This window comes from Streptomyces sp. NPDC033229 (assembly GCF_055576875.1).
In genome coordinates this window covers 1-112283 of sequence record NZ_JBVIQR010000017.1, presented here as the reverse complement: position 1 = coordinate 112283, position 112283 = coordinate 1, and the positions used below count along the sequence as shown (strand labels likewise).

Annotated in this window: 106 protein-coding genes and 9 tRNA genes (1 of these 115 running past the window's edge); 67 read left to right on the top strand and 48 right to left on the bottom strand. The window is 70.9% G+C overall.

Annotation, left to right across the window (positions count from 1 at the left end; translation table 11 throughout):
- Positions 1-107: the end of an alpha/beta hydrolase gene (locus tag ACZ53N_RS17520; protein WP_469141709.1), read on the top strand. 1201 nt of this gene lie to the left of the window's left edge; only the last 107 of its 1308 coding nucleotides appear in the window; its start codon lies beyond the left edge, outside the window; it ends in the stop codon at positions 105-107.
- Positions 108-161: 54 nt separating this feature from the next.
- Here the strand turns inward: ACZ53N_RS17520 and ACZ53N_RS17515 are convergent, their stop codons facing one another.
- Positions 162-1235 carry a ScbA/BarX family gamma-butyrolactone biosynthesis protein gene (locus ACZ53N_RS17515; protein WP_469141708.1) on the bottom strand — a complete coding sequence of 358 codons (1074 nt, stop codon included), beginning with the start codon at positions 1233-1235 and terminating at the stop codon, positions 162-164.
- 232 nt (positions 1236-1467) lie between these two features.
- On the opposite strand from ACZ53N_RS17515, the gene ACZ53N_RS17510 reads away from it, so the two are divergent.
- The 3 genes from ACZ53N_RS17510 (at position 1468) to ACZ53N_RS17500 (ending at position 3894) form a co-directional block, all read left to right on the top strand.
- Positions 1468-2220, top strand: coding sequence for an HAD family phosphatase (locus ACZ53N_RS17510; RefSeq protein WP_469141707.1), 753 nt, complete (start codon positions 1468-1470; stop codon positions 2218-2220).
- On the top strand, positions 2210-3001 hold the full coding sequence (locus tag ACZ53N_RS17505) for an SDR family NAD(P)-dependent oxidoreductase (RefSeq protein ID WP_469141706.1): 792 nt from the start codon (positions 2210-2212) through the stop codon (positions 2999-3001). The genes ACZ53N_RS17510 and ACZ53N_RS17505 overlap by 11 nt, the downstream gene beginning before the upstream one ends.
- A 170-nt stretch (positions 3002-3171) precedes the next feature.
- A complete protein-coding gene (locus ACZ53N_RS17500; RefSeq protein ID WP_469141705.1) occupies positions 3172-3894 on the top strand; it encodes a ScbR family autoregulator-binding transcription factor in 723 nt (240 codons plus the stop codon).
- Positions 3895-4041: 147 nt separating this feature from the next.
- Here the strand turns inward: ACZ53N_RS17500 and ACZ53N_RS17495 are convergent, their stop codons facing one another.
- Positions 4042-4722 carry a ScbR family autoregulator-binding transcription factor gene (locus ACZ53N_RS17495; RefSeq protein ID WP_469141704.1) on the bottom strand — a complete coding sequence of 227 codons (681 nt, stop codon included), beginning with the start codon at positions 4720-4722 and terminating at the stop codon, positions 4042-4044.
- 314 nt (positions 4723-5036) lie between these two features.
- Here ACZ53N_RS17495 and ACZ53N_RS17490 point away from each other — a divergent pair, with 314 nt between their 5' ends.
- Positions 5037-6455 carry an NDP-hexose 2,3-dehydratase family protein gene (locus ACZ53N_RS17490; protein ID WP_469141703.1) on the top strand — a complete coding sequence of 473 codons (1419 nt, stop codon included), beginning with the start codon at positions 5037-5039 and terminating at the stop codon, positions 6453-6455.
- Complete coding sequence (locus ACZ53N_RS17485; protein WP_469141702.1) at positions 6452-7423, top strand: Gfo/Idh/MocA family protein; 972 nt, start codon at positions 6452-6454, stop codon at positions 7421-7423. The genes ACZ53N_RS17490 and ACZ53N_RS17485 overlap by 4 nt, the downstream gene beginning before the upstream one ends.
- Here ACZ53N_RS17485 and ACZ53N_RS17480 read toward each other — a convergent pair.
- Positions 7403-7978, bottom strand: coding sequence for a TetR/AcrR family transcriptional regulator (locus tag ACZ53N_RS17480; protein ID WP_356456000.1), 576 nt, complete (start codon positions 7976-7978; stop codon positions 7403-7405). The two genes, ACZ53N_RS17485 and ACZ53N_RS17480, sit on opposite strands and share 21 nt — an antisense overlap.
- A gap of 151 nt (positions 7979-8129) precedes the next feature.
- Positions 8130-8795 carry a TetR/AcrR family transcriptional regulator gene (locus tag ACZ53N_RS17475; protein ID WP_469141701.1) on the bottom strand — a complete coding sequence of 222 codons (666 nt, stop codon included), beginning with the start codon at positions 8793-8795 and terminating at the stop codon, positions 8130-8132.
- Between the two features lie 231 nt (positions 8796-9026).
- Between ACZ53N_RS17475 and ACZ53N_RS17470 the strand changes: the two genes are divergently transcribed.
- From ACZ53N_RS17470 to ACZ53N_RS17435, 8 genes are all read left to right on the top strand, one after another.
- The gene (locus tag ACZ53N_RS17470) at positions 9027-9626 is read left to right on the top strand and encodes an NADPH-dependent FMN reductase (RefSeq protein ID WP_469141700.1); all 600 of its coding nucleotides are present in this window, start codon (positions 9027-9029) and stop codon (positions 9624-9626) included.
- Between the two features lie 144 nt (positions 9627-9770).
- A complete protein-coding gene (locus tag ACZ53N_RS17465) occupies positions 9771-10016 on the top strand; it encodes a hypothetical protein (RefSeq protein ID WP_469141699.1) in 246 nt (81 codons plus the stop codon).
- A gap of 202 nt (positions 10017-10218) precedes the next feature.
- A complete protein-coding gene (locus tag ACZ53N_RS17460) occupies positions 10219-10617 on the top strand; it encodes a rodlin (protein ID WP_418100687.1) in 399 nt (132 codons plus the stop codon).
- 178 nt (positions 10618-10795) lie between these two features.
- Positions 10796-11266, top strand: a complete 471-nt coding sequence (locus ACZ53N_RS17455; protein WP_469141698.1) for a rodlin — start codon at positions 10796-10798, stop codon at positions 11264-11266.
- A 281-nt stretch (positions 11267-11547) separates the two neighbouring features.
- Positions 11548-12060 carry a cupin domain-containing protein gene (locus ACZ53N_RS17450; RefSeq protein WP_469141697.1) on the top strand — a complete coding sequence of 171 codons (513 nt, stop codon included), beginning with the start codon at positions 11548-11550 and terminating at the stop codon, positions 12058-12060.
- 312 nt (positions 12061-12372) lie between these two features.
- The gene (locus tag ACZ53N_RS17445) at positions 12373-13476 is read left to right on the top strand and encodes a hypothetical protein (protein WP_469141696.1); all 1104 of its coding nucleotides are present in this window, start codon (positions 12373-12375) and stop codon (positions 13474-13476) included.
- The gene (locus ACZ53N_RS17440) at positions 13473-14480 is read left to right on the top strand and encodes a hypothetical protein (RefSeq protein ID WP_469141695.1); all 1008 of its coding nucleotides are present in this window, start codon (positions 13473-13475) and stop codon (positions 14478-14480) included. The genes ACZ53N_RS17445 and ACZ53N_RS17440 overlap by 4 nt, the downstream gene beginning before the upstream one ends.
- 168 nt (positions 14481-14648) lie before the next feature.
- Positions 14649-15341, top strand: coding sequence for a nucleotidyl transferase AbiEii/AbiGii toxin family protein (locus tag ACZ53N_RS17435; protein ID WP_469141694.1), 693 nt, complete (start codon positions 14649-14651; stop codon positions 15339-15341).
- 10 nt (positions 15342-15351) lie between these two features.
- On the opposite strand, the gene pdxR is transcribed toward ACZ53N_RS17435, so the two are convergent.
- Positions 15352-16767, bottom strand: coding sequence for a MocR-like pyridoxine biosynthesis transcription factor PdxR (pdxR, locus tag ACZ53N_RS17430; RefSeq protein WP_469141693.1), 1416 nt, complete (start codon positions 16765-16767; stop codon positions 15352-15354).
- Between the two features lie 47 nt (positions 16768-16814).
- Between pdxR and ACZ53N_RS17425 the strand changes: the two genes are divergently transcribed.
- From ACZ53N_RS17425 to ACZ53N_RS17415, 3 genes are all read left to right on the top strand, one after another.
- The gene (locus ACZ53N_RS17425) at positions 16815-17300 is read left to right on the top strand and encodes a carboxymuconolactone decarboxylase family protein (protein ID WP_469141692.1); all 486 of its coding nucleotides are present in this window, start codon (positions 16815-16817) and stop codon (positions 17298-17300) included.
- A 397-nt stretch (positions 17301-17697) separates the two neighbouring features.
- Positions 17698-18930 (top strand): cytochrome P450, encoded by a 1233-nt coding sequence (locus ACZ53N_RS17420; protein ID WP_469141691.1) that lies wholly within the window; start codon positions 17698-17700, stop codon positions 18928-18930.
- Between the two features lie 4 nt (positions 18931-18934).
- Positions 18935-19138 carry a ferredoxin gene (locus tag ACZ53N_RS17415; protein WP_469141690.1) on the top strand — a complete coding sequence of 68 codons (204 nt, stop codon included), beginning with the start codon at positions 18935-18937 and terminating at the stop codon, positions 19136-19138.
- A 25-nt stretch (positions 19139-19163) separates the two neighbouring features.
- Here ACZ53N_RS17415 and ACZ53N_RS17410 read toward each other — a convergent pair whose 3' ends face one another.
- The gene (locus tag ACZ53N_RS17410; protein WP_469141689.1) at positions 19164-19691 is read right to left on the bottom strand and encodes a DUF4232 domain-containing protein; all 528 of its coding nucleotides are present in this window, start codon (positions 19689-19691) and stop codon (positions 19164-19166) included.
- Between the two features lie 189 nt (positions 19692-19880).
- Entirely contained in the window at positions 19881-21176 is a 1296-nt protein-coding gene (locus ACZ53N_RS17405; RefSeq protein WP_469141688.1) for a helix-turn-helix domain-containing protein, read from the bottom strand.
- 206 nt (positions 21177-21382) lie between these two features.
- Between ACZ53N_RS17405 and ACZ53N_RS17400 the strand changes: the two genes are divergently transcribed.
- Positions 21383-22057 (top strand): DUF4232 domain-containing protein, encoded by a 675-nt coding sequence (locus tag ACZ53N_RS17400; RefSeq protein ID WP_469141687.1) that lies wholly within the window; start codon positions 21383-21385, stop codon positions 22055-22057.
- A 27-nt stretch (positions 22058-22084) separates the two neighbouring features.
- On the opposite strand, the gene ACZ53N_RS17395 is transcribed toward ACZ53N_RS17400, so the two are convergent.
- The gene (locus tag ACZ53N_RS17395; protein ID WP_469141686.1) at positions 22085-22486 is read right to left on the bottom strand and encodes a PIN domain-containing protein; all 402 of its coding nucleotides are present in this window, start codon (positions 22484-22486) and stop codon (positions 22085-22087) included.
- Positions 22483-22731: a type II toxin-antitoxin system CcdA family antitoxin gene (locus tag ACZ53N_RS17390; protein WP_469141685.1), complete on the bottom strand. Its 249-nt coding sequence runs from the start codon at positions 22729-22731 to the stop codon at positions 22483-22485. The genes ACZ53N_RS17395 and ACZ53N_RS17390 overlap by 4 nt, the downstream gene beginning before the upstream one ends.
- Before the next feature lie 230 nt (positions 22732-22961).
- Here ACZ53N_RS17390 and ACZ53N_RS17385 point away from each other — a divergent pair, with 230 nt between their 5' ends.
- Both ACZ53N_RS17385 and ACZ53N_RS17380 read left to right on the top strand, forming a co-directional pair.
- Entirely contained in the window at positions 22962-24131 is a 1170-nt protein-coding gene (locus tag ACZ53N_RS17385; RefSeq protein WP_469141684.1) for a Shedu anti-phage system protein SduA domain-containing protein, read from the top strand.
- Complete coding sequence (locus ACZ53N_RS17380) at positions 24128-24451, top strand: hypothetical protein (protein ID WP_469141683.1); 324 nt, start codon at positions 24128-24130, stop codon at positions 24449-24451. Before ACZ53N_RS17385 ends, ACZ53N_RS17380 begins: the two co-directional genes overlap by 4 nt.
- Before the next feature lie 269 nt (positions 24452-24720).
- On the opposite strand, the gene ACZ53N_RS17375 is transcribed toward ACZ53N_RS17380, so the two are convergent.
- From ACZ53N_RS17375 to ACZ53N_RS17365, 3 genes are read right to left on the bottom strand one after another with little or no spacing between them, the layout of a single operon-like run.
- Positions 24721-25146, bottom strand: coding sequence for a hypothetical protein (locus ACZ53N_RS17375; protein WP_469141682.1), 426 nt, complete (start codon positions 25144-25146; stop codon positions 24721-24723).
- Positions 25143-25571, bottom strand: coding sequence for an ATP-binding protein (locus ACZ53N_RS17370; protein ID WP_469141681.1), 429 nt, complete (start codon positions 25569-25571; stop codon positions 25143-25145). The genes ACZ53N_RS17375 and ACZ53N_RS17370 overlap by 4 nt, the downstream gene beginning before the upstream one ends.
- Positions 25572-25617: 46 nt before the next feature.
- The gene (locus ACZ53N_RS17365; protein ID WP_469141748.1) at positions 25618-26025 is read right to left on the bottom strand and encodes an NUDIX hydrolase; all 408 of its coding nucleotides are present in this window, start codon (positions 26023-26025) and stop codon (positions 25618-25620) included.
- A gap of 105 nt (positions 26026-26130) precedes the next feature.
- Here ACZ53N_RS17365 and ACZ53N_RS17360 point away from each other — a divergent pair, with 105 nt between their 5' ends.
- Positions 26131-26919 (top strand): GntR family transcriptional regulator, encoded by a 789-nt coding sequence (locus ACZ53N_RS17360; RefSeq protein ID WP_469141680.1) that lies wholly within the window; start codon positions 26131-26133, stop codon positions 26917-26919.
- A gap of 90 nt (positions 26920-27009) precedes the next feature.
- Here the strand turns inward: ACZ53N_RS17360 and ACZ53N_RS17355 are convergent.
- Positions 27010-27083, bottom strand: a tRNA-Gly gene (locus ACZ53N_RS17355).
- 533 nt (positions 27084-27616) lie between these two features.
- Between ACZ53N_RS17355 and dcd the strand changes: the two genes are divergently transcribed.
- Complete coding sequence (gene dcd, locus ACZ53N_RS17350) at positions 27617-28192, top strand: dCTP deaminase (protein ID WP_030366976.1); 576 nt, start codon at positions 27617-27619, stop codon at positions 28190-28192.
- Positions 28193-28217: 25 nt separating this feature from the next.
- On the top strand, positions 28218-28715 hold the full coding sequence (locus ACZ53N_RS17345; protein ID WP_130878710.1) for a phosphoribosyltransferase: 498 nt from the start codon (positions 28218-28220) through the stop codon (positions 28713-28715).
- 75 nt (positions 28716-28790) lie between these two features.
- Here ACZ53N_RS17345 and ACZ53N_RS17340 read toward each other — a convergent pair whose 3' ends face one another.
- Positions 28791-29882: a Yip1 family protein gene (locus ACZ53N_RS17340; protein ID WP_469141679.1), complete on the bottom strand. Its 1092-nt coding sequence runs from the start codon at positions 29880-29882 to the stop codon at positions 28791-28793.
- Between the two features lie 228 nt (positions 29883-30110).
- Positions 30111-32378, bottom strand: a complete 2268-nt coding sequence (locus ACZ53N_RS17335) for a (Fe-S)-binding protein (protein WP_469141678.1) — start codon at positions 32376-32378, stop codon at positions 30111-30113.
- A gap of 287 nt (positions 32379-32665) precedes the next feature.
- On the opposite strand from ACZ53N_RS17335, the gene dnaK reads away from it, so the two are divergent.
- Genes dnaK through ACZ53N_RS17315 form a run of 4 tightly spaced genes read left to right on the top strand, consistent with a single transcriptional unit; the run spans position 32666 to position 36895 of the window.
- Positions 32666-34519 (top strand): molecular chaperone DnaK, encoded by a 1854-nt coding sequence (gene dnaK / locus ACZ53N_RS17330; RefSeq protein WP_469141677.1) that lies wholly within the window; start codon positions 32666-32668, stop codon positions 34517-34519.
- On the top strand, positions 34516-35196 hold the full coding sequence (grpE, locus tag ACZ53N_RS17325) for a nucleotide exchange factor GrpE (protein ID WP_362219855.1): 681 nt from the start codon (positions 34516-34518) through the stop codon (positions 35194-35196). The genes dnaK and grpE overlap by 4 nt, the downstream gene beginning before the upstream one ends.
- Before the next feature lie 51 nt (positions 35197-35247).
- A complete protein-coding gene (gene dnaJ / locus ACZ53N_RS17320; protein WP_469141676.1) occupies positions 35248-36429 on the top strand; it encodes a molecular chaperone DnaJ in 1182 nt (393 codons plus the stop codon).
- Position 36430: 1 nt separating this feature from the next.
- A complete protein-coding gene (locus tag ACZ53N_RS17315; protein ID WP_469141675.1) occupies positions 36431-36895 on the top strand; it encodes a heat shock protein transcriptional repressor HspR in 465 nt (154 codons plus the stop codon).
- A gap of 95 nt (positions 36896-36990) precedes the next feature.
- Here the strand turns inward: ACZ53N_RS17315 and ACZ53N_RS17310 are convergent, their stop codons facing one another.
- The 3 genes from ACZ53N_RS17310 to ACZ53N_RS17300 all read right to left on the bottom strand — a co-directional run bounded on the left by ACZ53N_RS17310 (position 36991) and on the right by ACZ53N_RS17300 (position 38384).
- Positions 36991-37395: a pyridoxamine 5'-phosphate oxidase family protein gene (locus ACZ53N_RS17310; RefSeq protein WP_365380427.1), complete on the bottom strand. Its 405-nt coding sequence runs from the start codon at positions 37393-37395 to the stop codon at positions 36991-36993.
- A gap of 23 nt (positions 37396-37418) precedes the next feature.
- Positions 37419-37991: a Uma2 family endonuclease gene (locus tag ACZ53N_RS17305; protein WP_399936830.1), complete on the bottom strand. Its 573-nt coding sequence runs from the start codon at positions 37989-37991 to the stop codon at positions 37419-37421.
- An 84-nt stretch (positions 37992-38075) separates the two neighbouring features.
- Positions 38076-38384 carry a hypothetical protein gene (locus tag ACZ53N_RS17300; RefSeq protein ID WP_469141674.1) on the bottom strand — a complete coding sequence of 103 codons (309 nt, stop codon included), beginning with the start codon at positions 38382-38384 and terminating at the stop codon, positions 38076-38078.
- Between the two features lie 591 nt (positions 38385-38975).
- On the opposite strand from ACZ53N_RS17300, the gene clpB reads away from it, so the two are divergent.
- Entirely contained in the window at positions 38976-41630 is a 2655-nt protein-coding gene (gene clpB / locus ACZ53N_RS17295) for an ATP-dependent chaperone ClpB (RefSeq protein ID WP_469141673.1), read from the top strand.
- 65 nt (positions 41631-41695) lie between these two features.
- A complete protein-coding gene (locus tag ACZ53N_RS17290; protein WP_356456044.1) occupies positions 41696-42229 on the top strand; it encodes a YbjN domain-containing protein in 534 nt (177 codons plus the stop codon).
- A 52-nt stretch (positions 42230-42281) separates the two neighbouring features.
- On the opposite strand, the gene ACZ53N_RS17285 is transcribed toward ACZ53N_RS17290, so the two are convergent.
- Complete coding sequence (locus ACZ53N_RS17285) at positions 42282-43490, bottom strand: hypothetical protein (RefSeq protein WP_469141672.1); 1209 nt, start codon at positions 43488-43490, stop codon at positions 42282-42284.
- 337 nt (positions 43491-43827) lie between these two features.
- Here ACZ53N_RS17285 and ACZ53N_RS17280 point away from each other — a divergent pair, with 337 nt between their 5' ends.
- The 3 genes from ACZ53N_RS17280 to ACZ53N_RS17270 all read left to right on the top strand — a co-directional run bounded on the left by ACZ53N_RS17280 (position 43828) and on the right by ACZ53N_RS17270 (position 47685).
- The gene (locus ACZ53N_RS17280; RefSeq protein WP_469141671.1) at positions 43828-44997 is read left to right on the top strand and encodes an aminotransferase class I/II-fold pyridoxal phosphate-dependent enzyme; all 1170 of its coding nucleotides are present in this window, start codon (positions 43828-43830) and stop codon (positions 44995-44997) included.
- 347 nt (positions 44998-45344) lie between these two features.
- Positions 45345-45863, top strand: a complete 519-nt coding sequence (locus ACZ53N_RS17275; protein ID WP_469141670.1) for a DUF2617 family protein — start codon at positions 45345-45347, stop codon at positions 45861-45863.
- A 205-nt stretch (positions 45864-46068) separates the two neighbouring features.
- Complete coding sequence (locus tag ACZ53N_RS17270) at positions 46069-47685, top strand: polyamine aminopropyltransferase (RefSeq protein ID WP_469141669.1); 1617 nt, start codon at positions 46069-46071, stop codon at positions 47683-47685.
- Here the strand turns inward: ACZ53N_RS17270 and ACZ53N_RS17265 are convergent.
- Positions 47673-48611, bottom strand: coding sequence for a helix-turn-helix domain-containing protein (locus tag ACZ53N_RS17265; RefSeq protein WP_469141668.1), 939 nt, complete (start codon positions 48609-48611; stop codon positions 47673-47675). The two genes, ACZ53N_RS17270 and ACZ53N_RS17265, sit on opposite strands and share 13 nt — an antisense overlap.
- Positions 48612-48754: 143 nt before the next feature.
- Between ACZ53N_RS17265 and ACZ53N_RS17260 the strand changes: the two genes are divergently transcribed.
- From ACZ53N_RS17260 to ACZ53N_RS17230, 7 genes are all read left to right on the top strand, one after another.
- Positions 48755-49378, top strand: a complete 624-nt coding sequence (locus tag ACZ53N_RS17260; protein ID WP_469141667.1) for a DsbA family protein — start codon at positions 48755-48757, stop codon at positions 49376-49378.
- 63 nt (positions 49379-49441) lie between these two features.
- Complete coding sequence (locus tag ACZ53N_RS17255) at positions 49442-50092, top strand: NAD(P)-dependent oxidoreductase (protein WP_469141666.1); 651 nt, start codon at positions 49442-49444, stop codon at positions 50090-50092.
- Positions 50093-50189: 97 nt separating this feature from the next.
- A complete protein-coding gene (locus tag ACZ53N_RS17250) occupies positions 50190-50996 on the top strand; it encodes an SRPBCC domain-containing protein (protein ID WP_469141665.1) in 807 nt (268 codons plus the stop codon).
- Positions 50997-51312: 316 nt separating this feature from the next.
- Positions 51313-52116: an aldose epimerase family protein gene (locus ACZ53N_RS17245; protein ID WP_469141664.1), complete on the top strand. Its 804-nt coding sequence runs from the start codon at positions 51313-51315 to the stop codon at positions 52114-52116.
- Positions 52117-52137: 21 nt separating this feature from the next.
- Positions 52138-52677, top strand: a complete 540-nt coding sequence (pyrE, locus tag ACZ53N_RS17240) for an orotate phosphoribosyltransferase (RefSeq protein WP_130878728.1) — start codon at positions 52138-52140, stop codon at positions 52675-52677.
- Positions 52678-52864: 187 nt separating this feature from the next.
- Positions 52865-53887, top strand: coding sequence for a class II fructose-bisphosphate aldolase (gene fbaA, locus ACZ53N_RS17235; protein WP_184734578.1), 1023 nt, complete (start codon positions 52865-52867; stop codon positions 53885-53887).
- A gap of 113 nt (positions 53888-54000) precedes the next feature.
- Positions 54001-55548: an MFS transporter gene (locus ACZ53N_RS17230; RefSeq protein WP_469141663.1), complete on the top strand. Its 1548-nt coding sequence runs from the start codon at positions 54001-54003 to the stop codon at positions 55546-55548.
- Positions 55549-55740: 192 nt separating this feature from the next.
- On the opposite strand, the gene ACZ53N_RS17225 is transcribed toward ACZ53N_RS17230, so the two are convergent.
- Positions 55741-56154 carry a DUF3151 domain-containing protein gene (locus ACZ53N_RS17225; protein ID WP_356458270.1) on the bottom strand — a complete coding sequence of 138 codons (414 nt, stop codon included), beginning with the start codon at positions 56152-56154 and terminating at the stop codon, positions 55741-55743.
- A 360-nt stretch (positions 56155-56514) separates the two neighbouring features.
- Here ACZ53N_RS17225 and ACZ53N_RS17220 point away from each other — a divergent pair, with 360 nt between their 5' ends.
- The 5 genes from ACZ53N_RS17220 to ACZ53N_RS17200 all read left to right on the top strand — a co-directional run bounded on the left by ACZ53N_RS17220 (position 56515) and on the right by ACZ53N_RS17200 (position 61518).
- Entirely contained in the window at positions 56515-57366 is an 852-nt protein-coding gene (locus ACZ53N_RS17220) for a tryptophan 2,3-dioxygenase family protein (RefSeq protein WP_469141747.1), read from the top strand.
- Entirely contained in the window at positions 57359-58576 is a 1218-nt protein-coding gene (gene kynU, locus ACZ53N_RS17215) for a kynureninase (RefSeq protein ID WP_469141662.1), read from the top strand. The genes ACZ53N_RS17220 and kynU overlap by 8 nt, the downstream gene beginning before the upstream one ends.
- The gene (locus ACZ53N_RS17210) at positions 58573-59451 is read left to right on the top strand and encodes an alpha/beta hydrolase fold domain-containing protein (protein WP_469141661.1); all 879 of its coding nucleotides are present in this window, start codon (positions 58573-58575) and stop codon (positions 59449-59451) included. Before kynU ends, ACZ53N_RS17210 begins: the two co-directional genes overlap by 4 nt.
- 124 nt (positions 59452-59575) lie before the next feature.
- A complete protein-coding gene (locus ACZ53N_RS17205; RefSeq protein ID WP_469141746.1) occupies positions 59576-60862 on the top strand; it encodes a sensor histidine kinase in 1287 nt (428 codons plus the stop codon).
- The gene (locus tag ACZ53N_RS17200) at positions 60859-61518 is read left to right on the top strand and encodes a response regulator (RefSeq protein WP_130878734.1); all 660 of its coding nucleotides are present in this window, start codon (positions 60859-60861) and stop codon (positions 61516-61518) included. Before ACZ53N_RS17205 ends, ACZ53N_RS17200 begins: the two co-directional genes overlap by 4 nt.
- Before the next feature lie 7 nt (positions 61519-61525).
- On the opposite strand, the gene ACZ53N_RS17195 is transcribed toward ACZ53N_RS17200, so the two are convergent.
- Positions 61526-62461: a diacylglycerol kinase family protein gene (locus tag ACZ53N_RS17195; protein ID WP_469141660.1), complete on the bottom strand. Its 936-nt coding sequence runs from the start codon at positions 62459-62461 to the stop codon at positions 61526-61528.
- A gap of 211 nt (positions 62462-62672) precedes the next feature.
- Here ACZ53N_RS17195 and ACZ53N_RS17190 point away from each other — a divergent pair, with 211 nt between their 5' ends.
- Positions 62673-63959, top strand: coding sequence for an adenylosuccinate synthase (locus ACZ53N_RS17190; protein ID WP_130878736.1), 1287 nt, complete (start codon positions 62673-62675; stop codon positions 63957-63959).
- A gap of 133 nt (positions 63960-64092) precedes the next feature.
- On the opposite strand, the gene ACZ53N_RS17185 is transcribed toward ACZ53N_RS17190, so the two are convergent.
- Together ACZ53N_RS17185 and ACZ53N_RS17180 are read right to left on the bottom strand one after the other, a co-directional pair.
- Positions 64093-65823 (bottom strand): serine/threonine-protein kinase, encoded by a 1731-nt coding sequence (locus ACZ53N_RS17185; RefSeq protein ID WP_469141659.1) that lies wholly within the window; start codon positions 65821-65823, stop codon positions 64093-64095.
- 173 nt (positions 65824-65996) lie between these two features.
- Positions 65997-66200, bottom strand: coding sequence for a cold-shock protein (locus ACZ53N_RS17180; RefSeq protein ID WP_356458284.1), 204 nt, complete (start codon positions 66198-66200; stop codon positions 65997-65999).
- A 380-nt stretch (positions 66201-66580) separates the two neighbouring features.
- Here ACZ53N_RS17180 and ACZ53N_RS17175 point away from each other — a divergent pair, with 380 nt between their 5' ends.
- The 4 genes from ACZ53N_RS17175 (at position 66581) to ACZ53N_RS17160 (ending at position 72292) form a co-directional block, all read left to right on the top strand.
- Positions 66581-67936: an aminotransferase class III-fold pyridoxal phosphate-dependent enzyme gene (locus ACZ53N_RS17175; protein WP_469141658.1), complete on the top strand. Its 1356-nt coding sequence runs from the start codon at positions 66581-66583 to the stop codon at positions 67934-67936.
- A gap of 147 nt (positions 67937-68083) precedes the next feature.
- A complete protein-coding gene (locus ACZ53N_RS17170; protein WP_469141657.1) occupies positions 68084-68755 on the top strand; it encodes a GntR family transcriptional regulator in 672 nt (223 codons plus the stop codon).
- A gap of 104 nt (positions 68756-68859) precedes the next feature.
- On the top strand, positions 68860-71490 hold the full coding sequence (locus tag ACZ53N_RS17165) for a glycosyltransferase (RefSeq protein WP_469141656.1): 2631 nt from the start codon (positions 68860-68862) through the stop codon (positions 71488-71490).
- A 151-nt stretch (positions 71491-71641) separates the two neighbouring features.
- Positions 71642-72292 (top strand): hypothetical protein, encoded by a 651-nt coding sequence (locus ACZ53N_RS17160; protein ID WP_469141655.1) that lies wholly within the window; start codon positions 71642-71644, stop codon positions 72290-72292.
- A 307-nt stretch (positions 72293-72599) separates the two neighbouring features.
- Here the strand turns inward: ACZ53N_RS17160 and ACZ53N_RS17155 are convergent, their stop codons facing one another.
- Positions 72600-73316: an SLATT domain-containing protein gene (locus ACZ53N_RS17155; RefSeq protein ID WP_130878835.1), complete on the bottom strand. Its 717-nt coding sequence runs from the start codon at positions 73314-73316 to the stop codon at positions 72600-72602.
- A 580-nt stretch (positions 73317-73896) separates the two neighbouring features.
- Between ACZ53N_RS17155 and purD the strand changes: the two genes are divergently transcribed.
- The 4 genes from purD (at position 73897) to ACZ53N_RS17135 (ending at position 79879) form a co-directional block, all read left to right on the top strand.
- Positions 73897-75156, top strand: coding sequence for a phosphoribosylamine--glycine ligase (purD, locus tag ACZ53N_RS17150; RefSeq protein ID WP_469141654.1), 1260 nt, complete (start codon positions 73897-73899; stop codon positions 75154-75156).
- Between the two features lie 341 nt (positions 75157-75497).
- Complete coding sequence (locus ACZ53N_RS17145; protein WP_469141653.1) at positions 75498-77150, top strand: hypothetical protein; 1653 nt, start codon at positions 75498-75500, stop codon at positions 77148-77150.
- A gap of 270 nt (positions 77151-77420) precedes the next feature.
- On the top strand, positions 77421-78899 hold the full coding sequence (locus ACZ53N_RS17140; RefSeq protein ID WP_469141652.1) for a N,N-dimethylformamidase beta subunit family domain-containing protein: 1479 nt from the start codon (positions 77421-77423) through the stop codon (positions 78897-78899).
- Between the two features lie 80 nt (positions 78900-78979).
- A complete protein-coding gene (locus ACZ53N_RS17135) occupies positions 78980-79879 on the top strand; it encodes a phosphoribosylaminoimidazolesuccinocarboxamide synthase (protein WP_469141651.1) in 900 nt (299 codons plus the stop codon).
- A gap of 356 nt (positions 79880-80235) precedes the next feature.
- Here ACZ53N_RS17135 and ACZ53N_RS17130 read toward each other — a convergent pair whose 3' ends face one another.
- The gene (locus ACZ53N_RS17130) at positions 80236-81234 is read right to left on the bottom strand and encodes an SDR family NAD(P)-dependent oxidoreductase (protein ID WP_469141650.1); all 999 of its coding nucleotides are present in this window, start codon (positions 81232-81234) and stop codon (positions 80236-80238) included.
- A 78-nt stretch (positions 81235-81312) separates the two neighbouring features.
- Positions 81313-82452 (bottom strand): UDP-N-acetylglucosamine--N-acetylmuramyl-(pentapeptide) pyrophosphoryl-undecaprenol N-acetylglucosamine transferase, encoded by a 1140-nt coding sequence (locus ACZ53N_RS17125; RefSeq protein ID WP_469141649.1) that lies wholly within the window; start codon positions 82450-82452, stop codon positions 81313-81315.
- Between the two features lie 139 nt (positions 82453-82591).
- On the opposite strand from ACZ53N_RS17125, the gene ACZ53N_RS17120 reads away from it, so the two are divergent.
- Together ACZ53N_RS17120 and ACZ53N_RS17115 are read left to right on the top strand one after the other, a co-directional pair.
- The gene (locus ACZ53N_RS17120; protein ID WP_469141648.1) at positions 82592-83290 is read left to right on the top strand and encodes a response regulator transcription factor; all 699 of its coding nucleotides are present in this window, start codon (positions 82592-82594) and stop codon (positions 83288-83290) included.
- The gene (locus ACZ53N_RS17115) at positions 83287-84714 is read left to right on the top strand and encodes a sensor histidine kinase (RefSeq protein ID WP_469141647.1); all 1428 of its coding nucleotides are present in this window, start codon (positions 83287-83289) and stop codon (positions 84712-84714) included. The genes ACZ53N_RS17120 and ACZ53N_RS17115 overlap by 4 nt, the downstream gene beginning before the upstream one ends.
- 120 nt (positions 84715-84834) lie before the next feature.
- Here ACZ53N_RS17115 and ACZ53N_RS17110 read toward each other — a convergent pair.
- The 9 genes from ACZ53N_RS17110 to ACZ53N_RS17070 form a co-directional block, all read right to left on the bottom strand.
- Positions 84835-84907: transfer RNA gene (locus ACZ53N_RS17110), tRNA-Gly, on the bottom strand.
- A gap of 32 nt (positions 84908-84939) precedes the next feature.
- Positions 84940-85572, bottom strand: a complete 633-nt coding sequence (locus tag ACZ53N_RS17105) for a response regulator (protein WP_469141646.1) — start codon at positions 85570-85572, stop codon at positions 84940-84942.
- Positions 85569-86909, bottom strand: coding sequence for a sensor histidine kinase (locus ACZ53N_RS17100; protein ID WP_469141745.1), 1341 nt, complete (start codon positions 86907-86909; stop codon positions 85569-85571). Before ACZ53N_RS17100 ends, ACZ53N_RS17105 begins: the two co-directional genes overlap by 4 nt.
- A gap of 41 nt (positions 86910-86950) precedes the next feature.
- Positions 86951-87709 (bottom strand): ABC transporter permease, encoded by a 759-nt coding sequence (locus tag ACZ53N_RS17095; protein WP_469141645.1) that lies wholly within the window; start codon positions 87707-87709, stop codon positions 86951-86953.
- The gene (locus tag ACZ53N_RS17090; protein ID WP_469141644.1) at positions 87706-88701 is read right to left on the bottom strand and encodes an ABC transporter ATP-binding protein; all 996 of its coding nucleotides are present in this window, start codon (positions 88699-88701) and stop codon (positions 87706-87708) included. The genes ACZ53N_RS17095 and ACZ53N_RS17090 overlap by 4 nt, the downstream gene beginning before the upstream one ends.
- Before the next feature lie 144 nt (positions 88702-88845).
- Positions 88846-88918 (bottom strand) — tRNA-Gly (locus ACZ53N_RS17085).
- 76 nt (positions 88919-88994) lie between these two features.
- Positions 88995-89066, bottom strand: a tRNA-Gly gene (locus ACZ53N_RS17080).
- Between the two features lie 85 nt (positions 89067-89151).
- A tRNA-Gly gene (locus ACZ53N_RS17075) sits at positions 89152-89223 on the bottom strand.
- Between the two features lie 90 nt (positions 89224-89313).
- Positions 89314-89631: a histone-like nucleoid-structuring protein Lsr2 gene (locus tag ACZ53N_RS17070; protein WP_130878753.1), complete on the bottom strand. Its 318-nt coding sequence runs from the start codon at positions 89629-89631 to the stop codon at positions 89314-89316.
- A gap of 305 nt (positions 89632-89936) precedes the next feature.
- Between ACZ53N_RS17070 and purS the strand changes: the two genes are divergently transcribed.
- The 6 genes from purS (at position 89937) to purM (ending at position 96956) form a co-directional block, all read left to right on the top strand.
- Positions 89937-90191: a phosphoribosylformylglycinamidine synthase subunit PurS gene (gene purS, locus ACZ53N_RS17065; protein ID WP_130878754.1), complete on the top strand. Its 255-nt coding sequence runs from the start codon at positions 89937-89939 to the stop codon at positions 90189-90191.
- On the top strand, positions 90188-90868 hold the full coding sequence (gene purQ, locus ACZ53N_RS17060; protein ID WP_469141643.1) for a phosphoribosylformylglycinamidine synthase subunit PurQ: 681 nt from the start codon (positions 90188-90190) through the stop codon (positions 90866-90868). The genes purS and purQ overlap by 4 nt, the downstream gene beginning before the upstream one ends.
- Positions 90869-90959: 91 nt before the next feature.
- Positions 90960-93209: a phosphoribosylformylglycinamidine synthase subunit PurL gene (gene purL, locus ACZ53N_RS17055; RefSeq protein ID WP_469141642.1), complete on the top strand. Its 2250-nt coding sequence runs from the start codon at positions 90960-90962 to the stop codon at positions 93207-93209.
- A 105-nt stretch (positions 93210-93314) separates the two neighbouring features.
- Complete coding sequence (locus tag ACZ53N_RS17050) at positions 93315-94112, top strand: maleylpyruvate isomerase family mycothiol-dependent enzyme (protein WP_469141641.1); 798 nt, start codon at positions 93315-93317, stop codon at positions 94110-94112.
- 218 nt (positions 94113-94330) lie between these two features.
- Positions 94331-95848 carry an amidophosphoribosyltransferase gene (gene purF / locus ACZ53N_RS17045; RefSeq protein WP_130878758.1) on the top strand — a complete coding sequence of 506 codons (1518 nt, stop codon included), beginning with the start codon at positions 94331-94333 and terminating at the stop codon, positions 95846-95848.
- A 40-nt stretch (positions 95849-95888) separates the two neighbouring features.
- Complete coding sequence (purM, locus tag ACZ53N_RS17040; RefSeq protein WP_469141640.1) at positions 95889-96956, top strand: phosphoribosylformylglycinamidine cyclo-ligase; 1068 nt, start codon at positions 95889-95891, stop codon at positions 96954-96956.
- A 270-nt stretch (positions 96957-97226) separates the two neighbouring features.
- Here purM and ACZ53N_RS17035 read toward each other — a convergent pair whose 3' ends face one another.
- The gene (locus ACZ53N_RS17035; protein WP_130878760.1) at positions 97227-97478 is read right to left on the bottom strand and encodes a DUF3073 domain-containing protein; all 252 of its coding nucleotides are present in this window, start codon (positions 97476-97478) and stop codon (positions 97227-97229) included.
- Between the two features lie 475 nt (positions 97479-97953).
- Complete coding sequence (locus ACZ53N_RS17030; RefSeq protein WP_469141639.1) at positions 97954-99069, bottom strand: Leu/Phe/Val dehydrogenase; 1116 nt, start codon at positions 99067-99069, stop codon at positions 97954-97956.
- 202 nt (positions 99070-99271) lie between these two features.
- Here ACZ53N_RS17030 and ACZ53N_RS17025 point away from each other — a divergent pair, with 202 nt between their 5' ends.
- Complete coding sequence (locus ACZ53N_RS17025) at positions 99272-100126, top strand: DUF8083 family protein (protein ID WP_469141638.1); 855 nt, start codon at positions 99272-99274, stop codon at positions 100124-100126.
- A 513-nt stretch (positions 100127-100639) separates the two neighbouring features.
- Positions 100640-100846, top strand: a complete 207-nt coding sequence (gene bldC, locus ACZ53N_RS17020; protein WP_003949541.1) for a developmental transcriptional regulator BldC — start codon at positions 100640-100642, stop codon at positions 100844-100846.
- 565 nt (positions 100847-101411) lie between these two features.
- Here the strand turns inward: bldC and ACZ53N_RS17015 are convergent.
- The 6 genes from ACZ53N_RS17015 to ACZ53N_RS16990 all read right to left on the bottom strand — a co-directional run bounded on the left by ACZ53N_RS17015 (position 101412) and on the right by ACZ53N_RS16990 (position 106911).
- Positions 101412-101678 (bottom strand): DUF6274 family protein, encoded by a 267-nt coding sequence (locus ACZ53N_RS17015; protein WP_469141637.1) that lies wholly within the window; start codon positions 101676-101678, stop codon positions 101412-101414.
- Positions 101679-102123: 445 nt separating this feature from the next.
- Positions 102124-102198 (bottom strand) — tRNA-Asp (locus ACZ53N_RS17010).
- A 196-nt stretch (positions 102199-102394) separates the two neighbouring features.
- Positions 102395-106348: an ATP-dependent RNA helicase HrpA gene (gene hrpA / locus ACZ53N_RS17005; RefSeq protein ID WP_469141636.1), complete on the bottom strand. Its 3954-nt coding sequence runs from the start codon at positions 106346-106348 to the stop codon at positions 102395-102397.
- A 279-nt stretch (positions 106349-106627) separates the two neighbouring features.
- Positions 106628-106701: transfer RNA gene (locus tag ACZ53N_RS17000), tRNA-Phe, on the bottom strand.
- Positions 106702-106724: 23 nt separating this feature from the next.
- Positions 106725-106799 (bottom strand) — tRNA-Asp (locus ACZ53N_RS16995).
- A gap of 39 nt (positions 106800-106838) precedes the next feature.
- Positions 106839-106911 (bottom strand) — tRNA-Glu (locus ACZ53N_RS16990).
- A 193-nt stretch (positions 106912-107104) separates the two neighbouring features.
- Between ACZ53N_RS16990 and ACZ53N_RS16985 the strand changes: the two genes are divergently transcribed.
- On the top strand, positions 107105-107443 hold the full coding sequence (locus tag ACZ53N_RS16985) for a metallopeptidase family protein (protein ID WP_469141635.1): 339 nt from the start codon (positions 107105-107107) through the stop codon (positions 107441-107443).
- A gap of 24 nt (positions 107444-107467) precedes the next feature.
- Here the strand turns inward: ACZ53N_RS16985 and ACZ53N_RS16980 are convergent, their stop codons facing one another.
- The 4 genes from ACZ53N_RS16980 to ACZ53N_RS16965 all read right to left on the bottom strand — a co-directional run bounded on the left by ACZ53N_RS16980 (position 107468) and on the right by ACZ53N_RS16965 (position 109826).
- Positions 107468-107818: a metallopeptidase family protein gene (locus tag ACZ53N_RS16980; RefSeq protein ID WP_469141634.1), complete on the bottom strand. Its 351-nt coding sequence runs from the start codon at positions 107816-107818 to the stop codon at positions 107468-107470.
- A gap of 87 nt (positions 107819-107905) precedes the next feature.
- Positions 107906-108748, bottom strand: coding sequence for a protein kinase domain-containing protein (locus ACZ53N_RS16975; RefSeq protein ID WP_469141633.1), 843 nt, complete (start codon positions 108746-108748; stop codon positions 107906-107908).
- Positions 108749-108835: 87 nt separating this feature from the next.
- Entirely contained in the window at positions 108836-109276 is a 441-nt protein-coding gene (locus tag ACZ53N_RS16970; protein ID WP_469141632.1) for a glycine-rich domain-containing protein, read from the bottom strand.
- A 349-nt stretch (positions 109277-109625) separates the two neighbouring features.
- Positions 109626-109826: a hypothetical protein gene (locus tag ACZ53N_RS16965; protein ID WP_469141631.1), complete on the bottom strand. Its 201-nt coding sequence runs from the start codon at positions 109824-109826 to the stop codon at positions 109626-109628.
- A gap of 538 nt (positions 109827-110364) precedes the next feature.
- On the opposite strand from ACZ53N_RS16965, the gene ACZ53N_RS16960 reads away from it, so the two are divergent.
- From ACZ53N_RS16960 to ACZ53N_RS16950, 3 genes are all read left to right on the top strand, one after another.
- Positions 110365-111195 carry a helix-turn-helix domain-containing protein gene (locus tag ACZ53N_RS16960; protein ID WP_469141630.1) on the top strand — a complete coding sequence of 277 codons (831 nt, stop codon included), beginning with the start codon at positions 110365-110367 and terminating at the stop codon, positions 111193-111195.
- Positions 111192-111413, top strand: a complete 222-nt coding sequence (locus tag ACZ53N_RS16955) for a DUF397 domain-containing protein (protein ID WP_469141629.1) — start codon at positions 111192-111194, stop codon at positions 111411-111413. The genes ACZ53N_RS16960 and ACZ53N_RS16955 overlap by 4 nt, the downstream gene beginning before the upstream one ends.
- Positions 111414-111929: 516 nt before the next feature.
- Positions 111930-112184 (top strand): hypothetical protein, encoded by a 255-nt coding sequence (locus tag ACZ53N_RS16950; RefSeq protein ID WP_469141628.1) that lies wholly within the window; start codon positions 111930-111932, stop codon positions 112182-112184.
- Positions 112185-112283 lie beyond the last annotated feature (99 nt).

Sequence of the window (112283 nt, the reverse complement as noted above, 5' to 3'; positions counted from 1 at the left end):
GTGACCCGGCGAAGGAGGGCTCCGACAAGAAGGCCCCGGCGTCGGTCACGCAGGAGGATGCCAAGAGGAACGAGGCCGAGCAGGAGGAGCAAGAGGCGGGGGAGTGAGAGAAGAGGGGACGACGGGGGGAGGGGCGGCGCGCGACGCGGCTCGGGCCCGCCTCAGCTCAGTGACGCGGTCTGCGGTATCGGTTCCTCGGCTCTCGCGTCCTGCTGCGGTATCGCCGTGTGCGCCGTCCGTGCCACCGGCGTCGTCGTGATGGCACAGGTGAACAGCAGCTCGTCGTCCTGGTGGCCGCTGACGTGGGTGACGGTGGAGCCCGCACTGTCCGGCTCGCCGCGCTCGGCTGCGATCCAGCAGGGGCTGCTCAGCTCGGCGTAACGGTGGAAGGCGCTGGTGAGGGCCGTGGGGCAGACGGTGGAGCCGGGGTCGAGGGCCATGGCCGCCTGGCGGGCCGCTTCCAGCAGGACCATGCCCGGAATGTGGTCGACGGGGTGGTCGAAGAGGATCGGATGCCGTATGTCGGCGCGCAATTGCCAGCGTCCGGAGCGTCGGGGCTCCGCGCGCCGGGGCTCGACGGGCCGTCCGCAGCTTCGGCAGCCGGCCGAATCGGCCGCCGAGAGGACGACGTCGAAGGCCGATGCCCGGCCGACGTGCTGGGGGAAGACGGGTGAGCCCAAGGTGGTGGGGGGCCCGGGCAGCCGGGGCCCCCGCAGTCTGCGGTAGACCTCGGGCGAGGTGCAGGTGAAACCGGCGCCGCCGGTCGCGGCGAGCAGACCGTCACGACGTAAGACCACGTCGTAGCGCATCCCGGCGAAGGCCCCGCACCGCCGTCGCACCTGTGAGCACGTGACGTCCAACTCCAGCTCGGCGGGCGCGTATCCGACTCCGAGCTGCTCGGGGCGGGCCGTGTAGTCCAGGCTCCACATGAGGAACTGGTGGCCGAGTGGGACGTCGAACTCGGCGTGCGCGAGCAGTGATCCGATCTGCCGGACGGTCTCCGCGATGAGCATCGGGTCGTGCCGCGTGCCGTGCCGGGTGTCGTGGACGGGGGTGAAGAAGCTGTGGCCGCGCGGCCATTGGGCCGAGACCTGGAACCGCAGCTCATCCAGCCTGCGCCACCCCGTCAGCAGGACCTCGGCGACGGCCGCCCGGTGCACGAACTCCCGTGGCACCGTGGTGGTCAACCGCGGCTCGCTCGGCGTGATCGGTGCGGGTACGGAGGTCTGGGACATGGCTCCCCCTGGATCAAGTGCTGCGCGGCCGAGTGGCCTCGGAACGGGAACGAAAGGAAAAGGGAAGATACGTACTAGCCGGTTTTATTTCCACCTGCTCGCTTCTCTACCATACGAGGTAGTTGAGGATCACTCAGCTCTCGTGTGACCTAGCTCGCCCTTGTTTACGTTCGTACTGGACGGTTTTATTCGGGCCCCCAGTCCCCCGCACCGTCCACCTTTGGAGGACCCCTTGACCCGTACAGCAGAGCCACTGCGTCGATTAGGACTGGCTGCCGTCAACATCGACGGCGTTCTCCTCAACGACACCTTCAGTCCGGTGATCCATCAATTCGTCACCAGCCGGGGCGGGCGCTACACCGCCGATGTCGAGAGTGCCGTGTTCTCCCAGCCCCGTCTCGTCGCCGCGCGGGCGTTGGGTGCGATGGCGGGTGTGCCGTGGACTCCGGAGAAGGTTCTGGAGGTCTATTTCGAAGAGCGGGCCGCCTATCTCGAACAGCACCCGCTCCACCTCCTCGACGGCGCCGTGGACCTGCTGCGGCGGCTGCGCGCCCTCGGGCTGCGCACCGTCTGTTACGGCGGCCTGGACGACGCCCATTTCCGGCGCCACCTCGGGCAGTTCGCCTATCTGTTCGACGGCCCGGGTTATGTCTGTACGAACGACTTCCGGCCCGGCGTACACGAGATCGTCACCGATGTCTTCGGGCTCGACCACGACCAGGCGCTGTTCATCGATGACGTGGCCCGGGTCGCCGAGGCGGCGCGGTCGCTCGGCACGGCCTTCATCGGCCACCCGCCCCACTTCCCCCACGGATTCCAGGGCGAGTTGATGCGCGAGGCGGGTGTCCGGCACATCGTGGACTCCCTCCCGGCCATCGACGAGCCGCTGCTGCGCGCCCTCGACGCCGAGGCCGCCGCCGGGACGCTCTGGTCTTCGCCGACCACCACCACATACGAAACGGAGGGTCCCCGCGATGACCGGTGACCACAGGACCGACGGGGCCGGCGGGCTCCTCCGCGGCAAGATCGCACTGATCACCGGCGCCAGCAGCGGCATCGGGGCCGCGGCCGCGCGAGTCTTTGCCCGGGAGGGCGCCACGGTCGTGCTGACCGCGCGCCGCGAGGACCGGCTCCGCGACCTCGTCGCCGAGCTGCGCGAGCAGGGCACCGAGGCCGCCCACGTGGCCGCGGACGTCACCTGCCGCGAGCAGACCTCGCGGGCCGTCGCGTTCGCCGCCGAGCGCTACGGACGGCTGGACGTGGCCTTCAACAACGCCGGTTACGGCGAGGGGCGCACGCCCCTGCACCTCATGGACGACGACGTCTACGACCGCATCATGGACATCAACGTGCGCGGCGTCTGGAACTTCCTCCGCGACGAGATCGCCGTCATGCTCGACACCGGCACCGGTGGCGCCATCGTCAACACCAGCAGCGTCGGCGGTCTGCTGGCCACCCCGGTGGCCGCCCCGTACGTGGCCTCCAAGCACGCCGTGATCGGTCTGACCAAGGCCGCCGCCGCGGAGTACGCGGCCTCCGGCATCCGGGTGAACGCGGTGGCCCCGGGCACCACGCGCAGCGAGGTGGTCGAGGACTGGTTCGCGAAGAACCCCGGAATGGAGGAGGCGCTGCACGCGGCCACTCCGCAGCCCCGTACCGCCGCGCCGGAGGAGATCGCCGAGGCGGCCGCCTGGCTCCTCAGCGACCGGGCCTCTTTCGTGACCGGTGCGACCATGCCGGTGGACGGGGGCTTCACAATGGTGTGACTCTGGTGCGTCCCGCTCGCTCGCTCGGCCCGGTCGTAGCCCCGGAGTTGATAGCATTACGTACTTGCCGGTTTGGTTTTCAGGGGGGCGATGAGCGGCATGCGGGACGCGCGTCTCGCCCCACACCGCCGGGACGCGGTGCGGGCGACTTACTGATTCGGAGGCACACCGTGGCAAAGCAGGACCGTGCGATCAGGACTCGGCAGAACATCCTGGAAGCGGCCGCGGTGGTGTTCGACCAGAAGGGCTACGACGCAGCGACGATCACGGAGATCCTGGCGCGGGCCGAGGTGACCAAGGGCGCGCTGTACTTCCACTTCACCTCGAAGGAAGAGCTCGCTCTCGCCGTCATCGACGCGCAGGTGACCCAGGCCCCGCCCATGCCCGACCTGCCCGGCAAGTCCAAGATGCAGGAGATGGTGGACATGGGCATGCTCTTCGCCCACCGGCTGGTCGACGACGCGCTGTTGCGCGGCAGCGTCCGGCTCACTCTGGAGCACGGCTCGACGAGCCTGAACCGCAGCGGCCCGTTCAACGGCTGGACGCACCTGCACACCCAGGTCCTGACCGAGGGCCTGGAGCGCGGCGAGGTGCTGCCGCACGTGGTGCCCTCCGACACCGCCGAGCTGATCGTCGGGGCGTACGCCGGGATAAACACGATGTCGCAGGCGATCAACAACCGCGCCGACCTCGAGCGCCGGGCCACCGTTCTCTACGAGCACGTGATGCCCAGCGTCGCGGTGCCCTCGGTGCTGGCCCGGCTCGACATGGCCCCGGGGCGCGGCGCCCGTGCCCTGGCCGAGGCCGAGCGGCTGCGCGAGACCAAGGTGCGGGAGGCCGCCGCGGAGGCCGCCGAGGCGGAGCGGGCGGGGACGCCGGTCGGGGTCGCCTGAGGCCTTCGGCCCGCTGCCGGGCCGGGTGCCGCCTGCGGCGGCCAGCGCCCTGCGGGCGCGTCCTCAAGCGCCGGACGGGCTCGATGTGGCTGAGCTCAGCCGCTCAGCCCGTCCGGCGCTTGAGGACGCAGCACGGCAGTCCGTCCGCTAATGCGCCCCGAACCCCGGCCGGACGCGGCAAGGGCCCACCGTTCCCGTCGGGCGGAGCCGGCCGGGCGCGGCCACCCCGGGGAGCACGAGCTGCCAGAACTGCGCGAGCCAGTCGCGGCCGGTGTCACGGGGGCCGTCCGCCGAGCAGTGCGCGTCCGGGCCGGGCGGGGTGTGGACCAGCAGTTCGGTGCCGGTGGCCATGGTCAGGGCCAGAGCGGTGAGGGTGCGCGGATCGTGACCCGGCGCCAGGGCGTGATCGTCCTCGGCCCGGCGCAGCACGTCCTCCAGCAACTCCCGCCACAGCACGGTGCAGTCGTAGGTGGCGTCCGGCGCGTAGTCGAGCTCGCGGGAAAGCCGGATGCCGGCGCGGACGACCACATGGTGTTCGAGCAGATGCGCCAGGACGTGCGTCATGTCGATCACGGTCTGGAGCGTCGGCGGCCGCGTGTGGTCGAGGGCGGTCAGGGCCGCGCGGGAGGAGGAACAGGCTGTCGACTGCACCGCGCGGGCCAGTTCCGCCTTGGTGGCGAAGTGGAAGGACAGCGCCCCCTTGGTCACCCCCGCCGCCTCGCTGATCGCGTTGAGCGAGGCGCGCTCGTATCCGACGTGATCGAACACGTCCGCCGCCGCGGTCAGTAACGCGCCGCGGGTTCGTTCGGCCCTCTCCTGCTTTGCCACGTGCTACCTCTGCCGGGTCGTCAGGGATGGCCGGACGACGAAGGCGGTCCGGCCACGAACAGGTGAACACTATAAAACCAACCTGTCGGTATTCTAAGGCGCTTTAGATCTACGGCGAAGCGCCTTTGCGCCGGAGGCACGCACCGAGGCAAATCGACACCCTTGACCGGCGGGCAGGTTGAGGGGTTTCCCTCGCCTTTATCGACGTGTCCCCCAAGCCTCCCGCCGAGCATGTGGCGGTTTGTTAGCGTCCGCCATGGGGCGCCCCGGTGCCGGGGAGCACAGGCCCGTACGAGGTATCAGGGAGTCACCGCATGTCGTCGCACCCCGCCGAGCCGCCCACTGACCGCTTCCGGCTGCGGCCGCGACGGGACTCCGCGCTGCCGGACCGGCTCGCCCGCTCGGCCGCGACGACCGAGGGCGCGCACCTGCGCACCGAGGACTTCGCCGACTGGCTCGCCGGGCGCGGCCGGGCGCACGCCTTCCAGGTCGACCGGATCCCCTTCGCGGACCTGGAGGGCTGGTCGTTCGAGGACGGCACCGGAAACCTCACCCACAAGAGCAGCCGGTTCTTCACCGTCGAGGGGCTGAAGGTCACCGGCGGTCCGGGCCCGTACGAGAACTGGCAGCAGCCGATCATCCGACAGCCCGAGGTGGGCATCCTGGGCATCCTCGCCAAGGAGTTCGACGGGGTCCTGCACTTCCTGATGCAGGCCAAGATGGAGCCGGGCAACCGCGAGCTGCTCCAGCTCTCGCCGACCGTGCAGGCGACCCGCAGCAACTACACCAAGGTCCACCAGGGCGCGGACGTGAAGTACATCGACTACTTCGTCGCACCCGACCGGGGCCGGGTGCTGGCCGACGCTCTCCAGTCCGAGCACGGCGCCTGGTTCTTCCGGAAGTCCAACCGCAACATGATCGTCGAGGCGGTCGGCGAGGTGGAACTGCTGGACGACTTCTGCTGGCTCACCCTCGGCCAGATCGCCGAGCTGCTCCACCGGGACAACGTCGTCAACATGGACTCCCGCACGGTCCTGGCCTGCCTGCCGTTCGCCGACAGCCACGCCGTGGCCCTGCACTCCGACACCGAGCTGCTCTCCTGGTTCACCACCGAGCGCTCCCGGCACGACGTGGCCGCCGAGACCGTGCCGCTGAACACCGTCCCCGGCTGGACGCGCGGCGAGAGCGCCATCGAGCACGACGAGGGCCGCTTCTTCCGCGTCGTCGCCGTGTCCGTGCAGGCCGGCAGCCGGGAGGTGAGCCGCTGGACGCAACCACTGTTCGAACCGGTCGGGCTCGGCGTGACGGCGTTCGTGACCCGCACCTTCGGCGGGGTGCCGCATGTGCTGGCCCACGCGCGCGTGGAGGGCGGTTTCCTCGACACCGTCGAACTCGCCCCCACCGTCCAGTACACCCCCGGCAACTACGCGCACCTGGCCGAGCGGGACCGGCCGCCGTTCCTCGACCTCGTCCTGAACACCGACCCCGACCGGATCCGCTACGAGGCCGTCCACTCCGAGGAGGGCGGCCGCTTCCTCAACGCCGAGAGCCGCTACCTCCTCGTGGAGGCCGACGAGCGCCAGGCGCCCATGCAGGCCCCACCGGGCTACGCCTGGGTCACCCCCGGCCAGCTCACCTCGCTCGTGCGGCACGGGCACTACGTGAACGTCCAGGCCCGCACCCTGCTCGCCTGCCTCAACGCCGGGGCCCTGCCGACGGCGGTGGGCGCGTGATCGCCCCGCTGCGCTTCGGAACCCTCGGCTGCGCCGAGTTCGCCCGCCGCAGGATGCTGCCCGCCATGGCCGCCGGCCCGGACACCGTGGTGGCCGCGGTCGCCAGCCGTGACGCGGCCAAGGCGGCGGAGACGGCCGCCCGGTTCGGTGGCACGCCCGTCCACGGCTACGCCGAGCTCCTCGCACGGGACGACATCGACGCCGTGTACGTACCGCTGCCGCCCGCCCTGCACGCCGAGTGGGTGGAGGAGGCGCTGCTCGCGGGCAAGCATGTGCTCGCGGAGAAGCCGCTGACCACGGACGCGGCCCGGACCGGGGAGCTGTTCGACCTCGCCCGTGACCGTGGGCTGGTCCTGATGGAGAACGTCATGTTCGTCCACCACTCCCAGCACACGGTCGTGGCACGGCTGGTGCGCGACGGCGCGATCGGGGAACTGCGGGCCCTGCACGCCACGTTCACCGTCCCCCGGCTGCCGGAGGACGACATCCGCTACCGCCGCGAACTCGGCGGCGGGGCCCTGTGGGACATCGGGATCTACCCGGTGCGCGCGGCCCTGCACCACCTGGGCGACGGCCTGCGGGTGATCGGCGCCCAGCTCACCACGGGCGCCGGGCGCGAGGTGGACACCGCCGGGACCGCTCTGCTGGCCACCCCGGAGGGGGTCGCCGCACAGCTGACGTTCGGCATGGACCACTCCTACCGCAACACCTACGAGCTGGCGGGCAGCGAGGGCCGGATCACCGTCGAGAGGGCCTTCACCCCGCCCGCGGACCACAGCCCGCTGCTGCGCGTGGAGCGGGCCGCCGGGACCGAGGAGCGACGACTGGAACCGGACGACCAAGTGGCGGGCACCCTGGCCGCGTTCGTCTCGACGGTACGGGCGGGGGGCCCGGGACCGGACCGCGCGTGCCGGGCACAGGCCGCGCTGCTGGACACGATCCGCGCGTCAGCCGTCGTCGCGGGTTGAGTCCAGGATCTCCAGGCCGACATCGAGCAGCGCCTTGCGCTTGGTCTCGGCGTCGCCTTCCAGCCTGGCCGTGGTGAACGCCCCGAAGTGGACCGTCAACAGCGCGCTGGAAAGGCGCACCTGATGAGCGAGGGGGGCGTCACCCGCGTGCATCAACTGGGAGATGGTGATCACCCGTTCGGTGAGCTTGCGGCCCACGCCCAGTTCGCGCAACGCCGCCTGGTTCTCCTGCAGGATGCTGTAGAGGGGGGCGGCCTCGCGCAGGGCCGAGCTGTAGCGGGCGAGCAGCTCCCGCTTGGTCTCCAGGGTGGGGGGCTGGGCCTTGCCCCAGGCGATGAGCTCGTCGACCGGGCGGCCGAGCTCGTCGGAGATCGCGGTGAGGATGTCCTCCTTCGTCTTGAAGTGGTAGTACAACGCGGCCTTGGTGACGCCGAGCGCCTCGGCGATCTCGCGTAGCGAGGTCTTCTCGTACCCCTGCGAAACGAAGAGTTCCAGGGCCGTGCTCTGGATGCGCTCGCGGGTGTCGCTCCTGCGCGCCTGGGGGGTGCTGCCCATGGGCTCTCTCTCCTGCGTTCGTCGGACCTATCTAGCCCGTCGGCCAGCAAGTAACCGGGCCGGGCGCTTGGCATGCGTGCTGAGGAGAGATCATGTCGCAGGAACCGGCCCCCGCGGAGGCGTGGAGCGCACCACCACCGTCCCGGGGTACCTATGGAGCGGTCGGTTCCGGGTTCGGCGTCGCGGCTGATGCGGCGCCGAGTGTTGACGCCGGGGGATCCGACGGGGACGTGGGATCGGAAGAAGCCGTGGCGTAGGCGGCGGTGAGCAGTTCGGTGGCGCCGGCGAGCAGGGCCAGGCGCTTCTCCTCGGGGTCGCCCTCGATGTGCTGGATGGCGAACGTGCCGTAGTGCAGGGTGAGCAGCGCGGTGACGCAGCGGACCTTGGCGGCGACGGTGCTGTCCGGCTCCTGGAGCAGCTCGGAGAGCGCGGTCACCCGGTCCTTGAAGTCCTGGCCGACACTCAGGTCGCTGAGCGTCGCCTGGTTCGCGTTGAGGACGTTGAACAGCGGTGCGGCGCCGCTGAAGATGACGCTGCTGCGGTCCAGCAACTCCCGTTTGACGGCCAGTGATCGCGGCTGCTGACGGCCCCAGAGGATCAGCTCGTCGAGCGCGGTGCCGACCTCGGAAAACAGACTGACAAGTATGTCCTCCTTGGTGCGGAAGTGGTAATACAGCGCTGCCTTGGTGACGCCCAGCTCGTCCGCGATCTCCCGCAGGGAGGTCTTCTCATATCCGCGCTCCATGAAGAAGTCGCGGGCCACCTCCTGGATGTGCTGGCGGGTGTTGCTGCGGCGAGGTCGTGGTGTGCTCCCCATCGGCTGTTCCCTTCGCTCGGGCGGGTCCGGGGACCGCGATCTTGCTGGCTGGCAAGGCGAGCAGAATAACGTACTTGACGGCCGGTTAGTGGCTGTCTAATCTTCCGAATATGCGCACCAACCCGGCGGCAAGTAAGTCAACGGCCGGTGTGCAGGGGGGCGTCGGCGGATCGGCCGACGCGGTTGGCTCGCTCACTCATCACTCATGCGTACCCATGCGAGGAGACGCCCGTGTCCGGTAGCCCGACCGATGGCCCACTGCGGTTAGCCGTCATCATCGGCAGCGTGCGCGAGGGCCGGCTCGGTCCGACGATCGCCGACTGGTTCGCCGACCGCGCCCGCCGACGGCCCGAGTTCGACGTCGACCTGATCGACCTCGCGGACGTGGCGTTGGGCTCGGTGGCCCCGTCCCCGAGCCCGCCGCCGGAGATCATCCAGGCGCTCGGCACGCTGACCCCGCGGCTGGACGCGGCGGACGCCTTCGTCGTCGTGACGCCCGAGTACAACCACAGCTACCCCGCGGCGCTGAAGAACGCGATCGACTGGCACAACCCCCAGTTCCACGCGAAACCGGTCGCCTTCGTCTCCTACGGCGGCCTGGCGGGGGGCTTGCGCGCGGTGGAGCACCTGCGGCTGGTCTTCGCCGAGCTGCACGCGGTCACCACCCGCGACACCGTCAGCTTCCACAACGCGTGGGACCTCTTCGACGAAAACGGCCGTCTCAAGGACCCCGAGGGCCCGGGCGTCGCGGCCACCACGCTGCTCGATCAACTGACCTGGTGGGCCCACGCCTTGCGGCACGCCAAGTCCAAGCGCCCGTACGACATCTGAGTCGCCGCGGCGGCGGGCCCGTATCCACCGGAACCCGCGCCCGCGCCGCAGTGCGCGGATCCGTACACGCATGAGCCCGTACACACCTGAGTCGTACGGCATCTGAGAACAACACTTCTGACCGAGGGGACGGTGCGAGTCCGCATGGCACGACACCTTGCCGCCGCACAGTACGACTACAGCCGGTACGACTACGCCCTGGACGAGCCCGTCCCCCACGTCTTCGACGGGTTGAGCGTCCCGGTACGGACCGCCGCGTCCATGCTCGGCCTCTCGCCGTGGACGGTCTCGCACCTGGTCGACCGGGGCGAGCTGGACAGCGAACGCGGCGGGCAGTACCGCTATGTGACCCTGCCCAGCATATTTGCCTATCGTCGGCGTACCCGATGATTCAGCGGGCCCGATCATCCGGTTAGACCGATAATTTCGGGCCCTATTTTTCCGCCGTCGGGTCGATAGGTGATCGGCCGGCGGTGCGATCTGTAGTGATCTGAATGGCGCGAATGAGTGAAAGCCCGGAACCTCCGGCAAAGAGCGCAGTTATTCAGAACGCTTTCCCAGTGGGGGCGCTACACGATCGAAAGGCATAGACGTGCTCAAGAAGGTTCTCGCCACGGCCGCGGTGACGGCTTCCGCCGTCGGCGCCATGACCAGCCCCGCGATGGCGATCGGCGACGATCGTGGTGACGTCGCCAACGGCAACGCTGCGAAGACCGGTTACGGCAACACCAAGACCGGGGGCAAGGAAAGCCCGCAGATGAGCCTGATCCAGGGCACGCTCAACAAGCCGTGCCTCGGCATCGGCAAGATCGGCATCCAGTCGGTCCTCGCGCTGATCAACATCGGCGTCCAGGACATCCCGATCCTCACGTCGCAGCAGCAGCAGCAGTGCACCGACAACTCGACGATCAGCGACGGCGACGACCAGCTCTCGCACCTCATCAGCGAGATCCCGGTGCTCTCGGGCAACGGCTCGGCGAACGGTCACTGACCCAAGCACCGAGTGTGGTGAAACCCCCTGCGGCGGGTGTGCGGGCCCCGTCGCAGGGGGCTTTTCCTGTGCCGGATATCGGCTCGGCCGAACGAGTGAAGTGGAATAACCTTCCCGCCTTTTCGCGAGTTGCACAGGTAGCTGTCGTAATTCGTGGATCCAGAGCGAAGGAATAAACGTGATCAAGAAGGTAGTGGCCACGGCCGCGATGTCGGTTTCAGCGGTCGGTACCCTGGCCGGCCCCGCGATGGCGATCGGCAACGACGGCCAGGATGTCGCCAATGCCAACGGCGCCGCGCAGATGTACGGCAACACCTACACGGGTGGCTACATGAGCCCCCAGATGGGCCTGATCAACGGTTCCCTGAACAAGCCCTGCATCGGTATCGGGAAGCTGGGCGCCCAGTCGCTCATCGGCCTCCTCAACATCGGCCTCCAGGACATCCCGATCCTGTCCTCGCAGCAGCAGCAGATGTGCACCGAGAACTCCACGATCAACGACGGCGACGACCCGCTGTCGCACATCCTGGACGAGCTCCCGATCCTCTCCGGCAACGGTTCCGGCAACCGCGCCGACCACCACGAGCACCACGAGGGTCGCGGCAAGCACCGCGGCGAGCGCCACCCCGACGAGCACGGCCACCACTGACTCCTCCGAGTCACCGGCACATCGCGAGCCGCCCCCGGGTCCACCCCGGGGGCGGCTTTGCCGTGTGTACGGGCCCGGCAGGGTTGCGCGTCCCCGCGTACCGCCCTGCCCGATCGTGCGGGGGCCGTGACGCGGCGCGGGAAGCATGGGAATTGACCCATGATTTCGGCAATGAAATGAACCATGGGGCCGGTCGCCTGGCGGCCTAGATTCGTAGTCGTGAAGCCGCGGACAGCAAGCGAGCGGCGAGTCCCACGCACGATTCCCCTGAGGAGCACCCCTTGAGCGGCACCGAGTTCCCCCGCCCCGACGACGTCGTCCTCGTCCGGGAGGCCGACGCGGAGATCACCGCCGACGCCCCCGGCAGCCTGATCACCCTGATCGCCGATTCCGACCGCACGGGCGGCGCGGTGACCACCAACCGCACCATCCTCGACGAGGGCGTCGCGGGCGCGCCCCCGCACTTCCACACCCGGGCCACCGAGATGTTCTTCGTCCTCGACGGCGCGCTCCAGGTCCTCATCGACGACCGCGTCGTGGTCCTGGAGAAGAACGACTTCCTCGCCGTCCCCCCGGGCACGCCCCACGCCTTCGCCCCGGCCCCCGGCTCCTTCGCCGACGCCCTGCTCGTCTTCACCCCGGGCATGGACCGCTTCGACTACTACCGTCTGCTCGACCGGGTCAACAAGGGCGAGGCGAGCGTCGAGGAGATCAAGGCGTCCTCGGAGCGCTTCGACAACCACTACGTCGACAGCCCCCTCTGGCGCGAGACCCGCGCCGCGGGTGTCCGCTAGGGCCTGTTCGGCGGATCTTCGGCCGCGGGCCGTCGTTGCCGTCTGCGGCGGCGAGCGCCCTGCGGGCGGACACCGCCGCGCAGCGGTGGTGCGGACGACACGGGCCGCGGCGCCCGTTCACCCGACCCGCCGGACACGGCCCAGCTCCCTGGGCAATCACCGCCGAGGCGCTGGGAGGCCCGCTCCACCTGGGGTGTTACCGTCGCAGCGGTCCGGCGGGGGGTCGCTTCGAACGCTTCGGGCGCGCTTCGTACCGCTTCACAGGCTTCGTGCGTCAGACCTCGCTCCGCCGGCCGGGCAGGACGGCAGCGGATGGGGGAACAGGTGGAAGACAGCCAGGAGTCGCTCCACGAGGAGGTGGACCGGCTGCGCCAGGAAGTCGCCCGCCTGCGGCCGTGGCAGGAGGGCGTGGTCGAGGAGATCAAGAAGTTCGCGCTCGCCATCAAGCACGACTACGGCGAGGTCGAGGGGGCGCTGATCGGTGTCGTCGACCGGCTGAACGACCTGGAGGGCCGCGCGACCGCCGACCGGGGCGGCCAACTCCCCTGGTCCCTGCGGGCGTCCGAGCGTGACTGGCAGGACCTGACCACCTGGGTCGACTGGCTCCGGGCGCACTACGTCACCCAGCCCCACCTCCACATCGCCCCGTGCTGGCCCGCCCACGGCGGGGTCGTGGAAGAGCTCGCCGCCCTCCGGTCCTCGTGGCGCGCGGCGGCACAACGGGACGCAGACCCGGCGCGCGTGGGCAACGACCTCACCCACTGGCACCAGAACCTGCTCTGGCCGACGATCGAGCGCATCCGCCTCAACTACCCCATCGCCGAGTGCGAAGCGGGTCACATAGCCGACGCCCCGGCCCCGCCCACGGACACCGAAGCCCTCACCACCGTCATGGCCGAGGCGGCGGCCGGGCGACGACGCTGGGAGAACCGGCGCTTCACCTACGGCCTGGAGGCCGATGCCCCCTACACCCCCGGGCGGCCGGGCGCCCTGTGGCGGCGGCTGGGGGAGGACTGGGAGTACCTGTCGCTGCTGGACTGGCAGTGGCACGCCGTCGAGGAGAACGGCGACGTCGACCCGCCACAGGAGGAGGCGCTGCACCCGGTGACCGGCGAGCGGGCCGCCGAGCTGGAGGCGGACCGGCAGACGTGGGTGCGGTACTGGGCGCTCTACGTGGACGAGGCCGACCTCGGGGCGGGCGAGGAGCCCACGACGGTGGTGCGGCGCCGCCGCAGCCCGGAGCGGATACACGACGAGGCGTTCACCGCCGCCAACGTCTGGGCCCCGACCACGGCGGTCTTCGACTTCTTCGACCCGCGCCCGTCCACCCCCCCGCACCTCGTGGAGATCGACCGCGACGAGGCCGAACGGCTGTTGTACCGCGTGTGCGGAGTACTGGGGGCGACCGAGCTGTGACGACCGGGACGAACACCCCCACCCTCACCGGCACCGGCGCCTGGCGCTGCCGGCCCTCGGACTTCGGGGCGCACCTGGAGCTGACGGCAAACCAGAACGCGGCCCTCAGCGCCCGCTGGGAACAGGCGCGTTCGGACGTGGCAGCCCTCGACGACGTCATGGCGGACGTCCTGCGGCGGACCGCCGATGTCGGCGGCACGCTGCGGGAGCCGCAGCACCGCCTCAAGGCATTGCAGGCCTTCCGCGTCCGGAGCGCCGGACAACTGGCCGCGCGGGTGCCGCTGGAAAAGATCACGGAGCGGGTCGTCGACCTCAACCGCTACACGCTGACCTTCCCGGAGGAGCACCTCACCGAGGGCGTCGAGCGGGCGTACGCGCTGCTGCGGGCGAAGGGTTACGCGCTCGTCCCCGGCTCGGAGCGGGACACCTGGAGCGACCCGATCCACAAGGCGCTGCACACGGCCTGGCAGGGGGGTGACGAGGGCTCCCCGCGGAAGTTCGAGATCCAGTTCCACACGCCCGGGAGCTACTGGGCCCGGTCCAAGAACCACGGCGACTATGTGCGGTACCGCACCAGCCGGTACCGGCGGATCGGATCCGACGGCAGGGACCTGCCGAGCCGCCAGGAAGAGCGGGCCGTGGTCCACCAGAGCGAGCGGTACCACCACCCCCCGGTCAGGGATGTGGAATCGGAGCTGCCACCGCAGCGGGAACCGGAACCCCCCGTGGCCGCCGAGGGGGTGCGCTTCTGGGCGCTGTATGCCGGCGACTACGCCTGGAGCAGGGGCAAGCCCCCCAGGACGGTCTTCCGGCAGCGCCGGACCCCGGAACACCATGACGACACGGACTTCTCACCCTCCGGCTATTGGCGGAGCAGCAGAGCCATGTTCAGGTTCCGCGACGCGCGGGACGACGATCCCCCGCACCTGGTCGAGATCAGCGTGGAGGACGCGGAACGGCTGCTGCAGGAGCTGCTGGGCGTGACGGGGGCGACGGGTTGGTGAGCACGTCGGCTCCCGGCCCCGGGCGCGGTCGTGCGGAATAATCCCGCCCATGCCGTCTGACCTCACGTTCCCGGATGATCCCGGCCGTTGTCCCGGCCGTCATAGGCACCTCGGTTCCTCGGGGGCGGACCGCCCGGCTCACGCCCGCTCGCACACCGAGCCCGCCGCGTGAGGCTCTCCGGGCCGCACCGGCTGCTGCTCCCTGACGTACTGGAGGTGGGCGCCCCGTACGCGCTCGTCCTCGGTGGCGGCTACGCCCTGCAGGCGCACGGACTGGTGGACCGCCCGAGCCGCACCCTGGACCTCGTCACCGAGACGCCGACGCCGATGGCCGACGTGGCGTCGGCCCTGCGGGCGGGCCTGGAGGCGAGGGGCTGGCGGGTGGCGGACCTGACGGCCGAGCCGCTGTCGGCCCGCCTCGCGGTGCGGGGCCCGGAGCCCGATGCCATGGCCGGACCGAGTGACGCGTGCGCCGTGGACCTCGTCAAGGAGACGCTGTGGCGTCCCCCGGTACCGGGCGAGTACGGGCCCGTCCTCGCCGTGGAGGACGCGGTCGGCCTGAAGGTGCGGGCGCTGGCGGATCTCGGGCTCGCCCGGGACCTCGTCGACGTGTGGTCCGGCTCCGACCGGTGGTCCTACGCCGGGCTGGAGGAGTGGGGCCGGCGTCACGGGCGGGACGCGTTCGACCCGGCCGACCTGCAGGCACGGCTCGAACGGTCGGAGTGGATCGACGACCGGGAGTTCGCCGCGTACGGGCTCGACGAGGCCGCCACGGCCGCACTGCGCCGCTGGGCCCAGCAGTGGGCCGACGACATCGCCGAGCGGCTCATGGAGGAAGCACCGGTGGAGGACGAGCTGTAAGGGACTTTCGTCAGCCCGGTGGGAGCGCCCGGCACAGCGCGTCCAGCGCGGCGCCGTAGGCGTGGTCGGGCGGGGTGCCGAAACCGACCACCAGGCCGTCGACCTGGGGAGTCGTGGCATCCGGGTGCCGGAATTCCGCCAGGCCGTCCACGGCGAGCCCCTGCCAGGTGGCCGCCTTGAGGGTCGACTGCTCGGTGCCGGACGGCAGTTCCAGCACGGCGTGCAGGCCGGCCGCGACACCGCTGGCCCGGATGTGCGGGGCGCGCTCGGCGAGGGTCGCGACGAGCCGGTCGCGGCGGTCGCGGTAGCGCTGCCGCATCCGGCGGAGATGACGGTCGTACGCGCCGGAGTCGATGAAGTCCGCGAGGGTGAGCTGGTCCAGGACCCCGGCCCACGCCTCCCGGTCGCCCTTGACGGCCAGCACCGGGTCGACGAGATGGTCCGGGAGCACCATCCAGCCGAGCCGGATCGCGGGGGACAGGCTCTTGCTGACCGACCCGATGTAGACGACCCGCTCGGGATCCAGCCCCTGCACCGCGCCGACGGGCTGCCGGTCGTAACGGAACTCCCCGTCGTAGTCGTCCTCCAGCACCAGAGCGCCCCGGGCCCGCGCCCAGTCGACGACCTCCGCGCGCCGCTCCGGGTGCAGCGGCCCGCCCGTCGGGAACTGATGGGCGGGCGTGAGCAGCGCGGTCCGCACCGGCTTGTGCGCGGCCAACTCCTCAGTGCGCGCCCCGTGTTCGTCGACACCGATCGGCACCGTACGCACCGAGGCGGCGGCGAGCAGTTGACGGTGGAAGCCGAGCCCGTAGGACTCCACGGCCAGCGGCCCGCGCAGCACACCCCCGAACAGCAGCCGCAGCGCGGGGGCGAAGCCCGAGCAGACCACGATCCGCTCGGGGTCGGTCCGCACGCCCCGGGACCGCGCCAGATAGTCGGCCAGCGCCCGTCGCAGTTCGTGCCGGCCGCGTGGATCGCCGGGTCCGAAGGCGTCGTTGGGCGCGGCGTTCAGCGCCCGGCGGCCGGCGGTGAGCCAGGCGCCCCGGGGGAACGAGGCGGCGTCGGGCTGCCCCTGGCGCAGATTGTGCGCGGGCCGTGGCGGGCCCGTCGGGGCCTTCTTCGGCACCCGTACGGGCCTCGGTGGCGCGGCCCGCCGGGCCACCCGGGTGCCGGAACCCTGACGGGCGGTGAGCCAGCCCTCGGCGACCAGCTCGGCGTAGGCGTCCGCGACGGTGTTACGGGCGAGCCCGAGGTCGGCGGCGAGCGAACGGTAGGGCGGCAGCCGGGTGTCCGGCGCCAACTGCCCCGAGCGGACGGCATCGCGCAGCGCCCGGATGAGCACCGCGCGGCGGCTGCCCGGCCCGGACAGCTCCAGATGCAGGTCGCGGCCGATCCGCTCCGCCCAATTGACCCAGTTCTCCGCCATGGAAGTGCACCTTACCGCCGGTCGATCAAGCACCTACATTCATGATCATGACGATGGATGCCAGCACCCCCGCCCCTTCCCGACCCGCCCGTATCGACTTCGCGCGCTCGGCCCCGAAGGCGTTCAAGTCCCTGATCGGCTTCGACGCCGCCGCCCGCGAGGGCATGGACCCGGCCCTGGTCGAGCTCGTCCAGATCCGCGCCTCGCAGCTCAACGGCTGCGCGTACTGCCTGCACATGCACACCTCGGACGCCCGCAAGGCGGGCGAGAGCGAGGAGCGCCTCCACATGGTGGCCGTCTGGCGCGACGCGGCGCAGTTCTTCACCGCCCGCGAACGCGCGGCCCTCGCCCTGACCGAGTCCGTCACCCTGCTCCCGGCCGGCGGCGTCCCGGACGGCGTCTACGCCGAGGCGGCGTCCCACTTCGACGACGGGGAACTGGCCCGGCTGCTGGCCCTGATCTTCGCCATCAACACCTGGAACCGCATCGCGATCGCCACGGCGAAGATCCCGGGCACGGACGACCGCGCCTGACGGTCCCATGGGGGGCAGCCCCAGGCCGGTGGCCTGGGGCTTTCTTGACTCTCGGGGGCGCTCGGGGGCGCTCGGGGAGTGGTCGGTGCGGCCTGAGTCGGTGCTGCCTGAGCCGGGCCGCCTGGTGTCACCATGGCGCCATGGGTGCCATATCTTCTTGTGGTGGTGCCAATGTGATGCCATGATGGCGTCGCGGGCTTCGTGCTGGTCGGTCGGCCACCTGTGGGCCCGGTCCGCCTCTACCGCGACATCCGGAGCTGTACGGCGCCCAGAGCTGTACGGCGCCCGCACCACCCACTCCGACCCGCACTGTGATCCGCGATCCGACCCGTGTCATCGACCCGTGTCATCGACCTGTGCCATCGATCCGCGCCTTCGATCCGTACCGGAGACCACCATGCAGCACGAACCGTCGACGAACTCCCCCGAGACCGCCACCCAGGAGGCCGTGACGTTACCGACCCGGCGCCCCCAGGGATGCCCCTTCGATCCGCCCGCCGAGCTGGCGGACCTGCGCGAGCGGCAGCCGCTCACCCGGTTGCGCTACCCCGACGGCCACCTGGGCTGGCTGGCCACCGGCCACTCCACGGTGCGGGCGATCGCCGCCGACACCCGTTTCAGCTCCCGCTACGAGCTCATGCACTACCCCTTCCCGGGCGTGGAAGGCATGGAGATCCCCCCGGCCACGGTCGGTGACCTCACCGGAATGGACCAGCCCCAGCACACCCGCTACCGGCGGCTGCTCGCCGGCAAGTTCACGGTCCGCCGGATGCGCGCCCTCACCGAACGCGTCGAGCAGATCACCGCCGAACACCTCGACGCCATGGAACGCCAAGGACCGCCCGTGGACCTGGTCCAAGCCTTCGCCTACCCCGTGCCGGCGCTGATGATCTGCGAACTCCTCGGCGTACCCGAGGCCGTACGCGGGGTCTTCATGGACCGCGCCGCAGCGATCACCGCTGCGGAGGCGACCCCGGACGAACAGATCGCCGCGCTGACCGGACTCGGGGAATTCTTCCGGGAACTGGTCGGGGACAAGCGCGCCCACCCCACCGACGACGTGCTCAGCGATCTGACCACCAGCGACCTCACCGACGAGGAACTCGCCGGCATCGCCGCCTTCCTGCTCGCCGCCGGCCTCGACACGACGGCCAACATGATCGGCCTCGGCACCTTCGCCCTGCTGACCCACCCCGAACAGGCCGCGGCCCTGCGCGCCGACCCCGGCCTCGCCGACCAGGCGGTCGAGGAACTCCTCCGCTATCTGACCATCACCCACACCGGCGTCAGGGCCGCGCTCGAGGACGTCGAGCTCGACGGACAGCTGATCAGGCTCGGCGAGTCGGTCACCATCTCGCCCCAGGCCGCCAACCGCGACCCGGCCCGCTTCGACGACCCCGACACCCTCGACATCCACCGGAAGGCCACCGGTCATCTGGCCTTCGGTCACGGCATCCACCAGTGCCTGGGCCAGCAGTTGGCCCGCGTCGAAATGCGGGTCGCCTTCCCGGCCCTGCTCACCCGCTTCCCGACGCTGCGCCTGGCCGTCCCGCCCGAGGACGTGCCGCTGCGCACCGACATGAACATCTACGGGGTGCACCGGCTCCCCGTCACCTGGGGCGAGGAGTAGACCGTTGGAGATCAGTGTCGACCGCGAGCGCTGCCTGGGCGCCGGGATGTGCGCACTGACCGCCCCCGAGGTGTTCGATCAGGACACCGAGGGCGGCCGGGTACTCCTCCTGAACGCCGAACCGCCCCCCTCCCAGACGCCCGTGACCCGCAGGGCCGCCTACGTCTGCCCGTCCGGTGCCATCACCGTCACGGACCCCGGAGCGTGAACGCAGGGCTCCACCGTCACCGCGGTCACCACACCAGGGCGTCGGAGACGTTCGACTGCCAGTAGGTGACGGCCGCGCTGTCGTCGATCCACGTGCCCTTCGGGAAGGCGATCGAGTCGGGCCCGCCCTCGGAGCCCTCCCCGCTGTCGAGGAAGACATGCAGGGTGCGGACATCACGGCCGTTCTCCCCGGAGCCGTCGGCGGACGACAGCCGGATGCCCGCGTAGGCGGACTGGCCCGGCTTGAGCGTCACGACCGACTGCGGTGCGGACTCCTCCACCGCCTGGGCGCCGACGTACTGGTCGTCGTCGAAGCCCAGAAGCGGGGCCTTGAGGAGAGTGCATGTCTCGGAACCGGTGTTGGTGACGGTCAGCAGCTGGTGGTTGATCGGGCGGCTCACATTCCGCACGGTGAAGTCGGCGGACGCGGTGGAGCAGAGCGCCCCGACCGGGCCGCGGTCCGCCTGCGGGACGGCCTGTGCGGGAACGGCCGCGGTCGCCAGGACAGCGGCGCCGGAGAGGGCGGCGGAGGCGATGAGACGTGCGAAGCGCATGGTGGCTCTCCTGATGGGATGTCAGTGCATGGTGATCGCCCCGGTGTTGCCCGGGGCCTGATCAGCGTGCGGGGCCGCCCGTCACGGCATCAAGGCCTGCCGGGGCTTCCGGGAAGCCGGAACGAATGTATACGGTCTGACCTGCGGAAACAGCAGGGCCGTGGAACGCTCCGGTGGAACCCGGACCGGTCAGCCCACCGGGGCGGGCGACCACCGCGTATCCCCCAGCGGCTGCTGGTACGCGGGCCTGCCCGCGGAACCGCTGGTGCGGAAGGGCCTGCCCTGGTCGTCGATCCGGAGGGTCCCGTGCCGACCGCCGCTGGACCACTGGAGCTCAAGGTGCCACCGCACGTCGTGCTGCCCGACGTCGGCCTTGACGTAGAAGACCTCGGCATCGGTGCGGCTCACCTTGTACGGGAAGTCGCGCTGACCGCCGACCGGGGCGAGTGTGGGCGCCCCGGCCCCGAGGTCGACGCCGAAGGACCGCGTCGCCACGTCGCCGCCGCAGCCGACACCCGTGGCGTAGGCGTTCCAGGCGAGCGGCGCCTTCGTGCTGTCCACCCGGGCGTGCAGCCCTTCGAGCACGACCGCGTCCTTGCCGGTGCCCTGCAAGGTGATTTTGACGAACTGTTGGTCGGCGGAGACGGCGCCGAGCTCGGACACCCAGGCGGGCGCGTCCTGCTCGAAGGGGGGTTTCGGCATCTCGCGCGGGCCCCGGTTGACCAGATAGCTCTGGGAGCAGGGGCTCTCGTAGGCGTAGGGCCGGGTGTGGGCGGTCAGGGGAGCGTCGCCCCTGTCGCTGTCGTTCTGTTGACCGGGTGACGAGGGCGAGGCGGTGTCGTCCGCCCCGGCGGATGCGGCGGGCTCGCCGCGCTCCTTCTCCTCCCCGTTCTTCCCGTCCTTCTCCTCCTTCGGAGAGGAGGACGGGGTCTCGGACGGGCGCTGTCCGTCCTTCCCGCCCTTGCCGGGCTTCCCGGGCGCGGTCGCCCCGGTTCTGCTCGAGGAGGCGGCCGCGGCGGACCGCTCCTTCCCGTCGTCATCGGTGCCGTTGCCGGCCAGGCTGACGGCGAGCGCGGCGGAGCCCATCACGCAGGTGACGGCCAGGGCGGCGAGCACGGCCCTCCGGGACCGCCGTTCCCGCAGCGGGCGGTCGCCTGACGAGGCCGGGGGAGTCGGTTCGGGTACCGGAGCCGCGACGTCCGGTGGAGCGGCGTCGGTTGACGCCCCGTCCGCCTGCGGCTTACGGCCGCGCGCCGCGTCCGCGAGGATCCACTGCCGGTGGACCTGGATCAATTCTTCCGGAGTCGCCTTGCACAGGCGGGCCAGCCGCTCCACCGGGGCGAACTCCGTCGGCACGGTGGAGCCATTGCAGTACCGGTGCAAGGTCGACGTACTGACGTGCAGCCGCTTGGCCAACACCCCGTAACTCAGGCCGGACCGCTCCTTCAGCGATCGCAGCAACTCCGCGAGATCGCTTGCCCCCACGCCACTCCTCCGTCCCATGTCCTCGTTCCAGAGAACACCCATTCCCCCAGGTCAGCGCCGGTGCCAACGTTCCAGCGTCCCTAACCGGCCAGCGGTGCTGGCGCCCGGGACACGGCGTCGCACAAGCTTTCGTCATCCAAGCACGCCGCTCCCGGATCCGGTCGAGCGGCGCTCCGCTGCCTGCCCCATGAAGAAAGAGATCCGCCATGCGCGCCTCCGTCCGCCGACCCCGCCTGCTCGCCGTCGCCTCCCTCGCGCTCACCGCGCTCGCCCTGACGGCGTGTGACAACGGGGAGGGAGTACGCGAGGAGGGCGCCGCCACGCAGCCCTCGGACGCGGTGACCCAGGAGGACCCGTCCCCGAAGCCCGACGGGACGGCCGAGGCCAAGACCCCCGTTGCCACCGGTGCCACGGGCAAGGGAGGGGGCCGCGCCTCGGCACCGGCCAAGGACACCGACCCGAACGCCCCGGCGAACCGCGTGCCCTGCACCGCCGCCAACACCAAAGTCACGGCCACACCGGTCTCCCGCCCGCTCAACCACATGCTGCTCACGGTCACCAACACGGGCTCCAAGATGTGCGACTTGAAGGGCTACCCGATCGTCAAGTTCGAGGGCGCCCAGTCCGTCCCGCCGGTCATGGAAGCGACCAAGCCCCAGGCGGTCACCTCGCTGGCCCCGGGCAAGGAGGGCTACGCGGGCGTGATCCTCTCCGCCGGCGACGGCACCGGCGGCGAGGGCCGCACGGCCCGGACCCTGCACATCGGCTTCCAGGGCAGCGACAAGATGACCAAGGCCGCCCTCCAGGCGAAGGGCGTACACATCGACGACTCGCTGCGCGTCACGTACTGGGTGACCACGGCGGAAGACGCCCTCTCCTGACCCGGAAGGGCCGACTCGCGCCGAGGGTCAGAGGCTGATGACGCGGACGTGGTCGCCGCAGAGTTTGACCATGTCGTCGGTGTCGGATGTCAGTAGCGCGACTGGCCTTGGCTGGCGCAGTGCCACTTCGGCCACGGTGGCGTCGATGGCGTACTTGTGGCCGTGCAGACCGGTCTTCTTGAGGAGTTCGGCGGCGGCCTTCGCGGCTTGCTCCGTGACCGGCTCAACCTTCACCCGTGACAGTGCCCAATTGAGGCGAGAAAAGTTCATGCGGGTGTGGCTGACCTCCACGATGGTGTTTGCCCCGACGACAAGGTCGGCCCCGGTGTCGTGGAACACCTTCAACATCGCGAGCAGCTTGCGGTCCTGCCCGAGCCAGGCTGAGAGCCCTTCCGAGTCCAGGACGACGGTCTCGAAGCGCTCGCTCATGCAGCGTCCGTGCGTCGGCTGGCGCCGGCGGTACCAAAGATCTTGGCTCGGGCTTCCGCGAGTTCCTCGTCGGTGAAGGCGCCGTGCTCCTGTTCATGGCGTCGGAGATCATCGCCCATGAGCTGGTGCCTGATCTGCCGGGCCACTGCCTCTGCCACATAACCGGAAACGTTGTCCGTGAGCTTACGGAGCTCAGCCACTTGGTCGCTGGGTAGCGTGACGGTGATACGAGTCGTGGAGGACATGCTGACTAGCATACCGAAGTATGCGCCACGACGTCCGCGCCTCGTGATGGGTTCTGAGAAGAGTGCGACCAAGGCTCTGCTCCCATGGCGCGGATTGCCGGGCTGGGGGTGTCGAGGCCCGGCACCCTCGATGAGGGCCAGGCGGCCACGCGGACCGGAGGTAGTTGTCAGTGCCCGGTTCTAGGGTGCCCCGCATGGCGAATTTCCGATCCAGTTCCACGCTCTTACACATGGTTCAGGCGGCACACGAACTCACCGAGCATGTGGACGTACGGCGTCGCATCGACGCGGTGTTGAGAATGATGGGGGGCAGGACGTACGGCAAGGGCAGACCACTGGTGGATGCCTTGGAGGACGTTGCCCAGGAGGCGCTCCTGCACGAGGACATCGAGCTCGCCCGGCGCTTTCAACGTTTCGCCGCCTACGCCCGAGGTGAACTCTTCCTCGAGATCCTGGAGAACTACTACGACGAGGAAGCGCGGCAGCGCAGCGAGAAGTTCATGCGGCGGATGGCCGCCGAGGGCGCCGAGCGCGCGGTGGCTGTCGTGGATGCCCTGTGCGACGAGAACCCCGAAGCGACCGCCGCCGATGTCCGTGCCCTCTTTCACGGCATCGCCCGGTCCACCGACCACCTGGGCCTCGGGGCCGGAGAGGGCGGCATCCAGCTGTCCGCCAAGTACCTGAAGCGGCTCCAGGAGTACGGGCACATGGAGATAGTGCTCCGAAACCTGCCCCGACCTGCCTCTGCCGAGGCCGCTCGGATGATGAGCGACGTCCTGGCGGACGCCGACGCGGGACTGCTGGCCCAACTGCTCGAACTGAAGGCCAGGCAGGCCGGCCTCTCGGCCCTGCGGGCGGCGGTGGACGACCCTGACAGCTCCGAGGGAGCTATCCACGCCTGTCTGAAGAACCAGGAGTGGATCTTCGGTGGCGCCTACGTGGCCGAGCTTGCCCGCCGCCAGTACACGCCGGACACCATTCTCGATATTCCGCTCCTGCGCGGTGATGGATCCCTGCACGTGGTGGAACTCAAGCGCGCCAACATCAAGGACCTGGTCATCCGGCCCAGCGGTCACCTGATGCTGGGCGCACCGGCGCACCACGCAGTCTCCCAGGCGCAGAACTATCTCCGGGTGATGGACGAGAACCGCCAGTCCATCCTCGAGCAGTACGGCGTCGACACGCGCAGGGCCTCGGCGACGGTCGTGATCGGGCATCCGCGATATGTGAAGGGGAGCATCGCGCCCCAGGAGATCGCGGAGACGTTGCGGACCTACAACACGCACACGGCACGCATAGAAGTGATCACGTACGAGACCCTGCTGGATTCGGCGGCCCGGATGCTGGCCCTCTCGTCGGCACGGCAGGACCCCGACCCGAACGAGGAGCCCACGGCATGAACGACACCCCTCCAGCGATCGAGCCGCTCCTGGCCCGCCTCTGTGGTGGTGAGATCACCGGCAAGGACTATGTCGGCTACTTCATGAACGAGTACGCGGAAGAACTCGTCTTCGCCCAACGCCCGGGCGAGAAGACAGCCCGGCTCTGGCACAGCGACATGGACTGGCAGATGTGCCGCGTCGGCGACCACTCGATCCGGGTGGACGGCGAACTGGAGGGATTGATCACCGTCGACAACCTCATCATCAATCGGATGGAGATGACGTGGCTGTCCTCCTGCCTGGCAGCCTCCCGCCACCTGCGCCCGGGACGTGCCTGACGACCTCCGGGCGGATAACAACAAAGCCCCGGGCCGGGCCTGGGGCATGACGGCGGTCGAGCTCTTCGAGCTCTGTGTGGCTCCAGCAGTCGGTCGCCGCTCGGGCGTCGAACTGAGGCGGTTGACCAACCCCCGCGTGCCTGCGCGGCCATAGCCGCCCGTGAGCACCAGCGGGTAGACGTGCCGAGCGGACTGGGCCGCCGGGTCGGCGTGGGGCGAAGACAGGAACGGCGGCCCGGCGAGCCGCCTTGAACCTGTAGAGAAGGTTGTTACTCAGAGGCTGGCTCGGTGCGGTTGGCCTTCAAGTGCTTGATCGGGGTCGCCGTAAACCGGTCGGCGCACTCGGGAAGGCGATCGCCCGCCCGGTGGGCCCACGGTAGGAACTGAACGCGCCTGACGGCCCAGGTGATCACCGTGCGCCCATGGATGATGGTCAGCGTGTCGGCCTGGCCGGCCATGAGGGCTTGCCGGGTCGAGCGGCAGCCGCTCGCCATCCATTCTTGCGCCGCCTCCGCCGCCTCCTTGGCCAAGGCAGGCGCGATCTCCCGCACTGCGACGCGGATCCACACCAGCACCTGAGAAACGCTGTCGGCGTCGAACGACCCCACAAGCTCCGCGGCTTCTCCCGAACCGGGAGCGAACGTCGTGCACTCGCACCAGTAGCCGGACCGCAAATCCGCCCCCGCGCCCGTCATCGCGCACCCCTCATGCTCTTCGGCGGCATCAGCAGCTCAGCGGTCACCGTGTAGCCCTGAGAGTTCCGGCAGATGGCCACGTTCTCCGCGAGAACCGAGACCAGGGCGAGCCCACGGCCATGGGTATCCGCCGCCCTCGCGTGCTCGACTTTTGGGCCCGTCGCCGAGCCGCCGGCGTCCATGACGGAGATGGCTACCACCCGCTCGGACAGGGCGAGCGTGATGTGGAAGAGCCCCGCGTCATTGCCGCTCGCGGTGTGCGTCACGGCGTTGCTGCTCAGCTCGCTCACGATCAGGGTGGCGTCCTCGGTGCAGGGACAGTCGCCCAGGATGTCGCGCGCCCAGCGTCGGGCCCGGCCGACCTCTTCCGGTGAACCTGGGCAAGTGAGCCCCCAAGCTCGGACTCTACTCGTATACTCATCCATACAAGTTCCTTTACGCTGGTGGGCCGCCATGGGTAGTGGATTTCAGCTAGACGAGTTTCACGCCGTCGTGGGCCCGGACGGCTGGCGGGGAAGCCGCGTCCAAGGCGTCCAGGACGCGTATGGCGTACGCCTCGTCGGCAAGCTCGATGACTTCATCGCGCGTCGCCCAGCGCAAAGCGCGGGTCTCGGCGCCCGTGGTCGGGTCCCCGTCGATCGCTTCGCAGCGGAAGACGAGGGAGACGATCAAGCCCGTCATGTTCTTGTAGACGCCAGTCAGCGCGGCCGGAGTCGCGATCTTGATTCCGGTCTCTTCGAGGACCTCGCGCTCCAGGGCATCGGGGATGGTCTCTCCGGCCTCAAGGACGCCACCGGGCGGCTCCCACTGGCCGTTGTCCCGCCGCTTGATCAGCAGGGCTCGCCCGCAGTCATCGACGATGACCCCGGCCACGCTCACGGAGTGCGGACGCTCGGTGCTCACGTTCCTGGTCCCCTTTGGCTGACTAGGCTCCACCGTAGCAACGCGGCTCAGCCACTTGTCTAGATATCTAAAGGAGTACAGATGGCCTCTCTTCCTTCCGGTCTCCTCGGTGCGCTGGATCCCACGAGTGATCGGGCGGTGTTTCGCCAGATTGCTGACCAATTGCGTGACGCCATCGACAAGGGCCGCTTCCTTGAAGGCGGCAAGTTGCCTTCCGAGTCCGAGTTGGTGGAGCACTATGCCGTCTCACGGATGACCGTGCGCCATTCGTTGTCGATCCTCCAGGGCGAGGGTCTGGTGCTATCCGAGCACGGCAAGGGCGTCTTCGTCCGTCCTCGCCCTCCTGTTCGCCGTCTCGCCTCCGACCGCTTCGCCCGCCGGCACCGCGAGCAGGGCAAGTCGGCCTTCACGGTCGAAGCCGAAGCCGCCGGGAGCCGCCCCGAGGTCGACAGCCTGGAGGTGAGTGAGGAGCGGCCCGCCCAGGATATTTCCGCCCGTCTCGGCTCGCCTCGCCCTGTGCTGGCCCGTCGGCGCCGCTACCTGCTCGACCACCGCCCGGTGGAGTTCGCCGTCTCGTACATCCCGCTCGACCTCGCGCGGAACACTCCGATCGCCGAGCCCAACCCCGGGCCCGGTGGCATTTATGCCCGCCTCGAGGAACTCGGCCACCGTCTGGACCACTTCGACGAGGAGGTTCGTGCCCGGATGCCCACCCCCTCCGAGGTCAAGACCCTGCAACTCGCCTCGGGTGTTCCGGTCATCCACCTGATCCGGACCGCGTACGACACGGAGGGGCGCGCCGTCGAGGTCTGCGACACCGTCATGGCCGCCGACACGTATGTCCTGGCATACCAACTGCCCGCCACCTAGTAGTCGGGGCCCATGTGCGCGTCATGTGGGCGACGGCCGCAGAAGGAGACAACAAAGAAGCCCCGGGCCGGGGGCCTGGGGCTTTCTGAATGGAGCGGGTGACGAGAATCGAACTCGCGCTCTGAGCTTGGGAAGCTCATGTTCTACCATTAAACTACACCCGCGAGGACGCCCGTTTGCAAGGCGTCGCATCGTCGCACACTCTACCCCATCGAGACCCCCCGGTGCATAGACCGTGGGGTCTTCTCGTTGTGGGCGGGCTCCGGGGGGCCGTGGTCGGCCAGGGTGGGGATGCGGGCGCGGGGGGCGGGAGTTGGGGCGTACCGTGGGGGCGCCGGAAGTCGTGGTGCGGGTACGGGAGTGCCGCGTGCGAGCCCGCCCCTTAGATCCCCTAATGTGGCTTTTGTCTTTCGTGTTGTGCGGGGGCACGCAGTGAGTGCCGCCATGGGGAAAGGGAGCTCGATGGAGCGCACCGTCGTTCGTTGTGCCGAAGGGCACGTGTTCAGCACCGCTTCGTTCCCGATGCAGAACCTCGGTCCCGGCCGGCTCGGCCCCGCGCGGCTGCTGCGTTGCCCGCGCTGTGCCCGGCTCCGGCATTCCGTGCCGGTGGGAGTTCAGAAGGGGTGAGGCGGCGCGCGGGCCCGGTCCGGATCGGACCGGGCCCGCGTTGCCCGGCTTCTCCGCGTATCCTCGACCCGTGCTTCTCTCAGACAAGGACATCCGGACCGAGATCGACGCAGGCCGGGTGCGGATCGACCCATTCGACGAATCGATGGTGCAGCCGTCGAGCATCGACGTGCGTCTGGACCGCTACTTCCGGGTGTTCGAGAACCACCGGTACCCGCACATCGATCCCGCCGTCGAGCAGGCGGACCTCACGCGCGAGGTGGTGCCGGAGGGCGACGAGGCGTTCATCCTGCACCCGGGTGAGTTCGTGCTCGCCTCGACGTACGAGGTCATCACGCTCCCCGACGACGTGGCCTCGCGGCTGGAGGGCAAGTCCAGCCTCGGCCGGCTCGGCCTGCTGACGCACTCCACTGCCGGCTTCATCGACCCGGGTTTCTCCGGGCACGTGACGCTGGAGCTGTCGAACATGGCCACGCTGCCGATCAAGCTGTGGCCGGGGATGAAGATCGGGCAGCTGTGCATGTTCCGGCTGACCTCACCCGTGGAGCACCCGTACGGATCCGCCAAGCACGGCTCCCGCTACCAGGGCCAGCGCGGGCCGACGCCCTCGCGGTCCTTCCAGAACTTCCACCGCACCCAGGTCTGACGCAGAACAAGGCGAAGAGCGAACAGTGAGTGACATCCGCGAGAACCTGACCTACCCGATCTTCGGGGAGGCCATCCGTGAGCTGGCGCAGACCATCGCGGACGACGGCTACGAGCCGGACATAATCCTCTCCATCGCGCGCGGCGGTGTCTTCGTCGCGGGTGGGCTGGCGTACGCGCTGGACTGCAAGAACATCCACCTGGTGAACGTCGAGTTCTACACCGGTGTGGGTGCCACGCTCGAGATGCCGGTCATGCTCGCCCCGGTGCCCAACGCGATCGACTTCTCCAACAAGAAGGTGCTGATCGCGGACGACGTCGCCGACACCGGCAAGACGCTGAAGCTGGTGCACGACTTCTGCCTCGACCACGTCGCCGAGGTCCGCAGCGCCGTGATCTACGAGAAGGCGCACTCGCTGGTGAAGTGCGAGTACGTGTGGAAGCGCACCGACGAGTGGATCAACTTCCCGTGGAGCGTCGAGCCCCCGGTGGTCCGTCGTGAGGGCCAGGTCCTCGACGCGTAAGCGGCACTCCTCAACGACAAGGGCCCCGGCCCGCGCTCGCAGCGCGGGCCGGGGCCCTTGTCGTAGCCGGCCGGTCTACAGCGTGCCCAGCTTGATGATCGACAGCAGGGCGATCAGCTGGATCGCCGACGCGCCCAACGCCTTCGGCCACGGCAGATCGTGCGACTTGCTCACCATCGAGGTGAACAGCGCGCCCGCCACCAGCCAGGTCGCCCAGCCCACCACCTGGACGAACGGGCTGTCGCCGCCCAGGAACATCGCGAAGAGCAGCCGCGGCGCGTCCGTGACCGACATGAGCAGCATCGACAGACCGATGGTCGGCTGCCACTCGCCGTCGCCGCCGAGCTGGCGGGCGAGGGTGTGGGTGACCGCGCCGAGGATCATGCCGGAGACCACCACGACGACGCCGGTGATCAGGACCCACGGGATGCTGTTGGAGAGTGTGGCGTTCAACACGTCCGCGCGGGCCTTGTCGAAGCCGAAGACCGCGAGCAGGCCGTAGATGAAGGTGACGATCAGGGCCGGGGCCCACATGGCGTGGTCGCGCATCTGCCAGAAGGTGGCGGACGGGCGCAGGACTATGCCCGTCAGCAGCTCCTTCCAGTGCAGCCGCGGGCCCACGGGCGGGACGGGCGCCTGGCCGGCACGGTAGGTCGCGCCGTCGTCGTAGGAGCCGTTGTCGTACGAGCCGTTGCCGTAGCCGTCGTCGCCGTACGGGCCGTAGGGGGCCTGGTGGCCGTACGCGTCCGCGTCGCCGACGCTGAACTGCTGGGTGTGGCCCGGATTGTCGGCCGTCGGGCCCGGCTGAGGGGCGTGCTGCCCGTAGTACGGGTCCTGGGGGGCCTGCCGGCCGTACGGGTCGTGCTGACCGTACGGGCCGCCCTGCTGACCGCCACCGCCCCCGAAGTACTCCGGCTCACCGTGCCCGCCGTGCTGCTGCCACTGCTGCCCGCCGGGCGCGCCCGCGCCGCCCCCGGGCATGCCGCCGGGGGCGCCGTACGGGGCCTGCTGCCCGAGGCGCTGTCCTTGCTGCGCGGGGCGGGTGCCGTGCGCGTCCCGTCCGCTTCCCATCCTGAATCCAGCCACGCTTCGAACGTACCCGCTCCGGAGAGCCCGTGGAGCCGGGCCCGGGGGAACCGGGCAGTCTTTGCGGCCGAGCTGTGACATCCCTTAGGGGAAAGCCCAGGGGCGGCTGGGACGGCGGGAGGGTTTCGCCGCCCGGTGCGGTACCTGTGGCCTACGTCGTGAGGACTGCGACGGCCGTGTCCACCGCCGCCGGACGGGCCGTCAGGAGCCGTACGCGGCAACGGCCGGTCCCCCGCACTGCGCGGGGGACCGGCCGTTCACACAAGGGCGGCACAAGGGCGGCACAAGGACCGCACGAGTACCAGGCGGCTACTTCGCCGGTTCGGGCTCCGGCTCGGAGACGGGCTCGCCGTCGTCGGCCGGTTCCTCCGGCGTCTTCACCGACTCCAGCAGCAGCTGGGCGACGTCGACGACCTGGATCGACTCCTTCGCCTTGCCGTCGTTCTTCTTGCCGTTGACCGAGTCGGTCAGCATGACGAGGCAGAAGGGGCAGGCGGTGGAGACGATGTCCGGGTTGAGGGACAGCGCCTCGTCGACACGCTCGTTGTTGATGCGCTTGCCGATGCGCTCTTCCATCCACATGCGCGCACCACCGGCGCCACAGCAGAAGCCGCGCTCCTTGTGGCGGTGCATCTCCTCGTTGCGCAGGCCCGGCACCTTCGCGATGATCTCGCGCGGCGGCGTGTAGACCTTGTTGTGCCGGCCCAGGTAGCAGGGGTCGTGGTAGGTGATCAGACCCTCGACCGGGGTGACCGGGACCAGCTTGCCTTCGTCGATGAGGTGCTGGAGCAGCTGCGTGTGGTGGATGACCTCGAACTCGCCGCCCAGCTGGGGGTACTCGTTCGCGATCGTGTTGAAGCAGTGCGGGCAGGTCGCGACGATCCGCTTCTTGTTCTTCGGCTTCTTCGTCGACTCGTCGTCGCTGTCCTCGCCGAACGCCATGTTCAGCATCTCGACGTTCTGCTGGCCGAGCTGCTGGAAGAGGAACTCGTTGCCCAGGCGGCGGGCCGAGTCACCGGTGCAGGCCTCGTCGCCGCCCATGATCGCGAACTTCACGCCCGCGATGTGCAGCAGCTCCGCGAAGGCCTTGGTGGTCTTCTTGGCGCGGTCCTCCAGGGCGCCGGCGCAGCCGACCCAGTAGAGGTAGTCGACCTCGGTGAGGTCCTCGATGTCCTTGCCGACGACCGGGACCTCGAAGTCGACCTCCTTCGTCCAGGCCAGTCGCTGCTTCTTGGCCAGGCCCCAGGGGTTGCCCTTCTTCTCCAGGTTCTTGAGCATCGTGCCCGCCTCGGACGGGAAGGAGCTCTCGATCATCACCTGGTAGCGGCGCATGTCGACGATGTGGTCGACGTGCTCGATGTCGACCGGGCACTGCTCGACACAGGCGCCGCAGGTGGTGCAGGACCACAGGACGTCCGGGTCGATGACACCGTTCTCCTCGAGGGTGCCGATCAGCGGGCGCTCGGCCTCCGCCAGCGCGGCGGCCGGAACGTCCTTCAGCTGCTCCTCGGTGGCCTTCTCCTCGCCCTCGGCGGTCTTGCCGCCGCCCGCGAGCAGGTAGGGCGCCTTGGCGTGCGAGTGGTCGCGCAGCGCCATGATCAGCAGCTTCGGCGACAGCGGCTTGCCGGTGTTCCAGGCGGGGCACTGCGACTGGCAGCGGCCGCACTCGGTGCAGGTGGAGAAGTCGAGGAGGCCCTTCCAGGAGAAGTGCTCGACCTGGGAGACGCCGAACTGGTCGTCCTCGCCCGGGTCCTCGAAGTCGATCGGCTTGCCGTCGCTGACCATCGGCAGCAGCGCGCCGAGGGCGACGTCGCCGCTCGACTCGCGCTTGAACCAGATGTTGGGGAAGGCGAGGAAGCGGTGCCAGGCCACGCCCATGTCGATGTTCAGCGAGACCGTGATCATCCAGGTGAACGACGTCGCGATCTTGATCATCGCGAAGAGGTACGTCAGGTTCTGCACGGCGGTGAGGCTCAGGCCCTTGAAGGCCAGGACCAGCGGGTACGAGGCGAAGTACCCGGCGTCGTAGCTGTCCACGCCGTGCTGGACGCCCTCCAGGGCGTGCAGCGTCATGATGCAGACGCCGACGATGAGGATGACGGCCTCGACGAAGTACGCCTGGCGGAAGTTGGAGCCCGCGAAGCGGGACTTGCGGCCCGCCTTGCCGGGCTTGCTCAGCTGCCGGATGACGATCAGGGCGAGGATGCCGAGCGTCGTCATCAGACCGAGGAACTCGACGAAGATCTCCCACGGCAGCCAGTCGCCGATGACGGGGATCAGCCAGTCGGCCTGGAAGAGCTGGCCGATGGCGTTGACGATCGTCAGCAGCAGCGAGAAGAAGCCGACGGCCACGAACCAGTGCGCGACGCCGACGACGCCCCACTTGTTCATACGGGTGTGGCCGAGGAATTCCTTGGCCACGGTGACCGTGCGCGTGACCGGCTCGTCGGTTCGGGTCCCCGCGGGGACCGGCGCGCCGAGCCGGAAGTATCGGACGAACTGCGCGACGGCGCGGCCGAGCAGCGCAACACCGACCGCGATTAGGACCAGCGACACGATGATCGCGGCGAGTTGCATGGGTGGCTCCTCGAACCTGCCAGAGCTTGTGGAGAGCGAATTACTAAGCAGTAACTTATCCAGTCCCAGCCGAGATTACCCAGGATTCGGCCGTGCATGAACCTGACGTGCCGGTGATCTGCATCGCCCAGGCAACCCTTCCCCGTCCCGCCGCGTCTCCCCACCGCCCGCGAGTGACGGTAAGCCTGACATAAAAGTTGAGTGGGGCCGACTCAGGTCCGTTGACAGGTTTGCCGTCGTGTTGCACTCTTGAGTCTGTTCCACTCAAGTCGGCTGGAGGAATTGACATGGCACGTGCGGTCGGCATCGACCTGGGTACGACGAACTCCGTCGTCAGTGTTCTCGAAGGCGGTGAGCCCACCGTCATCACCAACGCCGAGGGCGCCAGGACCACGCCGTCCGTCGTCGCCTTCGCGAAGAACGGTGAGGTGCTGGTCGGCGAGGTCGCCAAGCGCCAGGCCGTCACCAACGTCGACAGGACCATCCGGTCGGTCAAGCGCCACATGGGCACCGACTGGAAGATCAACATCGATGGCAAGGACTTCAACCCGCAGCAGATGAGCGCCTTCATCCTGCAGAAGCTGAAGCGTGACGCCGAGGCTTACCTGGGTGAGAAGGTCGTCGACGCGGTCATCACCGTCCCGGCGTACTTCAACGACTCCGAGCGTCAGGCGACCAAGGAGGCCGGTGAGATCGCGGGCCTCAACGTCCTGCGTATTGTCAACGAGCCGACCGCCGCCGCCCTGGCCTACGGCCTCGACAAGGACGACCAGACCATTCTGGTCTTCGACCTCGGTGGCGGCACCTTCGACGTCTCGCTGCTCGAGATCGGCGACGGCGTCGTCGAGGTGAAGGCCACCAACGGTGACAACCACCTCGGTGGTGACGACTGGGACCAGCGCGTCGTCGACTACCTGGTCAAGCAGTTCGCCAACGGCCACGGCGTCGACCTGTCCAAGGACAAGATGGCCCTCCAGCGCCTCCGCGAGGCCGCTGAGAAGGCGAAGATCGAGCTGTCCTCGTCCACCGAGACCTCGATCAACCTGCCCTACATCACGGCGTCCGCCGAGGGCCCGCTGCACCTGGACGAGAAGCTCACCCGCGCCCAGTTCCAGCAGCTGACCGCGGACCTGCTCGACCGCTGCAAGACCCCGTTCCACAACGTCATCAAGGACGCCGGCATCGCGCTGTCCGAGATCGACCACGTGGTCCTCGTCGGCGGCTCGACCCGTATGCCGGCCGTCGCCGAGCTCGTCAAGGAGCTCACCGGTGGTCAGGACGCCAACAAGGGCGTCAACCCGGACGAGGTCGTCGCCATCGGTGCCGCCCTCCAGGCCGGTGTCCTCAAGGGCGAGGTCAAGGACGTCCTGCTGCTCGACGTCACCCCGCTGTCGCTTGGTATCGAGACCAAGGGCGGCATCATGACGAAGCTCATCGAGCGCAACACCACGATCCCGACCAAGCGCTCCGAGATCTTCACGACGGCCGAGGACAACCAGCCGTCCGTGCAGATCCAGGTCTACCAGGGCGAGCGCGAGATCGCGGCGTACAACAAGAAGCTCGGTATGTTCGAGCTCACCGGCCTGCCGCCGGCCCCGCGTGGCGTCCCGCAGATCGAGGTCACCTTCGACATCGACGCCAACGGCATCATGCACGTGACCGCGAAGGACCTCGGCACGGGCAAGGAGCAGAAGATGACCGTCACCGGCGGCTCCTCGCTCGCCAAGGACGAGGTCGACCGGATGCGCCAGGAGGCCGAGCAGTACGCGGAGGAGGACCACCGCCGCCGCGAGGCCGCCGAGACCCGCAACCAGGCCGAGCAGCTCGTCTACCAGACCGAGAAGTTCCTCAAGGACAACGAGGAGAAGGTCCCGGCCGACGTCAAGACCGAGGTCGAGACCGCCGTCGGCGAGCTGAAGGAGAAGCTCAAGGGCGAGGACACGGCCGAGATCCGCACCGCGACCGAGAAGGTCGCCGCGGTCAGCCAGAAGCTCGGCCAGGCCATGTACGCCGACGCCCAGGCCGCGGGTGGCGCCGAGGGTGCCCCCGGTGCCGACGCCGGTCAGCCCAAGCCCGAGGACGACGTCGTCGACGCCGAGATCGTGGACGACGAGAAGCCCAAGAAGGACGGTGCCGCGTGACGGAGGAGACCCCGGGCTTCGAGGAGAAGCCCGACGTCCCCTCCGACGCCGCAGCCCCCGACGATGCGGCGCAGGCCGCCGGGTCCGCCGACACGGCGGGCCCGGAGGCCCCGGCTGGGGACGCACCGACCGAAGGACCGGACGCCCAGGCCAAGGAGGGCGCTGACGCGGCCCTCACGGCGCAGCTGGACCAGGCCCGTTCCGCGCTCGCCGAGCGCACCGCGGACCTCCAGCGGCTCCAGGCCGAGTACCAGAACTACCGTCGCCGGGTGGAGCGGGACCGGGTCACGGTCAAGGAGATCGCGGTCGCGAACCTCCTGTCCGAGCTCCTGCCCACGCTCGACGACATCGGCCGCGCCCGTGACCACGGCGAGCTGGTCGGCGGCTTCAAGTCCGTCGCCGAATCGCTGGAGACGGTCGTCGCCAAGATGGGCCTGCAGCAGTTCGGCAAGGAGGGCGAGCCCTTCGACCCGCTGGTGCACGAGGCCCTGATGCACAGCTACGCGCCGGACGTCACCGAGACCACGTGCGTGCAGATCCTGCAGCCGGGGTATCGGATCGGCGAGCGGACGATCCGCCCCGCGCGGGTCGCCGTGGCCGAGCCGCAGCCCGGCGCCCAGAAGGGCGAGGGCGACGAGGACGCGGCCGAGGAGAGCGGTGGCCCTGACAAGGGCTGACGTGCCTGACGTGACGACGGACAGCGGGGACCGGAAGGAGGGACGCCGGGGATGAGCACGAAGGACTTCGTCGAGAAGGACTACTACAAGGTCCTCGGCGTGCCCAAGGACGCCACCGAGGCCGAGATCAAGAAGGCGTACCGGAAGCTCGCCCGCGAGTACCACCCGGACGCCAACAAGGGCGACGCCAAGGCCGAGGACCGCTTCAAGGAGATCTCCGAGGCGAACGACGTCCTCGCCGACCCCAAGCGCCGCAAGGAGTACGACGAGGCCCGCGCCCTGTTCGGCAACGGCGGCTACCGCCCGGGCCCGGGCGGCGCGGGCGGCGGCTCCTTCAACTTCGACCTGGGCGACCTCTTCGGGGGCGCCCAGGGCGGAGCGGGTGCCGGCGGCTTCGGCGGCGGCGGTGGCCTCGGTGATGTCTTCGGCGGCCTCTTCAACCGCGGCGGTTCGGGCACCCGTACCCAGCCGCGGCGCGGTCAGGACATCGAGTCCGAGGTGACGCTCAGCTTCACCGAGGCGGTGGACGGGGCCACGGTCCCGCTGCGGATGTCCTCCTCGGCCGCCTGCAAAGCGTGCTCCGGCACGGGCGACAAGAACGGCACGCCGCGGGTCTGCCCGACCTGCGTCGGCACCGGACAGGTCTCCCACGGCACGGGCGGCGGCTTCTCGCTGACCGACCCCTGCCCCGACTGCAAGGGCCGCGGGCTGATCCCCGAGAACCCTTGCGACGTGTGCAAGGGCAGTGGGCGCGCCAAGTCCTCCCGCACCATGCAGGTCCGCATCCCCTCGGGTGTCTCCGACGGGCAGCGGATCCGGCTGCGCGGCAAGGGCGCCCCGGGCGAGCGCGGCGGGCCGGCCGGTGATCTGTACGTCGTGGTGCACGTCGGCACGCACCCGGTCTTCGGGCGCAAGGACGACAACCTCACCGTCACCGTGCCGATCTCCTACGTGGAGGCGACGCTCGGCGGCGAGGTGAAGGTGCCCACCCTCGGGGGCCCTCCGGTTACCCTCAAGCTGCCGGCCGGCACACCCAACGGCCGGACGATGCGCGCCCGCGGCAAGGGCGCGGTGCGCAAGGACGGCACCCGCGGCGACCTGCTGGTCACCGTCGAGGTCGCCGTGCCCAAGGATCTCGACGACAAGGCGCGGGAGGCCCTGGAGGCCTACCGCGACGCGACGGCGGACGAGGACCCTCGGGCGGAGCTGTTCCAGGCCGCGAAGGGAGCTTGAGATGGACGGCCGCCGACGACGTTTCGAACCAGCCCAGCCGTATCAGCTGACCGACGAGTCGCCGGTCTACGTCATCTCCGTCGCGGCTCAGCTCTCGGGCCTCCACCCGCAGACGCTGCGCCAGTACGACCGCCTCGGCCTGGTCTCCCCGGACCGCACGGCCGGGCGCGGCCGGCGCTATTCGGCGCGCGACATCGAGCTGCTGCGCCAGGTGCAGCAGCTCAGCCAGGACGAGGGCATCAACCTGGCCGGCATCAAGCGCATCATCGAGCTGGAGAACCAGGTGGCGGCGCTCAAGGCGCGCGCCGCCGAGCTCCAGTCGATGGTCGAGGGCGCGGCCACGGCCATGCAGCAGCGCGAGGCCGCGGTGCATGCCTCCTACCGCCGTGACCTGGTCCCGTACCAGGACGTGCAGCAGACCAGCGCGCTGGTCGTCTGGCGGCCGCGGCGGCAGGGCTCGGACTAGCGGGTACCCCCGGGACACCGGGCGGATGCCTTGCGAGGGCCGGCGGAATTTTTCTGTTCCGCCGGCCCTCGCGCATGTCCGGTGCGACCGGTGGGTCAGGCCCGGCCCATGGCCCGGGTGACCGTGATCTCGATGACGACCCGGTCGGGGTTGGGGCTCGGCGTACGGCCGTAGCGCTCGGCGTAGCGGGCGACGGCGTCCGCGACGACCTCGGCCTCGGTCCGCACCACCGCGCGTCCCTCCAGCGTCGCCCAACGCCCCCGGTCCAGCTGGCAGACCGCGACGTACGCGCCCTCGGCACCGCGGGCCTGGACGTTGGCGACCTTGGTGCTGGTCTTGCGGGTGATGACCCGGGCCACGCCGGCCTCGGGGTCGTACGTGACGCCCACCGGGACGACGTGCGGGGTGCCGTCCGAGCGGTGGGTGGTGAGCGTGCAGAGGTGGTACTCGCGCCAGAAGTCGAGGTACGCGGGGGAGAGGTTCCGGAGGTCGTGGGCCATGCGGGAAGCGTAGTTCGTGGACCTCAGGCGAAGTCGGCCGTTTCCAGGACGAAGGAGAAGGGGGCGGGGAGGGCGAGCGGCTTGCCGTAGGCGGTGGAGTGCACCTCCGCATAGTCCGCCGCTGACGGGTCACTGTGCAGGGTGACGGTCTCCTGGTCGCGGTCGATGAGGAGATACAGCGGAATCCCGGCGCGGGCGTAGCAGTGGCGCTTGGCGACCCGGTCCCCGTCCGGCTTGGTGCTGGTCACCTCGACCACCATGGCCACCCCGTCACAGGGCATCCAGGACGGGGCTCCCCGGAACAGGCGCAGCTCGCGTGGAGCGAAGGTGGCGTCGGGGATGACGTGATTCTTGGGGCACCTGCCTCCGCTGGGCATCAGCAGGCCTTTGTTGCCCGAGCAGTCCATGTCGACGCGCGACTCCCGCAGCACCTGTCGGATGACAGTGCTCAGATAATCCTCATGCTCGCCATCCGGAGCCGGTGACACGATGATCTCCCCCTCGATGAGCTCGGCCTTGAAGCCTTCAGGGGTCTTCAGGGCCAGAAAGCTCTCCAGGAGGAGCTCTTCCTGCGTGGGCGTCGGCTCGTGTGCCATAGCCGTCATGCTGCACCCCCTTTGCGGTCGGAGGCCAGTGTGGCCCGCCGCCGCGTGGGCGGGTGGCGGGCCACCGAGGGTTCACTAGGAAGAGTGCGCGGTGGACATCAGTTCGCCGGGGGCTGGCTCGGTGCCGGTCCGGAGGTGGGCGGGAGGGTCGGGGCCGGCGTAGGCCTCGCCGTCGTCCCCGGCGTCGGGACGGTGCTCGGTATCGGGCTGCTCGTCGGTCGTGGTGTCGGTCGGCACGTCGGTACGGCCGTGGGGACGGCCGTGGGGACGGTCGTCGGGCGGGGTGTGGGTATCGCCGTCGGGCCGGGCGTCGGACCCGCCGTCGGGCGGGCCGTGGGGACGACCGTCGGGCCCGTCGTCGGGCCCACCGTCGGGTCCGGCCACGACGTCGCCGATACCGTCAGGAACGTCGGCTGTGGTGTCGCCCGCGACGTCGGGCCGGTCGTCGGAGCCGCCGTCGCGGCACTCGTCGGAGTCGGTCGCGGTGCCGTCGTCGGCACGGAGGTGGGCCCGGATGTGGGCGGCAACGTAGGCCTGGACGTCGGCACGGGCGTCGGCACGGGTGTCGGCGCGGACGTGGGTCGGGCCGTCGGGCCGCAGGGGTTCGGGCCGGTGCCGGGTGACGCCGATGCCGTCGGGAGCGACAGGCCCAGGCCGACCGTCGTGGCGAGTGTCAGTAAGGCCGCGCCGGTGGTCGCGCGGGTGAAGGGGCGGGCCGCCCCCAGGGGTCGGAGCATGGGAAGAGTCCTAGCTGTCCGGTGGTGGCGCAGGGGGTGGGGGGAACGCCTGGGCAAGATCCTGCATCACCGGGGCCAGGCGCGGAAGCCCTGGACCGGGCCGACCGGGCGGGCCTTTTCCGGCGGCTGCCTGGCACAATCAAGGTTGAGTGGAATAGGCTCAACTTATTGCACGTTTCCTCAAGCAGGATCGAACGCAGCAGCGCACAAGGAATCGCACCGAGGAGGAGTCCGAGTCGTGGATGCCGAGCTGACCAACAGGAGCCAGGAGGCGCTCAGCCGCGCCCATGAGCGGGCCGTGACCGCCGGTCACGCGGACCTCACGCCCGCGCACCTGCTGCTCGCGCTGCTCGCGGGCGAGGACAACGAGAACATCATGGACCTGCTCGTCGCCGTCGAGGCCGACGCCGCGGCGCTGCGGTCCGGGGCGGAGCGCCAGCTCGGCGCCCTGCCGAGCGTGCAGGGTTCCACGGTGTCGCCGCCGCAGCCCGACCGGGAGCTGCTGGCCGTGATCGCGGACGCCTCGCAGCGCGCCCGCGAGCTGGGCGACGCCTACATCTCCACCGAACACCTGCTCATCGGGCTCGCCGCCAAGGGCGGCCGGACCGGGGAGCTGCTGGCACAGCAGGGCGCCACGGCCAAGAGGCTGCTGGACGCGTTCGAGACCGCGAGGGGCGGACAGCGAGTGACGACTCCGGATCCGGAAGGCACGTACAAGGCACTGGAGAAGTTCGGTACGGACTTCACGGCGGCCGCGCGCGAGGGCAAGCTCGACCCGGTCATCGGCCGGGACCAGGAGATCCGTCGCGTGGTCCAGGTGCTCTCGCGCCGGACGAAGAACAACCCGGTGCTCATCGGCGAGCCCGGCGTCGGCAAGACCGCCGTCGTGGAGGGCCTCGCGCAGCGGATAGTGAAGGGCGACGTGCCCGAGTCGCTGAAGAACAAGCGGCTCGTCTCGCTCGACCTCGGTGCGATGGTCGCGGGCGCGAAGTACCGCGGTGAGTTCGAGGAGCGGCTGAAGACCGTCCTCGCCGAGATCAAGTCCAGCGACGGCCAGATCATCACCTTCATCGACGAGCTGCACACCGTCGTCGGCGCGGGCGCCGGCGGCGACTCCGCCATGGACGCGGGCAACATGCTCAAGCCCATGCTGGCCCGCGGCGAGCTGCGGATGGTCGGCGCGACGACGCTCGACGAGTACCGCGAGCGCATCGAGAAGGACGCGGCGCTGGAGCGCCGCTTCCAGCAGGTGCTGGTCGCCGAGCCGTCCGTCGAGGACTCCATCGCGATCCTGCGCGGACTCAAGGGCCGGTACGAGGCGCACCACAAGGTGCAGATCGCGGACTCCGCCCTGGTCGCCGCCGCCACCCTCTCCGACCGCTACATCACCTCCCGCTTCCTGCCCGACAAGGCCATCGACCTGGTCGACGAGGCCGCGTCCCGGCTGCGCATGGAGATCGACTCCTCGCCCGTCGAGATCGACGAGCTGCAGCGCGCGGTCGACCGGCTGAAGATGGAGGAGCTGGCGATCGACAACGAGACCGACCCCGGCTCCATGCAGCGGCTGGAGAAGCTCCGCCGCGACCTCGCCGACAAGGAGGAGGAGCTGCGCGGCCTCACCGCGCGCTGGGAGAAGGAGAAGCAGTCCCTCAACCGCGTCGGTGAGCTGAAGGAGCGCCTGGACGACCTGCGCGGCCAGGCCGAGCGCGCCCAGCGCGACGGCGACTTCGACGCCGCCTCCAAGCTGCTGTACGGCGAGATCCCGGCCGTGGAGCGCGAGCTGGAGGAGGCCGCCGAGGCCGAAGCGGAGGCGGAACAGGAAGCGGCCGCCAAGGACCTCATGGTCAAGGAGGAGGTCGGCCCGGACGACATCGCCGACGTCGTCGCCTCCTGGACGGGCATTCCGGCCGGCCGTCTGCTGGAGGGCGAGACCCAGAAGCTGCTGCGCATGGAGGAGGAGCTCGGCCGTCGGCTGATCGGCCAGAGCGAGGCCGTACGGGCCGTCTCCGACGCGGTGCGCCGCTCGCGGGCCGGCATCGCCGACCCCGACCGGCCGACCGGCTCGTTCCTCTTCCTCGGCCCGACCGGCGTCGGCAAGACCGAGCTGGCCAAGGCGCTCGCCGACTTCCTCTTCGACGACGAGCGGGCCATGACCCGCATCGACATGAGCGAGTACGGCGAGAAGCACTCCGTCGCCCGGCTGGTCGGCGCGCCGCCCGGCTACGTGGGCTACGAGGAGGGCGGCCAGCTCACCGAGGCGGTGCGCCGGCGCCCGTACACGGTCGTGCTCCTGGACGAGGTGGAGAAGGCCCACCACGAGGTCTTCGACGTCCTGCTCCAGGTCCTCGACGACGGCCGGCTCACCGACGGACAGGGCCGGACGGTCGACTTCCGGAACACCATCCTGATCCTGACCTCCAACCTCGGTTCCTCCTATCTGGTGGATCCGCTGCTCAAGGACGACCAGAAGAAGACGAAGGTCCTGGAGACGGTCCGGTCCTCCTTCCGGCCGGAGTTCCTCAACCGCCTCGACGACCTGGTGGTCTTCCACACCCTGGGGACGGACGAGCTGGAGCGGATCGCCCGCCTCCAGATCGGTCTTCTCCAGCGTCGTCTCACCGACCGGCGACTTACCCTGGACGTGACCGACGCCGCGCTGCGCTGGCTCGCCGCCCTCGGGCACGATCCGGCCGCGCCGGACGCCGCCGCGCCCGATCCGAGCTACGGCGCCCGCCCGCTGCGGCGCCTGATCCAGACCGCCATCGGTGACCGGCTCGCCCGGGCGATCCTCGCCGGGGACGTCCGCGACGGTGACACCGTCCGGGTCGACCTCGCCCCGGACGGCTCCGCACTGACCGTCACCTCGGCCGCCACGACAGGATCGGGGGGCTGACGGGGTTGCGGTGACGGGGCGGGTGTGGGGGAGGATGGCAAGAACCGTACGAAGGGAAATTCACGGTGAGCATCGACCCGTCCTCGATTCCGAATTTCGGGGGCCAGCCCGAACCGCAGGAGGCGGGCCCGACTGGCCCCGTCATCCCCGACCAGGACCTGGTCAAGCAGCTCCTCGAGCAGATGGAGCTGAAGTACGTCGTCGACGACGAGGGCGACCTCGCCGCGCCGTGGGAGCAGTTCCGCACGTACTTCATGTTCCGCGGCGAGGAGGAGCAGCAAGTCTTCTCCGTCCGGACCTTCTACGACCGGCCGCACGGCATCGAGGAGAAGGCCCAGCTCCTCGAGGTCATCGACGACTGGAACCGCCGCACCCTGTGGCCGAAGGTGTACACGCACACCAACGACGACGGCGGCGTCCGCCTCATCGGCGAGGCGCAGATGCTGATCGGCGTCGGTGTGTCGCTGGAGCACTTCGTCTCCAGCACGGTCAGCTGGGTGCGGGCCTCGATCGAGTTCGACAAGTGGCTCGTCGAGGCGCTCGGCCTGGAGGCCGACGTCGAGTCCGGTGACGAGAAGCCGGGCGACGACGAGGCCTGAGCCGGCCGGTGACCCCGGCGCGCGCCGCGCTCCGCACAGGGGGCGACGCGCGTCACATGGGAATGCGGGCGACCGTCAGCAGATACGTCCCGTAGAAGAACGAGAGCCCGGCCAGCGCGCCGACCGTCACGACGACGGTGCGCGGCCGGGCTCTGGCCATCGTCACCGCCGCCGGGAGCAGCAGCGGGAACGCGGGCAGCAGGAAGCGCGGCTTGGAGGCGAAGTAGCTGGAGCCGCCGACCGCGATGACGACGAGCACCAGCGCGTAGACGAGCACCGCCGTCGGCGGCCGGTCCAGGGCGAGCAGGACCAGCGCGATCAGGGCCAGCGCGAGGACCGCCACGGTCACGTAGTACGCCATGTAGTCCCGGGCGACGAACAGGTGCCGGATGAACCGCCAGGCGTCCGCCCCGAAGTCGAAGCGCGACCCCCACAGCCGCTGCACCTCGAAGTAACCGAACGGCCCGCCCCCGAAGCGCCACCCCGCCCAGGTGACATAGCCGCACCAGCCCAGCGGGGCGAGCGCCGCGCCCGCCCACACCCGCCAGTCCGCACGGGCCCGCGGGTCCCGGCACACCGCGAGCACCGCCGTCAGGGCGACGGCGGCGGCCACCGCGATGGCGTTGGGCCGCGACAGCCCGGCCAGCAGGGCCAGCGCCCCGGCCCACAGCGGCCGGCCGGTGACCGCCGCGAACAGCGCCCACGCGGCGAACGCGGTCATCAGCGTCTCGGTGTACGCCATCGACTGCACGATCGCGTGCGGCAGCAGCCCCCACAGCAGGACGAGCAGCGTGCCCACCCGCTGCCCGTGCAGCCGCTCCCCGACCGCGTAGATGCCCCAGGCCGCGACCCCGGCCGCGGTCCAGGCGACGATCAGCCCGGCGCTGACGACCCCGACCGGCAGCAGGGCCGCCACCAGCCGGACGAGGCCGGGGAAGAGCGGGAAGAACGCCAGGTCGTTGAAGACCACCCCGGGGCTGTGGGAGGAGGGGACGGACAGGCCGTAGCCGTTGCGCGCGATGGCGGCGTACCAGATGCCGTCCCAGGAGTGGCCGAGCAGTCCGCGCGGATGCCGTCCGGTCCACCACGCCCAACCGGCCATCACCGACATCCCGGTCAGCCGGGCGGCGGCGTAGAGCGCGAGCGCGGGTGCGGCCCGCCGCAGCGCGGCCCGGACCCGTTCGAGCAGGCGGGTACGGCTGTCGCGGGCGGTGGGCCGCGGCTGCTGGCCTCGTACGGGCACGGCGGTGTCGGCGGACACGGGGGCACCTCCGGTGCGGGCGCGGCGGGGGTGAGCACGCGGGACGGCAGGCGCCCCGGCATACCGACCATGCGGCTCGCGTCTCGCGCGCGCGAGACGGAACGCCCGTACGCGGTGTGCCTTCCACCCGCTCGGCGGCACTGCTGCGTGTCGGCGCGGCGCCGGGAGGAGACCTGTGCTGGGCGCCCGTGCGCTCCCGCGCGGCCCGCGCCTATCGTGAGCCCCGCACCACCCGCGGCACGGACCCCCGGCCTTCAACTGGGCGGTGCCACAACGGAACAGACGGCACGACGGACGCCTCGAACAATCATTGACGGACTCGGGAAAGCGGGAACGCATGCAGACGGACTGGAACCCGGCGGCGCGGGTGCGGGACATGGGCACGTCGGTCTTCACGGAGATGACCGAACTGGCGCGGGCCACCGGCGCGGTCAACCTCGGCCAGGGCGTCCCCGAGCTGGACAGCCCGGCCGTCCTGCTGAAGGACGTCGCGGCGGCGGTCCTCGCGGGCAGCAACCAGTACCCGCCCGCGGCCGGCTTCCCGGCGCTGCGCGAGGCGGTCGCCGAGCACCAGCGCACGCGGTACGGGCTGGAGTACCGGCCCGCGGACGAGGTGCTGGTCACCACTGGTGCCACGGAGGCGCTCGCGGCGGCGCTGCTCGCACTGTGCGACCCGGGCGACGAGATCCTGGCCTTCGACCCCTGCTACGACGCCTACCCGGCCGGCGCGCGGCTGGCGGGCGCCCGCCTGGTGCCCGTACCGCTGGAGCTGTCCGGCGACACCTTCGTCCTGGACCCGGCCGCGCTGCGCGCCGCCGTCACCCCGCGCTCACGGGTGCTGCTGCTCAACACCCCGCACAACCCGACCGGCAAGGTCTTCACCGCCGACGAACTGGCCGCCATCGCCGACGTCTGCCGTGAGCACGATCTGACGGTCGTGACCGACGAGGTCTACGAACACCTCGTCTACGGCGACGCCCGGCACCGCACCCTCGCCGCGCTGCCCGGCATGCGCGAGCGGACCCTCACGATCTCCTCCGCGGGCAAGACCTTCAACGTCACGGGCTGGAAGATCGGCTGGGTCTGCGGACCGCGCCATCTCGTGGCGGCGGTCGGTGCCGCGAAGCAGTTCCTCACCTACGCCTCCGGGACGCCCTACCAGGAGGCGCTCGCGCGGATGCTGGGCGAGGTGGAGGAGTGGGCGGCGGGGCTGCGCGGGACGCTGCGCCGCAACCGTGATCTGCTGACCGAGGGGCTGGCCCGCGCGGGGCTGCGCCCCTATCGAGCGGACGCCGGCTATTTCGTACAGGCCGACGTACGGGAGTGGGGGTACACGGACGGCGTGCGTTTCTGCCGCGAACTCCCGTCGCGCGCCGGGGTGGTGGCAATTCCGACGTCCGCCTTCTATGTGCGCCCCAATGCGCCGTCCTATCTGGTGCGTTTCTCCTTCTGCAAGCGAGAAGAATCGGTACGCACCGCGATGGCGAAGCTACTTAGTGCTGCGTAAATGCCGTTTAATCGGCCACATATCCAAGTGGCCAGTGCTTGACCGCATATGTACCCGGCGGATCCGCATGGCCCGCCGGGTGCAATGGTGGTGAACAGGTGAACTGCCCGGCCCTCTCCTGGATGGAAATCATGATGAGATGGGTAAAAAGCCTGTGGGCGCAGCTCATTTCATGATTCCCTCTCTTTCAGAGACACGTTCCGAGACGACTCCTCGGAATCATCGGAATCACTGTCCTCGGACCCCCATGAACCTCCAATGTGGGCATGAGCCGGCGCGCCAGGACCCTGGACCTCGCTCTGGGCGGGCCGGCCCACCCTCCACTGCGTGCTATGCGGAGCCGACCCATGCTCACCACCCTCACGACCACCTACACCGATACCCGTGCCGCCGATCTCGCCTGGTGCCTGGGGAAGGGTCCCCTTCCCGCCCTGGCCGTGCTCGATCTGCGGCTCGCCGACTCCGCCGTCCAATTGCGCCTGCTCGGCGCCTCGCACCAGGTCCTGCTCGAAGACGAAGCCGGTTCGTGCTCGGAGACCGTCGCCTGCATGCCGGGCAGCAGCACCCCGCTGCCGCTGGGCGTCGCCAAGCGGATCGGATCGTGGGAGTACGAATTCGCGGCGCGGGTCGAGACGCTTTCACAGGGGTCCTTCGCGGGGCGCGCCCAGGAGTTGCTGGCCCTGGTCGCCGAGCATCCGCACGGCCTGGCCGGAACGTTTCCGGGCAGCCCCCACGCCTTCACCGCGCTGCTCGCCCAGCGGCAGAACGGCCAGATCAGCTGGCGTACCTGGCACGCCTACCCGCAGGAGGGCCGGCTGGTCGCCACCCGGACGAGGGTGGGCCTGCGCGTGGGCGCACCGCTCTGAGCGCCCCTACCTGCGGGCAGCCTCGGGCGGCCCGGCCCCGGACGGCCCGGCTTTTCGATCGGAATGCCGGCCCGGCCCTCGATCGGAAAGCCGGGGCGGCGCCCGAGCGGAATACTGCCGTCCGCGGCCGGTCTGTCGGCAGGTCACGCGAATACACTCGTGTGGGTGACGAAGCGTGGTGAGATCGTGACGTAGCGTTCCCGTCATGATCTACCGACCGGTGCCCGCGCGACTGCCCGTACCGGCCGGGCTCGGCCGTTTCTCCGTCCTGACCACCGTCTTCGTCTGCGCCGCCTGCGGCTTGGTGTACGAGCTGGAACTGGTCGCCCTGGCCTCGTATTTGATCGGCGACTCCGTCACCCAGGCGTCCGTCGTGCTCTCGGTGATGGTCTTCGCGATGGGCATCGGCTCGCTGCTGGCCAAACGGCTGCGGCCGCGCGCCGCGCTGGGCTTCGCGGCCGTCGAGGCGGGGCTCGCGCTGACCGGCGGGCTGTCGGCCATGGCGCTGTACGCGTGCTTCGCCTGGTACGGCCAGACCCGGGTGCCGCTGGTGGGCTTCTCGCTCGTCATCGGGATCCTGATCGGTGCCGAGGTGCCCCTGCTGATGACCCTCATCCAGCGCATCCGGCGGCAGGACGCGGGCGGTGCGGTCGCCGACCTCTTCGCCGCGGACTACGTGGGGGCACTCGTCGGCGGGCTGGCCTTCCCGTTCCTGCTGCTGCCCATGCTGGGCCAGCTGACGGGCGCGCTGCTGACCGGCGGGGTCAACGCGGTCGCGGGCGGGGCGCTGGTGCTGTGGCTCTTCCGCCGGGACCTGAGCAGCCGCTCCCGCTGGGCGCTCGTCGCGCTCAACGGCCTCGTGCTGGTGCTGCTGGCGGCCTGCTCGATGCTCACCGGCCCCTTCGAGCGGGCCGCCAGGGACGCCGTGTACGGCGCGGACATACGGGTCGCGGTGCGGACACCGGTCCAGGAGGTCGTGCTCACGGGCGGCGGCCGGAGCGGCCGGCCGCTCGCGCTCTTCATGGACGGGCGGCTGCGGGTCAGCGGCGGCGACGAACTCCGCTACCACGAAGGACTCGTGCACCCCGCGATGGACGGACCGCACCGGCGGGTCCTCATCCTCGGCGGTGGCGACGGCCTCGCCCTGCGCGAGGTCCTGCGCTATCCCGGCGTCACCTCGGTGACCGTCGTCGAGCTCGACGGCGACATGATCCGGCTGGCCCGCACCGACCGGGACCTCGCCGCCCTCAACCGGTCCGCCTACCGCGACCCCAGGGTCCGGGTCGTCGTCGCCGACGCCTTCGGCTGGCTGCGCGGCGGACATGGCGACCGGGGCCCCTACGACGTGATGATCTCCGATCTGCCCGACCCCGCCCTCACGCCCAGCACCAAGCTGTACTCCCAGGAGTTCTACGGCCTCGCGGCCCGTCGGCTGGCGCCCGGCGGCCGGCTCGCGGTCCACGCCGGCCCGATCGAGGCACGCCCCCGCGTCTTCTGGACGGTGGACGCCACGGTCCGTTCCGTGGGGCTGGACACCGTGGCCTACCGGATCCACGGCAAGGGCGGCGGCCCCTCCGGCCTGCTGGACCGCACCACCGCCCACCGGTCGGCCGCACGGGGCGAGGCGGAGGACGGGCAGCCCAAGGCCTGGGGCCTCCTCCTCGCCTCCCGGGAGCCCGTGCGGCTGCGGCTGCCGGCCGACCGCCCATGCTTGCGGACGCTGACCCCGGCGACGCTGGCCGCCGCGGGCCGCGGGGCCGGGCACGGCCCCGAGCCCGGGCTCCTGCCGTCGACGCTGATGCACCCGCGCTACCCGGGCTGACCGCGCCCCGTCGCCGGGCGCAGCGCCGCGCGGAAGGCGCCGGGCGAGAGTCCGGCCCGGTGCTGGAAGAACTTGGAGAAGTTCGCCGCGTCGTCGAAGCCGAGCCGCCCGGCGATCCGGGCCGCCGGCAGCTCGCTGTGCGCGAGCAGCCGCTTGGCCTCCAGCATCACCCGCCGGTCGATGAACTCCTTGGCCCCCACCCCCGCGGCGGCCAGCGTCGCGCGCGACAGGGTGCGGGGGGAGTAGCCGAGCGCACGGGCGTAGTCGGCGACCCGGTGGCGGTCGGCGAAGTCCCGCTCGACGGCCGCGCGGAAGCGCAGGAAGGCGTCACCCGGGGCGGGCACGCCACTGCCCACCGGGGTCGTCAGATGCGCCAGCCGCAGCACGAGGACGGACAGCAGATGCCGCAGCACATCGGTGTGGACGTCGGCGGGCAGCGCCCCGCCGGTGCGGAAGTCGGCCGCGAGATGCCCCACCGCCCGGAAGACCGCCTCGTGGTCCTCCCCGACGGGCCGCCACAGCACCGGGCGGAAGGGATCGTCGGCCACCGCCGCGACGGCCGTGCCGGGGGAGAGGAAGCCGGGCTGGACGAGGACGACGTCACCCTCGATGCCGGTCACCTCGCCGAACTGCTGCACCTGCCCGGGGCGCACCCACAGCACCGAGCCCGCCTCCAGCCAGTGGCCGGTGAAGTCGACGGTGTGCCCGGCGGAGCCCGAGCGCACGACGACGATCTGGTGGAAGTCCAGCCGCTGCGGCTTGCCCAGCAGGCCCTCGGGGGCGCGGGCGCGCAGCTCGGCGAGGGTCATCACCTCCACCCCCGCGGGGGTGCCGGGCGGGGCCCGGTAGGTCAGCTCGACCACGCCCGGGCGGTCGTCGGAACCGGCGCCTTCGTAGGGCTGGGAGCAGTCGTGTCGCTTCTTCACTCGTGTCGCTTTTTACTCGTGTCGCTTTTTCACCATGGGGAGTCCCGAGCGTACCTGGTCGGCCCTGATTGCCGCCTTTAGCGTGGTTGCTACGTACAACGACGGACGGTACGTGCAGCAAACGAACGGTTTGAGGAAAAGACATGCAACGGCAGCTGGTCACCTACGCCTTCGACGCCTACTGCGGCTGGTGTTACGGCTTCGGCCCGACCGTGCGCGCGTTCGCCGAGGCGAACGCCGATCGGGTCGAGGTGCGGGTGCTCAGCGGTGGGCTGTTCACCGGGCCCCGCGCCAAGCCGGTCGGCGAGTACCCCTACATCCCGCAGGCGGACGCCCGGATCGGGGAGCTGACCGGAGCGGTGTTCGGCGAGGGCTACGCCAAGGCGTTCGCCGAGGGCACCGCCGTGCTCGACTCGGCCGACGCCGCGACGGCCCTCGCCGCGCTGACGCGGCAGGCACCCGAGCGGGCCCTGGAGTTCGCGGGCGCGCTCCAGCGCGCCTGGTACGTCGACGGCCGGAGCCTGTCCGACCCGGCCACGCTGCACGCGGTCGCGACCGGACAGGACGGCATCGACGCCGACGCGGTGCTCGCCGCGTACGCCGACCCGGGCACCCGTCGGGCGGCGCGCGAAGGGTTCCGTGAAGTCCGCAGGCTGGGCGTGGAGAGTTTCCCCAGCCTCCTGCTGCACACCCCCGACGGGGTGCGGCGGCTCGGTGGCCCGATGACCACGGCGCAGGAACTCACCCACGCCATCGGCGCCCGTTGAGACCCTCCCCCTCCCTTTTTCTCCCCTCCACTGATCACCATCACCTCTGAGGAGCCCCCCCCCATGGCCAAGATCGCTCTCTTCGGCGCCAACGGAACCATCGGCAGCCGCGTCCTGCGCGAAGCACTGGACCGCGGTCACCAGGTCACGGCAGTCGTCCGTGACCCCTCGAAGCTCACCGAGCGCCACCCCGCCCTGACGGTCGTCACCGGTGACGTCCTCGACCCGGCCTCCGTCACGGCGGTCGCCGCCGGCCAGGACGTCGTCCTCAGCGCCGTCGGCGGCGGCGACGGCCCCGGCCATCTCGCGACCATCGAGCCCGCTGCGAAGTCCCTGGTCGAAGGGGTGCGCGCGGTCGGCGACGCGGCCCCCCGGCTGATCACGGTCGGCGGCGCCGGTTCGCTGCGGACCGCCGACGGCAAGCAGGTCTGGGACGCGGAGGGGCCCCCGGAGTTCCTGCTCCAGATCATGCACGCGCACGGTGACGCGCTGGACTACCTCCGCACGGTCACCGACGTCCGCTGGACCAACGTCAGCCCCGCCGCGAAGATCGAGCCCGGCGAGCGCAGCGGCACGTACCGCACCGCTTTGGAGGACCTCGTCACGGACGCCGACGGCAACAGCCGGATCTCCGTCGAGGACTACGCGGTCGCGCTCGTCGACGAGATCGAGCAGCCGCGGCACGTGGGTGAACGCTTCACGGTCGCCGACTGACGAATACCGACCGGTGTCGGCCACCGGCGGGTGCCACCGGCGGAAACTTCGGCCGGGGAGGGCCTGGTGAGGGGCCTGATGGGTAGGCTCGCTTGTTATGGAGCATGAGGTGTTCGTTCCGTTCCCCGTCGGCGATGTCCGACGGGTCCTCTCCGACCCCGCGCGCGTCGCCCGCTGTGTCCCCGGCCTCCAGCAGGACGCCGCGGACGCCTCCGACGCCACCGTCGCCGGCCGGCTCCGGCTGCGCATCGGCGGCTCCACCATCACCTACCGGGGCTCGCTGCGGCTGACCGAGCGGGACGGCTCCTTCGAGCTGTCGGGTGAAGGCGCGGAGGTGCGCGGCAACGGCACGGTGACGCTGGCGCTGACCGCGCTGGCGGAGGCCGTGCCCGGCGGTACGCGGCTGATCTGCGCGGCGCGGGTCGACTGCGGGGGACGCCTGGCGGAGTTCGACGCGAAGACCACCCAGACCACGGCCCGCCGGCTGCTGGAGCGGGTCGCGGTGGCCCTCGCGGAGGAACTGCGCAGGGACGCGGACGGCTCACCGGACGGCGACACCGCCGAAGCGGGCCCGCAGGTGCCCCTGGGAGAAGAGCCCGGTGACGGCCGGGACCTCGACGCCATCGAGGCGATCGACGCCATGGACGAACTCGACGACGAGGACGAAGAGGACGACGACGAGGACGACGCCCCGCCCGCCGAGGCGGCGCACGCCCGTCGCACGATGATCGGCCGCAGCGCGGAGGAGGTCGACCACGCCCCGCCGCGCGGTCGCTATGCCCCCGTCCCCGCCCCCGAGGCGGCGTCCGCCACGGCGGCGGCCCTCCGCTGGGCCGCACCCGCCGCGGCCGTGGCCCTGGCTTCGGCGGTGGTGGTGGGCCGGGCACTGCGCCGCCGCCGCTAGGCCGTGTCGTCCGCACCTCCGCTGCGCGGCGGTGTCCTCAAACGCCGGACGGGCTTGATGTGGCTGGCCTCAGCCCAATCAAGCCCGTCCGGCGATTGAGGACGCGCCCGCAGCCGAAGGCCTGCCGGACGGACTGCTGACTGCACGGCTGAGCCCAGCCCAATCAAGCCCGTCCGGCGCTTGAGGACGCGCCCGCAGGGCGCCCGCCGCCGCAGGCGGCCAGACGGGGCAGGTAGCCGAAAACCCGCCGGCCAGGCGCAGGCGGCATGCAGCCGAAAGACCGCCGGCCAGGCGAAAGGCCTCTAATGTCGGAGTGGTGAGCAACCATCAGACGAGCAAGACGCTGTTGAAGGCCGGGGACGCCGAGCTGACCGTGGACCCGCGGAACGGATGCCGGCTCACCAGCCTGCGGATCCGCGGCACCGAACTCCTGCGGCAGGGCGACAAGTACGGCGCCTTCCCCATGGTGCCCTGGTGCGGCCGCATCGAGCTGGGGCAGTTCCGCAATGGCGGCGAGCGCCATCAGATGCCCCTCAACGCCGGGCCGCACGCGATCCACGGCACCGGCCGGGACAGCGCTTGGCGCACGGTCCGCACGGAGGAGCGCTCCGCCGCCTTCACCTACGACCTCGCCGAACCCTGGCCGTACACCGGCCGGGTCACCCAGCTCGTGGAGCTGGCACCGGAATCGCTGACGCTGACGATGGGCGTCGAGACCTACGACAACTCCTTCCCGGCGCAAGCCGGCTGGCACCCGTGGTTCCTGCGGAACCTCGGCACGGGCAAGGACGTCGAGATCGACTTCCACCCCGCCTGGCAGGAGGAGCGCGGCGAGGACCATCTGCCCACGGGCCGTCGCACGGACCCCCTCCCCGGCCCCTGGGACGACTGCTTCGGCATGCCCGACGGCGTGGATGTCACCCTCACCTGGCCCGATCTGCTGGAGATGAAGATCGCCAGCCGCGCCGAGTGGGTCGTCGTCTACGACGAGCAGGACGAGGCCGTCTGCGTCGAGCCGCAGTCCGGCCCCCCGAACGGGCTGAACACCCTGCCCCGTCTGGTCACCCCGATCGACCCCCTGGAGATCTCCACGACGTGGAGCTGGCGCTCACTCGCCTAGGGCTGTCCTAAGCTCGTGCGCATGAGCGATGCGCGTGACGCCCTGCTGCAGCAGATCAAGGACAAGGCCGTGGTTCACGGCAAGGTGACCCTCTCCTCCGGCAAGGAGGCCGACTACTACATCGACCTGCGCCGGATCACCCTGGACGCCGAGGCGGCGCCGCTGGTCGGCCAGGTCATGCTGGACGCCACGGCGGACCTCGACTACGACGCCGTCGGCGGGCTCACCCTCGGCGCGGACCCGGTCGCCACCTCGATGCTGCACGCCGCCGCCGCGCGCGGCCGCAAGCTCGACGCGTTCGTCGTGCGCAAGGCGCAGAAGGCGCACGGCATGCAGCGCCGCATCGAGGGCCCGGACATCAAGGGCCGCCGGGTGCTGGTCGTCGAGGACACGTCCACCACGGGCGGCTCGCCGCTGACCGCGGTCGAGGCCGCGCGCGAGGCCGGTGCGGAGGTCGTCGCGGTGGCGACGATCGTCGACCGCGGTGCCGCCTCCGCGATCGAAGGCGCCGGTCTGCGCTATGTCACCGGTTATGCCCTCGGCGACCTCGACCTGGGCTGACCTGCGATTTCTTCTATTGATGCGCGAAGGGCGCGAGGTTTCACGTGAAACCTCGCGCCCTTCGCGCATCAATGACCTGTCCACCGTGTGGAGCGAATCGGGGAGTCTGGGAAGATGGGGGCGACGATGAACGTCGCCCCCTAAGGCCAGGCCACCCACGCCACCGCACATCACAAGGAGTGGACAGATGCCCATCGCAACCCCCGAGGTCTACAACGAGATGCTCGACCGGGCGAAGGCAGGCAAGTTCGCCTACCCGGCCATCAATGTGACCTCGACGCAGACGCTGCACGCCGCGCTGCGCGGTTTCGCCGAGGCGGAGAGCGACGGCATCATCCAGATCTCCACCGGTGGTGCGGAGTTCCTGGGCGGCCAGTACAGCAAGGACATGGTTTCCGGCGCGGTCGCGCTCGCCGAGTTCGCGCACGTCGTCGCCAAGAAGTACCCGGTGAACATCGCGCTGCACACCGACCACTGCCCGAAGGACAAGCTCGACGGCTACGTCCGTCCGCTGCTCGCCATCTCGCAGGAGCGCGTCGCCGCCGGCCAGAACCCGCTCTTCCAGTCCCACATGTGGGACGGCTCCGCCGAGAAGCTCGACGAGAACCTCGCCATCGCGCAGGAGCTGCTCGCCGAGGCCGTCAAGGCGAAGATCATCCTCGAGGTAGAGATCACCCCGACCGGTGGCGAGGAGGACGGCGTCTCGCACGAGATCAACGACGAGCTCTACACCACCGTCGCCGATGTCGAGCGCACCGCCGAGGCCCTCGGCCTGGGCGAGAAGGGCCGCTACCTGCTGGCCGCCTCCTTCGGCAACGTCCATGGTGTCTACAAGCCGGGCAACGTCGTGCTCCGCCCCGAGCTGCTCCGTGACCTCCAGGACGGCATCGCCGCCAAGTCCGGCAAGAACGACCCGTTCGACTTCGTCTTCCACGGCGGCTCCGGCTCCACGGCGGAGGAGATCCGCACCGCGCTGGAGAACGGCGTCGTGAAGATGAACCTCGACACGGACACGCAGTACGCCTTCACCCGCCCGGTCGCGGACCACATGTTCCGCAACTACGACGCGGTGCTGAAGGTCGACGGCGAGGTCGGCACCAAGTCGAAGTACGACCCGCGCACCTGGGGCAAGCTCGCCGAGGCCGGCATGGCCGAGCGCGTCACCAAGGCCTGTGCCGACCTGCGCGCCACGGGCACGAAGCTGAAGTAAGCGGCCGAGGCCGTAGGACAGGGCCCGGTCCCCCGCTCGCGCGGTGGGACCGGGCCCTGTCCCGTTCCCCCGCCGCGCTGGCCGGGTGCACGTTATGCGGGGATGATTCCGGTATGAGCGACCCTGCGCGGGAGCCGGTGACCGACCCGGACACCGTCCCGCAGGAGCCCGCCGCCGCCGACGCCGTACGCCTGGGCACCCCCGTCGGCCGCTGGGTGCTGCTGACCGCCGTCCTCGGCTCGGGGATGGCGCTGCTGGACAGCACCGTCGTCAATGTGGCCCTGCCGCGCATCGGCGCCGACCTCGACGCGGACCTGCCCGTCCTCCAGTGGACCGTCAACGGCTACATGCTCACCCTCGCCTCACTGATCCTGCTGGGCGGCGCCCTGGGGGACCGGTTCGGGCGGCGGCGGGTGTTCGTGATCGGCGTGGTGTGGTTCGCCCTCGCCTCCCTGCTGTGCGGGGTGGCGCCGGACGCCGGGGTGCTGATCGCGGCGCGGGCGCTCCAGGGCATCGGCGGGGCGCTGCTCACCCCTGGCTCACTGGCGCTGATCCAGGCGGTCTTCCATCCCGACGACCGGGCCGGGGCGGTCGGCGCGTGGTCCGGCCTGGGCGGGGTGGCCGCGGCGGTCGGCCCCTTCGTCGGCGGCTATCTGGTGGACGGGCCCGGCTGGCGCTGGGTGTTCCTGATCAATCTGCCGCTGGCCGCCGTGTGTGTCCCGGTCGCCCTGAAACACGTACCCGAGACCCGCGCACCCGGCACGCACGGCCGCTTCGACGTACTCGGCGCGACGCTCGGCGCGCTGGCCCTCGGCGCGGTGACCTACGCGCTGATCGCCGCCCCCGACAAGGGCGCGTCGCCGTGGGTGATCGGCCCGGCGGTCGCCGGGGTGCTGCTGGGCGCGGCGTTCGTCCACGTCGAGGCGCACCGCCCCGACCCGATGCTGCCGCCGGGGCTCTTCTCCAGCCGGATGTTCTCGGCCGTCAACGCGGTCACGGTGTGCGTGTACGCGGCCTTCGGCGGCTTCTTCTTCCTCTCGGTCCTGCAGCTCCAGGTCGTGGTCGGCTGGTCCGCGCTCGCCGCGGGGACCGCGCTGCTGCCCACGACGGTGCTGATGCTGCTGCTGTCGGCCCGCTCGGGCCGGATCGCGACCCGTATCGGGCCCCGCCTCCCGCTGACCGTCGGGCCGCTGCTGTGCGCGGCGGGCATGCTGCTCATGACCCGTGCCGGGCCGGACGCGGTGTACTGGCGGGACGTACTGCCCGCCCTCGTCGTCCTCGGCCTGGGCATGGTGGTCCTGGTCGCGCCGCTCACCGCGACGGTCCTCGCCTCGGTCGACGTCGCCCGCGCGGGCCTGGCCAGCGGCATCAACAACGCCGCCGCCCGCGCGGCGGGCCTCATCGCCGTCGCCGCGCTGCCGCTGCTCGCGGGCATGAGCCCGGACGCCTACCGCGATCCCGCGGGCTTCGAGGACACGTTCCGGCGGGCGATGTTCTGGTGCGCGGGCACGCTGGTGGTGGGGGCGGGGCTGGCGTGGTGGACCGTGGGCGCACGTGCGCTCCGGACCCGAAAACGATGCCATCCGGAGTGCGCGTACCACTGCGGGGTGTCGTCCCCGCCACTGGATCCGGGCAGTGCCGGTGCCTCCGGCGGTTCCTAGGAGGGCGTGCACTGCGGGCAGCCCCGCACCACCGCTGCGCGGCGGGTCCTCAATCTCCCCCAGCTACCGCTGGGAGGTGCCCCCAGCGGGCTCGATTGGGCTGGGCTCAGCGGAAACCAGCCCATCCGGCGATTGAGGACGCGCCCGCAGGCGCCCCGCCGCCGCAGGCGGCAAGCGGACGTGCTGCGAACGTCAGCCGAGCGTATTGGCGGCCGTCGGCGAGCTGTCCCGCAGGAACGTCGAGCAGCGCTCGTGCTCCTCGTGCTCGCCGATGGCACCCGCCGCGCGGGCGAGGGCGTGCAGGGCACGCAGGAAGCCGCGGTTCGGCTCGTGCTCGAAGGGCACCGGGCCGTGGCCCTTCCAGCCGCTGCGCCGCAGCGCGTCGAGGCCGCGGTGGTAGCCGGTACGCGCGTACGCGTACGACTCGACGACCCGGCCACCGTCGAACGCCTCGTCGGCGAGCTGCGCCCACGCGAGCGAGGACGCCGGGTACTTCGCGGCGACCTCGGCGGGGGCCGCCCCGGAGGCGAGCAGCTCACGCGGCTCCGGGTCGTCGGGCAGATGGGTCGGGGGCGGTCCCCCGAGCAGGTTCTCGTGAATCGACATGGCCCCCAGTCTGCCTTGTCGCTGCGCCGGCCGGACCCGTCGAACGACAGCCCGCAGAAGCCCACGGCCCGGCCCCCCACCGATCCCCCTCCAGCCCGGCCCCGCACCGGGCCACCGTCCCGCACCGGGACACAGCCCCGCGCAGCGACACCGCACCGCAACCCCACAACGCCACCCCTTGCAGGGAACCGCACCCGCGACGCATGATGCGCGCAGGGGACCGGGGCTCCGATGCCGACAGGAAGGGGCGGACCGCTACCCGGAGTACTCCCCCAGAGCCTGAACGGCCTGGGGGTACCCCCAGCCGAGGAGACAGCGATGTCGCAGCCGCAACCGTCCCGCCCCCAAGCCCCGCAGGGCATGGCCCCGCAGGGCCATGGCAACGGAATCGAGCCGGAGCCCCCGGCGGCCCCGAATCTCGACTTCGAGGGGTCCACCCCGTACGAGGACTACGTCCGGGCGTCCGTTCTCACCCACCTCCAGAAGACGCTCTCCGACGACCCCGGCGAGATGGTCTTCCTCGTCACCACGCAGGTCATGGAGCTGTGGTTCACGGTCATCGTGCACGAGTGGGAGACCGCCGCGAAGGCGCTGCGCGAGGACGACCTGCCGACCGCGATGGCCGCGCTCAAGCGCTCCACGTACGAGCTGGAATCGCTCAACGCCTCCTGGGAGCCGCTCGCGCACCTGACACCGGCCCAGTTCAACGGCTTCCGCGCCGCGCTCGGCGACGGCTCGGGCTTTCAGTCCGCGATGTACCGCCGGCTGGAGTTCCTGCTCGGGGACAAGTCCGCGTCCATGCTGGTGCCGCACCAGGGCACGCCGCGGGTGCACGCCGAGCTGGAGAAGGCGCTGCACGAGCCGAGCCTGTACGACGAGGTGCTGCGTTACCTCGGGCGGCTCGGTCACGCGGTACCCGACAGCGTCCACGACCGTGACGTCTCCGAGCGGTACGTCCCCGACCCGGCGGTCGAGGAGGTCTGGCAGCGCGTCTACGCGGGCGACCAGAACAGCGAGGCCTGCCGGCTGGGCGAGGCCCTGACCGAGGTGGCGGAGCTGGTCTGGCGCTGGCGCAACGACCACCTCGTCGCCACCCGGCGGGCCATGGGCTCGAAGGTGGGAACGGGCGGTTCGGCGGGGGTGGCCTGGCTGGAGCGCCGCGCGACGAAGAACGTCTTCCCCGAGCTGTGGACGGCGCGCAGCCATGTCTGACCTCGACGCGATGACGAGCGACGCCACCGCCCTCGACGCCGCCGACGGACTCCGCGGCAAGCGCGCCGCGTTCGCCCTCGACGACCTCGCCGAGGGCGCCTACCTCGACGGGAACTCCCTCGGCGCCCTGCCCCGCGCCGTCGCCGGCCGGCTCGCCGACGTCGTCGAGCGCGAATGGGGGCGGCTGCGCATCCGCTCCTGGGACGAGTCCGGGTGGTGGACCGCGCCCGAGCGGGTCGGGGACCGGATCGGCCGGCTCGTCGGGGCCGCACCCGGGCAGGTCGTCGTGGGCGACTCGACGAGCGTCAACGTCTTCAAGGCCGTCGTCGCCGCCGTCCGCACGGCCGGTGAGGAGCGCGACGAGATCCTCGTGGACGAGGCGACGTTCCCCACCGACGGCTATATCGCCGAGTCCGCGGCCCGGCTGACGGGCCGTACGCTGCGGCCCGTCGCGGCGGGCGACCTGCCCGCCGCCTTCGGCCCGCGCACCGCCGTCGCGCTCGTCAACCACGTCGACTACCGCACCGGCCGCCTGCACGACCTGCCCGGTACGACGGCCGCCGCGCACGCGGCCGGGGCGCTCGTCGTCTGGGACCTGTGCCACAGTGCGGGCGCGCTGCCCGTCGGGCTCGACGCGCACGGCGTGGACTTCGCCGTCGGCTGCACGTACAAGTACCTCAACGGCGGTCCCGGTTCACCCGCGTACCTGTATGTGCGGCGTGAGATGCAGGGCCGCTTCGACTCGCCGCTGCCCGGCTGGAACTCCCACGCCGACCCCTTCGCCATGGCACCCGCCTACGCCCCCGCCGAGGGCGCCGCCCGGGGCCGGGTCGGCACGCCCGACATCCTGTCCCTCCTCGCCCTCGAAGCGGCCCTGGACGTATGGGACGACGTGAGCATCGAGGCCGTACGGGCCAAGAGCCTCGCGCTCACGGACTTCTTCCTGCGCCGCGTCGAGGAGCACGTGCCGAAGGGCCGCCTGGAGTGCCTCACCCCCACCCCGCACGGCGAACGCGGCAGCCAGGTGTCGCTGCGCTGCCCCGACGCGGGCGAGGTGATGGCCGACCTCGTCCGTCGCGGCATCGTCGGCGACTTCCGCCGCCCGGACGTCCTGCGCTTCGGCTTCACCCCGCTCTACACCTCCTTCGCCGACGCGGAGCGGGCGGCGCGGGTGCTCGCCGAGGTGCTGGCCGAGGTCCCGGGCCCGTGACCGAGGACGCCCTGGCCGAGGACGCCGTGACCGAGGACGCCCTGGCCGAGGACGCCGTGACCGAGGACGCCGTGGCCGAGGACGCAGTGACCGAGGACCTCGACGACATCGAGTACGCCGCGCTGTGCGCCCTTCCCGACGTACCGCCGGACGGCACCGTCGCGTACGGCGACCACCCCAGCCAGGTGATCGCCCGTTACGCGGCGGCCCGGCCGACGGGTATCCGGCTGACGCTCCTTCACGGCGGTTTCTGGCGCGAGACCTACGACCGGTGGCACCTCTCGCCGTTGGCCGCCGAGCTGACCCGGCACGGCGTGGACGTGGCGCTCGTGGAGTACCGCCGGCTCGGCGGGGGCGGCGGCAGTCCGCAGACCTTCGACGACGTCCTGCGGGCCCTGGAGACCCTGGAGGCGCTGGAAGGGCCCGCCGGCCGGCATCTGCTCGCCGGCCACTCGGCGGGCGGCCACCTCGCCCTCTGGGCGGCGTCCGCGTCCGGGCCGGCCGCCGCCGCCCCGGCCGTGGACGGGGTCGTCGCCGTGGCGGCCGTCACGGACCTGGAGCGGGCCCGGGAGCTTCGGCTCGGCGAGGGCATCGTCGAGGAACTGCTCGGCGGGGGCGACGGGCGGGACATCGACCCCGTGCGGTGCCTGCCCGCCCGCGCGCCCGTGACGCTCCTGCACGGGACCGCGGACCTCGTCGTGCCCGTCGAGCTCTCCCACCGCTACGCCGCCGCGGCCCGCGCGGCGGCCGGGGTGGCCGAGGTCCGTGCCCTCGGTGGTGTCGGTCACTTCGCGCCTGTGACTCCCGGCACAGCCGCGTGCGCGGCGCTGGTGGCGGCTCTCACCGGACAACCGCACGTCACAGCCGTGCCGTAGCCGCGTAGTACTTGAGACGGACCTCCACAGATCCGCATCCATGCGGACGCTTTCCGCGAACCCCTTGCCTACGGTTGTTGACGTGACCGACACCTATGAGAGCACCCCGCGCAATGAGCTGCGGATGGCGAAAGGCGCCCTGAGCGGGCTCCGCGAGGACCTCTTCACCGATGCCTTCGCCTTCCGCCCGCTGCCGCCGCTCGCCGCGGACCACGTCCTGGTCCGCAGGCTGCCGCGGCGTGCCGCGCGCTGGACGCGGTGGTTCCCGCACGCGACGCTCGTCGGCTTCGCCTTCGTCGTCATGATGGGGACCGCCGAACGCGAGGGCGGCCTCTTCGGTCTCTTCATCGCGCTGATGGTCGGCGTGCCGATGGTCATGACCCTCTTCCGGCCGGTCGGCGCGTGGTGGCTGTCGATCGGCTCGATGGCCTTCGCCGGGGTGTTCCTGGGCACGTACGGCTTCGGTCCGTGGTCCCCGGGCGGATACTTCTCCCACCTCGCCGTGATGCTGGTCGTGGCGCTGCGGACGCGCCCGCGGACCGCGGCCGAGATGTGGCTGCTCACCGGTGCGCTGGGGCTCTTCTTCGCCGTGTTCCTGCGGGCGGTCCGCCCCTACGGCGAGGCCTACTTCGTCTCCGACATGTTCCAGATGATGGTCCTCTCCGGGATCGTGCTCTTCGTCGTCCTCGCCGTGCGCGGGCTGCGCGAGACCAAGCAGCAGGTCGTCGCCCAGGCGGCCGTCACCGAGGTCGAGCGGTCCCGGCGGACGGTGCTGGAGGAGCGCACGACCATCGCCCGCGAGCTGCACGACGTGGTCGCGCACCACATGTCCGTCGTCGCCATCCAGGCCGAGGCCGCCCCCTACCGGGTCCAGGACACCCCGCCCGAGCTGGCCGCCGCGTTCCAGACGATCCGGGAGAACGCCGTCGCCGCGCTCACCGAACTACGCCGCGTGCTCGGCGTCGTACGGTCCGAGAACCCCGACGCCTTCGCCGACCCCGAGGCCCCGCAGCCCACCCTCGCGGCCCTGGACGGGCTGCTCGACAACGTCCGCTCGGCCGGGCTGGACGTCGAACGGGTCACGACGGGCTCGGTGCGGCCCCTGCCGCAGGGCGTGGAGCTGTCCGCGTACCGCATCGTCCAGGAGGCGCTCAGCAACGTGCTGCGCCACGCGCCCGGCGCGCACGCGCGAGTGGAGATCTCCTACGTCCTCGGCGGCCTCGGCCTGCGGGTCGTCAACGGCCCGCCGAACCGGCTCGCCAAACCCTCCCCGGGCGCCGGGCACGGGGTGCTCGGCATGCGCGAACGCGTCACCATGCTCGGCGGCGAGATGACGGCGGAGACCACCGACGAGGGCGGCTACGAGATCGCCGCCTTCCTCCCCGTCGCGGTCGGCGAGGCAGCGGCATGACCATCCGTGTGCTGATCGTGGACGACCAGATGATGGTCCGCGAGGGCTTCTCCGTCCTGCTGAACGCCCAGCCCGACATCGAGGTCGTCGGCGAGGCCGTGGACGGCCGGCAGGCCGTCGAGCAGGTCGCGGCGCTGCGCCCCGACGTCGTCCTGATGGACATCCGCATGCCCGTGCTCAACGGACTGGAGGCGACCCGCGAGATCGTCGCCGCCGACGAGGGGGCGAAGGTGCTGGTGCTCACCACCTTCGACCTCGACGAATACGTCTACCAGGCGCTGCGGGCCGGAGCCAGCGGCTTCCTGCTCAAGGACGCCTCCGCCCGGCAGCTCGCCGACGGCGTGCGCGTCGTCGCCGACGGAGAGGCGCTCCTCGCGCCCACGGTCACCAAGCGGCTCATCCAGGAGTTCTCCCGCCTCGGCACGCCCAAGCCGCCCAGCCAGGAGCGGATCGCCGATCTCACCGAGCGGGAGACCGAGGTCTTGGTCCTGGTCGCCCAGGGCCGCTCCAACTCCGAGATCGCCACCCGGCTCGTCGTCGCCGAGTCCACCGTCAAGACGCACGTCAGCCGGATCCTGGTGAAGCTGGGGCTGCGCGACCGTACCCAGGCGGCGGTCTTCGCCTACGAGGCGGGCCTGGTGACGCCGGGCGGGTGAACCCCGTTCAACACGGCAGCGTCAGCCGCCACGCCCCCGGCCGGACCGTCCAGGTGCGGCTGCGGACCGGGCCCGCGCCCACCTCGTCGGCGCGGTAGCGGAAGTCCGGCCCGGAGACCGTGACCGCGCGGGCCCGGGCCCGTACCGGGCGGGCCGAGGAGCGGTGGTGGACCACGACCTCCGCGAGGCCGTCCACGACCGACACCCTCACCCGCTCGACGGGCTGGTCCAGATCCGCCAGCAGCACCCCGTCCGCCTCCACCCGCAGCCGGGTGCAGGAGGGCAGCGAATGGCGCGCGGCGGGGCCCGCGAGCAGCGCCAGGGCCGTCCGGGCGGTCCGCGCGGCCGGAGACCACCAGCTCTGGTGCCCGCCCGCCGTCAGGGCCTGCCGCCGGGACCAGGCAGGCCCACCGGGGCCGTCGGGCCCCACCGGCCCGGCCGGCCCGTCCAGGCCCTCCGGCCCGCCGTCCGGGCGCCGTGGGCCCAGCGGCCCGTCGCCGACCACCCCGGCCGTGTACGGGGCCGCTCCCGGTACGTACGCGTCCGGCACGCACACCTCGCCCAGCACCACCCCGTCGCTGTCGTCGACCAGCAGGTCCAGCGGGTGCGGCGCGCCGTCCAGCACCGCCCGGGCGGCCGCCACGGGGCCGCGCGGCACGCCGAGCGCGTGCGCCAGCGCGACCGTGTGCGGCGCGCCGACCGGGACCATCGACAGAGCGGATTCGGCCAATTCCCGACGCCGGTGCAGCAGGCCCACGACCCGCAGCAGCGCGCGGTCGTCGCCGATCACGACGGGACGCCGGCCACGCCGCGCCAGAGCTCTGGAAACGTCCTCGGGGCCGTCCGTGAGACAGATTTTCGCCACCGCCCCGGCGCACAGAACATCCCTCGCGATCCGCACGGACTCGCCGTCCGCGCGCCGTGCGACCGGGTCGATGATCACGAGCAGAGGCTGCCCGGACGGGTCTGGAGCCGACACCTCGGTCCTTCCTCAGGTAATCTCTCGGTGCAAGAGCCCCTGTCGCTGTTGCGCCAGGGGCTTCGTCTATCCGGGGCACCGGTTCGACGGCTCTAGCGATGGTGCACCCCCGCACAAGGCGGGATTACGCCACCACGCACGTTGGACATGCCCCGCCCGGAAGGGGTGTACGCCTGTGCCCGCACTTGTGCTGCTCGGTGCTCAGTGGGGTGACGAGGGCAAGGGAAAGGCCACCGACCTCCTCGGTGGATCCGTGGACTATGTGGTGCGCTACCAAGGTGGCAACAACGCCGGCCACACGGTCGTCGTAGGCGACCAGAAATACGCGCTGCATCTCCTCCCCTCCGGAATCCTCTCGCCGGGGTGTACCCCGGTGATCGGCAACGGTGTCGTCGTCGACCCGGCGGTCCTGCTCTCCGAGCTGAGCGGACTCAACGAGCGCGGCGTGGACACGTCCAAGCTGCTGCTCAGCGGTAACGCGCATCTGATCACGCCGTACCACACGACCGTCGACAAGGTGACGGAACGCTTCCTCGGCTCGCGGAAGATCGGCACCACGGGCCGCGGTATCGGCCCGACCTACGCGGACAAGATCAACCGCGTCGGCATCCGGGTCCAGGACCTCTACGACGAGTCGATCCTGACCCAGAAGGTCGAGGCTGCCCTCGACTTCAAGAACCAGATCCTCGCGAAGCTCTACAACCGCCGGGCCATCGAGGCCGGCGCGATCGTCGAGGAGCTGCTCACCTACGCCGAGCAGATCAAGCCGTACGTGGCCGACACGACGCTGATCCTGAACAACGCCATCGACGAGGGCAAGGTCGTCCTCTTCGAGGGCGGCCAGGGCACGCTGCTCGACGTCGACCACGGCACGTACCCCTTCGTGACCTCGTCGAACCCGACCGCGGGCGGCGCCTGCACGGGCGCCGGCGTCGGCCCCACGAAGATCAGCCGGGTGATCGGCATCCTCAAGGCGTACACCACGCGCGTCGGCGCCGGCCCGTTCCCGACCGAGCTGTTCGACAAGGACGGCGAGGCGCTGCGGACCATCGGTGGCGAGCGCGGTGTGACCACCGGCCGTGACCGCCGCTGTGGCTGGTTCGACGCGGTCATCGCCCGCTACGCGACCCGCGTCAACGGTCTGACGGACTTCTTCCTCACCAAGCTCGACGTGCTGACGGGCTGGGAGCAGATCCCGGTCTGCGTCGCGTACGAGATCGACGGCAAGCGCGTCGAGGAGCTGCCCTACAGCCAGAGCGACTTCCACCACGCGAAGCCGATCTACGAAATGCTGCCGGGCTGGTCCGAGGACATCACCAAGGCCAAGACCTTCGCCGACCTGCCGAAGAACGCGCAGGCCTACGTGAAGGCGCTGGAGGAGATGTCCGGCGCGCCGATCTCCGCGATCGGCGTCGGCCCGGGCCGCACCGAGACGATCGAGATCAACTCGTTCCTCTCGTAAGGCACGGCTCGTAAGGCACGGCTCGTGACGCACGGCTCGTGACGCAGGCCGCGTCAGACGCGGCCTGTCGGACACGGCCTTCGCTGTGACAGCGCCCCGGTGGTCCGCCACCGGGGCGCTTCGCGTTGTGCCGTCAGCTCCGCTTCGTGTAGATCAGCGGTTCCTTGTCCGTTCCGATGAACATCCGGCGCAGGCTGCCGTCGGGGAGCAGGGTCAGCTCGGTGGCCTCGCCCGGCTGGCAGGACGTGGTGGGCTCGGCGACGGTGACCCGGGACGGGCCGAGCCGCACCGAGCCACCGGAGGTTGGGGCCGCGCCCAGGTCGGCGACCCACGCGCAGCGGTAGACGGTGCCGTACTCGTTCGTGCCGTGGCCGCTGATGTCGGCCACTGTGGTGCCGACGGGCCCCTGCTGCAGGACGATCCGGCGGGTGTTGGCGCCGCCGGCCGTCTGGAAGTCGGACTCCCAGGTGCCGATGAACGCCTGGGGGACCGGGCCGGCGGCGGGGCTGGCCTTGGCCTGGCCGGGCGTCGAGGCGCCGGCCGACGCCGAGGGGCCGGACGCCGGGCCCGCGGTGCCGGGCGTCGTGGTCGGCGAGGTGACCGGGCCGGGGCCGCTGCGCCCCTCGTCTTTCGTGTCCCGGTTCAGCAGGTACACGGTCCCGCCGCCCGCGAGCAGCCCGGCGGTCACGACCGCCGCCAGCACGAAGGGCGCCACGGACCGGCGCCGCTCGGGCGGGGGCGGCGTGGTGTGGACCCCGGAGTCGTACGGGCCGGGGCCGTACGGGCCCGGGTGCGGGTGAGTGTGAACGGGTGAGCCGGAGGGGACGGGCGGGGTGGGGACGGCCGGGGGCAGCGGTTGCGCGGCCGGTCCGGCGGTCATGGTCGGCAGGTCCACCGGACGCCCGTCGGGGCGCGGGTCCACCTGGGTCAGCGGGTTCGCGGCGGCGGGGTCCTCGACGTCGAGCAGCCGTACCGCGTGCCGCCCCAGCTGGGCGACGAGGCCGCCGGGCAGCCAGGGCTCCGCCGAGCGCAGGTCCGTCAGCAGGTCCCGTACGCCCGTACGCTCCAGGGCCTCCTCGGGCGTGGGGCGGTCGGCGGGGTCCTTGGCGAGGAAGTCGGCTATCAGCGGACGCAGCGGCTCCGGCACATCGGTGAGATCCGGCTCCTCCTGCGCGATGCGGTAGAGCAGGGCGTGGACGCCGCTGTCCGCCGTGCCGAAGGGCATGCGGCCGGTCGCGGCGTAGGCCAGCACCGCGCCGAGGCAGAAGACGTCGCTCGCGGCCGTGACCTTGGCGCCGCGCACCTGCTCGGGCGACATGAAGCCGGGCGAGCCGACGGCCGCGCCGGTGCGGGTGAGGTTGCTGTCGGTGACCGTCTCCAGGGCGCGGGCGATGCCGAAGTCGATGACGCGCGGCCCGTCCAGGGTGATCAGGACGTTCGACGGCTTGAGGTCGCGGTGGACGATGCCGGCGGCGTGGACGGCCTGGAGGGCGCGCGCGAGCCCGGCGCCGAGGATGCGGACGGTCCGCTCGGGCAGCGGCCCGTAGTCGCGGTCGACGACCTGCCGCAGCGACGGCCCGGCGATGTAGCCGGTGGCGACCCACGGGATGTCCGCCTCGGTGTCCGCGTCGAGGACCGGCGCGGTCCACTCGCCGCCGACCTGCCGGGCCGACCGCACCTCCTGACGGAAGCGCCTGCGGAACTCCTCCTGGCCGGCCAGCTCCCGCTGGACCAGCTTGACCGCGACCGTACGCCCCCGGTCCGAGCGGGCCAGATAGACCCGGCCCATGCCGCCCGCGCCCAGTCGGCCAAGCAGCCGGTACGCGCCGAGACTGTGTGGATCTTCTGGTTGCAGACTGTCCATGATGTCGCCTTCCCCCGGTTCCCCCGATGGCCCCCCGGTGTCGTCCGGGGCGCCCAGCCGAGGCCCTTGCTTCGAGACTGCCGCACGCAGCCCTCGCGGGAGAATAGCCGGACACCAAAGAGCCGGGGCCCGCACCGTGAAAGTGCGGGCCCCGGCCCCGGTCCTGCCTGGGATCAGGCGGGGACGATGTTCTCCGCCTGCGGGCCCTTCTGGCCCTGCGTGACGTCGAAGGAGACCTTCTGGCCCTCCTGCAGCTCACGGAAGCCCTGGGTGGCGATGTTCGAGTAGTGGGCGAACACGTCCGGGCCGCCACCCTCCTGCTCGATGAAGCCGAAGCCCTTTTCCGAGTTGAACCACTTCACGGTGCCGTTAGCCACGACGATCTCCTTATAGATCCCGGTGCCGGAATTCCGCACGGTACGCAATTCCGTGTCGCGTTGATGTCCCCGTCCGGGCCTATGGCCGTAAACAACAGAGCGCCTGAGGTCACAGACCGTCAGGCGCACACGTTATATGGGTACCAAAACTGCAACTGGAAAGGACCGTAGCACGCCCCCGGCCGCCGCAGGGGATTTCCGTAAGAGCAATTCCCGTGCGTCGCGGCGGACCGGTGAACGCGGGTCGAACGGCCGGTGTCCGCAACCCGGCAGTATGTCCACGGGCGGCCCGAGAGCCCTACACAGTGCCGGTATCCGCCGCCGTGCCGCGCTTTCTACGCTGGCGGCCCCCGCGTCCCCACCTCTGTGAGGCAATCAGCGTGAGCACTCTCCCCGACCCCTCCGCCGGCGCCGCGGTCAAGGCCGCCGACCGCGCGCACGTCTTCCACTCCTGGTCCGCGCAGGGCCTCATCGACCCGCCGACCGTGGCCGGTGCCGAGGGCGCGTACTTCTGGGACCACGACGGAAACCGCTACCTCGACTTCTCCTCCCAGCTCGTCAACACCAACATCGGCCACCAGCACCCCAAGGTCGTCGCCGCGATCCAGGAGCAGGCGGGGCGGCTGTGCACGATCGCGCCGGGCTTCGCCGTGGACGTACGGTCCGAGGCCGCGCGACTGGTCGCCGGGCGCACCCCCGGCGACCTCGACAAGATCTTCTTCACCAACGGGGGCGCCGAGGCGGTCGAGAACGCCGTCCGGATGGCCCGGCTGCACACCGGCCGTCCCAAGCTGCTGAGCGCCTACCGCTCGTACCATGGGGCGACCGCCACGGCGATCAATCTGACCGGCGACCCGCGCCGCTGGCCGTCCGACACGGCCTCGGCGGGCGTCGTGCACTTCTGGGGCCCGTACCTCTACCGCTCGCCCTTCCACGCGACGAGCGAGGACGAGGAGTGCGCGCGGGCCCTCGCGCACCTGGAGGACACCATCGTCTTCGAGGGCCCCCCGACCATCGCGGCGATCATCCTGGAGAGCATCGTCGGCACCGCGGGCATCCTCGTGCCGCCCGCCGGCTATCTCGCGGGCGTGCGGGAGCTCTGCGACCGCCACGGCATCGTCTTCATCCTGGACGAGGTCATGTCGGGCTTCGGGCGGACGGGCCGCTGGTTCGCCGCCGACCACTTCGGCGTCACCCCCGACCTGCTGACCTTCGCCAAGGGCGTCAACTCCGGCTACGTCCCGCTCGGCGGCGTCGCGATCTCCGCCGAGATCGCCGCCACCTTCGACCGCCGCCCCTACCCCGGCGGGCTCACCTACTCCGGCCACCCGCTCGCCTGCGCCTCCGCCGTCGCCACGATCAACGCGATGGCCGAGGAAGGCATCGTGGAGAACGCGGCCCACCTCGGGGAGCACGTCCTCGGCCCCGGGCTGCGCGCGCTCGCCGAGCGCCACCGAAGCGTCGGCGAGGTGCGCGGCATGGGCGTCTTCTGGGCGCTGGAGCTGGTCAAGGACCGCGCCACCCGGGAACCGCTGGTGCCCTACAACGCGGCGGGCGAGGCGGCGGCCCCCATGAACGCCTTCGCCGCGGCCTGCAAGAAGTCGGGCCTGTGGCCGTTCGTGAACATGAACCGCACCCATGTCGTCCCGCCGTGCACCCTCACCGAGGCCGAGGCGCGGGAAGGACTCGCGATTCTGGACGAGGCACTCACCGTGGCCGATACCCACACGGACTGAGGGCGCCGTCTGATCCCGATGGTCACCGGTGTGTACCGTTCGTCCTTCCCGCGCGCACATTCGTACGTTCCGCGACGGCCCTCGCCTATCTTGTTGCGAGGGCCGTTCGCACGCGGGCGCGCGGTCAGGGAAGGGGAAACGGACACGATGCCCGGCAGCGATGCTGTCAAACGGACGACGCTGCGCTCACAGATCGCCGACGCCCTGCGCGACGAGGTGATCGCGGGCCGGCTCCCGGCCGGACGGCAGTTCACCGTCAAGGAGATAGCCGAGCAGTACGGCGTCTCGGCGACCCCGGTCCGCGAGGCGCTGCTCGACCTCTGCTCCCAGGGGCTGCTCGACGTGGAGCTGCACCGGGGCTACCGGGTGCGCGAGTTCACGTACGCCGACTTCCGCGACATGATCGAGGCGCGCACGCTGATCATCGAGGGCATCTTCCGGCACTCCGCCCAGCAGGCGGTGGACTCCGCGACGCCCGAGGCGCTGGCCTCGGTGCGGCGCCGGGCGGAGGAGGCCGGGCGGGCGGCCGCGGCCGGGGACCTCGACATCCTCATCGGCTACGACCTGCGGTTCTGGCGGGAGCTGTGCTGCCTCGTCGGCAACCCGTACATCTCGGACTTCCTGGACCGCGTCCGGGTGCAGGGCTGGATCTTCACGGTGCCGCTGCTGCGCCGGCTGCCGGAGCTGCGAGGCCGGTTGTGGCAGGGCCACGGCGAGCTGGTGGCGGCCGTCACCGGCCGGGACGTGGCGGAGGCCCAACGGCTCATAGCGGCGTACAACGCGCATTCCCTGAGCCTGATCGAGCAGCTGACCGAATAAGGTCGAAGGCGCTCGACCGGGACCAGCCACAAACGGAACAGGATCCGGAATGAAGATAACGCCGAACTTGCACCCTGCAACCGTCTGAGGACACAGGTCTCGCGATGTCAAAGACTCAGCCGTCGGACGCGTCCGGCCCCATGGAATCCGGCCCGGACGCGCCCCCGGACGGGTCCCCGGGTATGTCGTCCGCCACACAGCCCGCCGGGCAGGCCGGCACACAGCCCGCCGCGTCGCCGATCACGCAGGCCGCCACGCAGCCCGGCCCCCGCGCCATCCCGGCCCAGCCGACCGGCGCCCCGCCCGTCGACCTCTCGGTGATCGTCCCGGCGTACAACGAGGAAGCCCGGCTCGCCCCCAGCCTGGAGGCGATCCGCACCCACCTCGACACCCTCACCACCGGGCCCGGCCGCCGCGTCCGCTGGGAGCTGATCGTCGTCGACGACGGCTCGACGGACGCCACCGCCGAGGTCATCGAGAAGGCCGCGTCCACCGAGGCGCGCATCCGCCACCTCCGCACCCCCGCCAACCGCGGCAAGGGCCACGCCGTACGCACCGGCGTGCTCGCCTCGCGTGGCAACCGCGTGCTGGTCACCGACGCCGACCTGGCCACCCCCATCGAGGACCTGGACCTCCTCCAGCACCGCCTCGACGAGGGCGCCACGGCCGCCGTGGGCTCCCGCGCGCTGCCCGGCTCCCGGATCGCCGTGCGCCAGCACGCGCTGCGCGAGCTCCTCGGCGGGGCGGGCGCCCGGCTGATCCGGGCCACCGCGGTGCCCGGCATACGGGACACCCAGTGCGGCTTCAAGCTCTTCGACGGCGACAAGGTCCGGGCCGCCTTCACCCGCTCCCGGCTGGACGGCTGGAGCTACGACGTCGAGATCCTGCGCCACTTCCACGAGCGGGGCTGGCCGGTCGCGGAGGTCCCCGTCCGCTGGGCGCACCAGCCCGGCTCCAAGGTCCGGCCGCTGGCCTATCCGACCGTCCTCGCCGACCTCGTACGGCTGCGCTGGCGCGCGGTCCGCCCGGTGCAGATCGTCGTCCCCGCGCTCTATCTCTTCTTCGCCTTCGTGCTCTACGGCGGCCTGTGGGGCCATCTCGGCAGCGGCTATCTGGCGGACTCCGGCTCGGACCAGACACAGTGGGAATGGTTCTTCGCCGTCACCGCCGACAACGTGGCGAACCTCCACAACCCCTTCTTCACCGATCTGCAGAACTTCCCCCTCGGTGTGAACCTCATGGCGAACACCACCATGCTGGGCCTCTCCGCCCCCCTCGCGCCCGTCACCCTGGCCTTCGGCGCGCATGTGACCTGGGCGATCGTGCTGACGGGCGGGCTCGCCGCGACCGCCATCGCCTGGTACTGGCTGATCGCCAAGCGCTTCGTGCGCTCCCGCTGGGCGGCCGCGCTCGGCGGAGCCTTCTGCGCCTTCGCGCCGCCGATGATCTCGCACGGCAACGCGCACCCCAACTTCATCGTCTTCTTCATGTTCCCGCTGATCATCGACCGGCTGCTGCGGCTGTGCGAGGGCAAACGCACTACGCGGGACGCGGTGCTCCTCGGGCTGTTCCTCACCTACCAGGTGTTCCTCGGTGAGGAGGCGCTGCTGCTGGCCGTGTGCGGCCTCGTGCTCTTCGCCGTCGGCTACGCCATCGCCTCCCCGGACGTGGCGAAGGCCGTCGCGAGGCCCCTGCTGCGCGGCCTCGGGATCGCCGCCCTCGTCTGCATACCCCTGCTGATCTACCCGCTGAGCTGGCAGTTCTTCGGCACGCAGAGCTATCACAGCGTGCTGCACGGCCAGGTCGGCAACCACCCGATGGCGCTGCTGGAATTCGCCACGCGCTCGATGGCCGGTGACGAGAAGGTGGCCGCGTCGCTGTCGCTGAACCGGACCGAGGAGAACGCGTTCTTCGGCTGGCCCCTCGTCGCCCTCACCGTCGCCCTCGTCGTTCACCTGCGCAACCAGCCGCGTGTACTCGCCCTGGGCGGGACCGCGCTGGGCGCCGTCGTCCTCTCGCTCGGTCAGAACATCCCGCTGCTCGGCACCGACCGGACGCTGCCCGGCCCCTGGCGGGTGCTGGCGCGGCTGCCGCTCTTCGAGTCGGTCATCGAGTCCCGGGTGGCCATGGTCGCCGTGCCCGCCATCGGCATCCTGCTCGCCCTCGGCTGCGACCGGCTGGCCGTCACCCGGCTGCGCAGCGAGCGCGAGACCACGCACCGGCTGCTCGGCTGGGCGGCCCTCGCGGTGGCGCTGCTGCCGCTGCTGCCCACCCCGTACCGGACCGTCGAACGCGCCCCGACCCCCACGTTCCTCGCCGACGGCACCTGGCGCACGTACGTACGCCCCGGCCATTCGCTGGTACCCGTCCCCGTGCCGACCCCCTCCGACACCGCCGCCCTGCACTGGCAGGTGGACGCCGACCTCGGCTTCGCCTTCCCCGGCGGCTACTTCAACGGCCCCTGGGGCCCGGACCGCATCGGCATCTACGGGCCCGAGCCCCGCGCCACCGCCGAACTGCTCCGCAAGATCCGCGAGACCGGCAAGGTCCCGGCGCTCGGTGACCGGGAGCGCCGTGACTTCCGCGCCGACCTCGGCTTCTGGCGCGCGGACGCCCTGGTCCTCGCCCCGCAGGACAACGTGCTGCCGCTGCGCACGGCCGTGACACGGCTGACCGGCGAGGAGCCGAAGCGGATCGGCGACACCTGGGTGTGGGACGTGCGCGACGACAGGTGAGCCGCCGGGGCCCGGACACCGTGCAGCGCGGCTGACGGCCGGACGAAGTCCGGGAGACGGCGGATCGTTGTCTCCCGGACTGTGTAACAGACGGCCGAGCGGCACTACTCTGGCCCGACCATCGCATCAACGCGAACGAGAGTGAGTTCACGTGGCCTGTGACCTCTGGCTTGTCCCCCTCGTCGATGTGCTGTGCCACAGCCCGGACAACCCCTTCGCCGAGGAGATCGCCGCGTACGACAAGGCGCTCGGCGAGGCCGGGCTGCCGCCGGTGCCCGTCTTCGGCTATATGCCGGGCCTGTCCGGGGACGTGGCCCCGGTCGCGGGCTTCGACTACGACGCGCTGCACTTCCTGCGCCGCGCCCATCTGCTGAACCTGTGCGGCCTCGCCGTCACCCCCGTCGACGAACTCGGGGGTGACTACGAGCAGTTGCTGGAGATGTTCGAGACCACGGCCCAGCAGTCGCACCTGGTCTGGCACTACGACCACGCGGGGGCTTACGTGCCGGTGGACTTCACCCACCCGTTGTTCAACGACGAACTCCTCGAAGGCGGCGGCCCCTTGGGCTCCAGCCACGGCCTGCTGCGCGAACTGCACGCCGTGGCACCGGTCCTGGGGATAGATCCGGCCAACCCGCCCGCCGCGCCCGCCGCGCCGGACCACCCCACGGGGCTGGAGGAGCCCGCCGCGCCGGGTCCGCACGATGACAGCCCCTTCGCGCGCGAGCGGCACGTCTGGCTCGGGCTGCACGCCGCGGCGACGCGGAGCCTGGGCCAGGGGTCGATGATCGTCTTCAGCTGAACGGGCCGCCCTTTGCCTGTCCGGCGGATCACGGGGGCGCACCTCCGCTGCGCGGCGGTGTCCTCAAACGCCGGACAGGCTGCTGTGCGGTGTCCTCAAACGCCGGACGGGCTGCTGTGCGGTGTCCTCAAACGCCGGACGGGCTGCTGTGCTGGGCCCAGCCAAAACCAGCCCGTCCGGCGTTTGAGGACGCGCCCGCAGGGCGCTCGCCGCCGCAGGCGGTAGGACGGGCCCGTGGTCGAGGACCCGCCGGCCAGGCGAGAGGCGGCAACGACGGGCCCGCAGCCGAAGATCCGTCGGACACGTCCTAGCGGGGCGACTCCGGCGGGCGCTGGCGGGGCATGTTCGGCCGGCTGCCCGGAGGCATCGGGAACCGGGTGACCGTGGCGCCGCCCTCCGACCGCGGCCCCCAGGACACCAGCGACTGCGTCAGCAGCGGCGCCGGCCCGGCACGGAACTCCACCATCCAGTCCGCGGTCTCCGCCCGCACCAGCTCCGAGACATCCTCGGAGAAGCGCCGCAGCACGCTCAGACACCGCTCGGCGGCCTCACTGGCCGTGCCCTCGGTCGGGCCGAGCACCTCGCGCACGCACTCCGACGCCCAGTCGAACTGCAACGCCTCCAGCCTGCGCTGCACGGCCTGGGCCGTGGCCACCGCCCGCATCCAGCCCGTCGTCAGCCCGAAATAGCGGTCGCAGGCGACACAGGCGGCGGCGCCGAGCAGCGCCAGGAAACCCCAGGCGGAACCGGTGCGCACCACCTTCGTCAGCTCCAACAGGGGTAAGGCGGCACCCACCACCGCGCACAGCGCGGCGCTGACCCGCAGTCCCCGGGCCCAGCGGCGCTTCCAGGCGCGGTCGGCCAGATACCAGTCGGCCAGATACAGCGCGCCGTCCTCCACCCAGCGGTAGAGCTCATCGAGCCGCTCCGCGGGTTCCCCCCAGTTGCCGAGCGGGAAGGTCCGGCCTCTGAGATCGCCCCGGTCCCTCCCGCCGAGCTCTCGAGGGGGCCCCTCGGGCTGCATCTCCGGCTGGCTCACCCGTGCACTCCCTCTCGCCGCTGCGTGGTCGCAACCCCCTTCCTACCGCCGAACGGTTGGCCTTGGAGGCAAGATCCAGGCTTTTCCGGCCGAAGGTGCAGCGGAATCCGGTATAGGGCCCTCGCGGCACTCACCCGAAAGAGTGCATGCCGTGGGCTGTCGTGACAGCGACCTAGCGCCAAGTCGACTTACGTCCGGGCGGCCGTGTCGGGTCGCACCTCCGCTGCGCGGCGGTGTCCTCAAGCGCCGGACGGGCTGGATGTGGCTGGCCTCAGCCGAAACCAGCCCGTCCGGCGCTTGAGGACGCGCCCGCAGGGCGCTCGCCGCCGTAGGCGGCACAGACGGGCCGGTAGTCGAGGATCCGCCGGCCAGGCGAGAGGCGCTCGCCGCCGCAGGCGGCACAGACGGGCCGGTAGTCGAGGATCCGCCGGCCAGGCGAGAGGCGCTCGCCGCCGTAGGCGGCACAGACGGGTTCGCAGTCGAGAACCCGCCGGCCAGGCGAGACGCGCTGTCCAAGCGGACCGCGCCGCCAGTGATCGTCCGGCTAGGCAATAGGGTGACCGGTGTGAAGGTCCTCGTCATCGGCGGCGGCGCCCGCGAACACGCCCTGTGCCGCTCACTCTCCCTCGATCCCGACGTCACCGCGCTGCACTGCGCCCCCGGCAACGCCGGGATCGCCGAGGTCGCCGAGTTGCACGCGGTGGACGCCCTCGACGGCGCGGCCGTCGCGGAGCTCGCCGCCTCGCTGCGCGCGGACCTCGTCGTCGTCGGCCCGGAGGCCCCGCTCGTCGCGGGCGTCGCCGACGCCGTCCGCGAACGCGGTATCCCCGCCTTCGGCCCGTCCGCGCAGGCCGCGCAGCTGGAGGGGTCCAAGGCGTTCGCCAAGGACGTCATGGCAGCCGCGGGCGTCCCCACGGCCCGCGCCTACGTCTGCACCACGCCCGCCGAGATCGACGAGGCCCTCGACGCGTTCGGCGCCCCGTACGTCGTCAAGGACGACGGCCTCGCCGCCGGCAAGGGCGTCGTCGTCACCAGTGACCTCGCCGTCGCCCGCGAGCACGCCCTGGCGTGCGAACGGGTGGTCATCGAGGAGTTCCTCGACGGCCCGGAGGTCTCCCTCTTCGCCATCACCGACGGCGAGACGGTCCTGCCGCTGTCGCCCGCCCAGGACTTCAAGCGGGCGCTCGACGGCGACGAAGGCCCGAACACCGGCGGCATGGGCGCCTACTCCCCGCTCCCATGGGCCGACCCGAAGCTGGTCGACGAGGTCATGGAGACCGTGCTGCGGCCCACTGTCGACGAGCTGCGCCGCCGGGGCACGCCGTTCTCCGGGCTGCTCTACGCCGGGCTCGCGATCACCTCGCGCGGTGTGCGGGTCATCGAGTTCAACGCCCGCTTCGGTGACCCCGAGACGCAGGTCGTCCTCGCCCGCCTCAAGACGCCGCTGGCGAGTGTCCTGCTCAACGCCTCCACCGGCAACCTGGCCGCCGAGCCGCCGCTGCGCTGGAGCGACGGCGCCGCCGTCACCGTCGTCATCGCCTCCCACAACTACCCGGGCACCCCGCGCACGGGCGACGTCATCGAGGGCCTGCCCGAGGCGGGTGCCTCCGAGAAGGACGCGCAGAAGGCCTACGTGCTCCACGCGGGCACCGCGCGGGGCGCCGACGGCCGCGTGGTCAGCGCCGGCGGCCGGGTGCTGTCCGTGACCGCGACCGGCGCCGACCTGGCGACCGCCCGCGAGCGCGCGTACGAGCTGGTCTCCCGGATCCGGCTGGACGGTTCGCACCACCGCACCGACATCGCGGCGAAGGCCGCGTCCGCCTGAGCCGGGACTGGCCGATTCAGCCGGACTGACCGATTCGTCATGACATCGGGGGTCCCCCGCCTCGGCGGGGGACCCCCGATGTCATTACCCGTCCGTACGGATGTGCGTTTCGGGGGCAGCTTTACCCAAAGCCATTCCATCGAGTGACCACTTGCCCAACCGGCTGACGGGCGCGGCGCCCCCAACTAGGGTGCGGCGCAAGCAAGCTGCCGCACGTCCGGCAACTGGCCCACCGGCATTGCGATGTCAGCACCCGGTGCCACAGTGGGGGTAGGCAACGCGGAAGGGCGTTGGGCCCGCTGTCGCACTCCTCGGCAGCACACACCAAGGGAAGCAAGGGGGTGAACGGTCTCGTGGCAGGTCCCGAAGCAGGCGCGCAAGCCGCGCGCGCCCGAGCCCTCGCCGTGCTGCGCATCCGCAGCACCGCGCTGGCCGTCGCCCTGCTGCCGACGGCGGCCGCCGTCGTGCTGCTGGCGGGCACCGCCATGGGCCGCTTCCCCGACGGGGGCGGCTGGGACACGGCCCGCTGGGCGCTGACCGGCGCCGCGGCCCTGGTGCTGCTGCTGGCCGTGGTCGTCACCCTCGTGGTCGTCCGGGCGCGCCCCGCCCTCAGCCCCACCGTGCCCATCCCGGAGGAGACGGCCCCCGACCTCTACCGCCTGGTCCGTGACCTCGCCGAGCGGCTCGACGTCCCCGCCCCCTCCGCGATAGCCCTGACGCCCGACTGCGACAGCTGGCTCGAGGACCGCACGCACCCCGCGCACGACGCGCCGCGCGAGCGGCCGCTCGCCCGGCGGCGCTCAGGCGCCACGCCCGTCCTGGTGATCGGCTCGCCGTTCCTGTGGTGGATGCGCGTCGCCGAGCTGCGCGCGCTGCTCGCGCCCGTCGTCGCGGGCACCGGCCCGTCCGCCAACCCCGACATAGCCGCGGCCCGCCGCTTCGTGCGGGGCCTGGACGCGGCCGTGGCGGTCGCCGCGGCCCGTCCCGCCCTCGCCCTCGTCGGCTGGGTCGCCCGGACGCTGCTGCGCTCCTGCCGGGACCACGCCGCCGAGATGGAGCGCGGTGTGGCCGCCGCCGCCTCCGAGCGCTCCCAGACCGTCGACTACGGTCTGCGCATCGTCGCCCAGGAGCAGGTCGGCCTCGCCTACGCCGGCTGGGACCGGCTGCTGAACCGCGTGGCGCTGCCCGCCTGGCGGATGGGCCGCTGGCCCTCCCGGCTCGACGCGGGCGTGGTCTCCGCGCTCACCGAGCTCTCCCGCCGCGACCGCCTCGCGGAGGGCTTCACCTCCCGGCTGGGCGAGCGGCCCGCCTGCGATCTGCTGGAGGAACCCGGCGTCATCGACGAGGCCGCCTCCCTGCTGGCCGCCCGCCTCTTCCACGGCGGCCCGCCCGAGACCGGCCCCGCCTGGTCACCGGTCGCCTGGAGCCAGTACCCCGAGGAGGTCGTGGACCGCACCTGGCGGCTGGAGGCCGCCCGGCTGCACCGCGTCCTCGACGACATCCCCGCCACCGGCGCCGTGCCGGGCGTCCGGCCCGGCCCGGCCGCCGCCCCCACCGTGGCCCGCGTCCTCGACCGGCTGGCCGGCCCCGCCCGCGCCGGGACCGGCGAGCAGCTGGAGGCCCGCCTCAGCGCCGAGGTGGCCCGCGAGGCCGCCCGGGAGGAGGGCGCCGGCGACAGGGGCGCGTTCACCGCCGCGGGCGACCCCTGGGTCGACGGCCTCGCGCCGCTGTTCCCCCTGCAACCACCACGCAGCGGCAGAGAGCTGCTCACCGACCATGTGACGGCCATGGTGTGCTGCGCCGCCGTGGACACCGCGGGTGCCCTCCCCGGTCTCGACTGGCTGGACGGCCCCGCCCTGCTCGTCGGCGGGGTGCGCCGCGCCGACCTGGCCCATTCCGTGCTGAGCCTGATCGAGGACGGCGACGGCGAGCCCCTGCGTGCGTGGCTCGGGGAGGTCGGGGTCCGCCCCGAGAAGCCCGTCCGTCTGGTGTGACGCGGGCTCCACCGGAGCCGCCCACCGTGACGCTGCGTGAGTGTTCGGCCCGGCGCTTTCCGGGGAATTTCACGACGACCAGTGACGAGCCGGGCGCGTTATGTGATGTGCTGGGGTTCGCTGCCCCGGGCAACCGTCCGCGTGGAGCCCTTGTCCGGCCGTACGGAGACCCCGACCGGCCGGGCCCGAGCCGTCTCCCACGTGCCCGGGCGGCGACGAACCGGACAGCGACGACCTGTACGCGTCGGGGGCGCAGGGGAGGGAGCGCACATGGGGATGGACCAGATCCGCCGCTGGGAGTCCGGGGCACTCGCGCACGGCGTCGCGGACCCCTTCGGCCAGGGCCCGCTGCCCTGGCTGCGTGGCGGCGAGTTCTACTTCGACGGCACCGGCCGGATCGTCCCGTGGTACGTGGACCCGGTGCCCGCCCCGGCCGGCGGCCGAGTGCCCGCGCCCCGGCACGCGGGCCCGCGCAGCGCCGACGACGTCCGGCGCCAGATCAAGGGCTTCACCTCCACCGGCGCCGTCGCCCCCGGCGAGGCCCTGGACTTCCGCATCACCGTCGATCCGCCGCAGCAGTTCGGCGTGGACGTCTACCGCATCGGCCACTACGCGGGCGACGGCGCCTCGAAGATCACCACCAGTCCCCGGCTGTCGGGCATCGTCCAGCCGCCCCCGCTGACCGTCGACCGCACGGTCTCCTGCCACCACTGGTGGCTGTCCTGGCGGCTCCAGATCCCCACGTACTGGAGTCTCGGCGCGTATGTGGCGGTGCTGACCACCGCCGACGGCTACCGCAGCCACATCCCCTTCGTCGTGCGCGACAACCACCCCGCCGACCTGCTGCTCGTCCTCCCCGACATCACCTGGCAGGCCTACAACCTCTACCCCGAGGACGGGCGCACCGGCGCCAGCCTCTACCACGCCTGGGACGAGGAGGGCCGACTGCTGGGCGAGAGCGAGGCGGCGACCACCGTCTCCTTCGACCGCCCCTTCGCCGGCGCGGGCCTGCCGCTGCACGTGGGCCACGCCTACGACTTCATCCGCTGGGCCGAGCGGTACGGCTACGACCTCGCCTACGCCGACACCCGCGATCTGCACGCGGGCCGGATCGACCCCTCCCGCTACCGCGGCCTGGTCTTCCCCGGCCACGACGAGTACTGGACGACCGGCATGCGCGGCGCCGCCGAGCGGGCCCGCGACACCGGCACATCACTGGTGTTCCTCTCCGCCAACACCATGTACTGGCAGTCCGAGCTGTCCCCCTCCCCGGCGGGCCCCGACCGGCTGCTGACCTGCCGCAAACGCCGCGGCCCCGGCCGGGCCGCCCGGTGGCGCGACATCGGCCAGCCCGAGCAGCAACTGCTGGGCATCCAGTACGCGGGCCGGGTGCCCGAGCCCGCCCCGATGGTCGTCCGCAACGCCGACCACTGGCTGTGGGACGCCACGGGCGCGGGCGAGGGCGACGAGCTGCCCGGCCTCGTCGCGGGCGAGGCCGACCGCTACTACCCCCGGACGGCCCTGCCCGAGCACACCCGCCGCATCCTGCTCTCGCACTCCCCGTACGCGGACGCCGAGGGCACCAAGCGGCACCAGGAGACCTCCCTCTACCGCGCCCCCAGCGGCGCCCTGGTCTTCGCGGCGGGCACCTTCGCCTGGTCCCCGGCCCTGGACCGGCCGGGCCATGTGGACACCCGGATCCAGCGGGCCACGGCCAATCTCCTGGACCGCATCTGCAAGCGCGACTGACCCGCACCCTGACCCGTAACAGCCCCCGACCGCGGCGTACGGCAGAATCGTGGTGCTTGGACAAACCACCAGGAGGACGCGTGTCCGGATTCGTAGAGAAGCCCGAACCGGTCGAGGTACCCGGTCTCGTGCACGTGCACACGGGCAAGGTCCGCGACCTCTACCGCGATGAGAACGGCGATCTGGTCATGGTCGCCACCGACCGGATGTCCGCCTACGACTGGGTGCTGCCCACCGAGATCCCCGACAAGGGCCGGATTCTCACCCAGCTCTCCCTGTGGTGGTTCGACCGGCTCACCGACCTCGTCCCGCACCACGTCCTGTCCGCCGAGCCGCCCGCCGGCGCCCCCGCCGACTGGGCGGGGCGCACCCTGGTCTGCCGCTCGCTGGACATGGTCCCGGTCGAGTGCGTGGCCCGCGGCTATCTGACCGGCTCCGGCCTCGCGGAGTACGAGCAGACCCGTACGGTCTGCGGCCTGGCCCTCCCCGAGGGCCTGGTCGACGGCTCCGAGCTGCCCTCCCCGATCTTCACCCCGGCCACGAAGGCCGCCGTCGGCGAGCACGACGAGAACGTCAGCTACGAGGAAGTGGCCCGGCAGGTGAGCGCGGAGACCGCCGCCCAGCTCCGCCAGACCACCCTCGCCGTCTACGGCCGCGCCCGCGACATCGCCCGCGACCGGGGCATCATCCTGGCCGACACGAAGTTCGAGTTCGGCTTCGCGGACGAGGAGCTGGTCCTCGCCGACGAGGTGCTGACCCCGGACTCGTCCCGCTTCTGGCCCGCCGACGAATGGCAGCCGGGCCGCCCGCAGGCGTCCTTCGACAAACAGTTCGTCCGCGACTGGCTGTCGTCCCCGGCCTCCGGCTGGGACCGCAGGAGCGAACTGCCGCCGCCGGAGCTGCCGCAGGACATCGTCGAGCGGACGCGGGCGAAGTACGTGGAGGCCTACGAACGCCTGACGGGAATGAGCTGGGGCTAGGACCTGCGCGGCGGTGTCCTCAAACGCCGGACGGGCTTGGCGGCTGAGCTCAGCCACATCAAGCCCGTCCGGCGCTTGAGGACGCGCCCGCAGGGCGCCCGCCGCCGCAGGCGGCAACGACGGCCCGCAGCCGAAGCCCCGCCGGTCAGGCGAGACGCGGCAACGACGGCCCGCAGCCGAAGCCCCGCCGGTCAGGCGAGACGCGGCAACGACGGCCCGCAGCCGAAGCCCCGCCGGTCAGGCGAGACGCGGCAACGACGGCCCGCAGCCGAAGTCCCGCCGGCCCGGCGAGAGGCGGCAACGACGGCCCGCAGCCGTGGATCCATCGGACCCGCCCCAGCGGCCGGCGGCAGCGCTCACACCTGGTAGCGATCCGCGGCGAACAGCCGCAGATTCTCCCGGACCCAGTCCGACGTGCGGGCCAGCCCCTCCTCCAGGGAGACCTCCGGCCGCCACCCGGCCCACTCCCGCGCCCGGGAGTTGTCCGACAGCAACCGCTCCACCTCACTGCCGGCGGGCCGGAGCCGGGCGGGGTCCACGACGACCTTCGCGTCCCGCCCCGAGGCCCGGATCAGCGACTCCGCGAGGTCCCCGACGGAGATCTCGCGGCCCGTGCCGAGGTTGACCGCGTGCCCCACCGCCCGGTCGCACTCCGCGAGCGCCAGGAACCCCTCGGCGGTGTCGGTCACATACGTGAAGTCGCGGGTCGGGGTCGTCGACCCGAGCCGGATCTCCGTCGCGCCGGAGTGCAGCTGCGCGAGGATCGTGGGGATCACGGCCCGCGCGGACTGCCGGGGCCCGTAGGTGTTGAAGGGCCGTACGACCGTCACCGGCAGGTCGAAGGAGTGCGCGTAGGACAGCGCCAGCATGTCCGCGCCGATCTTCGACGCGGAGTACGGCGACTGCGGCTGCAGCGGGTGGTCCTCGCTGATCGGGGCCGTCAGCGCCGTCCCGTACACCTCGCTGGTCGAGGTGTGCACCATGCGCCGCACACCGTGGCGGCGGCAGGCGGCGGCCACGTTCTCCGTACCCGCCACATTGGTCTGCACATACGCCTCGGGCGACGCGTAGCTGTACGGAATGCCGATCAGGGCCGCCAGATGGAAGACGGTGTCGCACCCGGCGACCGCGTCCATGACCCGGCCCGCGTCGCGGACGTCACCGGCGAGCGTCTCCACGGGGGAGTCCGGGCCGAGGTAGCGGGCGAGGTGGCCGCGCTCGGCGTACGGCTTGTAGTGCACGAGCACACGCACCCGGGCGCCGCGCTCGACCAGCAGATCGACCAGGGTCGACCCGATGAAGCCTTCGGCACCGGTGACCAGGACGGTACGGCCGTGCCAGTTGTTCGTGCGCATGGGAGTTCCTCTCGGAGGCGGTAGGGGGAAAGGCGGGGAAGGGGGCGAGGGGGGCGAGGGGGCGGAACCGAACGGCCGTCAGCGGCCCGCGAGTCGCAGCACCCAGGCCGCCATCAGGTCGGCGGCCACCGCGTGCGTGCCCGGGTCGGCCGCCGCGCTCATCGCGGTCAGCCGGGCCGGATCGGCCAGCAGAGGTTCGATCAGCTCCGCCAGCCGGCCGCCCGTGGTCTCGCCGTCCGGCAGCAGCAAGCCGGCGCCCGGGTCTGACAGGACCCGCGCGTTGTGCGTCTGGTGGTCGTGCGGCGCGTGCGGATACGGCACCAGCACCGCCGGCATCCGGAGGCTCGCCAGCTCCGCCACGGTCGCCGAACCCGCCCGGCACACCACCAGATCGGCGGCCGCGTAGGCGAGGTCCATCCGGTCCAGATAGCCGATCGCCGTCGCCACCCGCCCGCAGCCCTCGGCCGCCAGCCGGTCCCGGACCTCCGCCAGCGGCTTCGGTCCGGTCTTGATCAGCAGGTGGACGTCCGGCCGGGAGCGCCACCGCCGGGCCAGGCCCAGCGCCGCCTCCGTCAGCCGCGCCGCGCCCAGGCTGCCGCCGTTGAACAGCACCAGCCGGGCATCCTCCGGCACCCCGTACGACCGCCGCGCGTCCGCCCGCAGCGCCGCGCGGTCCAGCCCGGCCACCGCGCCCACCAGCGGCATGCCCACCGTCTCGGCACGGGCCCCGGACCGGGCCGACAGATGCTCGCGGCTGCGGTCGAAGGCGAGCGCCACATGCGGGGTGAGGGCGCTCGCGAACCGGTTCGCGCGGCCCGGTACGGCGTTGGACTCATGGACGAGCGCGGGCCGCCCGGCCAGCCGGGCGCCGAGCACGGCGGGCGCGCTCGGGTAACCGCCCATGCCGACGACGACCTGCGCGCCCTGCTCCTCGATCACCCGCCGCGCCTGCGCGCCGGAGCGCAGCAGATCGGCGGGGAGCAGGAAGCGGCGCGAGCCGAGCGAGCGGTCGAAGGGGATCATGTCGACCGTGTGCAGCCGGTAGCCCGCCTCGGGTATCAGCCGGGTCTCCAGACCCCGCTCGGTCCCGATGAAACTGATGACCGCGTCCGGCACGGCGCTGCGGACGGCGTCCGCGACCGCCAGCCCGGGATAGATATGGCCGCCGGTACCGCCCGCTCCGACGACCACCGAAAGGGTGTCGTGTGCTGTAGCCATGTCGGCAGCGTGGCGACGCGCTCTAAGAGCGCTTTAAGACTGCCTCTGCCAAGGTGTGCGAAGAAAACCGGAACCTGATCAGCGACCCTGATCAGCGACCTCGGACCCGCCCCGATCATCCGCGCGAGAGGCCCTTCGTATGCCCGATGCCGCCCCGGCCGTACTCGTCGTGGACGACGACCCCGACGTACGGGCGGCCGTCGTCGACGGCCTCAGCGTCGAGGGGTACACCGTGCGGTCCGCCGCCGACGGCCTCGAAGCCCTCTCCTCCGTCGCCGCCGCCCCGCCCGCCGCGATCGTCCTCGACCTCGCCATGCCCGTCCTCGACGGCCTCGCCGTCTGCCGCCGGCTGCGCGACCTCGGCGACCGGACACCCGTCCTCGTCCTGACCGCCCGCGACGCCGTCTCCGACCGGGTCGCGGGCCTCGACGCGGGCGCCGACGACTACCTCGTCAAACCCTTCGCCCTCGATGAACTCCTCGCCCGGCTCCGGGCCCTGCTGCGCCGCGCCGCCCCCGTGGAGGCTGCGGCCGAGCACCCCGAGCTGACCTTCGCCGACCTCCGCGTCGACCCGGCCACCCGCACCGGCGTCCGGGGCGAGGTGCCCCTGGAGTTCACCCGTACCGAATTCGCCCTGCTGGAGGTGTTCCTGCTGCACCCCGGGCAGGTACTGCCCCGCGAGGTGATCCAGGAACGGGTCTGGGGCACCGACTTCGGGCCCGACTCCAATTCCCTGGCCGTCTACATCGGCTATCTCCGTCGCAAACTGGAGGCGGAGGGCGCGCCCCGCCTCGTCCACACCGTGCACGGCATCGGCTACCGGCTGGCGGAGCGATGAGCGCGCTGCGCCGCCGGCTGTTCGGCCGCCGACCGCTGCGCGCCCGGCTGGCCCTCGTCACCTCCGCCGCCGTCGCCCTCGTCGCGCTCGGCGTACTGGCCGCCGCCTTCGTCGTCATCCGCTACGAACTCGGCCGCCAGCTCGACCTCCAGCTCAAACAGCAGGCCGCCCTCATCGTCCAGCAGGGCCGCGCCCACGACACCGGCACCCTCCTGGGGGAGTGCACCTGGCTCGTCGCCCCCGCCTGCGCCCAGCTCGTCCGCGCCGACCCGGCGGAGCCGGCCCCGCGCGGCGACCGGGCCCTGGTGCTGCCCGTCACCGGTGCCACCCGCCGCGTCGCCGCCGGTACCCTCGGCGCGTACTACAGCGACATCACCCACGACGGGCGCCCGATGCGGATGCTCACCACCCCGGCCAGGAACAACCGCGCCCTCCAGGTGGCGATCCGCTCCGACACCGTCGACCAGGGCGTCGAGCAGGCGGGGCTGCTGCTCGGCGCGGTCGGCGGCGTGGGCGTCCTCCTCGCGGCCGGGCTCGGCTACTTCGCCTCCCGTACGTCCCTGCGCCCGGTGACCCGTCTCACGGCCACCGCCGAACACATCGCCGCCACCCGCGACCCCGCGCACCGCATCGAGCTGCCCCCGTACGAGGCACGCCGCCAGGACGAGATCACCCGCCTCGCGACCAGCTTCAACACCATGCTCGGCGAGCTGGAGGAGGCCGTCGCCGCCCAGCGCCGCCTGGTCGCCGACGCCTCCCACGAACTGCGCACCCCGCTCACCGCGCTGCGCACCAACGCCGAGCTGCTGGCCCGCGCGGACCGGCTCTCCGACGCCCAGCGCGACCGGGCCGCCAATGCGCTGGGCCGTCAGCTGCGCGAGGTGACGGGCATGGTCAACGACCTCATCGAGCTGGCCCGCGACGAGGAGCCGCAGCAGTTGGTGGAGCAGGTCCGGCTGGACGCGCTGGCCGAGCGCTGCGTGGCCGACGCCCGGGGCCACTGGCCGAACACGTTCTTCACGGCCGATCTGGACCCGGCGACCGTGGTGGGGGTGCCCGCCCGGCTGGCCCGGCTGCTGTCCAACCTGCTCGACAACGCCGCCAAGTTCAGCCCGCCCGGCGCCACGGTCGAGGTGCGCCTCGCGGTGACGGACCGGGCCCTCGATCTGACCGTCCGCGATCACGGCCGCGGTATCTCGGCCGAGGACCTGCCCTACGTCTTCGACCGCTTCTACCGCTCCCGCCAGGCCCGCGCCCTCCCCGGCTCCGGCCTGGGCCTGGCCATGGCCCGCCAGATCGCCCGCGCCCACGGCGCCGAGCTGACCGCCGAACAGGCCGAGGGCGGCGGCGCCCGCTTCCGCCTGAGCTTCCCGGACGGGCTGGTTCGGCGGAGCTCAGCCCGAACCAGCCCGTCCGGCGTTTGAGGACGCGCCCGCAGGGCGCCCGCCGCCGCAGGCAGCACAGACGGCCCGCAGCCGAAGAGACAGACCCCGACAAAAACGCCGAAGGCCTCGGTCAAAGATTGACCGAGGCCTTCGTATCGGAGCGGACGACGAGACTCGAACTCGCGACATCCACCTTGGCAAGGTGGTGCTCTACCAACTGAGCTACGTCCGCATGCCCCGCGCTTTCGTGCGGTGCGGAGACCACTATAGCCAACCTTGAGCGCGTGCGATGCGCGCCGCCGCGTGACGGTTCTCCGCACCCAGCTTCGCGGCGGCGGCCGAGAGGTAGTTGCGGACCGTTCCCGGCGTCAGCGCCGCCCGCTCCGCGATCTCCGCGATGGGCGCGCCGTCCTCCGCGAGCTCCAGCAGTTCCGCCTCCCGCGCGGTCAGCGGCGAGTCCCCCGCACTGATCGCGTCGGCCGCCAACTCCGGGTCCACATAGCGGCTTCCGCCGTGCACGGTACGGATGATCTCGGCGAGCCGCTGTGCCGAAACGGTCTTCGGAACGAACCCCCGCACCCCCGCTTCGAGCGCCCGCTTCAGATGCCCGGGACGACCGTGCCCGGTCACGATCATGCTCCGGCACAGGGGCAGTTCGGACCGCAGGGATGTGGCGACCGTCACGCCGTCGACCCCTGGCATTTGAAGATCGAGTACCGCGACGTCCGGCCGGTGCGCCCGCGCCATGGCGAGTGCCTCCGTCCCCGAGGCGGCCTCCGCGACCACCTGAAGATCGTCCTCCAGTCCGAGCAGCGCGACGAGCGCACCCCGGATGAGGTGCTCGTCATCGGCGAGCAGGACGCGAATCGGCTGCCCACCGGGCGTCTGTCCGCTCATGCCGCACCCTCGCCGGCCCCGGTGGCCACCGACACCGCGGTCGCCCCGCCACACGGCATGTCCGCGGAGGGCACCGCCCCCGTACCGGCTTGAGCCGACGGGGATTTTGCCGGCGGCGAGCCGCCCGCCCGCGCCAGCGGAACCCGTGCCGTCAGACGGAACGCGGCGGGCGGCCGGCGTTCCGCCGCGAGCGTGCCGCCGAGGGCGGCGAGGCGTTCGCGCAGGCCCGCGAGGCCCGAGCCGCCGTCGGAGCCGGGCGGCCCGGACGGGCCGGGGGGCACGCCGTCGTTCTCCATCACGAGCACCGCCACCCCTTCCACCACCCGCATCCGTACGGCACAGCGCCCGGCGTCCGCATGGCGCAGCACATTGGTCGTGGCCTCGCGGACCACCCAGGCCAGCGCCGACTGCGCGGCGGGCGGCAGTTCCTCGCCCGCCTTGTCGTCTATGCGGCAGTCGATGTCCGCGGCGGCCAGCACGCTCCGGGCGCCCGCCAGTTCGGTGTGCAGGTCGGCCCCGCGGTAGCCGCGGACCACGTCCCGCACCTCCCGCTGGGACTCCTGCGCTATCCGCTGGACCTCGATCATCTCGTCGACGGCGGCGGGGGAACCGCGTCCGGCGAGCCGCACCGCCAGCTCGCTCTTCAGCGCGATCACCGCGAGATTGCGGCCGAGCACATCGTGCATGTCCCGCCCGAACCGCAGGCGTTCCTCCGCGACCGCCAGCCGTGCCTGCGCGCCCCGCGCCGCGTCCAGCTCCCACATCACGGCGAGCACCCAGGCCGAGGTGCGCACGACGGAGACGCTCCACAGGGCGAGGAGGGCCGCCATCATCAGGACCGTCGGCAGGCACACCCACGCGCCCGAGACCAGGGCCATCGCGACCCCCATCGCCGCCCCGGCGCCCAGAGTGACCGCCGTGTACGGGACGAGCCGGGTCAGCAGGCTGTACGAGCCGAGGACGGACAGCGCGCTGCCCATCAGGATCCACGCGGACATCGAGAGCCGGCTGCTTCCGTGCTCGGCGACCCGGGCGCCGATGACCCCCACCGTCGCCAGGAACACCGCCCCGCCCCAGGCCAGCCACCGCCAGGGCGCGGGCCCCCGGCCCAGGCGATGGTCGATGGCCCGCCGGGCCAGAGCGGGGTTCAGCACGCACTGCGCGGTCGCGAGGGCGATGAGCGCCCAGTCGAGCCCCGTGTTCCCGCGGCCACCGAGCACCACGGGCAGGTCCAGGCCGAGCAGCAACCAGGGCGTCATGTACACCGTCCAGCGCGTGTAGCTGTCGACCCGGGCGACCCCGCTCCGGCTCCGCCAGCCCCACACCCGCGTCCGCATCCCCACGCGTCCGCCCCCCGTCGCGTCCATCCGCCCCGCCGTTACCGCCGCGGTTCCCAGCGGAACCACCGTCGTACAGCAAACACGGCCAGTGCCGTCCAGGCCAAGGCGACGGCCAGCGACCGCAAGGCCTCGGCCACGTCCATCCCGCCGAGCCAGCCGCCGCGCAGCAGCTCGACCACCGGCGTCAGCGGCAGCAGCCGGCACACCTCGGCGACGGCGTCGGGGAAGAGCTCCAGCGGTACGACCAGCCCCGAGCCCATCAGCGAGACCAGCACGAGGGGCATGGTCACCAACTGCGCGCTCTCCACCGTCTTCGCGATCACCGTGGTGACGGCGGCCAGGGCGATGGACATGCCGATCCCCAGCACCAGCCCGGCCAGCAGCAGATCGGGCCGGGCGACCGCCCGCAGGTCCAGCCAGGCGATGCCCGCCACCAGCAGCACGACGCACTGCGCCAGCGCCACGGCCACCGAAGGCAGCGCGGTCCCGGCGAAAATCTCCACATCACCGGCCTCACCGGTGCGCAAGCGCTTGAGGACGAGCTCCTCACGGCGGGCCACCAGCGAACTCACCAGGTTCTGGTAGACGACGAAGAGGAGGATGAAGCCGAAGGCCCCGGTCATCGAGATCTCACTGACGGACATCCCCGCGTCCTCGGGGTCGATCTTGCTGATGCCGTTGCGCATCGCCCACACCATGAAGGCGGGCATCAGCAGCGCCACGTACAGCGCCATCTTGTTCCGGCTCAGCAGGAGCAGTTCCGCCCGCCCCATCGCCAGTATCCGCGTCGTCGTCATCGCCCGCCCCGCCCCGTCTTCGTACCGGTAGCGCCGTCAGCCTCAGCAGCCCCGGCCATCCCGTCCGCGCCCGCTATCGCCAGGAACGCCTCCTCCAGTGAGGCGGTCCGCGCGTCCAGCCCGTCCAGCTCCAGGTCCTTGTCCCGCGCCCAGACCAGCAGCCCGGTCAGGGTCCGCTGCAACTCGTGCGTCTGGAGCTCTATCCGCCCGTCGGTCTCCTCGTGCCGGATCACCCCGAGCTCGCCCAGCGGCGGCAGATCCCCGACGAACCAGCCCGGCGGCATCGCGAAGCGGATCCGTGCCGGATACGCGCCGATGACCTCCGCCGGCGAGCCCGAGACCACGACCTGCCCCTCGCGCATGATCGCCAGACGGTCGGCCAGTGACTCGGCCTCCTCCAGATAGTGCGTCGTCAGCAGCACCGTGGTGCCCTCGGCACGCAGCCGGCGCACCAGCTCCCAGGTGTCGTGCCGGGCCTCGGGGTCGAGTCCGGTCGTCGGCTCGTCGAGGAAGAGCACCTCGGGCCGGCCGAGCAGCGCGAGCGCGAGGTCCAGGCGCCGCCGCTCACCACCGGAGAGCTGCTTGACGCGCACGTCCCGCCGCTTCGCGAGCTTTACCAGAGCGAGCGCCTCGTCGACGGGCCGCGCCCCCGTCGTGCAGCCCGCCCACATCCGTACCGTCTCGGCCGCCGTCAGATCGGAGGGGAAGCCGCCCTCCTGGAGCATCATCCCGACCCGGGGCCGCACCACGCGGCGTTCGGCGTAGGGATCGTGGCCCAGCACCCGCACCCGGCCGCCGGTCGGCCGCGCGAGCCCCTCCAGCAGCTCGACCGTGGAGGTCTTCCCCGCGCCGTTCGTCCCCAGCAGCGCGAACAACTCGCCCCGCCCCACGGTGAAGGACACATCCCGCACCGCCTCGAACCCCTTGTCCCCGGCAGGCCCGTACCGGCGCCGCAGCCCGGTGACGTCGATCACACTGTCCCCGATGTCCATGCTTCCAGGCTCCCGGCGGACCCGGCCCGGAAGCAGTGCGGGCTGTCATGACTTCGGATGACGAATGTCATCGGGCGCCCGGGCGGGACGGACGACAACACGAAGAAGGCCCCGGTCGTGATGACCGGGGCCTTCTTCTCACTGAGCGGACGACGAGACTCGAACTCGCGACATCCACCTTGGCAAGGTGGTGCTCTACCAACTGAGCTACGTCCGCATGCCTCCGCTCGGCTTTCACCGGCGGCGCGAACATCACTCTACCTGATCCACTCGCGTGGTCGGTAAGCGATGAGAGCGGGTGACAGGAATCGCACACTGCGCCTTCTCCCTGGAAGGGAGACGCTCTACTACTGAGCTACACCCGCATGCCTCCGAACACCGGCCCCGAGGGGCCGCCGATCGGCGGAGCATCACCGTACCCGACCACTTGCGTGGCCGGAAGGCGATGAGAGCGGGTGACAGGAATCGCACACTGCGCCTCCCCCCTGGAAGGGGGGCGCTCTACTACTGAGCTACACCCGCGTGACTCCGAAGTTCGGGCCCGTTTCCCGGCCTTGCCCCTCGGCGTGATCCAGACTCTAGCTGATCATCCGGGGTGTTTGGCAAGTCGGCTCAGTCGACGGCGTTGAAGGCCTCGTAGACCCGCTTGGGGATCCGTCCGCGCGGCGGCACCTCCATGCCGTTGGAGCGGGCCCAGGCACGCACGGCCGCCGGGTCGGGCGCGACGGCGGTGCGCCGGTAGACCTTGCCGGAGCGGGACTGCTTGCGGCCCGCCTCCACGTAGGGAGCCAGCGCGACGCGCAGTTTCTTTGCATTGGCGGTGTTGAGGTCGATCTCGTACGACCTGCCGTCGAGGCCGAAGGAGACGGTTTCCGCCGCGTCCCCGCCGTCGATGTCGTCGGAGAGTGTGACCACTACGCGCTGCGCCACGAAAATCGGTCCTTTCGGTCGGCACCGTCCGCATTGACCTGCGGCGATGCCCGGGTTCCGGTGGTTTGGAATCAATGCTTATTCATTTGTACAACAAAAGGCATTGGGTGGTGAAGCCCAGTTAATTCTGTCCGCGCACCCCGCCGCAATGCAGGCCATGCGTTTTTCCCGGAATTTTCCGCGGGCGGGCCCCTTGCCGATGCGAAAGCGAGACGGAACCCCCAGGATATCTATGCGCGTAGATTTTTCGGGACTGTACTCTGACATCACCGCTTCAGCTCACGCACCACACACCGGGAGTGCCAGTGGCACGCGTCGTAGTCGACGTCATGCTCAAGCCGGAGATCCTCGACCCGCAGGGCCAGGCGGTGCAGCGCGCACTGCCACGCCTGGGTTTTGAGGGGATCGCCGACGTCCGTCAGGGCAAGCGCTTTGAACTCGAGGTGGAGGGACCGGTCGACGAGGCCGCCCTCGCCCGCATCCACGAGATGGCGGAAACGTTTCTCGCCAACACCGTGATCGAGGACTTCACCGTGAAGGTCGACGGAGAAGCACGGTGACGGCTCGCGTAGGGGTCATCACCTTCCCCGGCACCCTGGACGACCGCGACACCCAGCGGGCCGTCCGGATCGCCGGGCTCGAACCCGTCCCGCTCTGGCACCGCGACAAGGACCTCCAGCAGGTCGACGCCGTGGTGCTGCCGGGCGGCTTCTCCTACGGCGACTACCTGCGCGCGGGCGCCATTTCGCGCTTCTCGCCGGTCATGGAGAAGGTCATCGAGGGCGCTCGCGAGGGCATGCCCGTCCTCGGTATCTGCAACGGCTTCCAGGTGCTCACCGAGACGCACCTGCTGCCCGGCGCGATGCTCCGCAACAACCACCTGCACTTCATCTGCCGCGATCAGAAGCTGCGGGTGGAGAACGCGGACACCGCCTGGACGTCCGATTACGAGGCGGGCCAGGAGATCTCCGTCCCGCTGAAGAACATCGACGGCCGGTACGTCGCCGACGAGCGCACCCTCGACATGCTCGAGGCCGAGGGCCGGGTCGCGTTCCGCTACGTGGACGTGAACCCCAACGGCTCGCTGCGGGACATCGCCGGCATCACCAATGAGGCGGGCAACGTCGTCGGCCTCATGCCGCACCCCGAGCACGCCGTGGAGCCGCTGGTCGGCACTGGCCGCACGGACGGGCTCGGATTCTTCACCTCGATCCTGAAGAAGCTGGTCTCCGTATGAGCGACGCACGCGCGGCCACTCAGCCGCGGACGAACATGACAGCCGCACCTCTGCGCCGCGCGGGCGGAGAAGCGAATGATGAGGGCGCAGCATGACTCTCGACACCGTCAAGCACGCAGGCGAAACGCCCGACACCGACCAGCCGTGGGCCGAACTCGGCCTGAAGCCGGACGAGTACGCGCGCATCCGCGAGATCCTCGGCCGCCGCCCGACCGGCGCCGAGCTCGCCATGTACTCCGTCATGTGGTCCGAGCACTGCTCGTACAAGAGCAGCAAGGTCCATCTGCGGCAGTTCGGCGAGAAGGTCCCCGCCAACGACGCCATGCTCGTCGGGATCGGCGAGAACGCGGGCGTCGTCGACGTCGGGCAGGGCTACGCGGTCACCTTCAAGGTCGAGTCGCACAACCACCCCTCGTACATCGAGCCCTACCAGGGCGCCGCCACCGGCATCGGCGGCATCGTCCGCGACATCCTGGCCATGGGCGCCCGCCCGGTCGCCGTCATGGACCCGCTGCGGTTCGGCGCGGCCGACCACCCCGACACCAAGCGCGTCCTGCCGGGCGTCGTCGCGGGCATCGGCGGCTACGGCAACTGCCTCGGCCTGCCCAACATCGGCGGCGAGGTCGTCTTCGACGCCTGCTACCAGGGCAACCCGCTGGTCAACGCCCTGTGCGTCGGTGTGATGAAGCACGAGGACATCCACCTCGCCAAGGCCTCCGGCGCCGGCAACAAGGTCATCCTCTACGGCGCCCGCACGGGCGGCGACGGCATCGGCGGCGTGTCCGTCCTCGCCTCGGAGACCTTCGACTCCACCGGGCCGGCCAAGCGCCCGGCGGTCCAGGTCGGCGACCCCTTCCAGGAGAAGCTCCTCATCGAGTGCACCCTGGAGATCTTCCGCGAGGACCTCGTCGACGGCATCCAGGACCTCGGCGGCGCCGGTCTGTCCTGCGCCACCAGCGAGCTGGCCAGCGCCGGTTCGGGCGGCATGCGCGTCGAGCTGGACACCGTGCCGCTGCGCGACTCCTCCCTCTCGCCCGAGGAAATCCTCATGAGCGAGTCGCAGGAGCGCATGTGCGCGGTCGTGGAGCCCGGCAAGGTCGAGCGCTTCATGGAGATCTGCGAGAAGTGGGACGTCATCGCCACCGTCATCGGTGAAGTCACCGACGGCGAGCGGCTGGAGATCTTCTGGCACGGCGAGCAGATCGTGGACGTCCCGCCGCGCACGGTCGCGCACGAGGGCCCGGTCTACGAGCGCCCGTACGCCCGTCCCGACTGGCAGGACGCCCTCCAGGCCGACGACGCGAACAAGCTTCCCCGGCCGGCTTCGGGCGAGGAGCTGCGCGCGCAGGTCCTGAAGGTCGTCGCCTCCCCGAACCAGGCCTCGAAGTCCTGGATCACCGACCAGTACGACCGGTTCGTCCAGGGCAACACGATCCTGTCGCAGCCCGAGGACTCGGGCATGGTCCGGATCGACGAGGACACCAACCTCGGTGTCGCCGTCGCCACGGACGGCAACGGCCGCTACACCAAGCTCGACCCGTACACGGGCGCGCAGCTGGCGCTGGCCGAGTCGTACCGCAACGTCGCCGCCTCCGGTGCCCGGCCGCTGGCCATCTCCAACTGCCTGAACTTCGGTTCGCCCGAGGACCCGGCCGTCATGTGGCAGTTCGCCGAGGCCACCCGCGGACTGGCGGATGGCTGCCTGGAGCTCGGCACCCCGGTGACCGGCGGCAATGTCTCGCTGTACAACCAGACCGGCGAGACCGCGATCCACCCCACCCCGGTGGTCGCGGTGCTCGGTGTCATCGACGACGTCGAGCGCCGTACGCCGATCGCCTTCGCCGAAGAGGGCCAGCTGCTGTATCTGCTGGGTGACACGGCGGAGGAACTGGGCGGCTCCGCCTGGTCCCAGGTGATCCACGACCACCTCGGCGGGCTGCCGCCCAAGGTCGACCTGGGCCGCGAGAAGCTGCTGGGCGAGATCCTCATCTCCGCATCCCGCGACGGCATGGCCGACGCGGCGCACGACCTGTCCGACGGCGGGCTGATCCAGGCCCTCGTCGAGTCGTGTCTGCGGGGCGGCAAGGGTGCCCGGATCGTCGTCCCCGACGGCATGGACCCCTTCGTCTTCCTCTTCTCCGAGTCGGCCGGCCGCGCGCTGGTGTCCGTGCCGCGCAGCGAGGAACTGCGGTTCACCGACATGTGCGGCGCGCGCGGGCTGCCCGCCACGCGCGTGGGCGTCGTCGACGGTGAAGTGATCGACGTCCAGGGCCAGTTCAGCATTCCGCTGGCCGAGCTGCGTGAGGCGCACGAGGCGACGATCCCGGCTCTGCTCGTCTGATCCGGTACGTTTCCCGGCTTCACGAAGGCGGTCCGCTCCTGACGGGGCGGGCCGCCTTCGGGGTAATCCGCCACCCGCTCAACCACCACGGAATAGGGTCGGAGCATGCCTTCCGCCCCGCGCAAACCCCGTGCCCGCAGCTACGACCCCGCCAAGACCCGCGCCGCCGTCCTCGCGCAGTTCCGAAACGTGCGCGAAGTGGTGGCGGGGCTGAGTGCCGAGCAGCTGGCGCTGCCCACCCGGCTCGGCGACTGGACGGTTCGCGAGCTGGCCGCGCACATCGCGAGCGTCACCGACAACGTCAGCCGCAGCATCGAGGCGGACGCGCCCCACAAGCATGAAGTCGCCCTGGTCGACTGGGCGTTCGCCACCCGCGCGTTCGCCGGGAAGGTCGACGAGGCGGCCCACGAGGCGGCCGCCGGTGCCGAGCCGCTCGAACTCCTCGACCGCACCGCCGCCCGTTTCACCGACATCACCCTCCCGGCCCCCGGCGACCGGCTCGTCGCGGCGCGGGTCGGCGCGATGCGTCTGGACGACCTGATCGTCACCCGATGTGTCGAACTGATCGTGCACACCGATGATCTGGCCGCCGCGCTGGACACCGAAATCCCCTACGACCGGCAGGCCCTGGCCACCTGTGTCCGGCTGTTGGCGGACGGGCTCGCCACCAAGGCGCCGGGCGGTTCGGTGGAAGTCCGGATTCCGCCTTTCGCGGTGGTCCAGTGCGTGGCAGGCCCCAAGCACACGCGGGGCACCCCGCCCAACGTCGTCGAGACCGATCCCCTCACCTGGGTCCGCCTCGCGACCGGCCGTACGGACTGGGCCACGGCCCTCGATCGGGCGGCCGTTTCCGCGAGCGGGGAGCGCGCGGACATCTCCGCGCAACTGCCCCTGCTGGGCTGATCCGGCGCCCTTGCCGGGGCCGTCCGGGGAAAGCGAGGGAAAGCGGGGAAAGTGGGGGAGGGGCCCCGGAAAAAGCAGCCGGAAAACCATGCCGGGAAACGCAAGAAAAGGCATGTGATCGGTCATCGCGCGTACGTGTCGAGTGGCTGTGCGTGGTGTGAGCCATTACCTGTCGTCCCCGGTTCGGATGAACCTCGTACCTGCAATAGACTTACCTTGTGCCTCGTGGTGACGGACGACTCAGCCACGACCTGCTCCCCGGTGAGAAGGGCCCCCAGGACGCTTGTGGCGTCTTCGGTGTCTGGGCTCCGGGTGAAGAGGTCGCCAAACTCACCTATTTCGGACTGTATGCATTGCAGCACCGTGGACAGGAGTCCGCGGGTATCGCTGTGAGCAACGGCTCCCAGATCCTCGTTTTCAAGGACATGGGACTTGTCTCCCAAGTCTTCGACGAGACCTCCCTCGGCTCCCTCCAGGGCCATATCGCGGTCGGACATGCCCGCTACTCCACCACCGGTGCCTCGGTGTGGGAGAACGCGCAGCCGACCTTCCGCGCGACCGCCAACGGCTCCATCGCCCTCGGTCACAACGGCAATCTGGTCAATACCGCCCAGCTTGCCGAGATGGTCGCCGCTCTCCCCCGGGAGAACGGCCGGGCCACCCAGGTCGCGGCGACCAATGACACGGACCTGGTCACCGCGCTCCTCGCGGGCCAGACCGACGCCGACGGCAAGCCGCTGACCATCGAGGAAGCGGCCGCCAAGGTCCTCCCCGATGTGCAGGGCGCCTTCTCCCTCGTCTTCATGGACGAGCACACGCTGTACGCGGCCCGTGATCCGCAGGGCATCCGCCCGCTGGTCCTCGGCCGACTGGAGCGCGGCTGGGTGGTGGCCTCCGAGACCGCTGCCCTGGACATCTGCGGTGCTTCCTTCGTACGCGAGGTCGAGCCCGGCGAACTGGTCGCCATCGACGAGAACGGCGTACGGACCTCCCGGTTCGCGGAGGCGAGGCCCAAGGGCTGCGTCTTCGAGTACGTCTATCTCGCGCGCCCCGACACCGACATCGCGGGCCGCAACGTCTATCTGTCCCGGGTCGAGATGGGCCGCAAGCTCGCGGCCGAGGCCCCGGTCGAGGCCGACCTGGTGATACCGACCCCGGAGTCCGGCACCCCGGCCGCCGTGGGGTACGCGGAGGCCAGCGGCATCCCGTACGGCACGGGCCTGGTCAAGAACTCCTACGTCGGCCGGACCTTCATCCAGCCGAGCCAGACCATCCGCCAGCTCGGTATCCGGCTCAAGCTCAACCCGCTCAAGGAAGTCATCCGCGGCAAGCGCCTCGTGGTCGTCGACGACTCCATCGTCCGCGGCAACACCCAGCGCGCCCTGGTCCGGATGCTCCGCGAGGCCGGCGCCGCCGAGGTCCACATCCGGATCAGCTCGCCCCCGGTGAAGTGGCCGTGCTTCTTCGGCATCGACTTCGCCACCCGCGCCGAGCTGATCGCCAACGGCATGACGGTCGAGGAGATCGGCAAGTCGCTGGGCGCGGACTCGCTCGCGTACATCTCCATCGACGGCATGATCGAGGCGACCACCATCGCCAAGCCGAACCTCTGCCGTGCCTGCTTCGACGGCGAGTACCCGATGCCGCTGCCCGACCCCGAGCTGCTGGGCAAGCAGCTGCTGGAGTCGGAGCTGGCCGGTGGCACCGACGCCGCCGACGCGCTCCGTCGCCCGTAACGCCCCCGTAGTACCGAACGACACGAAAGATCTCAAACTGATGTCTGAGACCACTGGTGCCAGCTACGCAAGCGCGGGCGTCGACATCGAAGCCGGCGATCTCGCCGTCGAGCTCATGAAGAAGTGGGTGAAGAAGGCCACCCGTCCGGAGGTGGTCGGCGGCCTCGGCGGCTTCGCCGGTCTCTTCGACGCCAGCGCCCTCAAGCGCTACGAGCGCCCGCTGCTCGCCTCCGCGACCGACGGCGTCGGCACGAAGGTCGACATCGCCCGCCGGATGGGGGTCTACGACACCATCGGCCACGACCTGGTCGGCATGGTCGTGGACGACCTCGTGGTGTGCGGCGCGGAGCCGCTCTTCATGACCGACTACATCTGCGTCGGCAAGGTCTACCCGGAGCGGGTCGCGGCCATCGTCAAGGGCATCGCCGAGGGCTGTGTCCTCGCGGGCTGTGCCCTCGTCGGCGGTGAGACGGCCGAGCACCCGGGGCTGCTGGCCGCCGACGACTTCGACGTGGCCGGTGCCGGCACGGGCGTGGTCGAGGCCGACCGGGTCCTGGGTTCCGACCTCATTCGAAAGGGTGACGTCGTCATCGCGATGGCGTCGTCCGGACTTCACTCGAACGGGTACTCACTGGTCCGCCATGTGCTCTTCGACCGGGCCGGCTGGGAGCTGGACCGCGAGGTTCCGGAGTTCGGCCGCACCCTCGGCGAGGAGCTGCTGGAGCCCACCAAGATCTACTCGCTGGACTGTCTCGCCCTCACCCGCACGGCCGAGGTGCACGCCTTCTCGCACATCACCGGCGGCGGCCTCGCCAACAACCTGGCCCGGGTGATGCCGGCCGGGCTGCACGCGAGCGTCGACCGGTCCACCTGGGCGCCGGGCGCGGTGTTCGACCTCGTGGGGCAGCTCGGCGGCGTGGAGCGGCTGGAGCTGGAGAAGACCCTGAACATGGGCGTCGGCATGATCGCCGTCGTGCCGCAGGAGTCCGTGGACGTGGCACTGGCGACGTTCGCCGACCGGGGCGTGGAGTCCTGGGTCGCGGGAGAGATCACCGAGCGCGGCGACCACGCCGAGCCGGTGGCGCTGACCGGGGACTATTCGAGCTGACCGGTTCGGGCCCGTCGGCTTGCGGCGGGCCCGATGGATCTTCGGCTGCGGGCCCGTTGTTGCCGCCTGCGGCGGCGGGCGCCCTGCGGGCGCGTCCTCAAATGCCGGACGGGTTGGATATGGCGGGGCTCAGCCGCCATCAGCCCGTCCGGCGACCCCGGACACCGCCGCGCAGCGGTGGTGCGCCTCGCTGATCCGCCGGACAGGCAACAGGCAGCACAGAACCCGGTCCGGGGCATGCCCTGGAACGGGTCGGTGGGAGTTACAGCGTCAAGCGCGGCGACGATAGGTCTCGGGCGATTGCTCGTCCTCGTCCTCTTCGTCGTTGTAACGATCCGCGTACTGAGCGTACGGATCGTCGTCCAGCTCATCGTCCTTTTCGAGCGGCTCGCTTGGCAGCGGCTGCTTCGCCGGCGATGCGCCCAGCTCATTGGCCAGACGTGAGAGGTCGGTCCCGCCGCTGTTGTACTTCAGCTGGCGGGCGACCTTTGTCTGCTTGGCCTTGGCCCGGCCGCGCCCCATGGCTCGACCCCCTCAGTGACGGGGCTCGACGGCCCCAGAGTCAACGCGTTCACGTTCATGAGTCAGAGCGGACTCCCGTTGGGAAGTCCGGCCTGTAGGGCTTCAACGGTACCTGCTTCCGCGGCCATACGGTACGTCGCCCGCATGACGTGGCACGGAGCACAACCCGCAGGGAGCCCCGTCCCCGCTGGTCAGCTGCGATTTTAACGTGTCTTGTGCGACGACCCGCCGAGGGGTGGTGAGAGATCTCTCCCTCACCACCTCCGAACGGCGGGTCTGTGGGGACCACTGTGCGGGTGCCGACAGCCTGTCCGGCCGATCTTGGTCGGCGGCCGGACAGGAACTCGGCCCGTCCGGTATTCGAGGACCGTTTGAGGACATCGGCGCGCGGCGCTGGTGCACCCGACCCGGGCGACAGGGCCAAGCGCACACCCGCACCCGTGAAGGCCGGCAGGCACCCCGCGTGCCGGGCGGGCTACGGAGCGGTCCGCCCCGTGGCGCCGGCGCGGGCGTCCGCCATCCGCTGCTCGGCGAGCCGGTCCGCGGCGGCGGCCGGCGGGATGCCGTCCGCCTTGGCCCGATCGAATATGGCCAGCGTCGTGTCGAAGATCTTCGTCGCCTTGGCCTTCGCCCGGTCGAAGTCGAAGCCGTGCAGCTCGTCCGCGACCTGGATCACGCCGCCCGCGTTCACCACGTAGTCCGGGGCGTAGAGGACGCCGCGGTCGGCGAGGTCCTTCTCCACCCCCGGGTGGGCGAGCTGGTTGTTGGCCGCGCCGCAGACGATCGTGGCGGTGAGGGCGGCCACCGTCTCGTCGTTCAGCGCGCCGCCGAGGGCACAGGGCGCGTAGACGTCGAGCGGCGTACGGATCAGTACGTCGGCGTCGACGACCGAGGTGACCTGCGGGTGCCGGGCGGTGATCCGCTCCACGGCCTCCGCGCGGACGTCCGTGACGACGACCTCCGCGCCGTCCTCCACCAGATGCTCGACGAGGTGGTGGCCGACCTTTCCGACGCCCGCGACGCCGACCCGGCGGCCGCGCAGCGTCGGCTCGCCCCACTGGGTCTGTGCGGCGGCCCGCATGCCCTGGAAGACGCCGAAGGCGGTGAGGACGGAGGAGTCGCCGGCGCCGCCGTTCTCGGGGGAGCGGCCGGTGGTCCAGCGGTTCTCGCGGGCGACCACGTCCATGTCCTGGACGTAGGTGCCGACATCGCAAGCCGTGACATAACGCCCACCGAGGGAGGCCACGAACCGACCGTAGGCGAGCAGGAGTTGTTCGGACTTGATCAGATCGGGGTCGCCGATGATCACTGCCTTACCGCCACCGTGATCGAGGCCCGCCAGCGCGTTCTTGTACGACATACCGCGCGACAGATTGAGCGCGTCCCGCAGCGCCTCCTCCTCGGAGGCGTACGGGTAGAAGCGGGTGCCGCCGAGGGCCGGGCCCAGGGCTGTGGAGTGCAGGGCGATGACGGCCTTCAGACCGCTCTCGCGGTCCTGGCACAGCACAACCTGCTCGTGGCCGCCCTGGTCCGAGTGGAACAGGGTGTGCAGTACGCCTTCGGCGCCGGAGGTGGGACGTACGTCAGTCACTGTGGTGACTCCATATGTCGCGGAGGTCGCCCTCCGAGGGGTGGGGGAGGGCCGGTTGGCAAGAGAGTAAGACCTCCCGGCCGCCCTGATCGGTGTGGTGCGGAGGATCACTCTCCCGGGCTGCGACGACATGGGACGATCTGGACAGTACGGGGAGGTCACCGGCGCTCCCCGGGTGTCCTTCGGCTTGAGGGAGCGAGCGTTGCGACTGGCGTCATCGGTGACGGTCCCGTACGCGGCCTACCTACGGGTCTACGAACCGCTCGGCGCGTTCCCCGAGCCGGAGCGTACGCACTGGGTGCGTTACGCACGGCGCGGGAAGCTCCCCGGCGCCCAGGACGAACTGCGCCGGTCGCTGGCCGACTTGCTGCCCACCCCACCCGTGCCCGTTCCGGTGCACGAGAGCGGTGACGCCTTCATCGCCCTGCAGGACGGCGTGCTGTGCGTCTGTCCCTGGCGGACCCGGCTACGCGGCTGGCTGGCGCTGGAGGAGCTGGCCGAGCGGTTCCCCGCGCCCGTCCTGGACGCCGTGCTGCCGCCGGTGGTCCGCAGGCAGGCGGCGGCGGACTACGAGCGCTGGCAGGAGCGCAACCCGGACGCCCGGCCGTGGATCAAGACCGCGACCTGGCAGGTGCCGCTGCGCTGGTTCGTGCTCTTCGCGGACGAGGAGCGCGAGTACGCCAAGGGCGAGCCCGGGCCCCCGGCCCGGCCGGCCCCGGTCCTGCGCTACCGCACGCCCATGGTGCAGGCCCGGCGCCGGGTCGCGCGGGCCCTGCGGACGCTCAAGGACGCGATCGAGGAAGGGCCGCTGATCGACGGCCTGGTGGAAGTGGGGCGCTGGCTGGAGGAATTCCATCCGCGCTCCCTGGTGGAGCTCGACTACGGCGGCCTGGTCCACCTGGTGCCCGAGCCGCGGCTCGCCGACGATCACTCCGCCGCCGACACGGCGGAGGGGCTGGCGGCGTTGCGCGACGGGGACGGCGCGCGGGCGGGCGCGGCGTACGAGCGGCTCACTGAGCGCTGGCGCGCCGTGCGGGACCGGCAATACGCCAACTGAGATTCCTGGAAGCGGGAACTGCCGGGGCTGCTGGGGCGTCTGGAGATCGCTGGGGCCGGTGCGGTAGGACCTAGGTCCCGATCCGGGCCATTGCGGCAACCGTGACCTAACGCACTTACGTCAGGTCTTGCGCCCATCGCCCACCCTCGTGGCAAAATAGGACAAGGAGTCCGGGAAGGACTCCTTCCGTCCAAGTATGGGCGGATAGTTCGGTATTGCCCCCATTGGCGGGTCTGGTGACCCCTGATCCCGCTGTGACTGATCGTCACGGTGACGTGACTGTCCGCTATGACATGGTCCATCGGCTTCCGTCGAGGTTGAACACCTGAGAGGGCAATTCCATCGGTTTGGCCGACGTGGCTGGACAGATGGTGTAGTTGTAGTGCCGAGGACAAGCCGTTCGTCCTATAACCGACTCGGCCCGCGTCCGCCATTTCGGGCAACGCGGGTCAAGGTGCAGAATTTAGAGGAAAGAACCGACGTGATGGTTCGGTTCTCCCGAGGAGGCCGCTCATGACCGCTCGCACCCCTGATGCCGAGCCGCTGCTGACCCCGGCTGAGGTTGCCACGATGTTCCGCGTGGACCCGAAGACGGTCACGCGCTGGGCCAAGGCAGGCAAGCTCACGTCCATCCGCACGCTCGGAGGACACCGGCGATACCGCGAAGCGGAGGTCCGCGCGCTGCTGGCGGGCATTCCGCAGCAGCGTAGCGAGGCCTGAACAAAGGCATAACCGGGCGTTTTCCGGGGCCCCCAACCCGGCTTTCGCCCAAGCACCACCTAGCTGCAAACGACTGGACGCCTGCCCCAACAGGCTCCATGCCCACCGACTTGGGTGCGTCGTCGATCGCGCTGGACTCCGCCGGGTCCAGCGCGATCTTTTTTATGCCCGCCGCCGGGCCGCTGTCGGGCCGCCGTCGGGCCGTCTGGCTCGCCTGGCTCGCCGTCAGGGGGCGGGGATCTGGCGGGTCACAAGGGTGTCGTAGCGGGCCCATGGAGGGATCACGGCCGGTCCGGGGACGAACCCTGGCGGAACGCCCGGGAGAAGAGCCCCCCTTTCGGGGGTGGTGCAATTGCACATATTAAATTGACCGGGTGTAGGTGAGGGGTAAGTTCCCTCACTCCGGAAACTCCTTCGGTGACTCCCGTCACATCGCGACGTGCTTGTCACTCACCGTGCCGCTGCGGTAGAGAAACCCGGCTCCCACCCTGGCATTCGACTGCCGTCGCGGCAGCCGCCGTTGGTCACCGGAAAGAGGGACTTTCGTCCCCGCCGACCGGGCCCGTCACCCCCTGGAGCCGCCTGGGCCCTCGACATCACGCTCGGTGCCGCGCTGGGCGTCGCGCTCGGCCACGCCCTCGGCCTGTGCGCAGGTCTCGTCGCCCGCACCGCTGCCGGCCTCCTGGGCGAGTCTCAGGAGCCGGTGGCACACCGGGCAGTGTCTGGTCAGGTGGCGGTACCCCGACGCGGCCGAGAGGTGGGCACGCAGCAGCGCCCTCGTCTCATGCCTGATGCGCTCGGTCCGCTCGGATCCGGTCCGGGTCTTCGTCATGGAGTGCGGCACCTCCTCCACTGCTACGGGTACCCCTGGCACGTGTCGCAGTCAAGGTCGAACGCAAGAAGGCCCGGATCCCTAGGGGTATCCGGGCCAAGTGCCGCTGAGGCCCTCCAACGGGCCCGCACCCACTCTAGGGACACGGGCCTTGCCGCGAGGCGGTCCTGACGGGTTGTGCTGTGTTCGACGGTCTCTCCGGCCGCACAAGCAATAACGCCCGCACCCAGTGAGAAGGGTGCGGGCCTTGCGTTGATGCGGTCCTGACGGGATTTGCTGTGTCCGATGGCGGCTCCGCCGCGGGCGCGGCCTCCGCCGATCTTCTGGGCTCGCACGAGCAGTGAGGCCCGCACTCAATCCCGGGCGCGGCCTCCGCCGATCTTCTGGGCCCGCACAAGCAGTAAGGCCCGCACCCAGTGAGAAGGGTACGGGCCTTACGTTGATGCGGTCCTGACGGGATTTGAACCCGCGGCCTCCACCTTGACAGGGTGGCGAGCACTCCAAACTGCTCCACAGGACCTTGCTTTGCTTTCCCGCCTTCGCGGTGCTGCGAAACAGACTCTACAGCAGGTCAGGGGGTGCGGTCGAACCCGATCCGGGGTGAATCCGCGGCCCCGGTCCGAAGTACCGTCCCAAGGGCCCCCGACGGACTCCCGAAGAGGGCTTCGGACTGGCTTCGGACCGGGTCCGGGGACCGGTTTCCCGGCAACCCGCGCCTACGGCGCCAACGCGTCGATGGCCTTCACGATCCGCTTGTCCGACACCGGATGGGCCGTGCCCAGCGCGTGCGCGAAGTAGCTGACCCGCAGCTCCTCGATCATCCAGCGGATGTCCCGCGCCTCCTGCGGCACGGGCCGCCCCTTGGGGAACTGCTCCAGGAGCCAGAGGTACTCGTCGCGCATCTCGTGCACCTTCGCCATCCGGGTGCGGTCCCGCTCGGCGTTGGTGGGCAGTTGCGTCAGCCGCCGGTCGACCGCCACCAGATACCGCAGCAGGTCCGGCAGCCGGCGCACGCCGTGGGCGGTCACGAAGCCGGGCCGTACGAGATCCGCCAGCTGCTCCTTGACGTCCGTGACGGACGGGACCAGGACGAGGGACTTGGTGTCCTTCAGCCGGCGCTCGCACGCCTGCCACGCGGCCAGCACCTCCCGCACCTTGCGGATGGCGTCCAGCGTCGCGTCCACGATGTCCGCCCGCACGGCGTCGAAGAGCTTGCGGAAGGACTCCTCGTCCCACGCGGGCCCGCCGTGCGCGGCGATCAGCTTGTCGGCGGCACCGGACACGCAGTCGTCGAAGAGGGCCTGGATGGAACCGTGCGGATTCCGCGACAGGGCGAGCTTCTGCTGGTTGTTCAGCTTGTCCTGGGCGAATTTCGCGGGGTTGGACGGCAGATTGAGCAGGATGAGCCGACGGGTGCCGGCCCACATCGCCTCGCGCTGCTCCGGCTCGGTGTCGAAGAGCCGCACCGCCACCGACGTGCCCTCGTCCACCAACGCCGGATACGCCTTCACCGGCTGACCCGCCCGCCGGGTCTCGAAGGTGCGCGGAAGCGTCCCGATCGTCCACTGGGTCAGCCCCGAGCGCTGCTCCGGGCCGCGCGACCCGCCCGCGTCGCCCGACGTGGTCACGGAGGCCTGCTCGAAGGCCTTGGTGATCGCGGCCTGCGTCTTCGGCTTGAGCCGGATCCGCAGCGCCTCGAGGTCCTTGTCCTCCGCGATCTTCCGCTTGCGCTCGTCAATGATCCGGAAGGTGATCTTCAGATGGTCGGGGACCTTGCCGAAGTCGAAGTCCTCCGGCTCCATCCGCACGCCCACCATCCGCTGCAGCTCCCGCGTCAGCGTCGTGGCCAGCGGCTCCTGCAAGGGCACGGCCCGGTCCAGGAACGCCTTGGCGTAGTTCGGCGCCGGGACGTAGTTCCGGCGGATCGGCTTCGGGAGCGAGCGGATCAGCTCGGTCACCAGATCCTCGCGGAGGCCGGGGATCTGCCAGTCGAAGCCTTCGGCCGAGACCTGGTTGAGGACCTGGAGCGGCACATGGACGGTCACCCCGTCCGCGTCCGCGCCCGGCTCGAATTGATACGTCACCTTGAACTTCAGCCGGCCCTGCCGCCAGGAATCCGGATAGTCGTCCTTGGTGACCGCCTCGGCGTTCTCGTTGATGAGCATGGAGTGCTCGAAATTGAGCAGCTCCGGCTCCTCGCGCCGCTTGTGCTTCCACCAGGAGTCGAAATGCGCACCCGACACCACATGCTCGGGCAGCCGCTGGTCGTAGAAGTCGAAGAGCGTCTCGTCGTCGACCATGATGTCGCGACGCCGGGCCCGGTGCTCCAACTCCTCGACCTCGCCGAGCAGTTTGCGGTTGTCGTGGAAGAACTGGTGATGGGTCCGCCAGTCGCCCTCGACCAGGGCGTTGCGGATGAAGAGATCACGGCTGGTCTCCGGGTCGATCCGCCCGTAGTTCACCTTCCGCTGGGCCACGATCGGGACGCCGTACAGCGTCACCCGCTCGTAGGCCATCACGGCCGCCTGCTTCTGCTCCCAGTGCGGCTCGCTGTACGTGCGCTTCACCAGGTGCTGGGCGAGTGGCTCGACCCATTCCGGCTCGATCTTCGCGTTGACCCGCGCCCACAGCCGCGAGGTCTCCACCAGCTCCGCCGACATGATCCAGCGCGGCGGCTTCTTGAACAGCGCCGAACCGGGGAACGCCGCGAACTTCGCGCTGCGGGCACCGAGGTATTCGTTCTTCTCGGTGTCCTTGAGGCCGATGTGGGACAGCAGGCCCACCAGCAGCGACTGATGGATGTGGTCGGGCGCCGCGTCGCCCTCCGCGAACTGGATGCCCATCGTCTTCGCGACCGTACGCAGCTGGCTGTAGATGTCCTGCCACTCGCGTATCCGCAGATAGTTCAGGAACTCCGACTTGCACATCCGGCGGAAGGCCGAGGACGACAGCGTCTTCTGCTGCTCGCGCACATAGCGCCACAGATTCAGGAAGGCGAGGAAGTCGCTCGTCTCGTCCTTGAACCGGGCGTGCTGCTGGTCCGCCTGCTGCTGCTTCTCCGAGGGCCGCTCGCGCGGGTCCTGGATGGACAGCGCGGCGGCGATGACCATGACCTCGCGCGCACAGCCGTTGCGGTCGGCCTCCAGGACCATCCGCGCCAGCCGGGGGTCCAGCGGCAGCTGCGAGAGCTTGCGGCCGAGCGGGGTGAGCCGCTTCTTGTGGTCCTTCTCCTTGGGATCGATCGCCCCCAGCTCCTGGAGGAGGTCGACACCGTCCTTGATGTTGCGCCGGTCCGGCGGGTCGATGAAGGGGAACTTCTCGATGTCCCCGAGGCCGGCGGCGGTCATCTGGAGGATGACGGAGGCCAGGTTCGTGCGGAGGATCTCCGCGTCCGTGAACTCCGGACGGGAGAGGAAGTCGTCCTCGGAGTAGAGCCGGATGCAGATGCCGTCTGACGTACGGCCGCAGCGGCCCTTGCGCTGGTTGGCGCTCGCTTGGCTGACCGGCTCGATGGGCAGCCGCTGCACCTTGGTGCGGTGGCTGTAGCGCGAGATACGGGCCGCGCCCGGGTCGATGACGTACCGGATGCCCGGCACGGTCAGGGACGTCTCCGCCACGTTCGTCGCGAGGACGATGCGACGGCCGGTGTGACGCTGGAATACCCGGTGCTGCTCGGCGTGCGACAGCCGCGCGTACAGCGGCAGCACCTCCGTGAACCGGAGCTTCTTCTTCTCCAGCGCGTCGGCGGTGTCCCGGATCTCCCGCTCGCCGGAGAGGAAGACGAGGATGTCGCCGTCGCCCTCGCGCTGGAGTTCGTCGACGGCGTCGCAGATCGCGGTGATCTGATCGCGGTCGGGGTCGTTGGAGTCCTCTTCCAGCAGCGGCCGGTAGCGCACCTCGACGGGGTACGTACGCCCGCTGACCTCCACGATCGGGGCGTCACCGAAGTGGCGGGAGAAGCGCTCCGGGTCGATCGTCGCCGAGGTGATGACGACCTTGAGGTCGGGGCGGCGGGGCAGCAGCTGGGCGAGGTAGCCCAGGATGAAGTCGATGTTGAGGCTGCGCTCGTGCGCCTCGTCGATGATGATCGTGTCGTACTGGCGCAGCTCGCGGTCCGTCTGGATCTCGGCGAGCAGGATGCCGTCCGTCATCAGCTTCACGAGCGTCTCGCCGCCGACCTGGTCGGTGAAGCGGACCTTCCAGCCGACCGCCTCGCCGAGCGGGGTGCGCAGCTCCTCGGCGACCCGCTCCGCCACGGTGCGCGCGGCGATCCGGCGGGGCTGGGTGTGACCGATGAGGCCCTTGACCCCGCGGCCGAGCTCCAGACAGATCTTCGGGATCTGGGTGGTCTTGCCGGAGCCGGTCTCGCCCGCGACGATCACGACCTGGTGGTCGCGGATCGCCTCGAGGATCTCGTCCTTCTTCTGGCTGACCGGCAGCTGTTCGGGGTAGGTGATCTCGGGCACGGCCGCGCGGCGGTTCGCGACGCGCAGCTCGGCGGTGTCGAGGTCGGCCGCGATCTCGGCCAGTACGGCCGTTCGGGCTTCGGGCTTACGGATGCGGCGCGCGCCGTCGAGCCGGCGGCCCAGCCGCTGCTGATCGCGCAGCGTCAGCTCGGGCAGGCGGGCGGCGAGGCCGGCGGCGGTGGCGGGGGCAGGCTGCGTAGACATACGAAGTCCAGGATCGCACCAGCGGTCGCGAAGCGGCGAACGCATTTACCGCCGGGGCCTGTCCGGCGGATCACAGGGGCGCACCACCGCTGCGCGGCGGTGTCCCCGGCCAGAACAAGACCGTCCGGCGATTGAGGACGCGCCCGCAGGGCGCTCGCCGCCGCAGGCGGCAATGAGCGGGCCCGCAGCCGAAGCGCACGCCCTCCGCGGGGACCGGGGCGCGCCCCGCAAGTCTCCGGAAAAAGACTGAGGCCCCCATCGAAGACGGGGGCCTCACCGTGGCTGGGGCCGGGGTCGAACCGGCGACCTATCGCTTTTCAGGCGATCGCTCGTACCAACTGAGCTACCCAGCCACGCAGCTCTTGACGAGCCGCAGCGGTCCTGACGGGATTTGAACCCGCGGCCTCCACCTTGACAGGGTGGCGAGCACTCCAAACTGCTCCACAGGACCTTGCAATGTGCGAGCACTAGTCTCGCACACGGTATTGCGTGCCCCCAACGGGATTCGAACCCGTGCTACCGCCTTGAAAGGGCGGCGTCCTGGGCCACTAGACGATGAGGGCTGATGGCCCACCTGGGCGCTTTGCAGCGCGTCGGGGACGTGAGAAGCATATGGGATGGAGGGAGGGAACGCCAAAACGGTTTCCCTGAGCCTTCGCGGCGGGGCCGGGCCGGGGGTACGGCGGGGCTCGAAGATCTCCGGAAGTGCCCGCCGAGGTACAGCGCCCGGCGCACCGTTGGCGGACAATGGCGAGCGTGCTGGAGATGACGCGCGAGGAGTTCGAGGAACTGGTCGCCGAGGCCCTGGACCGCATCCCGCCGGAGCTGACGCGGCTGATGGACAACGTCGCGGTGTTCGTGGAGGACGAGCCGCCGGCGGAGGACCCGGAGCTGCTCGGTCTCTACGAGGGGACGCCGCTGACCGAGCGCGGCGAGTGGTACGCGGGAGTGCTGCCGGACCGCATCACGATCTACCGGGGGCCGACGCTGCGGATGTGCGAGACCCGGGAAGAGGCCCTGGAAGAGACGGAAGTGACTGTTGTTCACGATACCTCGTCGTACACCTCTTCGGGTGATCTTTGGCCCGTTGGGTGACGAGGGGGTCCGCCGGTTGGCCGATCAGCCCCAGCCCAGGTCATGGAGTCTTTGATCTTCGATCCCGAAGTGGTGAGCCACCTCATGGATCACAGTGGTGGCAACCTCGTGAACGATCTCGTCCCGCGTCTCGCAGAAGCGCAGGATCGGCCCCTTATAGATCGTGATCCGGTCGGGCAACGTCCCGGCGTACCACTCCCCGCGCTCAGTAAGGGGAACCCCCTCGTAGAGCCCCAGCAGGTCCGGGTCCTCCGCCGGGGGCTCGTCCTCCACGAACACCGCGACGTTGTCCATGACCCTGATCAGCTCCGGGGGGATCATGTCCAGCGCATCGCCGACCAGCTCTTCGAACGCTTCCCGCGTGATCTCCAGCACACGCCCATTGTCAGCCTTTCGCTGGGAAGGGGGGAGTCCACTGTCCCGGGAAGTTCGGCGGCGAAAGGTGGGGGCTGCGCTGCTTGGTCAGGCAGGTGACAGGGCTCGGCAGACCTCCGCGATGGTGGGGCGCTCCGCTGGGGTCGGGCTTAGCATCGCTTCGATCACCTTGCCGAGAGAGCCCGCCACGGTCACCGGGCGGTGCGGGCCGTCCACGACCGCTTGGCGCTGTACGGCGCGTGGCGCATCGTCCGGGTAGGCCACGGCCCGCCAGCCGGTGGCGCTGATGAACAGCGACGCCCCGAGGGCGTAGACGTCCGCCTCCGGCGTCGGAACGGCGTAGCCGGTCGCCAGGACGGACTTCGAGATTTCCGGCGCCTCGTAGTGGACCAGGCAGCCGGGGAACGGGAAGTCGTAGGCGTCCGGGGTGGGGGTGCCGTGGGCCAGGGCGAGATCGATCAGCTCCGTGCCGTCCTGGCCGACGATGAGGTGGGCGGGCTGGATGTCGCCGTGGGCCCAGCCTCTGGAGTGCAGGGCGGCCACGGCCTGGGCGCAGGAGAGCGCGTCTGCCGGGTCCGGTTCCTTGGCGGCACCCTTGGCCCGGCATGGCTCCCACAGGTCGTAGAGGCTCGTTCCCTCACGCCAGGGCTGGACGTTCCACGTGCCGCGTTCCCACTCGCCGTAGGTGACCTCAACGCCGAGATGGCGGAGGATGGCGCCCTCTCGGCCGGGGGCGCGGGCTGTCCACTCCTGCGCTGGCCATTCGGGTGTCGCCTCGATGGGGTAGCCCACTTTGGCCGCGTACCGGCCCTGGTCGGTCTCTATGTCCCAGACGGTGGAGCCGCGCCGGTTCAGGACCAGGCGCCGGGTGGCGGGCGTGGTCGACCCCAGGACGACCGTCAGAAGCTCGTGTGGTGTCGGATCAGGCATGGTCAGGTCGCCTTCCGGTAGCGGCGTGGCCGCCCCTGGAGTCAGGGACGGCCACCCTTCGTCACCGCCGGAGGTTATCGGCGGCGGTTACTTCCCGTACGGCCTTCCGCAGTCCGCGTCACACTGCGCGGCGTTCTCACCGTTCACGGTCCATAGCTTGTCCAGGACCATGAACCCGGCCGCCTTCATGGCGTGAGCGGCAGCCTTCACCATCTCCGGGTCCCGCCCGCCCCCGCCGGGGGCCGGGTTGTGGTGGAGGAACCGGCCCGCGTGTGCCTGGCAGAACTCCGCGTACTCGCGGGTGTGGAGGATGAAGGCGTGGAGACCCATGTCCACGTCGTCCGACGGCACCATGGGCACGGTGGCCGTGGAGACCGTGGCCAGGAACGCCACCGCCTGGTCCGCGATGCGCTCGGCGCGCTCCTGGGGCTGTCCGTCGTGGACGGCCACGAAGTGGGCCAGGCTCGCGAACAGCTCTTCATTGACCATGGACCGCCCGGTCCGCTGGTCCGTTGTTACTGCGGCCATGCGTGGTACCTCCCTTGTTTGGGTGGTGCACTGCACTTGCACCCGTCCGGCCGTCGACCGTCCTCACCGTTGCGGGGTGACGACCGGACGGGGGTCTGATGGTGGTGCACCCGCCCGGCCGCGATGCTCTGACACGACGCGGCCGGACGGGCTGGGCCCGCCCTGGTCTGAGGAAGGTCGTCCCACACGCCGGACCGGGTGAAAGGGACCAGTTACGACGTGCTGACCAGGGCGGGGGCTGGGCCGTCCGGCTAACCCCCCAGAGTTAGCCGGACGGGGTCAGGACCTGTCTCTCCGCCGGTGAGGTCGGGGGAACCCCATGCGGTGGTGGTGGCGGAGAGACAGGGGTCTATTGGCGGCCCTTCTCCTTACAGATGCCGCACGGGCCCCAGGTGCACGCCGGGACGGGTTCACCCTGCGGGACGAAGCGCACCACGGGCTCGTAGTAGGCGCGGGTCGCGGCGGACATGTCCGGCGTCGGCATCGCGGGCGGCCCGCTGGTGAGCGGTCGGGAGACGAGGTACGGGAGATCCCAAATTGGCGTGGGCATCAGCACGTTCCCCGCCCGTCCTCCACTGGCTCCAGCGCCGCCGCCGATACGTCCTCGTCAGGCGGAGGCGGAATGGTGACAGTCGCCGGCGGGGAGGCGACGCCTCCCAGGGCAGTCACGAATGCCCGTCGCGTCAGGACCACGTCCCCGTCGGCCGGGTGCTCCTGGGCCTCCGAGACGCCCGCCTGGCGAAGCTCGTCCCGGCTGGGGAGACGAAGGGAGTCCGGGAGGGCCTCCCACTCCCGTCCCCCGCGCGGCGGACGGAGCTGCACGCGCGGCCCTACCGTATCCATGAGTCGCCCCACGCTGCCCTTGTTCGTGTCCACCACCCACATGGGGGGTTGCTGACGTTCGTTCGCTACTGGGTCCGTCATCTGTTCGAGCCTCCACGTGTCCCGCCCCCAACGAGCGGGCAACTCCCCTCTGGAGGAAACAGAGTTGCGGGCGGACAGGCAGCTTCGCTAGGCAAGGATGTCCCGGCTTCAAGTCGGGAGATCAATTCGCCTGGATAGACACAACTGCGGACGGAGCCAACCATATGCCAGCAAAGGCACGTGAGTTAACCCCCGACCGCTCCGCCCGAGATCTATTCGGTGCGAAGCTTCGGCGGTATCGGGAAGAAGCGGGAATATCACTTGAGAAGTTGGCAGGCGTGGTCAACAGCAGCCGAAGTAATTTGTCTCGGGTTGAGGCCGCCGAGACCATGCCGCCCCCAGACCTTCCAGCACGGTTAGACGCAGCTTTCGGCACAGACGGAATCTTCGAGGAGCTTTACCGGTTAGCAGTCAAAGAAATCCACCCCGACCAGTTTCAACGCCTCATGACTTTGGAGTCCCGCGCCAAGAGGGTTCGGGGACTTGGGGCGCAGATCATCCCGGGGCTGTTGCAAACCGAGGACTATTCCCGCGCACAGTTTCAACTCCACGACCCGAAGGCCGCCTCGGAGCGCATCGAAGAGTTGGTAATCGGTCGCACGCACAGGCAGGCCACACTGCGCAGCAAGCCGAACGCCGACCTGGCATGGGTGCTGGACGAAGCATGTTTGCGGCGGCTGTACGGGACCCCGGACGTCATGCGCACGCAGCTTGAGCGCCTAGTGCAGCTAGCTTGCACGCCCACTACGACGATTCAGGTAATTCCCTTCTCCGCAGGGCCGTACGGTCTGCTCGGCGGGACGCTGACGCTCCTCACTTTGGAGGATGGAACAGAGGTTGCGTACGAGGAAGCCATCACTACAGGCACGCTGCTCGAAGATCAAGGCTCCTGCGACCAACACCGCCGCGCATACGATCTGCTGAGCGCGTGCGCGCTGCCGCCGTCTGAATCGGCGGATGTCATCAGGTCCGTCATGGAGGCATTGCCACAATGAGCACCACCCCCGATTTCTCCCATGCGGAGTGGGTCAAAAGCAGCTACAGCGGCAACGGCGGTGACACGTGCGTCGAATGGGCCCCCACGCTCGTACCGTCCGGCGTCGTCCCCGTCCGTGACTCCAAGGACCCGCACGGACCGACGCTCATACTCTCCCCGGGCGCGTGGTCGGCCTTCATTGCCGGAGTCCAGCACGGGGCGTTCCCCGGAGCCTGACCCCCCGCCTCGCCCCCCGGCGTTTGATCGCGCTGTCCCTTCGTCGGTTGAGCGCAGAGTGAATACCGCAGAACGCCAAAAGGCCCGACCCGCTCCCGCGAGGGAACAGGTCGGGCCTCGGTGTTTGCCTCGCGCGCCATCAACGCATCCTTGTGACGCGCCGAAACGGCTATTAGACGCCTTTAGGTAGTGCTGGACGTGGTCAATCGGCGGGGCATTTCCCCAGGCCAGACGGCTACCGGACGTAGTCACGGGGAGGTCTCACGGACCTCCGAACCCGTACAGAGACGGAGCCGCTATGACGCTTCGATGTTCCTGCCGTCCCGAAGGGGGGTACACCCCACCCCCAAACGGACATGACGGTCACTGCGGGCTCTCGTCCGGTTGTCACTGAACGTCACTGCCGACGATCGCTAAGCGCAACGTTCAGGAAGGTCACCCAAGGCGTCAGGATCGGCCGACAACGGCGCTTATGGGATCGTCGTAACTTCATACGCACTGGGTCGTTGGCAGCGCATGAACCGCACCAAGCGCGTACTTACCGCCCTCGCCCTCGCCGGGGCCGCCCTGTCCCTCTCCGGCCCTGCTCACGCCAACGCTAAAGACGACGAGATCACGACAATCGAGCTTCCCGCCGCCGAGCTGCTCGAAGTCCCTAATGCGGTGCTCGATACCACTGAGGCCGTAAGTCACATCAGCCTCACTAACCTCGCCCTCAATACGGCCAGGTTCGCCGTGATTGGCGTGGCAGGCATGGAGAACCAACGGTGAGGATTACTGATCTTTTCGTAAGTTCGGTGGGTGTGCTGGCCTTGCGAGTGGGAGGCTTTTGGGGTGGCTTATCAACCCTGGCCTTCGGCTGCCGGTTCG

Coding starts and splice junctions, on each gene's coding strand:
- dnaK (WP_469141677.1), top strand. CDS start 32,666: ATGGCACGTGCGGTCGGCATCGACCTGGGTACGACGAACTCCGTCGTC.
- ACZ53N_RS17155 (WP_130878835.1), bottom strand. CDS start 73,316: ATGCAGCCCGAGGGGCCCCCTCGAGAGCTCGGCGGGAGGGACCGGGGC.
- ACZ53N_RS17090 (WP_469141644.1), bottom strand. CDS start 88,701: ATGGACATCGGGGACAGTGTGATCGACGTCACCGGGCTGCGGCGCCGG.
- pdxR (WP_469141693.1), bottom strand. CDS start 16,767: ATGGCGGAGAACTGGGTCAATTGGGCGGAGCGGATCGGCCGCGACCTG.
- ACZ53N_RS17255 (WP_469141666.1), top strand. CDS start 49,442: ATGGCCAAGATCGCTCTCTTCGGCGCCAACGGAACCATCGGCAGCCGC.
- purL (WP_469141642.1), top strand. CDS start 90,960: ATGACTCTCGACACCGTCAAGCACGCAGGCGAAACGCCCGACACCGAC.
- ACZ53N_RS17385 (WP_469141684.1), top strand. CDS start 22,962: ATGGTTCAGGCGGCACACGAACTCACCGAGCATGTGGACGTACGGCGT.
- ACZ53N_RS17095 (WP_469141645.1), bottom strand. CDS start 87,709: ATGACGACGACGCGGATACTGGCGATGGGGCGGGCGGAACTGCTCCTG.
- ACZ53N_RS17200 (WP_130878734.1), top strand. CDS start 60,859: ATGACCATCCGTGTGCTGATCGTGGACGACCAGATGATGGTCCGCGAG.
- dnaJ (WP_469141676.1), top strand. CDS start 35,248: ATGAGCACGAAGGACTTCGTCGAGAAGGACTACTACAAGGTCCTCGGC.
- ACZ53N_RS17275 (WP_469141670.1), top strand. CDS start 45,345: ATGCTCACCACCCTCACGACCACCTACACCGATACCCGTGCCGCCGAT.
- ACZ53N_RS17105 (WP_469141646.1), bottom strand. CDS start 85,572: ATGAGCGGACAGACGCCCGGTGGGCAGCCGATTCGCGTCCTGCTCGCC.
- fbaA (WP_184734578.1), top strand. CDS start 52,865: ATGCCCATCGCAACCCCCGAGGTCTACAACGAGATGCTCGACCGGGCG.
- ACZ53N_RS17280 (WP_469141671.1), top strand. CDS start 43,828: ATGCAGACGGACTGGAACCCGGCGGCGCGGGTGCGGGACATGGGCACG.
- ACZ53N_RS17270 (WP_469141669.1), top strand. CDS start 46,069: ATGATCTACCGACCGGTGCCCGCGCGACTGCCCGTACCGGCCGGGCTC.
- pyrE (WP_130878728.1), top strand. CDS start 52,138: ATGAGCGATGCGCGTGACGCCCTGCTGCAGCAGATCAAGGACAAGGCC.
- ACZ53N_RS17425 (WP_469141692.1), top strand. CDS start 16,815: ATGACGATGGATGCCAGCACCCCCGCCCCTTCCCGACCCGCCCGTATC.
- hrpA (WP_469141636.1), bottom strand. CDS start 106,348: ATGTCTACGCAGCCTGCCCCCGCCACCGCCGCCGGCCTCGCCGCCCGC.
- purM (WP_469141640.1), top strand. CDS start 95,889: ATGTCTGAGACCACTGGTGCCAGCTACGCAAGCGCGGGCGTCGACATC.
- ACZ53N_RS17185 (WP_469141659.1), bottom strand. CDS start 65,823: ATGGACAGTCTGCAACCAGAAGATCCACACAGTCTCGGCGCGTACCGG.
- ACZ53N_RS17035 (WP_130878760.1), bottom strand. CDS start 97,478: ATGGGGCGCGGCCGGGCCAAGGCCAAGCAGACAAAGGTCGCCCGCCAG.
- ACZ53N_RS17360 (WP_469141680.1), top strand. CDS start 26,131: ATGGCCTCTCTTCCTTCCGGTCTCCTCGGTGCGCTGGATCCCACGAGT.
- ACZ53N_RS17465 (WP_469141699.1), top strand. CDS start 9,771: ATGGCACGACACCTTGCCGCCGCACAGTACGACTACAGCCGGTACGAC.
- ACZ53N_RS17015 (WP_469141637.1), bottom strand. CDS start 101,678: ATGACGAAGACCCGGACCGGATCCGAGCGGACCGAGCGCATCAGGCAT.
- ACZ53N_RS17260 (WP_469141667.1), top strand. CDS start 48,755: ATGCAACGGCAGCTGGTCACCTACGCCTTCGACGCCTACTGCGGCTGG.
- ACZ53N_RS17375 (WP_469141682.1), bottom strand. CDS start 25,146: ATGACGGGCGCGGGGGCGGATTTGCGGTCCGGCTACTGGTGCGAGTGC.
- ACZ53N_RS17400 (WP_469141687.1), top strand. CDS start 21,383: ATGCGCGCCTCCGTCCGCCGACCCCGCCTGCTCGCCGTCGCCTCCCTC.
- ACZ53N_RS17205 (WP_469141746.1), top strand. CDS start 59,576: ATGGCGAAAGGCGCCCTGAGCGGGCTCCGCGAGGACCTCTTCACCGAT.
- ACZ53N_RS17250 (WP_469141665.1), top strand. CDS start 50,190: ATGGAGCATGAGGTGTTCGTTCCGTTCCCCGTCGGCGATGTCCGACGG.
- ACZ53N_RS17380 (WP_469141683.1), top strand. CDS start 24,128: ATGAACGACACCCCTCCAGCGATCGAGCCGCTCCTGGCCCGCCTCTGT.
- ACZ53N_RS17310 (WP_365380427.1), bottom strand. CDS start 37,395: ATGGCCCACGACCTCCGGAACCTCTCCCCCGCGTACCTCGACTTCTGG.
- ACZ53N_RS16960 (WP_469141630.1), top strand. CDS start 110,365: ATGCCAGCAAAGGCACGTGAGTTAACCCCCGACCGCTCCGCCCGAGAT.
- ACZ53N_RS17170 (WP_469141657.1), top strand. CDS start 68,084: ATGCCCGGCAGCGATGCTGTCAAACGGACGACGCTGCGCTCACAGATC.
- ACZ53N_RS17100 (WP_469141745.1), bottom strand. CDS start 86,909: ATGCGGACGCGGGTGTGGGGCTGGCGGAGCCGGAGCGGGGTCGCCCGG.
- ACZ53N_RS17340 (WP_469141679.1), bottom strand. CDS start 29,882: ATGTCACAGCTCGGCCGCAAAGACTGCCCGGTTCCCCCGGGCCCGGCT.
- ACZ53N_RS17515 (WP_469141708.1), bottom strand. CDS start 1,235: ATGTCCCAGACCTCCGTACCCGCACCGATCACGCCGAGCGAGCCGCGG.
- ACZ53N_RS17475 (WP_469141701.1), bottom strand. CDS start 8,795: ATGGGGAGCACACCACGACCTCGCCGCAGCAACACCCGCCAGCACATC.
- ACZ53N_RS17445 (WP_469141696.1), top strand. CDS start 12,373: ATGGGGGAACAGGTGGAAGACAGCCAGGAGTCGCTCCACGAGGAGGTG.
- ACZ53N_RS17370 (WP_469141681.1), bottom strand. CDS start 25,571: ATGGATGAGTATACGAGTAGAGTCCGAGCTTGGGGGCTCACTTGCCCA.
- ACZ53N_RS16975 (WP_469141633.1), bottom strand. CDS start 108,748: ATGCCTGATCCGACACCACACGAGCTTCTGACGGTCGTCCTGGGGTCG.
- ACZ53N_RS17315 (WP_469141675.1), top strand. CDS start 36,431: ATGGACGGCCGCCGACGACGTTTCGAACCAGCCCAGCCGTATCAGCTG.
- ACZ53N_RS17140 (WP_469141652.1), top strand. CDS start 77,421: ATGGGGATGGACCAGATCCGCCGCTGGGAGTCCGGGGCACTCGCGCAC.
- ACZ53N_RS17395 (WP_469141686.1), bottom strand. CDS start 22,486: ATGAGCGAGCGCTTCGAGACCGTCGTCCTGGACTCGGAAGGGCTCTCA.
- ACZ53N_RS17220 (WP_469141747.1), top strand. CDS start 56,515: ATGGCCCCGCAGGGCCATGGCAACGGAATCGAGCCGGAGCCCCCGGCG.
- ACZ53N_RS17420 (WP_469141691.1), top strand. CDS start 17,698: ATGCAGCACGAACCGTCGACGAACTCCCCCGAGACCGCCACCCAGGAG.
- ACZ53N_RS17410 (WP_469141689.1), bottom strand. CDS start 19,691: ATGCGCTTCGCACGTCTCATCGCCTCCGCCGCCCTCTCCGGCGCCGCT.
- ACZ53N_RS16955 (WP_469141629.1), top strand. CDS start 111,192: ATGAGCACCACCCCCGATTTCTCCCATGCGGAGTGGGTCAAAAGCAGC.
- ACZ53N_RS17390 (WP_469141685.1), bottom strand. CDS start 22,731: ATGTCCTCCACGACTCGTATCACCGTCACGCTACCCAGCGACCAAGTG.
- ACZ53N_RS17120 (WP_469141648.1), top strand. CDS start 82,592: ATGCCCGATGCCGCCCCGGCCGTACTCGTCGTGGACGACGACCCCGAC.
- ACZ53N_RS17480 (WP_356456000.1), bottom strand. CDS start 7,978: ATGGGCAGCACCCCCCAGGCGCGCAGGAGCGACACCCGCGAGCGCATC.
- ACZ53N_RS17165 (WP_469141656.1), top strand. CDS start 68,860: ATGTCAAAGACTCAGCCGTCGGACGCGTCCGGCCCCATGGAATCCGGC.
- ACZ53N_RS17125 (WP_469141649.1), bottom strand. CDS start 82,452: ATGGCTACAGCACACGACACCCTTTCGGTGGTCGTCGGAGCGGGCGGT.
- ACZ53N_RS17115 (WP_469141647.1), top strand. CDS start 83,287: ATGAGCGCGCTGCGCCGCCGGCTGTTCGGCCGCCGACCGCTGCGCGCC.
- ACZ53N_RS17505 (WP_469141706.1), top strand. CDS start 2,210: ATGACCGGTGACCACAGGACCGACGGGGCCGGCGGGCTCCTCCGCGGC.
- ACZ53N_RS17305 (WP_399936830.1), bottom strand. CDS start 37,991: ATGGCACACGAGCCGACGCCCACGCAGGAAGAGCTCCTCCTGGAGAGC.
- ACZ53N_RS16970 (WP_469141632.1), bottom strand. CDS start 109,276: ATGGCCGCAGTAACAACGGACCAGCGGACCGGGCGGTCCATGGTCAAT.
- kynU (WP_469141662.1), top strand. CDS start 57,359: ATGTCTGACCTCGACGCGATGACGAGCGACGCCACCGCCCTCGACGCC.
- ACZ53N_RS16965 (WP_469141631.1), bottom strand. CDS start 109,826: ATGCCCACGCCAATTTGGGATCTCCCGTACCTCGTCTCCCGACCGCTC.
- ACZ53N_RS17225 (WP_356458270.1), bottom strand. CDS start 56,154: ATGTCGATTCACGAGAACCTGCTCGGGGGACCGCCCCCGACCCATCTG.
- ACZ53N_RS16950 (WP_469141628.1), top strand. CDS start 111,930: ATGAACCGCACCAAGCGCGTACTTACCGCCCTCGCCCTCGCCGGGGCC.
- ACZ53N_RS17230 (WP_469141663.1), top strand. CDS start 54,001: ATGAGCGACCCTGCGCGGGAGCCGGTGACCGACCCGGACACCGTCCCG.
- ACZ53N_RS17050 (WP_469141641.1), top strand. CDS start 93,315: ATGCCTTCCGCCCCGCGCAAACCCCGTGCCCGCAGCTACGACCCCGCC.
- ACZ53N_RS17490 (WP_469141703.1), top strand. CDS start 5,037: ATGTCGTCGCACCCCGCCGAGCCGCCCACTGACCGCTTCCGGCTGCGG.
- ACZ53N_RS17335 (WP_469141678.1), bottom strand. CDS start 32,378: ATGCAACTCGCCGCGATCATCGTGTCGCTGGTCCTAATCGCGGTCGGT.
- bldC (WP_003949541.1), top strand. CDS start 100,640: ATGACCGCTCGCACCCCTGATGCCGAGCCGCTGCTGACCCCGGCTGAG.
- ACZ53N_RS17130 (WP_469141650.1), bottom strand. CDS start 81,234: ATGCGCACGAACAACTGGCACGGCCGTACCGTCCTGGTCACCGGTGCC.